This window comes from Candidatus Babeliales bacterium (genome assembly GCA_019749895.1).
Taxonomy (GTDB): Bacteria; Babelota; Babeliae; order Babelales; family RVW-14; genus AaIE-18.
The window spans coordinates 114713-206498 of record JAIEPG010000005.1 but is presented as its reverse complement, the minus strand read 5'-3'; the positions used below and the strand labels follow the sequence as shown (position 1 = coordinate 206498).

The window sequence follows — 91786 nt, the reverse complement described above, 5'->3', positions numbered from 1 at the left end:
GTATGGTCCTGTAGTTGGAGCAGCATTGACGTTGGCACCTCTCGTGATGAGTTCTTGTAGGCAGTTAAGATGGCCATGTTGTGTGGCCGAATGCAGGGGGGTGACGCCTTGGTATGGTCCTGTAGTTGGAGCAGCATTGACGTTGGCACCTCTCGTGATGAGTTCTTGTAGGCAGTTAAGATGGCCATATTTTGCGGCGAAATGCAGGGGGGTGGTGCCGTTGATAGTCGCAGCATTGACGTCAGCACCTTTTTCGATAAGGGCTTGTAGGCAGTTAAGATGGCCATCGTGTGCGGCCGAATGCAGGGGGGTGTTACCGAAGTTGTTGGCAGCATTGACATTGGCACCTTTGTTGATGAGTTCTTGTAGGCAGTTAAGATGGCCATTTAGTGCGGCCGAATGCAGGGGGGTGTTGCCGAAGTTGTTGGCAGCATTGACGTTGGCACCTTTTTCGATGAGGGCTTGTAAGCAGGCAGTATGGCCATGCTGAGCGGCCCACATCAAAGCATTGCGATCATCAAAAAAAGTATTGTTGATTTGTTCTGCTGAAAGCCCCGGCAGAATCTTTCTAAGTTCTTCAATATGTCCTGAACTGGCGAACCAAATAAGCCTTGGCATGCTGACGGATTGAAGGCCAACAGGGATACTTGGTTCTGAGCTGCTTGAACTTGCGGCAGGGTTTGCCGTTGGCAGGCCGAGTGCAAGAATGAGCAATAAAGTTGATAAAAAACGTTTCATGATCATAACCTCCAGAAATGGCGCACATATAATTACAATTTTACATAGTATTATTGTATAGATTTGTGAAACAATGTCAAATGGACAATTTTTTAAAACCTGCAAAAGTGGGGATTTTTCAAGAATTTGAGGGGTGGGCCTCAAAAAAAAGTCAAAAAGGGGGTATTTGGGTAAGCAGTCTAAGACCTAAAAAGTGGCGTTTTTGAGTGATTTGGGGGCTGCCTGAGAGCTACGCCCCGTATTCGTTTATTTTCTATCTGCGTCGTCGCTTAGAGCCTTCTTTAAAGTCTTGGCGAGATTCTGGGTGTTCCCGTTTTGGCTCATAAGCTTGGTCTAACGATCTTGAGTTGGCTGGTTGATAGCTTTGGGTATCGTCCAAAAGAGCTGGTAAAATAAGATTTTCAGGTATGACGTCTGGAAAATTTGGTGTAAGAAAGTAGGCATTTTTGATAAAAATAGGATCTCGTAAGTAATCGATCTCGTTGACAATTTCAAGATGCTCAAATTCTTCTTTGAATTGCGGCATAAGCTTTTCAAAAACTTCTTGCCATTCTGGATGCATAGAAATCTGGTGAATTCCGGAAGCGCTTATGGTGCGCAGTTTGATGATGAGCGCAAGTTCAAGGGGAGTGGGGAATGTGTGTACCTTTAGAGGTTCTTGGTCATAGTTGGTAACAAGCGTGTTTTTATCAAGCATGATTACGCGAGTTTTTTCAGAATAGTTGGCACAAAGTGCTTCATTATAAAGCGGATGTTCATCTGATGGGTAGTCGTTAGCTCCCGGCACTTCTTCATGGACTCTGACACTTTGTTCGTGAAGCGTAGCGGTCTCTGGATCGGTTTGGTAATTCCAGCGCGAGCAATATCGAAATGGACCATAACTGGTGTCTTCCAAGCCATATTGTGCGAGCAAAATAGTAGGACGGTCGAGACGGGTGCACTCAATGTCGCTTCTTTGAGCGTAAGTAAATATTTTCACGGTATTTGATGAATTGATAACGGCAATAGTTTGAGGGTCAAGAACGGTAATGCCGGAGGCTTGGCAGTCTGTATCAATAGTTCTCCATTTTTTGATACCGCGATAAAACATTATCATTCGGCCGGCGAAGTCTAATCTATTGGCGCCGTGCTGGATGGCAAAGAACGTGTTGGGATTGAGCATGGTTACATGCGAGAATGTTGCATCATAGAGAAAGCCTGCCAAAGTAACGCACGGGGGTGCAAAACTTTGAGTTTTTAGTAGATTATTTTGCTCATAAAACTTGAGTCTTAAATTGAGCGATGGCAAGAGATTTTCATTACAAATTATCTTAAGAGCGTAGTTATCAGCAGCTGTTGGTGATTGCGTAAGATCTATGGTGCCTAAAGTTGGTTTGATTGCATCAAAAGCCAGCTGTTTTAATGATTTTGGTTCCATGGCGGCCTGTGCCGGTGCTGTGAGCGAAAGAGCGATAAGAGAAAGTGATAAAAAGCGTTTCATGAAAAATCCCCCAAGGCTAGACTAATAACACTGATTCAATGGGTTAATTTTCTCATGTGCTGAAACAATGTCAAATCAATGCAAGATAATAGCGTAAAATAAAGCATTTCTTGCGGTTTGCTAGATTGGGGAAAATAGGTGGTTTTTGGGGGGCATAGCCTTCAGGCGACGTCCGCTTACAAAGCCCGGATAATCTTAATCATAGTCAGTACAAAGTCACACAATAAATAAACACCGGCAATTAAAAAGAGGGTACCGGTGCACAAAGAAACCAGGCGCAAGGCCCGGTGGCTAATGGCATTGCCCACGTAGCTGGCAATTAAGCCGACCGTTGAAAGAATGCATAATGAACCGCCAAAGACCATGGTGCTGCCCATGGCAACCTGCCAGGTTGAAAGGCTGAGCATGCCCGCAGGGAGCAGTTGAACGCTGACAAACATAAAAAAAAGGGCAGTAAAGGGATTGAAGAGCGTGACTAAAAATGATTTGCTGACTGATTTAAAAAAGCCGCTGACTTGGATATTTTGAATTTGTTTCTGGTGTTCCATAATGGTCCGCGCGCCAAGCACTACCAAAATGATACCGCCAATAATGTCCATACCCAAAAGAATATTGCGCGAAGTTTCAAGTAGTTTGAGACCGCCAAGCAGGCCCAAAGAAAAATAAATACCGTCAACCAGTGCTGCGCCCAGCGCGATGGGAAATGCTTGAAAAAAACCATGGCGGGCGCCGCGGTTAAAAGTCCAAATAAAAATAGGGCCGACTGAGGAAGAAACGGCAATGCCTATAAAAAAGCATGACACCAAAAACCAAAAGCTCATAATTACCTCGCTTGTTACGACTGAAGTCTTGTTTTATTATAACATAATCGGTACGATTAAGAAAATCGTTCAAAAAAACTTCCCTAAGCAGTTATTTTTTAATATTACAAAAAAGGAATCATCAGAGTGAAACATTTGATTACTTTTGGTACCGATGGCATTCGTGGCCGTGCAAATCAGTATCCGTTCACTGCCAGCGCCTTGCAAAAATTTGGCAAAGCCCTGGGGCTGTGGGCTATAAAAAAATATGCAAAGCCAACACCGCAACTTTTGCTGGCAAGCGATACGCGTGAATCGTGCCCGCGGATTAAACAAGCGGTGTGGGCGGGCCTTGAGCAAGCGGGCATTAGCGTTATTGATGCTGGCGTGATACCAACTCCAGCGGTGTTTCAACTGATTAATCACGATCAGGCTTTTGATTGTGGTTTAATGATTTCTGCTTCTCACAATCCGCATTATGACAATGGTTTAAAAATTTTTGATGCGCGTGCGTGCAAGTTAACCAAGCTTGACGAGCAGGATATTGTAGATAATTTTATGGCCATGAGTGAGCCTGAAGAGTTGCCTGCAGATGTGCAAGAGCGTGCCGTGTGGGCAGGCGCAGGTGCTGAATATGGCAAACTAATGGCAACTTTTTTCCCTGAAAACTTTTTGGCTGGTACCACAATAGTTTTAGATTGTGCCCACGGGGCTACCTACCAACTGGCGCCCATGATTTTTGAAAGCTTTGGTGCCAACGTGGTGGTGCTCAATGTCAGCCCCAACGGGACCAACATCAATAACAACTGCGGCGCTCTGCATCCAGAAAACCTTCAAGCTGCGGTGGTTGCGCACAAGGCGCATGCCGGCTTTGCTTTTGATGGTGATGGCGACCGCGTGATTGCCGTTAATCGGCTGGGCGAGGTTAAAGATGGCGACGATGCACTGAGTTTACTGTTGCGCTTGCCGCGCTACGCTCTTTCCAAGCATGTAGTGGGTACGGTTATGACCAACAGTGGCTTTGAGCAGTCAATTAATCAGGCAGGTGTAGAGCTGATTCGCACGTCGGTTGGTGACAAATATGTTTCAGCAAAAATGGAAGAGTGCGACATTTTGCTGGGTGGCGAAACGTCTGGGCACATTATTGTTAAAGATTATTCTCGCACTGGTGATGGCATTTTTGTAGCGCTTAAAATTTTGGAGTCAATGCTATCAACCCAAAACTGGGATATGGTTTCAACTGAAAAATATCCGCAGGTGCTGGTAAACGTGCCGGTTCAGCGTAAGCACGATCTTACCGACCAGCCTTTTGCTCAAATTATTGCTAAGCATGAGCAAGAGTTGCAAAAAGGCCGTATTTTAGTACGTTATTCAGGGACCGAAAATTTATTGCGTGTTATGACAGAAGCCCCAACTAATGATCGAGCGCTGAGTGTTGCTCAAAGCTTGGCTGCCAACTTGCAGCAGGCGCTTTCTAATGAGGAGAATATTTATGAAAATTGTTAAAAAGTTACACGATATTGGATCATTTTTTAGATCGCTTTTTTTGAACGGTTTATTTACGATTATTCCTATTGCGCTTACGGTATTTGTTATTAAATTTACTTATGATTTTGCATTTAGACTTCTTGAGCCATTGCGTGAATTTGGGCCAGAGAGTTTCCATCGCATGTACGGTTCAGAATTTATTGTTGTTACCGTCTTTATTTTGTTACTTGGTTTTGTGCTTAAGATTGTTATTGTGCACAGTGTGGTGCATTATTTTGAGCGTTTAATTGTTAAGATACCTTTTATTCGCATTGTCTATTCTTCAGCAAAAATGTTGGTAGATTTCTTTAGAATGTCTAAAAAAGGTAATGTAAAGTCTCGTGAAGTGGTGCTGATTACGTACCCACGTCCGGGCAATTATCATTTGGCTTTTTTACTTGAACCGGCAGATGACAGTTATCAAAAAATTATTCCTAATCACTTGAAAAAAACGCCCGATGAGCGTTTCTATAAAGTTTTTATGCCTAACTCTCCAAATCCAACAACCGGGTATTTTTTCATTTTGCCTGAAAGCGATTTGATTCATACCAATATCACCTTTGAAGAGGCGGTAAAAACGTTGGTTTCGTGCGGCTTGATTACGCCAGAATCATTGATCAATTATCAGCCAGGCGAGCAACAAAAGTAGTTTTTACAACCAATGGTTTTTATTCGCTACTTTTACAAACGGTTCTTTACAGCTTTTTTGAGCATCAGTTTTGTTTTGTCGCTGCTTTACAACTTTCTCGAATTTTTCGAAAAGCTTGTGCGTGTGCAACAGGCAACGTTTTGGCAGGTTGCTTACTTTACCGCTCTCAACATGGTACCCACCTTTGCGCGCATGTGGCCGGTTGCCTGCTGGCTTGCCACGTGTTTGTTGCTGCGCGAGCTATGGCAGCGCGGTGAGTGGCAAACGCTGCAGTTGCTTGGTGCGGGCAGGGCGCGGGTGCTTACGCTTTTTTTAAGTGCGGGCTTTATCTTGCTGACGTTGGCGGTGCCGCTGTATGAAGTTGGTGTGCTCACGGCTGTTGACCGGGCTGAGACGTTTAGAAAAGAAACATTTAAGGGTGGTGTTTCGGGCCGCATTACGGCCAGCTGGCTCATGCTTGAAGAGCATCTTTTTTGTTATGTTGGTTTTTTGGACTCAGGGCAGACGGGAGCCTTCGGCAAAGACCTGCTGCTTGTCTACCGCAATCCCAACGGCTCGCTTGAAAAGCTTATTACAGCGCCCACCTTTCAACTTGATTACCAAAATCAGGAGATAACGCTTTGTGACGGCGAACTTTTTGTCGCTGCTTCAAACGAACAAAAGAAATTGGTAAACGAAGTTCTTGCTTTGCCCAGCTTATTTCTGCGACTTTCAATGCAGCACGAACAGCCATCGCTTTTTGTGCTCATGCAACGTTTGTGTCTGTATCGAGCTTTGCTTGCGCACGATGCCTGGCGTGAGCTGCTGTTGGCGTTGGCAGAGCGGGTTTTGTTTTACGTTCAAATTGCGCTGTACCCACTTTTGACTGTCGGTCTTTTCATGGCCTGTCAGCATTATGCCTATGTTAAGTGGGCTGCCATCTTATTGGTTTACCCTGTTTTTGCCTTTCTAAGCTTGCTTATTATGTGTTTGCTACAAGCATTTGCTTGAAAAATATTATTGTTTGCATACACTATGATCGATGCAAAATGCTTGTGGGCATTTACTTTGTTGTGGGTCAGTTTGTTATTTTTACGGTGGATTATTTATGAATATGAGAAATATTTTGGTCATGTCGGCCGTGTTATTTATGGGTACACTTTCTGCTTATGATATTGAGGCACTCATGGCCGGACGTACCTTGTCCGAAGAGTCAAGAAAGCAGTTTCAAACGCTAGATCAACAGTTTTGTTTTTTTAAAACGTGTGCCGAAGATCCGTATATGATTGTTTTTCATCCAGGAAAAAATGAAATTACTACGATTGCTTGTGGTACATTAGACAAACAGCAAGGTCCGCGTCGTGCCAAGAGTGCTGCTGACTTTGAAAATTTGACTGTCATTCGTAACACGATTATTTTTGCCGACCCAGGCTTAAAGCTTGATCAAAAGCTTCGTGGCTATCGCAAGACGATTATTGGCAAGTTTTTGGATAATTTGCTGAAGGACATTTCTTTCTTGCCAGACAGAAAGTATGACGGAACTGTTTTGGTTGATCAGTATAAGGTCGGTATGCCTATGAAGTGGGTATTGCGCGATACGAAAGACTTTCAGGCAATCAAGAAGTATCTTGAAAAGCATTTTGGTTCGATGTTGATTCCTGCAAAAAAACCTTTGTTAGTTCTTGAAATTACCAATAGCAAAGATCCATTGGCTATCGAGCGTAGTCTTGGTGGACTTTCACAAGAAGATGTCGATTTCCTTGAAACTTATTTTGAATTGGCAGATCCTCAAGATCCAGAAGTTGTGGCATATTTTAAGGCTTGCCAAGAAATTTTTATGGATACACAGCATAAATTTGATAGTCCAAAAGTAGTTGGTAGAAGCTTTGGTGAAATCGTGTTTGATGCGATTGAAAAAAGAAGTGATGATTTCAAGCTAGTTGATTATGCAGGTGCTATTATTGCTACTCTTGCTACTATGGTACTCTTTGATTCATGCAAAGAAGCTTTGAAGAGTAATATTTACGATCCAGTAAGAAATAACGTAAGCAAAAAGGTTAGTGAGTGCAAAGCAAAAATCGAAGGGCATGAAGCAGTTATTGCTGGCACGCTTGCTGTTGGCCTTGGCGCATGGATAACGTATAAACTTGTACAAGCACAAAACCAAAAAGAAGCAGATGCTGGTCTTGATGCTGAAATGAGTATTAATGCAGACATTGAAGAAGAGGTACAAGCGTAAGCTTTTCTCTTACATTAAGTTAATAAAAAAGCCGCAGTAAACACTGCGGCTTTTTTGCTGTTTGTGCGGGATTTTTTATGCAGAATATTCAAATAAAGCCAAAAACTCTTTATTGCCAGATGTAGCGCCAACAATGGGCGATTCAATAACGCCAACCATGGTAAAGCCAAACTCTTTCATGCCTTGCTTAACTTTTTCAATAACCCGCTCATGAACCGCTGCATCGCGCACTACGCCGCCGCGCTGGATATCTTCACGTTCAGCTTCAAATTGAGGCTTAATCAGCGTGATAATTTTGCCCGTTGGCTTGATAACGTTAACCAGTGCTGGCATGACTTTTAAAATTGAGATAAACGACAAATCAAGCGTGACCAAATCTACCTTTTCGGGCAGGCCTTCAAGCAGGCGTAGGTTTGTTTTTTCCATCAAGATTAAACTTGAGTTGGTGCGTACCTTTTCGTGCACTTGCCCATAGCCCACATCAATGCCATAAACGCGCTTAATGCCGTTTTGCAAAAGGCAGTCGGTAAAGCCGCCGGTTGAAATGCCGGCGTCAAGTGCAACGAGATCGGTAACATCAACCTTAAAATGCTCCAGTGCTGCTTCAAGCTTAAAGCCGGCGCGACTGGCAAATTTAGGTTGGTCGGCCTCCATGCCAATAACGGCATCAAGGCCAACCTGAGTTCCTGGTTTGGTGTTAACAACATCGTTAACTTTAACTTTGCCCTGCAGAATAAAGCTTTGTATTTGGTTGCGCGTTAAGTGAGGGTACAGTTCTTGTATCAGGGCGTCTAAACGCTTTTTTTCTTTAGCCACGTTTCTCTTCTCGTAGGTGTTCAATGAGTGGTGATGATTTATAAAAATATTGTGCTGAAAGCATTGGCTCATCTTTGACAATGCGATCAACCGATAAAACGCCGTACAAGTTGTTGTCGGTTCTTACCGTTAAAAATTCTTTGTCTTTGCTCTTGAGGACTGCTTTGCGTAGGTCGTCCAGCGTTTGTACTTTTTCGTTGTTGATGGCGGCAATAATTTCTCCAGGGCGCAAAACGCGTGCACGCGACGCTTGTGAATTTGGTAAAACGTGGGTAATAACCAGCGCCGGCGTATGTTGTTTGTCGGGCTGGCCGTATTTTACCAAGCTAGGTACGCCAGAAATCATAATACTTACGTGGTTGAGCGAAAGTGGCATAACCACCATGCCGCCAATAATTTCGTAATCAATTGCTTCTGGTTCAAATTCGGAATAAATGGTACGGATGGGTGGCAAGTAACTGTCATCAAGTTTAAACGCAAATTCCATTGGCTTGCCTTTGCGATAAATTGAAAAGTTTAACGTATCGCCAATCTTGTAGCGGTTAAGCAGCTCAAAAAGCGAAACTTTATCTTCGCTCCATGGCACATCAAGCTCGCCGTACATGTCGATGCGGTAGCCATTAACTTTGTAGAGCATATCGTCTTTTTTTAGGCCTGCTTTTTTTAACAGTGTGTTGTCAAACACTTTGGCAATGTACCAACCGCCTTGATCTGGGTTGCCCAGGTAGCTGACCATTTCAGGTGTTGCATAAGTAAAGATGCAGCCCAGCGTTGGTTTGCGCAGCAAGGGAACGCGGTACAAATCATTTAATGCGCTTTTAACTTCGTTGATAGGAATTATGTAGCCAACGTTTTGTGCGCCCATAACGCCGCGTGAGTTAATGCCCACAACCTTGCCGGCGTTATTGAGTGCAGGACCGCCTGAGTTGCCTGGGTTGAGTGGCGTGGTTACTTGAATATAACCAAAGTAGCCCAGCGTTTCGCGCCCGCTTACAATGCCCAGTGTGCTTTTAAGCCTGCTTTGTGCCAGAGGGTAGCCAAGCGCTAAAATTTCTTGCGAACGGATAACTGCGTCAGAATCATCAAAAGTTAAAAAGGGGATTGGATGAAGTTTTTGTTTAATTTTTTCAAGTGCTTCGTCGGTAACTTTAAGTAGGGCAATGTCGCGTTCTGGGCTGGCACCAATCAATTTTGCGTCAAAGCGTTCCATACCAAATAGAGGAATTTGAATTTCGATGTTGGTAGACTGCATCACTACGTGGTAATTGGTAATAACATGGCCTTGGTCATTAATAAAAAAACCACTACCGGCACCCTCGCCTTGGCGCGGTGTTTTGTAAGGTTCTAGCCAGTTAAATTCATTAATTTGAGCAAATACTTGAACGACGGTGTTTTTTACCTTTTTTTGAATGTCGATCCAGCTGGAAGATATTGTTGTTTCATCTTGTGGCTCGGAGGTAACGGTTGCTGTGCTGGTAGGTATATTTTTGTGTATCAGTACTTTTTCTAGCGAGTCTTTCATTGATGCGTACTGGTCGAGCAAGCTTTCTAGATGATCAAATTTTTTGTGCCGTTCATGAAGATAATAAATGCCTCCGCCAACCAGTGCGAGGCTGATCAGTACCGGCAGAGCAAGAAATTTGTTGATACGTGATTGCATGAACGATCTCCCTTTTGAAAATTGTTATTTTCGTACGATGGTAACAAATGCCTGAATAAAGGTAAAAACAAAGTAAGCAAGAAAAAGTAAAAGTAATACTTTAAGAAAACCCATGCTAATAACGAAGGCTGCACAGAGTAAGCTGCTCAGCGCATACCAATTTTTGCTCATTTTTTTAAAGCTAGGAAAGCGTATTGGGCTGATCATGAGCAGCCCAAGAAAAATCACGAGTGCTAAAATAAAAAAAATAAACGATGGTTGTAGTAATGCTGTTTGGCTGTTGAGTAGCACTGTTACCAAAAAGCAGCCAGCCAATGTGGTAGGCATGCCGCCAAATGAAGTTACTTGTTCTTGGCTGGTGATATTAAATTTTGCCAGGCGGGCAATGCCTGCTAATAAAAAAAAAGCGCAGGCAAGGTAGCCAATAAAACCAACCTTGCGTAAGACCCAAAAATAGGTCAAAAAGGCGGGGGCCATGCAAAATGAAATAGCATCGCTTAGAGAATCAAGTTGCAAACCAAGCTCGCTGGTAACGCCAACGTAGCGCGCAACGCGACCATCCAGGGCGTCCATCAGCGCACCCAGCAAAATGAAATAACTCGCTGCAGCAAAATTGCCGTGTGCGGCAAAGACCATGGAGCTAAAGCCAAAAAAGGCATTACCCAGTGTTATTAAATTGGGAAGTTGATTAAGGTTTGCACGCCTGGTAAACCGCTTAAAGCTAATAACCCGCCGGTAAGGGCGGGTTGACGAAGAGATTTTTTTTCGCAGTATGCGCACAATCATAATCTTTTTATTTAGCGACGCTTACCTTTGCATGCACAATTGCTTTGTCTTTAAAGGTATAGCCCTTGTGAAACACTTGAACAATGTGTCCGGATTCTTTTTCAGGGTCTTCAACTTGCATTAACGCTTCATGTAATTCAGGGTTAAACATACCTGCTGCATCAATTACTTTTACATGAATTTCTTCAAGCTTTTTTTGCCAATTTTTTTGGATTAATTTCAAGCCATCAAGCCAGGCATTGTTAGCGCTGTCTGTTTGAGCAGCGCTTGCCAAGGCAAGGGCGCGGTCAAGTTCGTCAAAAATGGGCAAGAGTGCAACCAAGAGATTCATTTGTGCCATATCCATCCACTCAGCACGTTCTCTGCTCACGCGGCGCTTATAATTTTCTAAATCAGCGCTGAGTTTAATGAACTTTTCTTGAAATGTTTCTTGTGTTGGTTGTGACTCAACTGTTTGTGTTTGTTCTTCGTTTTGATCATTAAGTTCTTCGTTTTTTATATCTTCTGCTTCCATCGCTGTGGCTCCTTGGTTTATCATCAAAATTCGAGTGTATTTACTTGATCAAGTATACGATCTAGACTGTGAGTTTAGCATGAAAAAAAAGGTTCGTCATTAGGCCTGAAAACCAACCAAAAAGGGGAGTGTTTATGCTGTATAACCGTTATACTTCATTGTACAAGCAAGGTCAAATCCATACGGGCTTTTCAAACCGCCTGCCCGACTATGCCGTTAGGTTTTGGCTTGGGCAACTTGAAAAGGTTATTTTTGGGGCTAAGCGTGGTCGGTTTTTAGATGTGGGAGCCGGTGACGGGCGGCTGACCAGGTTACTGGCCGAGTTTTTTAAGCAGGGTGTTGCTATTGAGGTTCAAGGCAACAAGCAGAGTTGGGACCGTGTGCGCCAGGCTTGCCCCAACGTCATGTTGCGCGAGGGCTTGTTGCAAGACCTAGTGCCAGCGCTCGAGCAAGAAAAACCTTTTGACTTTATTTTGCTAGCCGAAGTTTTTGAGCATATTCCGTTGGACGATGTAGATAACTTTTTAAGTGCTTTGCCCAAGGTTTTGGCCAGTGACGGTGTTATCTTTTTAACAACGCCCAACTTTGTGGTTCAGGGCCCGGCTGAAAAGAGTCCGCGGTGGTATCAGCACCAGCCGTACGGGCACTATAAGCATTATTCATTTGAAGAGGTAAAAACATTACTTGCCAAGCATAATCTTGAAATTGTTGAAGGGTGGTTTGAGTGCCATCAGTTGAAAGCCAAAGTTTATAATCGTTTTTACTATCCGGTTGCCCGTCTGGATGCCAAGCTACTCCATTCTAAAAAAGTGCCAGGTTGGTTGCGCTGGCTGTATAAAATTATTTCGTATCCATTGTTACCGCTGATCAACGGTTTTTTTAATGGCCTTGGCTGGTTGGTGAACCGTTATGAAGCCCGTTACAATAACGAAAAAAATGCTGAGACCATGATTTTGAAGATACAAAAGATGATAACGTTTTAATCTTCTTTTTTGGTAAGATCTAGTGTCATAAACCAGCCGCGTCGGTCCCAGCCGCTCAAGCAAGCGGCAACATAAGCGCAGGCCTTGATAAACGTATTTTTTTTGTAGTACAACAGGTCGTGGCTGGTGGTGCATGCCTGGAGCTTGTTAATGCGTACCGGGAAAGCGTTTAAGATATTTTTAATTTCTTTAAACGTATAAGCCTGGGTCCCTGGGCTTTCTTGGTGCTGTGCCAATATTTTTTTCATGCTAGCAAAGGGCTTGCCACGCAGCAGACCGTGCTGCAAATATTGATAAAAAGCAAAAAGAGAGCGACGGTTGTAAACCATAATTTTTATGCTGCCCCCTGGTTTTGTTACGCGTACAATTTCACGTAAACATTGGACCGGGTCTGGCGAGTGGTGAATAACGCCCCACGAGTAGACCAAATCAAAACTGTTGTTGGCAAAGTTGAGCTTTTCAGCATCGGAAACCTGTACATCGCAGGCGGCCAAGTTGTAGGTTGCCAAGCGATGCAAAACGTTGGTAACCGCTTCGTGTGTTAAATCTACGCCGTACGCATGAGCGCCTGCGCGCACCCACTGCACAAAGTCGGTTCCAGCCCCAACGCCAACCTCAAGTACTTTTTTGCCGTGAAAGCGCGTAAACTGTGCAAAGGCAAATATTTCCGGCTCAATGTTGTAGCGAAACTGTTCGATTGCTTCAAAATATTCGCGTGAATGTTTTATTTCTTTAATAAACTCGGTGCCGCAGCTTGCCTGGTTCCAATAGCGCGCAACCGATTCTTTGGTGGTATTGTGCTCTGACATTATTATTCCTTTAAAAGCTGGGTATAAATTTTTTGAATTTTGGTAATTTGGCTGGGCAGGCTAAATGTTTGCGAACAAAAATCAAATCCTGCTTGTCCCATAGTTTTTTGTTTATTTTTATTGAGGAGCAGTAGGCTGATTTTGCTGGCCCACTCCTCAAGGTTTTCAGGTGCAATTAAGTATCCCGTTTTTTCATGAATTACCAGCTCGTCCAGTGGAGCAAGTTGAGAAGCAACAACTGGCTTTTTCATAAAACCGGCTTCAATAATTGGCCGAGCAAAGTGGCCAACTGTTGCAGGAAAAACAATAACGTTGGCCGCCGCCATGGCAGCTGGTACTGTTTTGATAGCGCCCAAAAGATGAACCGATTGTTTAACTTTTTTTAATTGCGTGCTGACGGCGTGGTTAAATTGCCCGTATGGCATGAAGCGTTTTGGGTTCATAGTCCCAAGCGTTTGTACATCGAAGTACCCAGCAATCAAGAGTTGGGCCTGTGGCACGTGTACTAAAATTTTTTCAAATATCTTTAATAAAACCAAGGTTCCTTTTTCTTGCGAAAGGCCACCCACAAATAAAATTTTTGGTGAATAGGTATCGAGCTGGTGATATTCCAAAAAAGAATGTGGGTTTAGGTTGGCATCAAATACGGTTTGGTTAACAGCGTTGTACACAACATGCGTTTTGGGGTTGTGGTGCCAGGGCAGGGCGTCGTTAGTACAAATGGGTACAATTGCCGCTGCATAGTGTTCAACGCTGCGCTTGATCAGAGCTCTGCGTGCGCCTAGGTATCCAGGCGCTAGTGGTTCACGGATGTGCCAGACAACTGGGATGTTCATTTTGTGGGCAATTTTGCCCCAGGCTATCAGCGAGCTGGTGTTCAAGTGTACCAGGTCGGGTTGAATCTTTTCCAGCCAATGGCGGGCAATTGAGTGTACTGTTTTAAGGGTGTCCAGACACGCTCGTGCCAGTGAGATGGCGTGGTACCACCGGAACCACCAAATTTTTGTATGAGCAAAGTCGTGTCGGTTGACTGGGCCGTGGCACGTGATGCCGTGCTCTTGGAAAAGTTTGAGTGCATCGGAGTTGTGTAAAAAAAGAACCTCGGCTTGGTATTTTTCAGGATCTAGTCCCTTGACCAAGTAAAGGAGGCTGAGCGGTGCCCCGCCCAGCCCTTTGCCGTGATGAACAAATAAGATCTTTTTTTTCACGCTGCTTGGCATGGTGGTTGGCACGTACGTGCTTGTTTTTTTGGTGAAAACAATTTCTTTGTTTGTTGATGGTGCACATTGCGGCCAACGTTGATATAACAAAAGCCTTGCTCGTGCATCAGTTCTGGGTCAAAGCAGTTGCGGCCATCAAAGATTACTTGGTCTTTGAGTTGGGCAAGCTTGGTGATATCGTAGGTTTTAAACTCCTGCCATTCGGTTAGAATAATTAAAAAGTCCGCTGCTTTAACTACTTCTTCTGCCGATTGTGCAAAAGTAACGGTATTTTTGAAAAGTTGTTGCATGTTACTGGTAGCAACTGGGTCGTACGCAATTACTTGTGCGCCGTGGGTAATCAGCTGAGCAATAATGTCGATAGCTGGTGCGTAGCGAATGTCATCCGTTTCCGGTTTAAAAGCCAGGCCCCAAATGCCGACTTGTTTATTGACAATGGTATCGCCATAAAAGTCGATTATTTTATTAAAAAAAAGTTGGCGCTGTTGCATATTTACCGCATCAACTTCTTGAATTAAGGTCATGGGCAGGTGGTGCTCTTTGCCGGTGTGAATAAGGGCTTTAACATCTTTGGGAAAGCAGCTACCGCCGTAACCAATGCCAGCGTTAAGAAAATGTTTGCCAATGCGTTGGTCCAGTGCCATACCTTTTTTTACATCTTCAATGTCAGCGCCCACTTTGTCGGCCAAGAGTGCTAGCTGGTTCATAAAACTAATGCGTGTTGCTAGCATGGCGTTTGAAGCATATTTGGTTAGTTCTGCTGAAGGGATATCCATGCAGACCAGTTGTTCATCAGGATTTTTTAAAAAGGGTTGGTACAGTTTGGCCAAAATCTGGGCCGCTTTTTCTGAATCAACGCCAATTACTACACGGTCAGGGTGCATAAAGTCGCTCAGTGCATCGCCTTCTTTTAAAAACTCTGGGTTAGAAGCCACATCAAAAAAAATGTTGGCAGAGCGCAAGCGTAGCTGTTCTTGAATAATTGCTTTAACATTTTCTGCCGTACCCACCGGTACTGTTGATTTGTTAACAACGAGTGTGTACCCATTAATTTCTTGGCCAATTTCTTGTGCTACTTGCCATACAAATGAAAGATCGGCAGAGCCGTCTTCGCGTGATGGCGTGCCAACGCAGGAAAAAATAACATCCGGTTGATTGTTTTTAAGCGCTTGTTCAACGTCAGCAACAAAGCTGATTTTTTTATCAGCAATACCTGCGGCAACCAATTGGTCTAAGCCAGGTTCATAAAATGGAACAATGCCTTGCAGGAGTGCGGCGATTTTTGCTTGATTGTTTTCAACAATCGTGACTTGGTTGTCTTTTTGCGCAAAGCACGCGGCGGTGACCAGGCCTACGTACCCGGCACCAATAACAGTAATCTTCACAGTCTCTCTCCTTTTTTTTAAAGAGATTGCCAAAAGTCATGCGTTGCTTTGGCAATTGCTTGATGCGAATAGTGATTTTTTACTCGTTGATATCCTTTTTCTCCGAGTTGGTTGCGCAGGTGCGCGTCGCTCATGAGTGTGTGTAAATATGTTGTTAATGATTGTTCGTTACGTTGTTCAAATATCAAGCCAGCTTGTGCTACTACGTTGGGAATCTCGCCGGCAGAACTTGCAAGAACCGGAACTTTGCATGCCATGGCTTCAATTAAAACGTGCCCAAATTGTTCTTTCCAACGATTGGTGTCGTACGATGGCAGTACTAAAATATCAATAAACGACAGTGCGTTGGGCACTTTATCGTGTGTTATTGGGTCCCGAAATTCAACCACATCAATTAATTTGTGGGTAATTACGTAATCGATGAGTTGCTTTTCAAAAGGTCCTGTGCCAATAAAAATTAATCGCCAGTCAGGAAACAGTGTGTGCAGCGAATGAAACGCTTGTGCCAGCAGCATAACGCCTTTTTCTTCAACAATTCTGCCAATGTAGCCAATGTAGCGGTGGCGGTGGTGTTCAACGTGTGCCGGCTTAAATGTTTTTAGGTTTATGCCTAGCTGTGGACACACGGTTGTTGTTTTGGTAAAGCCTTTTTCTGCCAATAGTTGTTTTGCATCTTGGTTGCCGGCAATAGCTCCGTGCGTAAAGAAGCGGTTAAATTTTTCTATCCAGCCCCAAAACATGCGGTACTTGAGAGAAAATTTGTGGTGCCAGTTTACCCAGGTAAAGAATGATAATTTTGCTTTTCGGCAAAACAATTTTGCAAAAATAATACTTTGGAAAAGGCTGAGTGCGTTGTCGCCTTGTTCAACATGAATTATGTCGGGCTTAAAGGTGCGCATAATGGTTACCAAGCCGCTTGGGTAGTACCCATAGCGCACTTCATTACCAGTTCCAAAGGCTTTGAGTGCAACAAACTTACAATTTTTTAATTGCTCTTTTTCTAAATTTTCTGCGTGATGATGGTACAAAGAACCCGGCCATGAGCGCGGGAAAACAACCGTGAGCGACATGTTTGGATAATCTTGTGCAAAAATTTTCCACTTATCGCGGTTGATTTGTGTAATGTACGTGTGGCTGATGACGAGTATCTTCATGATTCACCTTCTCTACCCTTTCAAACCATGGCTTTAACTCAGGATAAGCGCAAAGCAAGCCTCTTTTAAATATGGCATGAATTTGTTCAAGTGAGAAGTTATTTTTCATAAAGGTGCTGATCGCACTTTTGAGTATTTCAATTTTTTTATTGTCTTTCAGTAGCATGCTTGTCTTTTCTGCCATTGCTGTATCATCGTCAAGTTCTACCACATACCCCGTTTTGTCGTTGATCACATAATCACGAATGCCACCGCAATCAGTTGAAATGACAGGCACGCCGTGAGCCAGTGCTTCAAGGCCGGCAATGTTTAAACCTTCTTGGTACGATGAGATGAGCATGAGCGTTGCGCGTTGGTAAAAAGCAAGCAAACTGGTGCGGTCAAGTTCGCCCGTAAAAATAATATTTTTGAACGATGGATTGTTTACAAATGGCAGCGTGTCAAAGGGATGCGGCTCGCTGCCAATAATAAAAAGTTGTGCGTCGGGGCACTCTTGATAAATTTTTTCAAAAGCTCGAAAAAGCATGCGTGGATTTTTGCGTGGGTCGCTAAAGCGGCCAATGGCTATAATAATTTTTTCGTTGGTTGGTGTGCCTGGTGCTGCCGGCTGGTAGTCGATAGGAAAGCCGCACACGGCATAAGGCCGATTAAAGTTGGGCACAACGTCTTTAATGAGCTGGTGAGTGTACGAGCTTAACGGCCACACAAACGAAACTTTTTTCAAAACCAAGCGCTCAATGGCAAGCATCCAGGGCTGGGCCAAGCGATCAATAACCTTTCTTAAGCCCCGCATTTTTTCTGCGCGTTGCTGGCGGTCGTGTTGGTAGGTTGAGGCAGGCCACAAAACAAAGCGCTTGTTCATGAGCGCTAAGTGGTGTGCGGCAATTGGCGTGCCACTCACGACAAAGAAATAATCGTAGTCCTGCAGGGCTTCTTGCCATTGTTCAAGCGTTGCTGCGTAGTGCGCGGGTTCCAAAAAAGCCCAGCGGGCACCAATTTCTACACACGGCATGCCGTTGTGGATACCTGCTCTGTTGCGCGAGCTCATTTTGAATGGGCGCAGATGTGCCGAAATATCCTTTTCAAAGCTTAAGAAAAAAAGCGTTGGTTCAAAGTATATCTTGCAAAAGTTAAACACTGCCCGCTGGCTGGCGTGCGTACCGCCATATTTGTACTGATTGCGCAGCGTTATGATTGCAATTTTTGGTTTCTTCATAAGAAATAGATACAACGAAAAGATTATTTTTACAAGTTTGTGTCGGTTTGGTACAAATATTAAAAGATAGATAGTTTTTATTATTTTTGAGATTTTTTATAGGAAATCAGCATGATTAAGAAATTTTATAATGATCGCTTAGTGCTTTTACTGACTTTTCTGCCGCTTGCTGTTTTTGTATGGTCGGTCCGCTTGTGGGGTAGTTGGCAGAAAGCGTTTGTGATGGGCGGGGTTTTGTCGTTTATCTATGTTGTTGTGGCGATCAAAACTAAGAAAACTGAACAGTCTTTCATGCTGGCAGTACATTGCTTTTTGCTGGGCGGTGCGTGCATGTTTTTGCTCGAGATTGACTGGCTGCAGTATATTTATGGCCATTTTTTGTATGCAACGCTTTTTTTGTGGCTTCTTGTTGTTGGTTGCCTGCAAACGGTCTACTCGCCGGCTGGTTTTGTTGGCCTGCATGGTGCGCCGCGTGAGCGTGTAGTGCGCGCTTCCTGCATTTTGTTGCTGGCCACGTTTGCGGCATTTTTGTTTGCCTGGAAGGGCCCGCAGTCGATGGTTATTGTCGCTGTTCTACCTTTTATTGCTTTAAATTATGTGCGTGTGGTGTTGCAAAAAATGTATGAATAGGTTATGGTCTCGTCCCGTTTCTTTTTGATTTAACCATTTTATATAATGTATTGCGAAGTAAATGCCATGAAAAAAGTATGTTTGCTGCTGTTGTTGTTTTGTTGTGCTAATGGATTTCTTTTTGCTGCTGCGGATAATGGGAAGATACCCAAGTCCTTTTCGGTAGATAAACTTTTTTCTTTTATGGCGAAAAAAAAGCAACAACAAAACTCACTGAGAAGTAAATCAGATTCTGCTATTCGCATAAGTCCCCGCGGGGAAACTGTTTATTCACAAGATCGACACTGGTGTGTCAGTTTAAGTGGTACAACGCTTGTGATAATGTATTTTGAGAAGGGAATTGATTTTTATGGTCCCATGCTGACACATAAAGTTGAGGGCGTTGGTGAAGGGCGTCCTGCTGTGTTGCAGTTGGAACAGGGACAGGAAGATGGTGTTGAGATGCTGTATGTTATAGTTGATAGCCTCTGTTGCTATCAGATATCAAAACAGAAACTCTTGGCTATTATGAAGACTCAGGCACAAGGCACTTTGCTGCCGACGCCTTCTCATAAAAAACATCCTGTTCAGCCGTATGTGTGGGAAGACTGTATCTATCTTGACCAAGATTTAAGATGGTCTATTTCTATTGGGCATGGGCATCTTTTTGTTTTTTTTGCTGCAGATGCCTCTGGTATGAATAGTCATCTCTTGAAAAAAATCCAACTTCCTGCTGATACAAAACCGGGGGATTTGGTGCTTGTTAGGCGCTGCAATGCCGTTGGACTAGAAGTCTTAGAGCTTTATAAAGACCAAGACTTGTGGATCTCTTTTTCTTGGGATGAGCTTGAAGAAGAGTTACGCAAGCGAGTAGTTTGATACGTATGAAAAAGTTCTTGTTATTTTTGTTTTTTGCTTCTCTTTTTTCGCAAGCTTCTTGTGCAGCGTCTTTTGTTATGCCGTTTAAAAAATTGTTTGGACCTTCGAGAAAAAAACGTTTAGCTTTTCAAAAAGATCCAAGTCCGCGGGGTTTAGAGCAGCAACTTAACTCAGAAGATGGTAAGTGGACTGTTTTTTACAAGCCTGGCAAACTTCTTATTTATGCTCGTCTTGCAATTGGTTTGATTACTTTGAAAGATGTGGACATTCCTGATGATTATCCTGGCGTTCTTACTGTTGAGGTTATCGAAGATGAAGATGGGCAGGGGTTGTGTATTATCAAAGATAGTTTACTATGGCTGCGGTTTTCTCTTGCCGAGCTTGAGCAAATACTCGCTGATCGATTGTGATAGCCGGTAGCGCTGCGCTCGGACAAAAGCAGATTCAATAACTGCTTGGCGCGCAGCTTCGTGCGATAAATAAAAGGTTATCTTTTCTACCAATTCATCAATTGTTTCAAAACAAACAATTGATTGGTTTTCTTCAAAAAGCGCATGAGCCTGCTCAACGCTGCGTTGCGTGAGCATAAAGCTTTTGCTGGCTGGCAGTTCAAACGTGCGCATGTTGTGCGAAGTCATGTTTTGTTTTCTAATAAAATTAAGATTGATCCTGCTGGCGCGAAAAGCTTTGAGACTTTCTGGCGGGTAGAGCGCCGGTCCTTTAATGCACGCGCCCAGTGGGCCGCATTGCTCGTGCTGCCAACCATTGCCCCAAATTGCTAGTTTGATGTGTGGCATACGTTTATGCAGTTGCTTGAGCCACCAGGCCCGTTCGGGCTCCCACGTGCCCACAAAACTGACATCGGCAGCGTATTTAGCGCGCTCCTGGTCTGAAATCGTTATTTCTTGTTCAAAAATAGTTTGGTCGTACGCAAAAGGAAAGTAAGAAACGTGTTGAGCGCCAGCGGCTTCAAGTGCTGGTATGAGGATGTTGGACCAGATTAAAAAATCATCAAAAAGTGGTAGCGAAAGCAAGACGTTTTTATTTGAGTTGCCGTTCCAAAACGAAAAGGGGTTGTCGGGGTAAAAATGCACCAGTTTTGCTTGTGACATTTGCTTGATGGTGCGCAGTGTTTTGTACGTAATGGTGTCTGCTTTTAAAAAAAAGATAAGATCTGGCTTGTGTTGTTTGACTGCGCGAATCAGCTTGAGGTTGCACAAATAATTGTTTAGTGGTGTCAACAGTTTGTAGTTTGGAACAAAATGGTGTTTGGTGTTGAATGTAGCAACGTTATAACCAAGGGTTTGAAAAGCGCGTTCAAATGACGATGCGTAGGTATAAGCCGTTTGACTTTGCTTGCCTACCAGCAAAATTGAGTTTATAGTGTCCATCACGTTCAAACTTTTAATATTGTTTTTTAGTAAAAAATACCCTGAAAATAAGGTTACCATATGATTTTTTTTTACGCGCTCTTTTTGTTGTTGTCGTTTGCTGATCTGCAGTGTGCTGCTTCTGAAACCGGCAAGGGTATCAAACACAACTGGCGCAAAGATTCTGCTTATTTTCAGCGTGAGCAACAGCTAGCTCCTCCATCTGGGGCCAGAGAGTTTGATGATGGTTTTATGCCTGACTGGGGACTTTTTGATGATGACTTGATTACTCAAGAAACAGTTTCGTTACGAGTTGATCAAGCAGTTGATCTTTGTCTTGCTAGTCAAGAAGTTCCAGCTCAGCCATTTCAATGGCGTAAGTATCTTACCAAAATAACTCAACCTCTTGTAAGACGTGTTGGTTCATTGTTCAGGGGATCTTTTGACTATGATTTTATCACGCCAGCCGGACAAACGTTTCGTGTGAATAACGTCATTGAATATCGAGAACGAAATGGTCTTTTTATTTTTTTGAGCAACGAATTTAATATGACCATTTTCTTTCCTCAAGACAGCTCTATGCAAGAATATGAAGTTATTGCTTTTTCAGATGGAGACAACTGCCTTTTTAATTGTACCGGTTGGCAGGCTAACAACGTTCAATTTAAACTTGATTTTGAAGGCTATTCGCTCTTCTTTGCGCGTGATAGGAATAAATTTTTTGATGATGTTGTAACGCTTGATGATGATGGTATGCGGCTACATTTTTTGAATAACAAGCTACACAAGCTTTCTTTTGCGGATGTACAAGATTTATTTGGGTCTGGGCCTTGGCGGGTGAAGGCTTATTTAGAAAGCACGTGGTTTATTGTTGTGTGTATCAATAATCATATAGTTTGTTTTTCAAAAACTGTTGAAGGTTTTCCTTTATTAGATAGAGAAAAACTAAGTGTTGAGGATTTGGCAAAGTCTATAATACTTAAAGAGTCTCATGACTATATAAGATCTTTACCCCTGCTGCAGTGGTTTGTAAAATAGAGAAATAATATCTTTGTACAGCGATTAAATTAATTTTTGGTACATGTCAAAAACGCGAGCGCCATAAATATCCCACGTAAAGTTTTGAATAGTTTTTTGCCCTGCTTGGCCCATGGCGCATCGCTGGTCGGCATTTTCATAAATGTATAAAATTTTTTCTGCCAGTGCTGCGCTGTCTGCTGGCGGCACCATAAAGCCTTCTTTACCGTCGGTAATCATGTCTGGTGCTCCTGTGCTTGTGGTGCACACAACAGGCAGGCCGGCAGCCATGGCCTCGCCAATTACCATACCAAACCCATCCTCAAGTGAAGGCAGCACAAATAGATCTGAGCTGTGGTACAGATTACGCAATGTTTCACGCGTGGTTGAGCCACAAAAGTTGACGTTGGCAGGAATTGTCATGCCCGCAAGTACTTGTTTTAAATCTTTTTGCACATTGCCAACAATCAACAGTTCAGTTGATTTTGCAGGCAAGTTCAAACGTTGCCAGGCTTCAACCAAATAATGCACGCCCTTGCGCACGCCTGTCAAACCTACAAAAATTACGCGAAATTTTGCAGCGTCTTTTTTTTGCTGCGGTGCTGCAAAATACGAAACATCCATACCGCACGGTACGCACAAAACCTTTTCGGGTTTTATTCCCTGTTCAATAAAGCTTTGGCGGGCAAAGTTTGAAAGCGTCATGATGTAGTCTGCTTGCTCGTACTCTGCCAACATTTTTTCAATAACGCGCTGGTTAATGGGCGGGAACATGAGCCCGTGCTTGGCATACTCGTTTTGCAGAATGCGCATTTGTGCAATAATGTGGCACGAGCCTGATTCAATAATAATTTTTGCACCGGTTTTTTTTATGGCCGGCACGCTGTAAAGCGTGTAGTTTGCCCAGCCAATAAAAAGATCAAGCTGGCCCAATTTCGGTATTTCTTTACTCATGCAGTAGTCAAAAAAATTATCTTTAAGGTTGTTAAATGTTGATGGGTTTATAACGCTTGCCAAGCGTAATCTGCAAAAGCAGGTATCAATAAACTGGCACCACAAGTTGTTTGAAACGAGGTGGGGGGGCACCAGTGCGTGATCGTTTTTTGTGTAATAAAAGGTAAAAAGTTTTTTCAGGCTGTTGCGCTGTGCAAGTTGGTTGGCGAGCTGAAAGGCGTGAAAACGTCCGCCGGCGGCAATAGCGATGTTGATGCTACTCATCTTGTTGCGCCCGTTCGTTAGACCCTTCGACCCGACTTCGCCGAGGCTTCGCCGGGCAGGGCAAGTTGGCCTTTAGCTCTGAGTTTATCGAAGAGTCAGGGTGAACGGACAGGATAGACAGGTTTTTCTGAATTTCCTTATGTTCGATTGGCTTGTTCTGAGTTTCCTTCGCCAAGCTTGGGACTGAGGGCTCCACTCCAAGATAGCTGTGCTTCCCACCCGCCCATCCTGAGCTTGTCGAAGGACGAAGGGTGGGCGAAAAAGTATCGAGGGATCGTGCAAAATACGGAATTGTTTTTTCAAGCCCCTCCCGCAGTGCCACCCGTGGTACCCACCCAAGCTTTTCTTGCGCCAAAGAAATGTCTGGCTTGCGTTGTTGCGGGTCATCTTGCGGTAGCGGTAAAAAAACAAGGTTGGATGTGCTGCCGGTCAGCTCAATAATCATCTGGGCAAGTTCAAGCAAATTAAATTCTGTTGGGTTGCCCAAATTAACCGGGCCGGTAAAGGCTTGCGGGCTTGCCATCATGGCAATTATGCCATCAACCAAATCGTCCACAAAGCAAAACGAACGCGTTTGTGCGCCGGTGCCGTACATTGTGAGCGGTTTGTTGTTAAGCGCTTGCATAATAAAATTGCTGACCACGCGGCCGTCTTGTGGGTCCATGTGTGGGCCATACGTATTAAAAATGCGTACCACTTTTATGGCAACGCCGTGCATGCGGTTGTAATCAAAAAAAAGCGATTCAGCGCAGCGCTTGCCTTCGTCGTAGCACGCGCGAATACCAATTGGGTTTACGCTGCCACGGTAGTTTTCTGGTTGTGGGTGTTGTTCAGGGTCGCCATACACTTCGCTGGTGGAAGCTTGCAAAATGCGTGCGTTGTTTTTGCGTGCAAGCTCGAGTAGGTTGAGTGAGCCCAGCACGCTTGTTTTGGTGGTGAAAATTGGATCGCGTTGGTAATGCGGCGGTGAAGCGGGGCAGGCCAAGTTAAAAATGAGATCGGCAGACATATCAATTGGCTCAATAATATCGTGATTAATAAAACTAAAACCTGGGTAGTTTTGCAGCAAGGTAACATTGTCTTGTCGGCCGGTGTAAAGATTGTCCAGTGCAATCACTTCATTGTTCATTGCCAACAGTTTTTTGCAGAGCGTGGTGCCCAAAAAGCCCACGCCGCCAGCTACTAAAATTTTTTTATTCGTGATCAATGGGCTTTTCATGAGGCTGCCTTTCTTTTTTTCTTGAACGCGATATGCTCCATTCTATCCTCTTTCTCTGAGGGGTTATTAAAAAACAGCATAACGAATTTGTCCTTTTTGAAAAGGAGTGGGAGAGTTGCTATGAATGTTTCTTTGTTTGGTGTTTTACGTAAGCTTTTTACGCGGCGTGACAAAAAAGTTATTATTGTTTTGTTGCTTTCTTCGGTTTTGGTTTCTATTGTTGAAACATTAAGCCTTTCGGCAATAATGGTTTTTATCTCTATTGCTACTAATTTTAACTCTGCTTTAACGGGTCGCTTTCTGGGCAAATTTTCGGCACTTTTTGGTTTTTCACGGCCTAGTGAGTTGGTGTTATTTTTGGGCTTTAGTCTATTGGTTTTTTATCTTCTGCGTGCGGGTCTTAACGTTATTCATATTTATTACACCAACAAATTTTCTCATATGCGCCAGCACTATTTTGCTAGTCGTTTGTTTGAGCGTTACTTGCAGTTTACCTATCGTGACTTTGTGCAAAAAACTTCAACATCAATGAGTCAGGTTATCTTGGCATATTCGTCGAATGTTACGCAGATAATTTCTACCCTATTGATGATGTTTGCAGAAATTTTTACCGTGGTTTGTATTTATAGCATGCTTTTTTATGTGAATTGGAAGATGACGCTGGTGTTGAGCGTTGTACTTATTGTTAAAGTGCTTATTGTCCTCAAAGCCTTTACGCATAAAATTACTCAAGCAGGACTTGAAAGTAAAAAATATTCTGAACAAATGGCGGTTTCTTACACTGCTTCTTTTTGTAATTTTAAATTTCTAAAGCTTATTTCGAACAATAAGCTTATTCAATCTCGTTTTTCGACCGCAACATTAGGTCTTGCGCGGGCCAATACGGTTAATGCTGTATGGCAAGCTTTGCCGCGGTTTATTTTAGAAACTATAGGTTTTTCGTTATTGGTTGGCGCCATTATGTATGTTGTGTATCGTTATAACGATGCGCAGTTTGTTATTCCTATGGTTTCAATGTATGCACTTGCTTTTTATCGATTTTTACCGTCAATTAACAAGTTAGTAACAGGCTATAATCAGTTGATGTTTAATAAGCATGTTTTGGAGCCGGTGCATGATTTTTTACATCATGATTATGAAGAGCTTGGCAACAAAGAGATTGTCTTTGAGTCTGCTATTGCGCTTAAAAATCTCTCGTTTTCTTATGGCCCCAAAGCACAAGTGCTTGAGCATGTAAACTTGGTTTTAAAAAAAGGCTTACGTGTTGGTTTTGTTGGCGAAAGTGGCGCAGGCAAGAGCACCATTGCCGACATTATTATGGGCTTGTTTGTGCCGCAAAAAGGCGGTGTTTATGTTGATGATGTACGCTTGACGCAAGAAAATTTAAAATGTTGGCGGCGCAAGATTGGTTATATTCCGCAAGATGTTTATTTGTTTCATGGCACGGTGGCTGAAAATGTGGTGTGTGGTCGGGCGTTTGATGAAACTATGATTATTGATGCGCTTAAAAAAGCGCGTATGTACGACTTTTTAATGAGCAAAGATGGCATTTACACGCGCCTTGGCGAGGGCGGTATTAATGTGAGTGGTGGGCAAAAGCAGCGCATTGCTATTGCGCGCGCGCTCTATGCCAACCCTGAAGTTCTGGTGCTTGATGAGGCAACCTCGTCGCTAGACAACGAAACCGAAGAACACATTATGGACGAGATTTATCAAGTTGATCGCAACAAAACATTAATTATTATTGCGCATCGTTTGTCCACCATTGAGCGTTGCGATGTGGTGTATAAAGTTGATGGTGGGTGTGTGATGCAGGTCCGTGGACAAATAATTACGGGCGACCAAATACCGTCGCCCGTTGTTTCTGCGTAAAGTTATTTAAAGCTACGGTTGTGTTGGTGCTAGTGTAGAAGCGGGCTGTTTTTTTGCTGCTTTTCTCGCTGCTTCTGCTGCTATTTCGGCGTTGGCTCGATCTATTGCTGGTTGTTCTGCTGCTCTTTCTTTGTCGTGTTTTGCCTGAGTTTTTGCAATTAATTTCGGATCTCCCGTTTGCCTTGCGCTAAACATTTCGAATTCTCGCCGTGAGGCAGCTTTTTGGCGCAATTCGGCTTCATAATTTCGTTGAAAAAGCTCTTGTGATCTTTGTAGTTTTTGTGGAATTTTGCTTTGTTCTGCAAGTAATCGTTGGTTATATTCTTCATCTTTTTTTCTTTGCTGTTCTTTTGCGAGTGCTGCTGTTGCTGGTGGAGTTGGTGTTACTGGCTGTGAAGCAAGTGAAGGTGGTGTAGTGGGTATGGTTGAATGTGGAGCTGGTTGTGGTTGTGTGATTTTTGGCGTGGATACTTGAGAACCTTGTGGGAATAGCGCTACATAAGATTTTCCTGAAGCCCTTGCTATTCTTTCTGCTTCAAAAACTTTGTCTGAAAGCTTATAGGATTCTCGTCGCAATGTGTTGAATTGCTCATTAAGGCCATTACCCAGTTTTACTTCTGATATCTTTTCCCAAGCGGATATTTCTGCAGGACTAAAACCTTTCATTGGATCAATTTTTTGGTTAATATTTGTAGCCGCTTTTTTTAATAGCGCAGTTTCTTCTGCTGATAAAGTACCAATTTGTTTTTGTTCTTCTGGAGAAAGTTTACCCTCTGCCGCTCGTACTGCCCTATCTCTCACCTTTTGTGAATAAACGCTTCCTTCCTTTTGTACAGCATCGAGTGCTTTTTCTGATTGTAAGCTTAAAGTGCGCATATTTTGTAAATTTTTTTGCCATTCTTGCCGCGCTGTAAAGCGTGCTACTTGCATATCTTTAGTTGCGTTGCCTTGTTTGAGTTCAGTAAGTTCTTGCGGTGAAATTTTTCCAGTTTTAATTGCTTTGTCAAATGCTTGTTTTCCTGCGTAATTTATTTTTTGCTTGGTAATAAATGCCTGTGTTTGATAGAAAGGTTTTTTCCAAAAAGGAGCCGTTGCAGCTTTTCTATTAATATTCGCTAGTTGTTCATGATATTGCACCGAGCGGTCCAACCAGGTTTTTGGGGTTTGAGCTGGTGGTGGTGTTACTGGCCGTGGAGCAGGGCGTGACGTTGGTGGTTGTGATGAGTGTTTTTGTGGTTCCATTGATGCAGGATTTTGCGGTGGTGGAGATGGTCTAAAAAATTTCATGCCCTGTGCATTTGAAGCAACGCATAAAAAAAACAACAATAAAAGACTGGGACGTTTCATTACCGTTTCCTTCCCAAGATAGTTTAATATTAACTAAGTTTATTTATTGAGCAGAGGGTTTTCCAAATAGTTGCTTGCGTTGATCGGCCAATTTTGCTGCTTCAGTTTCTGCGAATCTTTTTTGTTGATTAATGCGTGAAGCTTCCATCTGTTCTTTTTGCAATTCTTTAGAAATAATGCCTTTATTGAGTGAATTTTGGATTAAATTATTTATTTTAAAGTTTTCTTCTCGGGTAAATCCGTCACTAGAAAAATCGTTTTTTTGATATTTTCTCATGATGGCAATATCTTTGTCGCTTGCGAAATCAAGTAAAGTTTTATTTCGTTCTTTATATGAAAGTTGCTGATCTTTTGGAATAGAAGGATTGGTTATACCATCAACATAATTGATGAATTTGGTTATACGATCATTAAGTTTGTTTTTGTATTCAGTCAAGCGTGGGTTATCTTTTATTTTTTGAAGTAACGTAGCTTCGTTTTGTTTAATTTTTGCTAATCTAGCTTCATTTTTTTCGATTGCTTGTAAAACTTCAAGACCTTTTTTTTGTATTGTTGCCGGTGCGCCCTTGAGTTTTTCCATTTCTGTAGAAAATTTAGGATCTATGGTTTGTTTTTTCATGTACGAAGTTGCTCTTCGCTCTTGCCAAAGCGCGATAGGGTTTCTCCAGGTGGGAAATTTATAGGTTGGCGCTTGATAAGACGTTGGTCTTGATTGTGGTGAGGAAGGAGTTGATTGGTGTTGTTGGGGAGCTGTGCTGAATTTTGCTGGAGAATGAGCGGGGCTCATTGGTTGGGCAGAGCGTACCGGGGACGTTGGCATAGAGACAGAGGTTGGTCGAGCTGGTGGCATAGTTGATTGTTGCGAAGTTGGTCTTGGTGGTGGCGTTGGAAAGCCTGGCGGAGGCAGGTGCCCACCTCTCATGCCCTGCACATTTGAAGCAATAGATAAAAAAAACAAAAAAAAGATACTTTGACGTTTCATTGCCGCTTTCCTTCTCAAGATATTTTTTAAAAAAATGAGAACCACTTCAAAAAAATACTCAAAGTAGTCAGCAAAGTTCAAGACATTCAAAAAAATGAGATTTTTTCAATCTGTGCCTCATGGACAACGCCGTGCGATTGCGCTACATTCGAAACAACCAAAAACCATGCATCTGCAAGGAGAGGCTCATGAAGAAAGCATTGATTACCGGTATTACCGGTCAAGACGGTTCGTACCTGGCCGAGTTTTTACTTTCAAAAGGGTACCATGTTCATGGCATCATTCGCCGCGCTTCAAGTTTTAATACACAACGTATCGATCATATTTATCAAGACCCGCATGAAGCGCAGCCCCGCCTTTTTTTGCATTATGGCGATTTAAGCGATGCCGGCGTGCTTACGCAACTGATTTATTCAATTCAGCCCGACGAAGTGTACAACTTGGGCGCTCAGTCGCATGTTAAAGTTTCGTTTGATATGCCAGAATACACGGGCAATGTGACCGGCCTTGGCACCACGCGTTTGCTGGAAGCGCTGCGCCGCAGTGGCAGCACGGCACGTTTTTACCAAGCATCATCATCAGAAATGTTTGGCTCAGCCTGCCCGCCCCAGCACGAAGCAACGGCGTTTGCACCACAAAGTCCGTATGCTGCTGCAAAAGTTTATAGTTATTGGATGACCGTTAATTATCGTGCTTCGTACAATATGTTTGCTTGTAATGGCATTTTATTTAATCACGAAAGTCCGCGCCGTGGCGAGACATTTGTAACGCGCAAAATTACCAGAGCGGTAGCCAACATGCTTGCGGGCAAGCAGCACGTTTTGTATTTGGGCAATCTCGATGCACAGCGCGACTGGGGCTTTGCGCCAGAATATGTTGAAATGATGTGGTTAATGCTGCAAGACGGTAAGCCAGACGATTATGTTGTGGGCACGGGAAGCAGTCATTCTGTTAAAGAATTTGTTGAAAAGGCTTTTGCGTACGCCGGTTTAGAGCTTGAGTGGCGGGGCGAGGGCGTGCTACAAAAAGGTTTAATTAAAAGTTGTACGAGTGCCTGGGCGCGCTTTTTTAAAACGGGCGATGCAATAATCCACATTGACCCGCGTTATTTTAGACCGTGCGAGGTAGATTTTTTACAAGCTGACATTAGCAAAGCGCAAAAAAATTTAGGTTGGCAGCCGCGTGTTTCGTTTGAAGAGCTGGTAAATATTATGGTTGACTATGATTTAAAATTTGCTGATCTTGTACCGGTTGGTGCGGGTATTTCCGCCTGCAAACAAAAAGATTTTTCGTACACAACGCACAATGTTTCATTTCAACAACATACCGTTGGATAGGTACTTATGCAGCATTCTTCAAAAATTTATGTTGCCGGGCATGCTGGGCTTGTTGGCTCAGCGCTCATTAAAACGTTGCAGGGTAAGGGTTACCACAACATTGTCACACGTGCAGTTTATGAGCTTGATTTACGCAGACAAAGTGCGGTAGAGCTTTTTTTTGAGCAAGAACAGCCGGAATATGTTTTTTTAGCAGCAGCCAAAGTGGGCGGCATTCTTGCCAACGAAACCTACAAAGCAGAATTTTTGTACGATAATCTGACGATTGCTACCAACGTTATTCATGCAGCGCATCGCTCTGGTGTTAAAAAATTAATCAATCTTGGCTCTTCGTGCATTTATCCAAAATATGCACCGCAACCACTCAAAGAAGAATATTTATTGTCTGGCCCGCTTGAGCCAACCAATGAGCCGTACGCCGTTGCCAAAATTGCGGCCATAAAATTGTGTCGTTATTATCACGAGCAGTATGGTGCCAATTTTTTTTCGGTTATGCCTACCAATTTGTACGGACCAGGTGACAATTTTAATTTGGAAACATCGCATGTGGTACCGGCTCTCATTCGTAAGTTTCATCTTGCCAAGTTGTTGAGTGCGGGTAAAATGGCAGAGGTTGAGCGCGATTTGCTGATGTATCCGGTTGGCTTTGAAGTGCAAGCGGCAACCTGGGTAGATTTGCTGGGTCAGCTGGGCGTTACTAAAGCGGGTGTAACCCTGTGGGGAAGTGGAACGCCATACCGTGAATTTTTGTATGTGGACGATTTAGCACAAGCGCTCATATTTTTAATGCAAAATCATTCGTACCGCGATGTTGGTGAGCTGTTAAATATTGGTGCTGGTGTTGATATACAAATTACTGATTTGGCGCAGATAGTAAAAAAAGTTGTAGGTTTTAAAGGTGCCATTCATTGGGACAGCACCAAGCCTGATGGCACGCCGCGCAAGCTGCTTGATGTCGCGCGTATTAACAAGCTTGGTTGGCAAGCACGCGTAAGCCTTGAAGAGGGTCTTTTTTCCGCGTACGCTGCTTATAAAAATCCAACGACATTGGTGCATAATATTGTAGCGCAGGCAGAAAAACGCATGTGAGTAGGAATGAAAAAAAAGAGAGAAGGGAAGTTATGAAATCGGCACGTTCATTGTTGGTAACTGGCGGGACAGGCTCTTTTGGTAATGCTTTTATTGAAATTGTTTTACAACGTTATCCAAATCTAGAGCGCATCGTAGTTTTGTCGCGTGATGAATATAAACAATTTATTATGTCCAACAGACCTGAATTTCGTGGCAATAAAAAATTACGTTTTTTTATTGGTGATGTGCGCGACAAAGAGCGCTTGTATCGTGCCTTTGACGGCATTGATATTGTTGTTCATGCTGCCGCTCTCAAGCAAGTGCCGTCGTGCGAATACAACCCTTTTGAAGCAGTAAAAACTAATATTCTTGGTGCGCAAAATGTTATTGATGCGGCAATTGACTGCAAGGTTAAAAAAGTTATTGCATTAAGTACGGACAAAGCCTGTGCGCCCATAAATTTGTATGGTGCTACCAAGCTTTGTTCAGACAAGCTTTTTGTTGCAGGCAATGTGTACAGCGGTGCTTACAAAACGCGTTTTGCTGTGGTGCGCTATGGCAATGTGGCCGGTAGTCGTGGCTCGGTAATTCCCTATTTTCAGCATTTAATTAAATCAGGCGCGCATGAGTTGCCCATTACCGACACGCGCATGACGCGCTTTTGGCTTAAGCTTGAAGATGCGGTAGAAATGGTTTTGCAAGCGTTTGAAATTATGGAAGGCGGCGAGCTTTTTGTAAAAAAAATTCCATCAATGCGCGTGACCGATTTGGTGCAGGCAATTGCGCCGGCAATTTCATTGCGCAATGTTGGCATTCGGCCTGGTGAGAAAATTCATGAAATGATGATAACCAGCGAAGATGCGCGCCATACGTATGAATATGATGATTATTATGTGATAGAGCCTGAATATAAAATAATGGGTGCTACTAGCTCATTGCATAAAAATGCGCGTCCGGTGGCGCCAGATTTTGAGTATCACAGCGGGAATAATAATGAATGGCTTACGGTTGATCAGATGCGCACGATGATTGATTCTTTGTAGTCCCTTCGAGACACCCGTCTTCGCTAATGCTACGTCGGGTACTCGGGCCCTTCGAGACGCACTGCTTGCGCAGCGCTCCTCAGGGCGATCGGGGGAGCTGCGAAGTGTCTCTGAAATTTGAAAAAATGTTACCCCTCCCCGTTTTCCCTGAGGAGCTCGAAGAGCGTCTCGAAGGGTGCCTCGGGTTGATGGGCGGGCCCTTCGAGACACAACTCTGCGAGTTGTTCCTCAGGGAGAACGGGATTTGAAAATGAAATAGGAATTAGAATCATGAAAAGTATAATTAATCGTACTGCTAAGCACCGTGAGCACACAGAGCGCGTAAGCGCGGTTGCAGCGATTCGGTGCGACAAGTGGGTCTTGGGCAACCAGCCCAAGTGCGCCATCCCAAAGGGGTCGCAATACCCCTTTGGAAAAAAACGAGATGTGTTGGAAAATAAAAAACAGAGATTGTAAAAAGATAAAAAATTAAGAAAAATTATGAAAAGTAAAAAAAGTATTTTTTTGAGAATAGTACTTCTCTTTTACACTTGCTTCTGCGCAGCAAACTCTGCCCACGAACAACCCGAACAATTACAATCTCAGCGGGTCTTTGGCCGTTTTGACTTGCAAAAATTGGTAGCGCAAAAACCAAAAATAGAGCTTTCATTATTTAGTCAGCAAGGTAAGCCAAGCGCTTTTTTGCAAGAAGCACTCAAACTTATGGATATTGTTCCCGCTTCAGAAAACATTCTTGATGTTTACGACGCTATAAAACCCTATTTTCATTCGTTTATTTTTGATTACGAAACAGGAAAGCCTCTCAGATATCGCTTCAGCTCGCTTGAAAAAGCACAGGCATTTCTTGAATTTGTGTATGGCAAGCGTCACATTATGCTGCCTGAAAAAAAAGAAGAAGGGGCCGATGCGCTCATGTTTGCACCAACCGAGCAGTCGGCGTTTTTGGGCTTGCGCAGTTTTAAGTTGTTCCGCGATAATGGTTATCAGTGTTCCAAGCTTTATATCTTTATTCTTGATGAAGATTTAATTTGGACAATAAAAGATATGTTTGAAGAGCAATTTTCTGGTGCAATAAAAGATGTCCATGTCGAATTTGTTTTTGTTGGTTACTGCCTAAATTGGTTTAAAGTTTGTTTTGAGCGTTTTCCGTTTTATCGTACGCTTTCAAAGTACTATTATCTTATTGCGCACGGTTCGCTGGCCAACGAAATGAAAGTGCTCGCGCAGTATTGCTTTGCCGGCAATGAACTGTTGGGCGTTGCTGCTGATCCTGAAAAAAAATGGCAAGAGTCGGTTCACTATGAAAATTTACGTACCAAGCTTGGCAAGCTTAATTTTGATGACGATGAAATTATTCATTATTTTGCTTCGCAAGAGGCGCTTTTTGCGGTCTTTGGTGGTGTAGCGCTTGAGACGTTGTTGTACAAGCAGTATTTGAGTCCGGTTAGTTGAGCGAATGGAGAGTTAGAACATGTATAAATTTGGTCTAAAAGTTTGGTCAACTAATGAGCGATATATTAACGATGCAAGAAAACTTTATGAGCAAGGGCTTTATTCGTACATTGAGCTTTATGCAGTTCCTGGCTCATTTGATCGCTATGTTTCTTTATGGACTTCATTAAATATTCCGTTTGTTATTCATGCGCCACATTTTGCGCATGGTCTCAATTTATCTAAAAAAGAATGTGAACAAAGCAATCAAAAGATTTTAAGCGAATCGTTGCGTTGGGCCGATTCTTTGAGTGCGTTATTTGTGGTGGTACATCCTGGCGTTGGTGGAAACATTGAGCAGACAGCTGAGCAATTTAAGAAATTTTTTGATAAACGCATGTTAATTGAAAATAAACCATATCATATCGTACCAGAATTGGGCAATGGCCAGACCGCTGTTGGTTATTTGCCAGAGCATATAAGGGCAGTTATGGAATTTTCTGGTGTTGGTTTTTGCCTTGACGCCGGACATGCTATTTGTGCAGCTAATGCTTTGGGCTACGAACCTTACTATTTTGTTAATCAGTTTAATAAGCTTAAGCCGACTATGTATCACTTGACTGATGGCGATCAAAAGGGTGTTTACGATGTTCACTGGCACTTTGGTGCAGGGACGTTTGATTTGGGTAAAATTTTTTCGATATATCCGACAAATAGTTTGCTAACGATTGAAACTGAAAAAAAATATCAAGACAGCTTGGCTGATTTTGAGCAAGATGTTGCTTTTTTAAAAACGATAGAAAAGAAGCTATTTGCCAACGGTATGCAGATGGTTGGGTGAGGACGTTGTAATGCGATTATTAGTTTTAGGTTCAACGGGTATGTTGGGTCAAGCTCTTATGAAAGAAGCAAAAGATCGTAATCTTGAAGCTTTGGGTATGGCAGATTCGGGTTGTGCAGACGTTCTTTTTGATATTTGCGATGATGCCAAACTGACTAAATTAATTGATGACTATCGGCCTACTACAATAATTAATACCGTAGCTCTAGTAAATTTGGGAGTATGCGAGCAAGACCCTGGCCTTGCGTACCGGGTTAACACGCGGCCTGCCGGAATTTTGGCAAATGTGTGCCGTAAGTATGCTATTCGCTTAATTCATATTTCTACCGATCATTATTACACTGGCGGGATTGACAGTAAGCACGATGAAAACGGAAAAATAGTCTTGCTTAATGAGTATGCTAGAACCAAATATTTAGCCGAGTGTTTGGCTTTAGCATATGATAATGCGCTTGTTGTACGAACAAATATTGTTGGCTTTCGTCAGCAGCCAAATAGCCCTACCTTTGTTGAGTGGGCGCTTAAGGTTATACAAAATGACGAACCATGCGTTCTTTTTGATGATTTTTATACTTCAAGTATTGATGTTGCCCAATTTTCAAAAGTGTTGTTTGACCTTTTAAACAATAATGTTTCTGGTGTTATTAATCTTGCTTGTAGAGATGTTTCAAGTAAAAAAGATTTTATTTTGGGTTTATCAACCGGTCTTGGAAAATCTCTTACCAAAGCAACTATTGGTAGCGTTATTAAAAGTTCGTATCAGGGGGTTGTTCGTGCCGAAAGTCTTGGTTTAGATGTTGGCCGGGCAGAAGAAATTCTTGGTTATCAATTACCAACCAAAGATGCCGTACTCAAAAGTTTAATTATGCAAGCTACAAGGAAATTTGATGAAATACGACAATAAATTTTTTGTTGATGATCGCGAAGTTTCGGCTACTGCTCCTACCTATTTTATAGCGGACATTGCAGCAAATCATGATGGCGATCTCTCTCGAGCAAAAGATTTAATTTATTTAGCCAAAGAGGCTGGTGCAGATGTTGCAAAATTTCAACACTTCATAGCCGATGGTATTGTGAGTGATTATGGTTTTAAGAGCTTGGGTCGCCAACTTAGTCATCAAGCTACCTGGAAAAAAACTGTTTTTGAAACGTATCAAGAAAATGAATGTCGTCGTGAATGGACTGAAGAGTTAGTAAAAACTGCGCATGACGCAAAGATAACTGTTTTTACGGCGCCGTATGATTATGATGCGGTAGATTTGTGGGACAAGTATGCTCCAGCTTTTAAAATTGGTTCTGGTGATGTGACGTGGACACCTTTTATTGAAACTATCGCAAAAAAAAATAAGCCTGTTTTTTTGGCAACGGGTGCCTCTTGCATGGAAGAAGTTGAACGTGCTGTTACTGCTGTTATAAAGCACAACAAAAAAATTGTTTTGATGCAGTGCAATACTAATTACACAGCCTCTTTAGAAAATTTTAAGTATATCAATCTTAATGTTCTAAAAACGTATGCGCATACGTTTCCTGGCATGATTTTGGGACTTTCAGATCACACGCCTGGCCATGCAACGGTACTGGGTGCGGTGGCACTTGGTGCTCGCGTTATTGAAAAGCATTTTACTGATGATAACAACAGAATTGGCCCCGACCATCTATTTTCAATGAGTCCGGTAGCCTGGCGGGATATGGTTGATAGAACCAGAGAGTTAGAATATGCCCTTGGTGATGGCGTGAAGCGCGTTGAAGCAAATGAGCAAGAATCGGTTGTTTTACAACGTCGGTGCATTCGCTTTAAGCGTGATATGGCAGCTGGCGAAATAATTACCGAGCATGATGTTGAATATTTGCGCCCAGCTCCTCAAGATGCCTTTAGTCCCTGGGAAAAAGATACAGTTTTAGGCAAGTCTTTAAAGGTTGCTAAGGTTTGTGGTGATGGTTTATTACACGCAGATTTATAAGGGAGTTGTGTGATGAATAATCACTCATGTGTTGCTATTATTCCTGCTCGTGGCGGTAGTAAGCGTATTCCAAGAAAAAATATAAAATCTTTTTTGGGCCAGCCGATTATAAGCTATTCAATTCAGGCTGCGTTGCAAGCAGGCTGTTTTGATGAAGTTATGGTTTCTACTGATGATGTGGAAATTGCAGACATTGCAAAAAATGTGGGAGCTCAGGTTCCCTTTATTCGTTCGGCGTCTAATGCCGATGATCATGCAATGTTGGCCGATGTTATTGAAGAGGTCTTGCTTGAGTATCACAAGCAAGGCAAGAACTTTACCTATTTTTGCTGCATATTGCCAACAGCACCGTTTGTTTCTGCGCAACGCTTGAAAGAGGGCTTTGCCATGCTTACTGAATCGAAAGTTGATTCAGTAGTGCCGGTGGTGCGGTTTAGCTATCCGGTTCAGCGAGCCGTGCGGGTTGACGATGACAAATTAAGTATGTTGTGGCCAGAAAATTATAATAAACGTTCGCAAGATCTAGAACCTGTTTATCATGATTGTGGGCAGTTTTACTTCATGAAATCGCAAAGTCTTCTCGAGCAAAAACAGTTGTTTGCCAAAAATACTATGGCAATAAAGCTTTCTGAGCTTGAAGTGCAAGACATTGATTCGCTTGAAGATTGGAAAATTGCAGAACTAAAATACAAAGTTATTAATAATCTTGTTGGATAAATGAAGTATCGAGTTTTAATTATTGGCGCTGGCCGGATAGGTGCTTTTTTTGATTCTCCCAGCGACAGTCATATTATTACCCACGCGCATGCGTTTTCTCAGCATCCAGCTTTTGAGCTAGTTGGTTTTGTTGATGCTGACATTGACTGTGCCAAGCAAGCTGCCCAGCGGTGGAGTACGCAATTTTTTGCCTCACTTGAGCAAGCCTTTTCGGTGCGTAGTATCGACGTTGTGTGTGTTGCAACGCCAGATCAAACGCATTATGATATTCTTCAGCAACTTGCACGCTATCCCGTTAGACTTGTTTTTGCTGAAAAGCCGCTCACCAAAACGCTTGAGCAGGCGTATAAGATTAGGCAATTGTATACGCAGGCAGGTATTCCCATTTTAGTTAATTATTCGCGGCGTTTTGTACCTGAGTTTCATGAAATGCGGCGGCGAGTGCACGCTGGAGAATTTGGGCGTTTTATTGCCGGTACGGGGTATTATGGCAAGGGCTTCTTGCACAACGGTTCGCACATGCTTGATTTTGTGAGGTTTTTGTTGGGGGACATAACTTCGGTTGATTGCATACAAAAAGTTTTTGATTATTATGACGATGACCCCAGCGTTATGGGAAAATTGCACTTGGCAGATTATGATGCATTGTTTTTTTTACAACCAGTTGATTGCCGTTTGTTTACCATTTTTGAAATGGATTTTTTGTTTGAAAAGAGACGGGTGCGTATTGTAGACAGCGGCTTTTGTATTGAAGAATATGCCGTTTTGCCAAGTACGCTTTTTCAAGGCTATTCAAATCTTGTGCTTACGAATAAGCAGTCTTCTTCGTTGGCGCAGGCTTTATATGGTGCTGCCGATAACATTGCTCATTTTTTGACTTGCCAACAACGTTTATCTTGTACGCTTGATGATGCTTATGCTGTTATGAAGTTGTGTACGCAGGATTCCCATGCAAAAGAAAATACTCCTCTTCGCGCATGACCCTGGTGGGGCAAATACCATTATTCCTTTAATCGATCTTCTGAAAAAAAAATACGAAATAGTGCTTTTTGGCAAGAACATGGCGCTCAAGCGCTATCAAGAATTTGGTTATAGCGGTAAGAATATAGCTGCTGTTATTTCTGATTTTACCCAGCAAGCGGTAACCGATTTTTTGTCTGAGGAAATGCCAGATGTGGTGGTAACGGGTACCAGTGCAACAGATAAAACAGAAAAATATCTTTGGCGTTCTTGCGAAAAGCTTACTATTCCTTCTTGTGCCATACTTGACCAGTGGATGAATTATGGTGTTCGCTTTTCTGCCTATAGCATTGACCAAATTGAGGCTTACCTAGGTCATAAAACGCATGCGTATGTGCCATCAAAAATTTGTGTGATGGACGATTATGCACGCGAGCAAACATTGGCAGAAGGCATTGCGGGTAGCCGTGTTATAGTTACTGGTCAGCCATATTTTGATCTTGTTCAGGAGAGAAAAAAAACATTATCGCATGATCATATTGTGGCATTAAGAAAATCTTTGTATGGTGAGGTAGACATACTTATTACCTTTGCATCAGAGCCTCTTTCTCTTGTTTATAAAGATACTGATTATTTGGGTTATACTGAGCAAATAATTTTACAACAAATACTTGATGTATTGACTGTTCTTGCTCAATGTACTCAGAAAAAAATTGTTTTGGTAATACGGCCACACCCCAAAGAAGACCTGCTGTACTACCATAATCTTGTTGTATTGCCAAATACGCCGTTCTTGAGAGTGGTCGTTGACAATGCTGTTCCGGGTGCGCAAGCGATGTTGATGTCTGATGTGGTGTGTGGGATGTCTTCAATGTTTCTTTTGGAAGCTGCTTTGCTTAATATACCTATTTTGAGTGTGCAAATAGGCCTTAAGACTGAAGATCCTTTTATTCTTTCTCGTCGTAATTTTATAAAAACGATCTTGGATAAAACAGAATTATTCGCTACATTACAGGCAGTAGTAATGTATCAGAGAGCCATGTCTGTGACTGGTTTTTTGGTTATTCAACAAGCAGCAAAAAATGTTGCGCGTGTTATAGATTCGTTGCTCTGGGGAGAGATGAGAGATGAATGACGTTCAAACATTGCAAAAAATAAAAGAATATAAAGCGATATCGCCATTGGCTGTGCATGGTGGTCAAAAAATCCGAACAAAAAAATTTCCTCCTTACCACTTGATTGATCAAGAGGTTGAAAATGCTGTTGTGAAAGTTTTACGATCCGGTGTACTTTCTCGCTACCTTGGCGCATGGCATCAAGATTTTTATGGAGGTCCACAAGTTCGTGCTTTTGAAGAAGCGTGGGCGGCTCATTTTGGTGTTAAGCATGCTATAGCAGTTAACTCTGCGACTTCTGGCTTGTATGCTGCGGTTGGTGCTGCTGGCATTGAACCGGGTGATGAAATTATCGTAACACCGTTCAGTATGTCTGCTTCTGCTGTGGCACCGTTGGTGTACCATGCAATACCTGTTTTTGCTGACATAGAAAAAGATTATTTTTGTCTCGATATTGCATCAATTGAGCAACGCATTACGCCGCGCACTAAAGCAATTGTTATTGTTGATCTTTTTGGTTTGCCTTACGACGCTCTGGCAGTTAATGAGCTTGCACGTAAACATAAGTTGCTGGTGATTGAAGATTGTGCCCAGGCACCAGGTGCTTTATATAAAAACAAAAGTGCTGGTACATTGGGTGATATGGGCGTTTATTCGCTTAATTATCACAAGCATATTCACACTGGTGAGGGTGGAGTGGTAGTAACTGATAACGACGAATTGGCAGAGCGGTTGCGGCTTATTCGTAACCATGCTGAAGCAGTGATTGATGCCAAAGGTGATGCGCATTTTACCAATATGATTGGTTTTAATTATCGCCTAACGGAAATGCAGGCAGTTATAGGGCTTGCTTTGCTCAAGCATTTAAAGCCGCTTGTTCAAGCGCGTGTAGAAAATGTTACTTATTTAGAAAAAAAACTGGCAGCTATTCCTGCTTTAACAATGCCAAAGGTTCGTCAGGATTGCACGCATGCCTATTATCTTCACGCTATAAAATTTGACGAGTTGTTGGCTGGAATTTCTCGCGATGCATTTGTTAATGCGGTAAAAGCAGAACTTGAGGTGACGGAGTGGCGCGAAACCGAAGGCGTTAAAGTTAACGCTGGGTATGTTAAGCCGCTGTACCTTCAATCGATATATCAAAAAAAACAGGTGTATGGAACTTCGCATTATCCATGGACTTTGCAACCACAAGGGGGTGAAGCTTCTTATGTTCCGGGCATATGTCCAGTTACTGAGCGCATGCACAACCACGAGCTGATTGTTCATGAACTTATGCGTCCTGGTATGACCAAACAGGATTTAGATGATGTTGTTCGAGCATTTGAAAAAGTTTGGGAAAATAGAAAATTATTATGAATGCACCGTTTTTAATTGGCGAAAAAATTTATTTACGAGCGCTTTGTCAGCAAGATCTAGAAGATGATTATATTGCTTGGCTTAACGATGCTGATGTGTGTCGTTTTAATTCGCATCACGTTTTTCCTTATGGGAAAAAAGCAGCACAGAGTTTTCTTGATATGGTCACAGATAATCCAGCTTTTTTGGTATGTGCTATTGTTCGTAAAGATAATGATAAGCATATTGGGAATATTGCTCTACAAAATATTAATTATATTAGTAGAAATGCTGAATATGCCATTATTTTGGGTGATAAAAATTCATGGGGACAAGGTTATGCTAAAGAAGCTTCGATTATGCTTTTGAAGCATGGTTTTTTGGAACTTAATTTGCACAGAGTGCATTGTGGAACGTCTGTTCGCAATATTGCCATGCAAAAACTTGCCCATTATATGGTAATGAAAGAAGAAGGTCTTCGAAGGCAAGCTCTGTTTAAGCATGGAGAGTTTGTTGATATTCTTGAATATGGTCTACTGCGTGAAGAATTTCTTGCAAAGTTTAATCAACCAGCAGTGCAGAGCGCTACTGTTTTTTAGAAAGAAAAAATTATGAACGAACAAAATAGTACTCCTCCGTTCCAACATTTACAATATTGCGTTCGCTGTTGCATTCCAGAAACGCAAGAAGGCGTTGATTTTGATGAGATGGGTATTTGCCAGGCCTGTCGTTCATCTGAAGAGAAAATGCACATTAATTGGGCGGAGCGTGAAAAAGATTTAAGAGCAATCTTAGAAGATGCAAAAGCAAAATCTGGCGATAACTACGATTGCATAATTCCTATCAGTGGTGGTAAAGATAGCACTTTTCAGCTTCATGTCCTCACAAAAGTTTATGGTATGAAGCCTTTGGCTGTTACGTTTAGCCACAATTGGTTCAGTGGTACGGGCATGTACAACCTTTTGAATTCGCTTGAAAAATTTAATGTTGATCACATTATGTTTACGCCAAATCGCAGCTTGGTAAACCGTACTGCTCGTCGCTCGCTTGAAGCTATTGGTGATGCGTGTTGGCATTGTCATGCCGGTGTTGGTGCATTTCCTTTGCAAGTAGCCGTTGCATACAAAATACCACTGCTTATTTGGGGTGAGTCGATATCTGAGTCGTCTGGACGCGCTTCATACAAATGTAAGCGTTTGCAGTTTGATAAAGATTATTTTCTTTCTGTTTCTGCTAAGCGCAAACCAGAAGAAATGGTGTGTGATTATTTGACCATGAAAGATATGGCGCCGTTCAAAAATCCAACACCAGAAGAATGCTTAAAAGTTGGTGTTCATGGTATTCATTTGGGAGACTATATTTTTTGGGATGATGAGCGCCAAATGGAATTTGTGCGTGACAACTACGCTTGGAAAGAAACTAATATTGACGGTACGTATAAGCGTTATAAAAGTGCTGAGTGTATTATGCCAGGTGTTCATGACTTTACGTGCTATCTCAAGCGTGGCTATGGCCGTGGAACTTTTCATGCCAGTGTAGATGTGCGAGCAGGTCTTTTAACGCGTGAAGAGGGTTTTGAGCTGGCAAAAAAACATGATTCGCTCAGGCCCGATGCGCTTGATTATTACCTAAAAATTACCGGCCTAACTGAAGATGAATTTCATAAAATTATGGAAGGTCATCGCTTAAAAAAACTGGGGAAAATTGCTATGCCAATTCATTTTAAAAACAAAGAGCATAGGAAATCGGTGAAGCCTTTTGTGGAAGAATTGATTGAAAAAACCAACAAAGAAAATATTTAGAACTGGTGGTTACCATGCAACATGGTTTTTTTTTAGATTATAGTATTCAGCAAACGCTTCAGGCATATCGGGATAATCTTTTAGATCCTGTTTATGTTGCTGAATCAATTATTAGTTTTGTGCAAAGTACTGACACAACGTTGCATGCTTGGGAACACTTTGATGCAGAATATTTTTTGCAACAAGCTTACTTGGCGCGAGAAAATATTCAAAAAGGATACTCAAGACCGTTTGAAGGCATTCCGGTTGGTATAAAAGATATTATTAATACAACTCGTTTTCAGACGCAAATGGGGAGTGCTTTGTGGCAAGGATTTTTTCCAGGAAATGATGCGCGTGTTGTGTACCATGTTGAGCGATCTGGTGGCATAATCCCAGGCAAAACATCATCGGCTGAATTTGGTGTTCATGCGTTGAGTGAAACAAAAAATCCCCACAATTTTGCTGTTTCTCCGGGAACTTCTTCAAGCGGCTCTGCCGTTGCTGTGGCAACAGGTATGCTTCCAGTTGCGCTTGGTACGCAGACGGCAGGCTCAATTGTCAGGCCAGCAAGCTTTTGTGGTGTTTATGGTGTAAAGCCATCTTTTGGGCTTATTCCGCGTACTGGTATTTTAAAGACGACTGATACGTTGGATTCTGTAGGTTTTTTTGTGAGTCATGCGCAAGATTTGGCTCATGTTTTAAATGCGCTCAGAGTTTCTGGTAAAGATTATCCATTTATTTATGAAGCCTTGGATAATTATTGTGTACCGAAAGGGCCTCGGAGTCGGCCATGGCGTGTAGGTTTTGTGCGTACGCACACGTGGAATTATGCTTACAATTATGCTCAAGAGGCTATGATTGATTGGGTCCAAAAACTAGCTGGGGGGCATGAGGTTTCTGTTGAAGAAATTCAATTGCCCGAGCAGTTGAACAAAGCTCATGACATTCACCGAATAATTTATAACAGATCACTTGCTTACTATTTTCAAGAAGAGTTTAAACAAAAAGAATCAGTATCTGAAAGAATGGTTGAGCTCATTGAAGATGGCTTAACAATTATTTCTCAAGATTATCAGCAAGCTTTAGTTCAACAGCGTGAAATGGTTAGTTTGGTTGATTCGGTCTTTGAAAAGTATGATGTACTTGTTTCGCTAAGTACTGCTGGCCAAGCGCCGTTGCGTTATGAAATAGAGTTGCCAGATCCTGCGTTGATGTGGACTATGACGTATGTTCCTGTTGTGAGTGCACCTGTTTTTACCGCGCCTTCAGGGTTGCCTTTTGGTGTTCAGCTGATTGCGCGTCGTTATCAAGATCTTCATTTATTCACTTTTATTGACCATCTTATTGCATTAAATTTGTTGCCGGTTTCAACAAATCCAATACTTAAAAAAAATAAAAGAGCTGACTATGTTGAGGCTTCTTTATGATTTTTAGCAAGTTTTTGGGGCTTAAGAAGAAGGCATCTGTTTTTTTGCGTGATTATCAGGAGCAAAAATACAAACGAAATCAGATAGCAAATCTTTACAAGAGTTCTTTGGCAATACCTGTTACACAAAAAGCTGACCGAGTACTTTTTTGGGTTACTGGTGGTATGTCGTTGTTGCTTAATATTGAAGGTGCTGTTGCTCTTGCTCTTCGTCTTCGTGGCGTAAATGTTCATTTAGTTATTTGTGATGGTACATTGCCCGCGTGCGTGCGGCGTGAAGTTGTCCAAGACTATCAATGTTCAAAAAAAGAAAAACGATGCAGTAATTGCAAACAATCATGTGCAGCGGTACTTGATTCGCTTGGTCTGCCGTATTCATTTGTTGGAGATTTTATTACTCATGATGATCGAGCTTTTCTTTTTCGCCAAGCGCAGGCCGTTACTTGGGAAACGGTGGGTACTTTGGTATATGAGGGGGTAAATATTGGGAAAAATATTTTATCAGCGCTTATCCGTTATTCTCGTGGGCATGATATTAAGGAACGTACTGATGTTTTATTGGATTATACGTATGCGGGGTTGCTTGTTGCTGCAGCGTCTCGTGCTGCAATAAAACAGTATCAACCAAAACAACTGTTTATGTCTCATGGGACTTATGTTGATTGGGGTCCGGCGTTACATAATGCATTGTCGCAAAATATTCCCGTTACTGCTTGGATGTCTTCATATATGCCCTATCAATTTTATTTTAAGCAGATTACTAGTGAGCCTATCGATTTTTATAGCATTAGTACTCAAGCCTGGCAGCAACGAAAATCTGTTCCTTTGATTGAAGTTGAAAAAAAACGCTTGGATCAATTTTTGTCGAATCGCTATAAGAAACAAATAAGTTTTGATATGAAGTCATTTGGCGTCTACCAAGATGATATTCAAGTGTTAAAAGAACATTATAAAATAGATCCAAACAAGCCAGTTTGGGGTATTTTTTGTCATATTAATTGGGATAATGTTGGTGATTATGTTCCAATGCCGTATGAAAATTTTAATGAGTGGATTTTTGATACAATAGTTCAAATTAGTTCTATTGAAGATGTAACATGGTTAATAAAAATTCATCCTGCCGAAGTGTGGGAAAACCCGCAGAGTGGTCTTGAGCAATTTATTAACAAAAATTTTCCATTATTGCCAAAGCATATAAAGATAATTTCTATGCATGACGAAATAAGTCCCCTTAATTTTTATCAACTCATTGATGGAGCTGTTACGGTTTGTGGAACTGCTGGGCTTGAAATTTTATTAATGGGTAAGCCTGTTATTCTTGTTGGTCAAGCTCATTATGGTCAGAAGGGATTCACGTACGATTCGTTTAACAAAAAAGATTATCATGATTTTTTAAGACGTGTTGTACACATGCCTTTACTTACCGATTATGAAAGAAATTTAGCGTGTCAATATGCCTATTGCTTTTTTTTACAACGTCAAATTCCTTTTGATATTGTAGAACATTCAAAAAATCGTTATTTCCGCTTTGATCAAGTTGATATGCTTTTGCCTGGAAATAACGATTTTATCGATTTTATTTGTGATGGTATTATGGCTGGACGTGATTTTGTAATGAGTGATACCTTGGTTGAAAAATGGTGCAAGTTATTTGAGTAATAATGTAAAAAAAGAGTAGTAAGAGAGAGTAATGTTTGGACTAAAAAATACTGTTTTGAATGCAAGTAAAAGAATTAGGCAATTTTTTCGCAGTCGAAAACGTTGTGAATTACGAAGAAAAATTCATAAAATTAATGAACAGGTTGATGCATTAGTAAGTAGTATGCCAACAGAACAGGTGCAGCAAAAAATTTTATTTGCGCTTTCATTTTCTTTCTGTGAAGTCAATCGTATTCACGATTGGATGTTGGCTCAAGCCCTTAGATTGCGAGGCGTAAAAATTATACCTTTGATTGAAGGTAGGGTTCAGGAAGGCGAGACCAGTGTAATGGGTGGCATTTGGGGCAGTTATAACGGCGATCCTGAGCATGATCGAGAACAATTTGAAAAAAATAGTAAACTTATTCAAGATGCGGATGATGAATTATGGCACAAGTGGCTTAATATTATTCCTTTGGAGTTAAGTCACTATATCTCTGAAAATCAAAAAAAAGTTATTCGAGAAATGTGCCAAAACTATAGTCTTATTGACTACGCATACTGGGAATATGATGCTATGCCTGTTGGAAAATGGATTGTGGATATTATTAAAAATAATGAACTTGTTGGTGATATTCAATGTGTTAACGATTATAAGAAAAAATTAAAAGCATATTTATTTAATATTATTCTGATGATCGAAGCTTTAAAAAAAGCAATTGACGATATAGCGCCTGATGTTATCTACTCGAATGGTAGTTTTTATTATCCATGGTCTATTATTAAGATAATAGCGGCTAGAAAAAATATTCCATATTTTAATTCAACTATTGGTTATGTACGTAATACCTGGTGTTATAATTTTAATGCGGATGTTGTGCCCACTGATTTTTCAAGTGTATGGGAAGGTTGGCGAGATAGAGAACTTCTCGAAAAGGAAAAGACTCTTATTGAAGAATATTTGAAGAAAGGGAAGACTGGCGTTAATATGAACGTTAATACAGCAAATCCTTCTTCTTGTGTGAAAAAAGTCGTGCAACAATCATTGAGTCATATTGATTTTTCTAAACCAACATATCTATTGCCGATTAATATCATATGGGATGCCGCTGCTTTAGAAGTGCCTAAAGCCTTTGGGTCAATGCCAAGCTGGCTTGAGAAGGTAATTGAGTTTTTTAAGAAAAAGCCAGAGTATAACTTGATCCTAAAAACGCATCCTGGAGAATGGAATAAATATTTTCCTGTAACGCGGCAGGGAATGTACGATTTTTGTTTAGGTTTAAACTTAACGAGCAATATTGTTTGTTTAAGGCCAGATACTAATATTCAGGCATATGATTTATTTGATTATATTACTGCGGGATTGGTTTTTACTACAACACTTGGTATTGAAATGGCTTGCGCAGGGGTGCCGGTTGTAACGCTTGGTCACGCTCCATATTCACAAAAGGGGTTTACGTATGACCCCAAAAATTATGAAGAATATTTTTCTTTGTTAGAAGATTTAGCTAGAAATTTGATAACTTCTCAAGAACGCTTTAATAACCAGCAGCAGGCAAGAAAATTTCTTTATTTGTACCACTTTGTTTATTCAATAAAATTCGATCTTTTTAATTATTCATTAACAGATCATAACGTTTTGAATTTTTCAGGCGCTGATGCTTTGAAACCAGGTAATAATAAGATGTTTGATTATGTTTGTGATTCGATAATAAATCATAAACCAATTATTTCTGCAGATTGTTGGCCTAATTTTTAGTTACGTTAGGAAAAAAATGATTTCCTCACAACACAGGCGTCTTATTGGCCATGATGCTCAAGGCACGGTGTATGACGCTGAGTATCAGGTAATAAGAAAAATTGATAGTTCTTACTGGCCAGAAGCGCAATCATTGTTGCAACAGTACCAGCAGCATAATTTAGAAAAAATAGGTATTGTCAAAACACAACAAGCTGATGATGTTGGCTGTCTGAGCCATGAAAAGCAAGCCATCTCATATTCAAGTGAGTGGGCAGTTAGTGCCTTCAAAGATGCTGCACGTTTTCACGTGCAGCTCTTTTTGGATTTAGATGCTTATGGTTTAACCCTCAAAGATGCCTTGCCAGAAAATATTTTGTTTGATGGTACTAAGCCAGTCTTTGTTGATTTTTTATCGATAATCAAAAAAGAGAATCGAGCAAAAGAAGCGTGGTATAAAGAAATAGATCCTCAAGGAAAAGGATTTAATTACGTCATTTTTGAAAAGATGTTTTTACCTCATATTCTCTTTCCGTTGATTGTTATGAGCAGGAAAGATTACGCAAAAGCGCGCCAGCTCTTGTGGCATAACGCGTGCAATCGAGGTAATCCTGTAACAACCTGGCATGATGTGGTGTGTATGCAGGGTTCTTTCTCAAAAGTACAAACAGTTTTGCAGACCGCTCGCTTGTACTATTCTGTTGCGCAGGCCGAACGCAAGTCGTTTACAGATTGTTGTCGTGATGTGTTGGCTTTGATTCAAGAGCTTGATGTAGCACCGCGCAATGGCAGCTATGTTGCTTATTACGAAAGCAAAAAAGAGAATTTTTCTTTTGATAATCAAACTGAATGGAAAGAAAAGCAAAGAGGTGTGTATAACGTTTTGCAGCAGTACAAGCCGCAAAGTGTGTTAGATTTGGGTGCCAATACGGGCTGGTTTTCTATCTTGGCTGCCAAGCTTGGTGCCAACGTTATTGCAACGGATATCGACGAATCATGTGTTGATTTCTTATATCGCTTTGCAATGGGAGAGGGGCTTAATATTCTTTCGCTCTTTTTATCATTCCAGGATTTGTCGCGTTTTGCTTTTGGTTCTGAGCAGCATGATACACCGCTTTTTTTACCGGCCCACGATCGATTGCAGTCTGATGTTGTACTGTGTCTGGGCTTAGTGCATCATTTAGTTTTAGGCATGAATGAAAATATTGAGCAGGTGATGCGTGTGTTGGGGCTGTTAACCAAGAAAGTGCTGGTGCTTGAGTTTGTTGACTTGAATGATCAGTTGATTACAACAGATCCTGGCTTTTTTGGTCATTTGTTGCAGCATTCCCCAAAAACATACAGCCTAGAACGTGTGCTTGAAGTTAGTAAGAAATTTTTTGCGCGTGCAACGCTTCTGCCCTCGCATCCCGAAACTCGCCAGTTGATTGTTTTTGAAAAGTAAGGAGTTGTCATGACCACTGATCCAAAAATTTCTCTTTTAGTGCCTACTCATAATCGCGCAGCATCGCTTAAACGGCTTCTTGAGAGTATCTTTAGTCATGCTAGCAAGGTTTCGTATGAAGTAGTAGTGGTTGATAACAATTCAAAAGATCAGACTAAAGAATTAGTCCATAGTTATAGCGATCGTGTACGCTATGTCTTTGAGGGCAATACCTCATTTACGCGGGCGCGCCACACTGGTGCTCAGCATGCGCGTGGGCAGATTATGGTCTACCTTGATGATGATGTCATTGTGCATGCAGGTACGCTTGAAGCAATCGAAGAAATTTTTGATAAACATCCAGCGTGTGCTGTTGCTGGTGGTAAAATTTTACCTCATTTTGAGCAAGAGCCGCCGCAATGGGTTCTTGATTTACAAAGTAGTTTTAACGGTCTTTCGTTGTACAATTTGGGTAATCAAGAAAAAGAAGTTGACGCGGTTCCTGGGCCAATCATGGCAATTCGCAAATCGGTATACCAAGAAATTGGTGGCTTTCCGCCAGACACGGTGGGCGTAGAGACTAATGTTGCTGAAAAGACTTTTAAAAAATTATATGTTGGGCCCGGTGATTATGGTTTTTGTCGGCGTTGCAAAACGCATGGCTATAAAATTTTTTATTCGCCAAACATAATTGTAGAGCATGTCATACCGCCATATCGCTTGACGCAAGAGTTTTGGATGTCGCGCATGGTTGGCGAAGGGCACTGTGGTGCGCTTACACGCATCAATATGGAAGAGTTTAAGATGCAGGGCGCGCAAAAAGCATTGCGCGAATTTGAAAATATTCGCTGTCTGACCAAGTACTATATTAAGTCAAAAATGCAGCGTTTGCGTGGTGCAACGGCACCCTTGCTACCTGATGAACTATGGTTTCATTACTATGCTTCTATGCTCAAGATGCAGGGTGTATTGCATAAAAGTCCAGGGCTTGCAGCTTATTTGTGGGATTTGGGGTTGCAAGGAGTTGCCGATAAAAATTTTGACTCTGTGCTTAAAGAATTGCCAAAAGCATATCAAAAGCTTGCTTTTAAGGGGTAGTGATGAAGATTTTAGTAACGGGTGGGGCAGGGTTTATTGGCTGCAATGTGGTAAAACATTTTGCGCAGCAAGGACACGAAGTTTTTGTTATCGACAACCTTTCACGCCAAACAGCGCTTATCAATATTCGTTGGATGCGTGAAAATATTGTGTTTAATTTTACGCAGCTTGATATTACTGACCGTGAAGGACTAGAAGCTTATTTTAAAGGGCGTACGTTTGATGCGGTTATTCATTTGGCTGCTCAAGTTGCCGTAACTACTTCGGTTCAAGATCCGCGCCATGATTTTTATGTTAATGCGTTGGGTACGTTTAATATTTTGGAATGTGTGCGTTTGTTTACGCCTGAAGCCGTTTTTATTAATGCTTCAACCAATAAAGTTTATGGCAAAATTGACGAGCAACATTTAGTTGAAGATGAGTGGCGCTATCGTTCTGCTGATCCGTTGTACAAAGGTGTGAACGAAGCTCAGTCATTAGAGTTTTTCTCGCCATACGGTTGTTCAAAAGGTACTGCCGACCAATATACGCTTGATTACGCGCGCATTTATGGGCTTAAAACGATTACCGTGCGCCAGTCGTGCATTTATGGCCCGCATCAATTTGGGGTTGAAGATCAAGGTTGGATTGCCTGGTTTATTATTGCTCATTTGCAAAAAAAGCCAATTACTATCTATGGCAATGGTAAGCAAGTGCGCGATGTTTTGTATGTTTCTGATTTGGTGAATTTCTATGAACGCGCCATCATAAATATCGAAAAAGTTAAGGGTCTTGCGTTTAATATGGGTGGTGGGCAAGAAAATTCATTATCGTTATTACAATTCTTTGATGTACTGAAGAACTTTACGGGTGAAAAAATTGTCTATTCTTTTGATGAGTGGCGGCCTGGCGACCAGTTGATGTTTGTTTCAGACAACACGCGCGCCGAGACCCTTTTGGGCTTTAAACCCCAGATTTCTAGCGAGCAAGGTATAGCAAAAATTTATGCATGGTTAAAAGATTATTATCACCTTGAAAGCCTGCCTAGTGCTGTAGCTGTAAGTGAGAATTTTTTATGAAAAAATATATTTTGTTCGGTGTATTCTTTTTTTCCAGCACCCTGTTTTCAGCTGGTCAGGGGCTACGAGATAGCGAGTTGGTATATAGCTACTTTGATTCAGAAGCAAGCGATATAAATGGCTGGACTGACTTGCATCATGCGGTGAATAATTGTGATCTAGAGCGTGTTATTGTTTTGCTTAATCAAGGCGCGCACATGTTTGCTGCAACCAACAAAAAAGAAACACCGCTTGCCATTGCCAAGCGTAAGCAAAAAGATTTGATTGAGTGGTCTGATGGGACCGATTATGACGATAAAGCGTTTCTAGATTATGATCGTATTATTGAGCTATTGGTTGAGCATGCTGGTCGCAGAGTAGCGTTGTATCAAAAACAGGCTGCCTGCGCTGGATCACAAAAAAAATAATGATATGTTTTTTCTTAAAAAACATTATTCTGCGAATTAGTTTATGTATTATGTTGTAAAATTTTTATTCATGAGGCTTACGAATGAAAAAATGTGTCTTGCTTTTAACATTACTGACCCTTGGTAACGATCTTTTGGCTACTTTTGAATCACCTTCTTTCCATCGCCGTCGTGGTGGTTGTGGGGTGGCTATTGGAGACCTTGAGGATATTTGGTGGCAAGGTTTATATGAAACAGCAGTCAAGGGAGATTTGAAGTCAGTTAATTTCTTTGTTAGTCAAGGCGCATTTACTGATGTAAATCTCAATGATGTGGAAAATCTTTTGAAAGTCGTTCGAGAAAAAAGAGAATCTCTGTCTGTTTATGATAACAATAACGACCAATTTCTTGCTGCTTACAAAGATATTGTAGAGCTTTTGGTTAGTCATATAGATTTTTTACAAAATTCTATGAATTAGTTTAGATAGTATTTTTTAAAATTTTTATTCATAAGGTTTGCGCATGAAAAAGTGTGTCTTTTTTTTAGCATTACTTACTGTAGGGAACTCTCTTTCTGCCGCTTCTTCTGCTCCTGCAAAAGTTAAAAAAGTTCATCCTCACAGCGGCGCAGGTGTGGCCGTTGGCGATAATATGTCTTTTGATCAAACGGGCTGGCAAAATTTGTGTCGAGCGGCTATAAATGGTGATTTAACGCAGGTTATTGCGTGCGTTGGTAAAGGTGCATTGATGCATGTAAGTCTAGACAAAGTCCAAGACCTTTTGACTAACGTTCGAAAAGAACAAGTGGCTCATGTCACTCATGAACCTAGAGCTTGTGATAACTATGATCGTATTATAGGTCTGCTGAACAGGCAAGTAGATTTTTTAAAGAGTCCTGCTTCGGTTGGTAGTACAGATTGGCAACAGTTGTGTTCTGCTGCGTTGTCAGGTGATTTGCTCAACGTAGGGTATTGGTTGGTGCAAGGTGCATTTAAGCAAGAAATGCTTTCTTTTGTTGGTCTTCTTTTGAGTAAAATTAAGCAGCAGCAATTGGCATTAATTCAAGGTTCTAACGGTATAGATTATGACCATCAACGTTTTAATGATTATGAGCGAATTATAGAGGTACTTATTGTACATGCAAATCTACTAAGTAAGAATCTTCCTAACCGTAGTGGCATGCGTTACCCTCGAGCACGTCTATAATTTAAAGAATTTAATGGCGTACATATGAACAACGTTATTGTTGCTTGGTGCGCAGAAAACGAAACAACATTCGAGCGGCATGTGCCGCTCGTTTTTGTTGGTAAGCGTAACCAGCACTTGGGCTATTCCAACGATATTTCGATTGTCTTTTTACAGGGCTTTGAACTTTTAAGCCAGGCTTATAAAGCTGAGTTGCAAGAGCTTGGCTTTACGCTGCATAATGCCAACAATGCGTATCAAGCGTACGCCCAGCGCTATGCGCAGTTAGACCGGTTTGGCGATTACGAAAAAAAATGCTTTTTGCGCTGGTTGGTGATGCGCGATTTATTTAATAATGAGCCCGTTATTCATTACGACGGCGATATTGTTTTTAATGAAGATCCAAAAATTATCGCAACCAAAGTTGCCGGCACCACGTTTGTTTTGCAAGGCTGCCCTGCGTTTACGGTGATTAGTGATAGTAATTGGTTTGCACAGTACCAAGAACAGCTAGATTGTTTTGTTGCCAATATCGACGTGTATTCTGAGCAGGCTTGGCAAGAGCGCCATGGTTGGGAAGTAAGTTTTAAAACGCGGTGGGCAGGTTCGCGCTTTCGCCAAATTATTACCAGCGACCAAGATTTGATTTCGCATCTCATTCATACGCGCCAGCTGGTGCAGCAGCCTGTTGAAGATGTTTATATGCGCTTACAGGATTATCTTTTGTTTGAAAATCCACTGTTAATTAATTTTTATGACGATTGCTTTCCGTATCAGTATTCACGCAAAAATGGCGTAGACTACTTTTCGTACGCGCGTGAAGATGCCCAACACGCAGTGTACACCAAGCGCATACTCTTTTGGCACATGCAGTCGTGCTTCAACTTTTATTTAGCAAAATATTTGCTACGAAAAAAATTGGTAGTGCCGCTGGGTAGACTAGCGCTTGATCTTGAAAATCAGACGCTTGAAGGTCGTGCGAACAAATTATTAAAACGATTTTTGCAGCATGACACTCGTTTGAGTGTCTACCAGTACTTTTTTGCGCAAGCAGATTTTTCGCAAGTATTTTCTGATAAGATTTGGTGGAAGAGGGGAATTTTTAGGTAAAAAAAAACCCAGGCAAAAAGCCCAGGTTCTTTTTTAAAGTTAACCAAAATAGGTTTTAGTAGGAAACTTCGCTGCTGCCTTCTTCAGGAGTAGAGACTGGCTCTTCTACTGGAGGCAGAATTTCTTCTGGTGTTTCATATGTTGGTGCTTCGTAAGTTTCTTCGCCTTCTGCAAAAAGATTACTTGAAGCGACACACAACACAACTGATAACATCATCAAACCTAGAAGATTATTTTTAGTTCTTTTCTTCATAAGTTTTTCTCCTCTAAAAAGTACGAGGTTGAACTTATACTGCTAGAGCAATCTGCTCTATTCTACTACTAGTTTACTAATAGAAAATAATAAAGTCAACATGTTTGCAAATAGAAAAGATCAAGAGGGCCAGAAATGGCTTATTTGGGCTAAAATGCCTGTTTAAAGCCCTAATTTTTGCATTGCTTCTTGGTGGGGTGCGGCCTGCTAGCCTAGCAAAAATCGCATATTTTGAAGAAATATGCCATAAATTGAAATTGACAGAAATTTTTGGGTGAACCATACTCCTGACCACGGGTTAAAATAACCCTAAAATTAATGTTTTTTGATGTTTTTTGGTGTATTTATGAAAAAAAATAAACGCTATTGTTTGATATCTTTACTTGTTTTTGAAACCTTCTTCTCGGTTGGCAGGGCCGATACTGGCTTTTTGTCAGACTATCATTGGGGCTGTCAAGGATTGTCATTGGCCAACCAAGAGTATGAATTATTTGAAGCTGAAGAAGAAGAGAGCTTTTTATTGCACCGTCTTGCTTGTGAGGGAACGCTGCAAGATATTGAGGCCTTTTTTAATGAACGTAATTTTGATGAACAAGAGTGTGTTGCTGTTGTTAATCAAGCTGATGATGGTGGCCGTGGGATGACGCCCCTGCAGTGGGCTTGTTTAATGGGCAAGGCAGATATTGTTGATTTTTTGTGTGTTTTTGGAGCTGATGTTTCTATGGTCAATGGGTTTGGGTATTCTCCGGCGTACTATGCCATAGTTGCTTGTTCTTTGGCATCTTTACAAGCTCTTTTTCAGTATGGTGCGGGCATAGATTTTCGCTATGAGTGGCCCGAGATTCAAGAGCGTGAACTAGATGTTTTTTGGGAAGAAGAAGATGATTATACCTTGTTGCATTTTGCAGCACGTTCAAATGGCCCTGCAGTGCTGCAGTTTCTTGTCAAAGCTGGTTGTGATGTTCATGCCATATCAAAACAAGGTGCTACACCGTTGCACGTAGCAGTAAAGCATGGCAACCTGCGAGCCGTTAAATTCTTGGTACAAAAGTCTACTATGCTTGTAAACACGCCAGACAAAAACGGTTTAACGCCACTGTGTCATGCGCTTGAGTACAAAAGTAGTGATCGCTTTAAAAAAAGGTATACCGCTCGTTATCTTGAAATTATACGCATACTTTTGTGTGCTGGTGCAGATCTTACCATGATTGTTCCTGATAAAAATGTTTCGTTGTTGGCTTATGGCCTTGATCATGAAAACCCGACCTTACGAACAATATTCCAATCGTTTGTGCAAGCAAACCCTGCGTAAATAATTTTGTGACGGTGTGTGCTCTTTTTTTTTATAGCCATTTGCGCTACGCTGGTTGCTACAAAAATAAAAAGAGGAGTAATGAAGATGGAAAATCACAAGGTAGAAAATATTGGTTGTAGTACCGTTTTTTCTTGGGATCCAAAAGATTTTGATCAGTTACTTAAAAGTTGTGATGTCGATGATGAAGTTGCTATCACACTCAAATATTTACCGGCAAAAAATTTAAAAATTTTAGAAGCAGGTTGTGGCATTGGCCGCGTTTCAAAGTATCTTGATGGTAAAGGTTTTAGCAATTTAGAAAGCATTGAGATCAACCCTGCGCCCGTTGCGTGGCTTAACAAAACATTTCCAGCCCTCAAGGTGGTGCAGGGCGATCTGCTTAATATGCCGTATCCTGAAAATTCATTTGATGTAGTATTGAGTTACGGCGTGGTGGAGCATTTTCCGCAAGGCCCAGACCAGGCAATGGAAGCCATGTTCAAAATTTTAAAGCCGGGCGGTACGCTGGTTATTACCGTACCCAGCTACAATTATGTGCGGCGTGCAACGTACTGGCTCAAAAAAATTGACCCGCGCATGTGGGGTTGGTTGCGTGCGTTGTGCGGTAAGAAAAAGCTGGTAGCCAACGGCAAAAAATTTGGGTACTACATTGACCCGCAACATGGCAAATTTTTTGAATACCGTTTTACCAAACGCCAGTTTGAGCGTGTGTGTATCCGTGCCGGTTTTGAAATTATTGAAAGTAAACCAATTGCGCATGTTGACGGTCTGTTACATTGTTTTGGTGCGCCGCTGGTTACGTTCAACAATTGGGAATTTAAGATGAGCAAGCTTGGTGCGTGTTTAAATTGGCTCTTTACCAAAATCCCATTTTTTCATAATCACATGCAGGCATGTGTTTTAAAAAAGCCTGAGTAATTATCATGATTGAACACATTATGCATAACGACCTGCTGCTTGCTATCATTGTACGGCAGGAGTACGGTACGCCTGGTATTTCTTTTTTAACCCCCGACAATTTTTCACAACAGCTCGGGTACATGCAACACCAGGCTGGGCATGAAATTAAAGCGCACGTTCACAACGAGGTTAAGCGCGAGGTGGTGCACACCAAAGAGGTTCTTTTTATCCGCAAAGGCGTTTTGCGTGCCGATTTTTATCATGAAGATGGTGTGTATGCCGAAAGCAGGTTGCTGCGAGCTGGCGATGTTGTTTTGCTAGCGCGTGGTGGGCATGGTTTTAGAGTTATTGAAGATGTTGAAATGTTTGAAGTCAAGCAAGGGCCTTATGCAGGATTGGGTGACAAGACCATTATTGCAAAGGTTGATGAGCACGATTTGAGGATGACATGATGCAGGTTCAAGCGGCCAAGCAGGCCTTTGTTCCCGTCAATGAGCCGCTGCTCAATGGGAATGAAAAAAAATATTTAAATGAATGTATTGATACCGGTTGGATCTCTTCTGAAGGTCCTTTTGTTCACAAGTTTGAAGAGCTTTTTGCCGCGCGTATGCATCGCAAACATGGCATTGCGGTTGCCAACGGTACTGCTGCGCTTGAAGTTGCGGTACGCGCGCTAGAGCTTGAGCCAGGCAGTCAGATTATTATGCCAACGTTTACCATAATTTCTTGTGCTATTGCTGCCGTGCGTGCGGGCTGCCAGCCCGTATTTGTGGATGCTGATGCGCAGACCTGGAACATGAACGTTGCGGCTATTGAACAAAAGATTACCCCGCGCACCAAAGCAATTATGGTGGTGCACATTTACGGCCTGCCAACAGACATGGAGCCGGTACTTGAGTTGGCAAAAAAATATGACTTAAAAATTATTGAAGATGCTGCACAAGCGATTGGGCAGACGTACAACGACAAGCCGTGCGGCAGTTTTGGTGATATCAGCATTGTGAGTTTTTACCCCAACAAGCATGTTACCACCGGCGAGGGTGGTATGGTAATGACTGATGATGACCACCTGGCCGAGCGTTCACGTTCACTGCGTAACTTGTGTTTTAAAAAAGAGCGGCGTTATGTGCATGACGAGCTTGGTTATAACTATCGCATGACCAATTTGCAAGCGGCAGTTGGTGTGGCACAGCTTGAACAGCTTGATCTCTTTCTTAAAAAAAAGCGTTTGATTGGGCAATTTTATACCACGCATTTGCGCCGTATTGGCTATCTTGAGCTGCCGCTTGAGCGTACGCCCTACGCTGACAATCTGTACTGGGTTTATGGCATAGTACTCAAAGATTCGGTTTCGTTTGATGCCTTTGAGATGATGAAGCTGCTTGAGCAGCGTGGCATTGGCACGCGAGCATTTTTTTGGGGGTTGCATGAGCAGCCGGTTTTTACGCAGCACGAAGCTTGTGTTGAACAATTTCCCGTTGCGCAGCGTTTAGCGCGTCGCGGTTTGTATATCCCCAGCGGCATAGCAATTACCCAAGAGCAGATGGATCGCGTGGTGCAGGCAATTAAGGAGATTTTTTCATGAGCGTTTTTGGGGCTTATGCGCAGTATTATGACGCGCTGTATCACGATAAAAATTATCAAGCCGAGACGGCCTACCTTGATGCGTTAATAAAAAAATTTGCCCCACAAGCTTGTTCAATTCTTGAGCTGGGTTGTGGGACTGGTCGGCATGCTTTGGAGCTGGCACAAAAGGGCTATGCGGTGCATGGCATTGATATTAGCCAGGAGATGCTTACGCAGGCCCAGGCGCTGCGCGTTGCCAACTCGGCATACGAAAAACAACTCTCTTTTTCTCATGCAGATTTGCGCACGGTTCGGTTAGAAAAAAAATTTGATGTGGTTGCCTCACTCTTTCATGTCATGAGCTATCAAACAACCGATTGCGATTTGCGTGCGGCTTTCCAAACAGCAGCAGCACACCTGAATGCTGGTGGTTTGTTTATTTTTGATTTTTGGTATGGACCTGCCGTGTTAACGCAAGGCTCTCAGGTGCGCGTGAAGCGCATAGAAACTGAATGTGTCAAAGTCACGCGCGTTGCCGAGCCTGAAAGCCAAGAAGCAGCAAACTGTGTAAACGTAAACTTTACTATTTTTGTTCATGACAAAAAAGATAATACTACGACCGAGCTGCATGAAAAACATGCCATGCGCTATTTATTTAAGCCTGAAGTTGAAGCGCTTTTTGCGCAGTATGGCTTTGAATGCGTGGCATTTGAAGAGTGGTTAACGGGCAAGCAACAGGTAAGTAGCTCGTGGGGCGTGTGTGCGGTTGGGCGGAAGTTGTAGGAAGGTTTGATTCCAGCAATCTGATGTTGCAAGTTTTAAGTAGGATCTTCTCTCCCGTTCTCCCTGAGGAATCCGTCGTAGCTCGAAGAGCGAAGTCGGATGTCTCGAAGGGTTGTTTCATTGACAAAATTTTGCCCTTCGAGACGCCCTACGGGCTCCTCAGGGAGGACGGGGTAGGGTGTAAGCGAAAGATTAATATGAAAGTTAAACAATGAAAGTAGGTGTTTATTTTGGTGGTGCTTTGGCTGATCCGCAGTCAGGCGGTGGTTACACCTTTCAGTATTCATTGCTGCAGGCAATTAAGCGCAGTAACAGTGGCCATGAGTTTGTTATTTTAGATTCATTGCAAAAAAATCTGAGTAGGCCAACCGATTCGTTAATCAAAAAAGCATTGCTCAAATGTTTACGTTATCGCGATGCGCGGCAGGTGCAAAAAAATTATAAAACATTCTTAAATCGTGCAGTTCTTGAAAACGGTATTGATATGGTCTGGTTTGTAACACCTGCCCATCAATGTGTTGAGGTGCCGTATTTGTACACAGTGTGGGACTTGCAGCACCGCCATCAATCTTTTTTTCCTGAAGTCAGTGTTACTGGCAGTACCTTTGAAGAACGTGAGCAGCATTATGCGCGCGTAATTCCTAGAGCTGCGTATGTGTTGGCGGGCAATGAAACGGCAAAACAAGAAGTGATGCGCTTTTATGGCATGTCTGAACAACGCGTTGAAACACTTGAGTTGCCAACGCCAGACTTTGTGTTGAACCAAACGTTTGAGCCGATTGATGTGGTAGAAAAATATGGTATTAAAAAACCTTATATTTTTTATCCAGCGCAATTTTGGCCACATAAAAATCACATCACGTTGTTGCACGCCGTCAAGTTGCTTAAAGAGCAGGGCTGCTTGGTTGACCTGGTATTAACCGGTTCAGACAAAGGAAATTTGCTGTACGTCCAAGAAATGGTCGAAGTGCTGGGGTTGGCAGAGCAGGTTCACTTTCTTGGTTTTGTTTCAATTCCTGAGCTCGTGGCATTGTATCGCGCGGCATGCGCGCTAACCTTTGCTTCATTTTTTGGTCCCAACAATATTCCGCCGCTAGAAGCGTTTGCGCTGGGCTGCCCGGTAATAGCGGCCGATGTTGATGGCATGCGCGAGCAGCTTGGCGATGCGGCGTTATTTTTTAATCCGCGCAGTGCTGAGCAATTGGCCATGAATGTGCATGCGTTGTTAGAAAGTAATGAGTTGCGCCAGCAGTTAATTGCCAAAGGCTTGCAGCGCGCGCATAGCTGGACCTGTGATGATTATGTGAAAAAGATTATAAAAATTCTTGATGAGTTTGCGCTGGTACGCCGTTGTTGGAGCAGTAAGCAGCGCTATATTCACGGATAAAAGTTATGAAAAATCCAAAAGTTTCTGTTGTTCTTGGTTCGTACAATCGCTTGCCGTTTATCAAGTTAACGCTTGCCAGCATTCGGCGCGAAGTTGCACACATGCCGCACGAAATTATTATTGTTGACGGTGGTTCAACTGATGGCACGCTTGCTTGGCTGTGCGAACAAAAAGATGTGATTACTATTGTGCAGCACAATCGCGGGGTGTGGGCGGGCAAAGAAATTGAGCGGCGCTCGTGGGGCTATTTTATGAACCTGGCGTTTAAAGCAGCGCAGGGTGAGTATGTGTGCATGATCAGTGACGACTGTGTTTTTGTGCCCGGTGCTTTAAAAAATGGCTGTGCATATTTTGATCAGCAACGTGAAGCTGGAAACAAACTAGGTGCGCTGGCTTTTTATTGGCGCGAGTGGTCACGCGAAGAATCGTATCATGTTGGCTGTACTCTTGGTGAAAAGCTGTATGTGAACCACGGCATGTTTTTAAACAGTGCGCTTAAAGAAATTGGTTATATCGACGAAGAGACGTTCTTTTTTTACAACGGCGATGGCGACCTGTGCTTAAAACTTTGGCAGGCCGGCTATAAGGTTTTTGATGCGCCAGATTCATATGTTGAGCACTATCCACATGCCAATGTTGATGTACGCAAGACCAATTATCAAAAAATGAAAGATGATTTGAACCGCTACCTGGCCAAGTGGGAAGGGGTTTATTATGATGCCAAACTCAATAATTTGGGTAAAATTATTTCCAAAATTTATGAAGACCCTACGAATACTGGCGCATGCTTTGATTTTTTGCACCAAGAAGTGCTTGAAAAGCATCCACAGGTTGTTAAAGGCAAGTCTTTGCCCGCCAAAGCCCTGGAACGCCTGACCTGGAAGTATCGAGGGGCTTTGCGTAAAATTAATGCCCTTTTTGGGCGATAAAGGCTTATTTTTAAGCCCTTTTGACTATTTTCTAATTTTAATATACAATTAGAAAATATAATATTTAGATAGTAAAAATGGAGGTTATTATGAAAAACATAGCTAAAATTCTATTGCTATGGCTTATGACAGCCGTAGTACCAATCAATCTTTTTAGTGCTGCATCGAGTGTTTCTGCGGAAGTGGCTACGGGCCCAGCACAAGCTTTGGTAAGTTATGTCGCAGAAGATGAAAAACAACTGGCATTTCTTTTGCAAGTACTTTCAACGCGAGAACGTATTTTTGAAAACGTTTTGGGTGAGCAGCTTGCGACAAAAAATAATAAAGATGATGATGCTTGGGATGCAAATCTTGTTCAGCTTTTGCAACGACATGATATTTGTTTAACTATCATGTCTCCAGATCTTAAAAATTTGTTAGCAGAGTTTGATGCACAGATTGCAGAGCAAGGTTTTTCTTTTACTGATTTACAGGCTTTTATCTCTTTGCGCTCTCAGCTTCTTCAAAAAATGATAACATTTGCGCAAAGTTTTAATAAATTAACAGAGGCTTTTGAGGTGCTTAATAATAGTAATTGTGGTCAAGAAGCTTGTTCTTGTAGCGCGATTTTAGCATCAAAAAAAGCTACTCTCGATCGACCGGTTATAAAGGTACGCAATAAATATGAGGCGAACGCGTTAGTCTATTTTGATACTTTTATTAAGCAAGTTGAAGCAATGAAGATGCGCTACGCTCCAGATATTCTTTCGGCAGGAGTGTTTGGTGTATCGATTAAGGCAATTTTTAATTGCAGTATTGTGCGCGTGCGTGATTTTTATGAGAAAATCAACGATATCCCAGTTCCTAACCAATGTACTTGCTATCAAGGTATTACTACAAAAATTCAAAATATTTTTACTCTGTTTGATGACTTAGAACTGGCTCAAAATGCCATTTCGCAGCTTGCTGGTGAGTCGATTATTGATATTCTTGTCGGTGAAGGCGCTGCATTTTTGCGAACAAGTTATCGAAACTTATACGAAAAATTATTTGCAAGATATCAAGCTAAATCGGCGGCAATTCCAACGACAATTTTCTTGATGCACAAAATTATTGATAATTCAGATTGTTATCCTGAAGAATCTAAACTATGTGAACTTGTTTTTAAAAAATTATTAGAGCTTGAAGATATTCAGCGACAATCTGTTGCGGCTACAAAGTCTTCAGCTTCCGATAGATATTCGCGCTTGCGTTTAGAGGCGCTTAAAAAATCTTATAGCAATAGAAATAATGAGTATTGTGATTTGGTTGAAGATTCTTTTAAAGAGCCATTTTCTGAGCTCTATGAATTTTTCTATGAACTTAATCTCTGGAATTTGTCTGGAGGTAATTTTCAGATATTTGATTATAAGGTTCAGAATAAGTCTTACAAAATGATTAGTAATTTGTCTCGTGTTAAAGCTAAAATTGAGTGCTTTAGAGATTTGTTTAGCAAGGTTGTTAAACAAAATCGCCATACAGAGCACGTACGGCGGAGTTTATTAAAAGCTCAGCGAGAACTAGTGTTAAAAGAGTCTATGATTGTTGAATCGCGTGTTGAACCAAAAGCTTTTATAATCCCAAACATTGATGATTTGGTTATTTCTTTTTTGCCAGTTGCTGGAGAGGGGACATTTTCTTCACCTGAGATTTCAGGTGATTCGTCACCATCGTTTTCTGGTAGTTCGCCTGATTCTTCGTCAACAGGAATTTCGCGACAATCATCACCAAGCGGGCGAATTTCAAAGCGTATGCAATGGCAAGATGCTCGTGCGTTGTTATATTCTTTTGCTAACTACGACAGCATTGTTCATAAAGATTCACAGCATGTTGTTATTCGTCAGCAGTTAGCTTCTGGACCGTCCATGATGGTTGTTTTGTATCTGAGTAACCGGGATTTAAGTGCTATGCGTGGTCGTGATATCTCAGTTAAAAATCCAAAGAACGATAAGTTTCATAAGCTGTCACCATTTATTAAAGATTATCTTCAGTATGGTGTTGTTCCTGGCATAGAAGGTATTCATACGCAGTTTGCCAGTCAGCTTGATTTTGATCGTTTAGAAAATAGATCAGTGATTGTTCTTGAAGCAAAAATTGTTCATAACGCAAGTTATGATTATCACCAAGCTTTGCGTGATAAAGATAAAGATTTTCCTGGTTCGCACCGAGGAGCGTATGTTTTTATGTTTGATAGAGAAAGTGGTGAATGTAAGCATGCCTGTTTTCATGAAACGCTTTCGAGTCAGCAAATAAATAGCCCCCATCGTCGTGCATCATCGCCATCAACTTCTTCTTCTAGCTCATCTCCGGTATCGCCCTATCGTGATTAATTAGTAAGAATTTTTTAGTTTCAAAGTCCCATCTGATAAAGATGGGACTTTTTTTTATGTATTGCTCATCAAGCAGCAGTGTAAAGTCGGTAACAATGTTTTGTCCGTTAATTATCTTTTTTTCATGAATAATCGTTGTTCCCAAGGAATAGCCAACATGCTCTGCCAAGAAATAAACTTTTTCAGGATCAGTTGAAGTAAACCTAAAACCGCCAGATACTGGGGTGGTGGTATAATAATTTTTGTCGTGATATGCGCTGACAATGTTGGCCCACTTGGTGGGCTGCACAATGTTTGCATCAGCTTGCATAATGGCCGTTGCTGAATCAAAAAAAATGGGAATGGTGGGGTCATTTAATAATATCCAAAAGATTGCTGCATTTTGTTCGCCAAAGCCGTCGAGCGGGTGGCCAACAAAACAGAGTGCACGGTTCTTGATAGCGGGGTTTGTAACCAGCTTGTGTGTTGCTTGAGCAAGCTGATGGTGCTTTGTTGTGCGCCGTGCAAAGCTGTGCAACACAAAAAAAATATTAAAAATTACGAAACAAGAAAGTAATGTGAGCAGAGATTTTTTGAATTTGGTAAGTTTGCCGGTATAAAAAATGCAACACAGAATAAAACTGAGTAAAAAAAATGGGTAGCTTTCATAAAAATAGCGAGGGCTGTAGGGCCCGGCCAATGCCGGCCAGAGCATAAGAAGTCCACATAAAAATGCGCCGAAGACGTAACGTTTTCGCGTGTTGTGGAAAAAGAGCCAGGCGAAAAAACTGATGCAGGCAAGCAGGAGTGTACCGCGCAGCACTGGTTGTCCCCAGGGGAGCCACGAGAGACTAAAAAGGTCAAAAATAAAAACTTTGAGTTCTGGTATTTTTTTAAGGAGCCATGATGTGTTTGATGATGAGGGTGGGAGAGGAGTAAATGGGTAGAGATACAGCCGCAAAATTAGAAAGGTAACGCCGGTGCCTGCAAGGCCTGCAACCTTGCTGAGCATGGTAGGAAAGTTTTTGAGGTGGTGAATGACGCTCAATTCTTCGTAGGGATATAAGTACAAATAAGCGCCAATAAAAGCAATGCCGGGCAACACAATTGATGATTCACGCGTAAAAAGACTGAGTGCAAAAAGTGTGCAAGCAAGAGCATTGTAGCGTTGGTAATTGGTATCCAAGTACTTTTTGAACGCGAGCAGTGTGAGCAGCACGAGTGCTACGTTAACGTAGTAATGAAAGTTAACGATAGCGCCAAAGCGGTAAGCAATTTGTGGGTGTGCGGCAAATAGCAGGGCTGCTAAAAGTGCCGGGAATAAGCCGGTAAGCTTTGAAAAAATAATAAAAAGTAATGCTGTGTTAAACGCATGAAAAACAATGTTACACAAAAAATAAGGGTAGGCATTGGTACCAAAGAGCCAGTACTGTAATGTTAAAAAAATGCAGTAGAGCGGGCGGTAGTAGGTACCCAAAAAGGTGCTGCGTTCAAGTGTGCCAACTGCATTTGATGGCCCAATGCCGACGTTGGTGTGTCCCTCATAAAAAAAGTTTAAGAGATCGTGCCAGGTGGTTGTTTTGTACGCAAGAAAAAGGCCATGAAAGTCATCGCCGTTAAACCACCAGGTGGTAAATGGTATGCCAAAAATTATGATAATGCCTAAAAAGAGAATAAGTGTGATAATAGTTTTTTTATTAATGCTCATGATAAAATTTTGAACTCAGCCTTGTGGTAGTCCCACGTGATGAATATAGTGTTGTGTTTGCGTGCTTCTTCAGGAATAGGCAGCGTCGCTTGGGCATGTTTGTTGCCAGTTTCGTCAGTAAACCACAGCTTATCTTTGTGCAGTGTTTCCAGCAAAAAGCTATCTTCGTTTTTGGTAATATTCAGATAGTTTTGGTTAAGTGTTGGCACTTTTAAATAATTATCGTTACCAGCTAAACACATTTTTGCATCGCATTGATAAACGGGATATTTATTGCTGCCGGTGAGTAGCCACATTGCCTGCGCGGTGCCCATAGCAAACCAGTGCTGTGGAATACCCACAAAGCACAGTGGGCGGTTACTAAGTGTTTGATTTTGTGCGAGCGTTTGAAATGCTGAGGTAACCTGATGCAAAACACTTTCGCGCAGCGCTAGTTTATCAAATAAAAAATAGGCGTGTGTTGCAATAATCAAGCACAGTGCGTACGACACAGCTTTATAACTTTTTGGTTGGTACGAGCTTTGGTAAAATCTAAATCCAACCAGTATTGCTAATAAAAAGAACGGCAGAGCCATGTAAATATAGCGCGGTTGATAGTGCATCAACAGTGCTGGCCAGCTAAAGAGCGCGCTGCTGTAGAGCAAAAAAATCATCCATTTTTTTTCTCGATTGTGCACAAACAGCCAGGCAAGCAGTGCAAAAAAAGCAAGCAAAAGCGTGCCCTTGAAAAGTCGATTGTTGGCAGGGAGAATAGTGAAGCCGATCATGTCGACTGTGTATGTTACAAAATCTAAAACGCGACTTCTCATGCGTGCTAAAAATGATGCGAGTGTTGGTTCAAATGTTAATGAGCCAGTGTTGCTGGTGAGCGGAAACATGGACAAACGTGCGGCAACATAACCCACAACAACTAACCAATAACCAAGCGAAACACGCAAACTTTGCCAAAGACGGTTGTGCGCATTGCCCAGATACAAATAAACTGCAGGAATAATCCAGAGTGGCAGAATAATAGTTGCTTCTTTTAAAAAAAGATTTAAAGCAAAAAGCGTGCACGAAATTATATAAAATAGTATTTTTTTATGATCGAGATAGTGCTTGAGCGTTAGAATTAATAATAATAAAACGAAGAGTTCAATAAAATACGTTTGCGCGCTAATCCAACCAAGCCAGTTCCACAAGCTGGGATGAAAAGCAAAAAAGGCTGCTGCTAAAAAGGCAGAGAGTGTGCCAACAATTGGGATAAAAATATTAAACAGTAGGACGCTGTTGAGTGCATGAAAAATAATGGTTGTTAAAAAATAGCCGTAGGGGTTGGTGCCAAAAAGTAAGAACTGAAGGTAATAATAAATAAACGAAACTGGGCGGTACAGACCGGCAAAAAATGCTTGTTGGTACGACGAGCTGTTGGACGCATGATTAAAGCGCTCCATGTTGCCTTCGGTAAAGAAATGTATCATGTTTTTGAAGTTGTTAATTTTGCAATGATAAATATTCCCAAAGTCGTCTGTTTTAAAGCCCCAGTTGGTAAAGGGTAGTCCAAGGATGCTTATTGTTAGCACAAAAAGCAAGAGAGAAAGCAGGGCTGTTTGTTGCTTTTTGTGAGGCGCAAGCTTTGTATCTATTTCTTGCATTGAGATAATTGGCAACATGGGAAACCCTATCGCACAAAATTTTGGGGCAACGGTGTGTAGTCAACAGGATGTGTTGAGTTTTGGGTAAAATTTATTTTTTCATCAATTAAAAAAATGGGGCGAGCTTTAACTTCCTGAAAAATTTTGCCAACATACAGTCCAATCAAGCTCATAAAAAAGAGCGTTGAAGCAAACAGAAAGAGCATGCATATCATGAGTGATGTCCAGCCAGTCATAATCACATAACCAAATAAATTCATGAAGAGAGCAAGGCCTGTGCCAAGTAAACAAAAGGCAATTGCAAGTGTTGCTAAAAAAAGCATGACGTAAATGGGAAAGGTCGAAAATGAAATAATGTTTTCTAGAGCAAATACGGTCAGCTTCCAATAATTATATTTCGATGTTCCTTCGCCCCGGCTGCGGCGTACAAATGGCACTGCTTTTTTTGAAAGTCCTGACCAGTAAATCATGCCGCGAATAAAGAGTGTTTTTTCTGGTAATTGCTTAAAGCAGTTAATTGCTTTGCGGCTCAGTAGACAAAAATCGCCAACATCGCGTGGCATGTCGACTTTTGTTAGAAATTTGAACAGCGGATAAAATGCTTTTGAGGTCAATTTTTTTAACCACGATTCGTTCTCGCGCTTTGAACGTTGGCCGTAAACAATGTGGTGGCCTTTTAAAAATTCTTGTTCAAACTGAGCGATGAGTGCTGGTGGGTCTTGCCGGTCAGCATCAAGCAGCACAATCGCATCGCCTTGTGCGTGCACCATGCCTGCGTAGGTTGCGTGTTCATGACCAAAATTGCGCGTGAATGATATAATTTTTACCTGTGGGTCCAGTGCTGCAAGTTCTTTTAAAATTGATAAAGATTGGTCGGTGCTGCCGTCATTAACAAAGATTAATTCGTAGTTGTTGAAGTGTTGCAACGACGTTACTATTGGTATGAGTTCGTGATAAAGAGGCTTTAGATTTCCTTCTTCATTGAGCAAAGGAATAACGAGTGATAATAATCTACTCTCCATAAAAATCTCCTCAGTCGCTCCTTGGGGACAAAACCATTTTCAATGCTATACTCTTCACATAAAAAGTAAAGAAAGGAGATTGGTGGATTATCGAGATTATCAGGCTGGTGCGAGCCAAGACCATTTTTGGTTTAAGGCCAAGCCTCAATTTATTCGCACGCTGCTTGAAAAAATTCCTCAACAATCATCACAAAATATTTTGGACATTGGCGCAGGCACGGGAGAAGATGTTGCAACGCTTGCACGCTTTGGCAAAATTTATGCGGTTGATATTGATCAACAGGCGCTGGACATGATACCAGATTCACTGGTTGTAGAAAAAAAACAAGCCGACGCTTGTGGGCTGCCCTACGATAATGCAACATTTGATGTGGTTGTTGCTTTTGATGTTTTGGAGCATGTTGAGCACGATCAGAAAATGGTGAACGAAATTTTTCGTGTGTTAAAACCTGGCGGTCATTTTGTGTTTACCGTGCCTGCCTACAACATGCTTTTTAGTGCACACGACCGTGAACTTCTTCATTTTCGGCGTTATACAAAAAGTAGTGCTCATAAGCTTTTTAAAAAATTTACAAAATTAGATGCTGGCTATTGGTTTTTTTTGTTATTTATTCCAGCAGCTTTTAAGCGTTTAATGAGTAAAAATAAGCCAACTAGCGGTATGACAATGCTACCTGCAGGGTTAAATTCTTTTTGTTTTTCTTTGTTACGCTTTGAAAACTGGCTGTTGAGCAAAGGTTTGCACTTTCCATGTGGGTTATCGGTTTATGGTATTTATCAAAAGAAGACTGATGTATGAAAAAACTCTCCATAGTCATTCCGTGTTTTAACGAAGCAAAAAATATACCGTTAATTTTAGGCCGCTTTGCGCGTATTTTAAAGCGTACCGACATCGAAGTTATCCTCGTCAATAACGGCTCTCTTGATGACTCGCAGCAAATTTTAGACTACGCTCTTCCCGCTTTTCCGTTTGCGCGGACCGTGCATGTTGAAAAAAATCAAGGCTATGGCTTTGGTATTTTGTCGGGTCTTCGTGCGGCTGAGGGAGAGTATCTTGCTTGGACGCATGCCGACATGCAAACCGATCCGCATGACGTGATTAAAGCGCTTGAAATGGTTGAGCAGTTGGGCAACCCTACCAATGTTTATGTCAAAGGCAATCGCAAAGGGCGCAGTGCGCTTGATCTTTTTTTTACCGTTGGCATGAGTTGTTTTGAAACGATGTATTTGGGCAAAAAATTGTGGGACATTAACGCTCAGCCAAATCTTTTTCATAAAAGTTTTTTTGCGCAGTGGCACAACCCACCGCATGATTTTGCGCTTGATTTGTATGTGTTGTACTTGGCACACCAACTTAATGTAAAAATTGTCAGATTTAATGTGACCTTTCCGCCGCGTGTTCATGGGCAGTCGTCGTGGAACACCGGCTTATTATCAAAATGGAAGTTAACGAAACGAACTATGTCGTTTAGTCGTGCGTTAAAAAAAGAGTTAGCAGAATAAATTGAGGAGATTGCTATGTTTATAGCACACCGAGTAAATACCGTTGAAGAGCTTGAAAAGTTGCCGCAACATTGTGGTGTTGAGCTTGATCTGCGGGATGCTGGGGACGATTTAATTTTGGCGCACGATCCCTTTTCAACAGGCCAAAAATTTGAAGATTATTTGCAGCACTACCGCCATGGTCTCATGATTTTGAATATCAAGAGTGAGCGCATTGAATTGAGAGTTTTAGAGCTTTTAAAAAAATATAACATTCAAAAATATTTTTTCTTAGATTTATCGTTTCCCATGATTGTTTTGTTAAGCAAGCAGGGCGAGCATAACCTGGCCGTGCGCTTTTCTGAATTTGAAGGTCTTGATACGATTTTTGCGATGCAGGGCAAAGTGAAGTGGGTATGGGTCGACTGTTTTACGCAATTGCCAATCAACAAACAAAATTACGCATTGCTCAAGAGCGCTGGTTTTAAACTTTGTTTAGTCTCACCAGAGCTGCAAGGTCGTGATCATGACATCGAAATCTACCGTGATTATTTGAACCGTCAAGAGATTGTGTTTGATGCCATTTGCACCAAGGCGTACAATATCAGCCGTTGGCAGCCCGTGCATAAAAAGCTAGAAGTTGAGCATATAATTTCTGTTTAATCACGAGAATGTGTTCTTTGAGGGATATGTGAAAATACCCGTTCTCCCTGAGGAGCCCGGCAAAGACGGGCGTCTCGAAGGGTCGGGCATGAAAAACAAAATAAATCTCTAGCCCTTCGAGACGCCCTACGGGCTCCTCAGGGAGAACGGAGTAAGAGAAAAGCAAAACATTCAAATTCAAAGGGCAATGTGAATTATCAAGTTGGTGCCTTCAAACGTTTTATCTTTTCCGGCATCTTGTTTGGGCTGATCATTGGTTTCTTTGGATTGTCGCAGACAAGCTGGGGTTTTTATTTTGACGACTTTGGCTTTATTTTGCACAGCAAACTTGAAAGTTTTGTTGATCTGAAGCGCATTTTTCTGATTCGTGATATCAAGCTGACCTACTACCCACCCAATCTTGAAATTGGCCCCAGTGATGCGCTGTCGGCATTGTATCGGCCCATGCAGTATATTTTTTTTGGTTTGCAGCGATGGGCGTTTGGTTTAGAGCCTCTGTGGTATTATCAGTTTACCGTTGCACTGCATGCGCTCAATGCCGTGCTCATTTTTAATATTTTATGTTCGTTTCTGGCTGTGTGGGCGGCTTGGTGGGCTTCGTTATTTTTTGCCTTTCACTACAGCCTTGCTCGCTGGTTTGGTATTTTTTTTAACCAAATTTATGTGATTGATCTTTTTTTCTTGCTCGTGATTAGTTTGCTGTTGTGGCAATTTTTGCGGTCGCAACGTGTTATCTATTATTTTTTTTCGTGTCTGCTCTTTTTGGTGCAACTGCTGGTAAAAGAGACATTAATTGTGTTTCCTGCGTGGGCTTTTGTTGCTGTTTATTTTTATGCTGCGTATGAGAAAAAAAAGTATTGGGATTACGAAGCGTTTAAAAAAGCTTTTTTAAACGCGTTGGGTTATGGCTTGTGCGCGATAATGTACATGCTCATACGTTTTTATGTTTTGCCAGCGCCTGCTTTTTCCCCGGCATCGGTTGATGTTGGTCGCTTGCTTGTGGTTGTAAAAGAACGTGTTTTTATGTACGTAACGTACTTGTGTGATGTGACGGCAATCTCCCTGGTTCCCGGCAATAATCGTGTCCTCAAGGGCATACTTTTGGCAGGGATAAGTTTCTTGTTGTTCTACCCGTTTTGGATGCGCAAACAAAAAATGTTTGGTTTGTTTTTGGTTTTCAGTACGCTTCTTTTTACCTGGCCGTCTCTTATTGTTTTTCATCAGTTTTGTTATCTGTATGCCGGCTTGCCGTTTTTTTGCTGCTTGATTGCGTATTCACTTGATTTTTTTGAACGCAGGCCACGAGTTCGTTTTTTTATTAATTGTGTTTTGACGGTTGTTGTTGTGTTGTGTGCCGTTCGGTTTACTCGTTACCACAAAGCAAAGCGTGAAGGACTTGCTTCAATTACTAGGCAGTTGCAGGTGTTAAGTACGCACGCATCAATAAAAAATCGCAAGGTTTGTTTTGTTGGCCTGCCTTTGCAGCGCTTTTGTTCAGGTACCGCTCAGGCGCTTGAGCTTTATGCCGGTCAGCCGATTGACGTGTGTTACGATGCGCGTGATTTTTTAATGGCGTATGATGCGAATCGTCTTGTTGAGTTTTCTCCGGTGCTGGGCAATGTTGAGGTTGTGTTGGAACAGGGCATGATTAGTATCAAAGTTTTAGATGGCCCCTATTTTTTTAAAGAATTAGGAGCGTGTGGTTGTTTTGGTACGTTTACGGTGCACGCCGTGAATAGCGACGGCTTTCCTGTCGAAGTTTCAATTACGCTTGATCAAGAGCTGCTTGCTCAAAACCCATTGTTTATAACGTGGGATTATCAAAAAAATCAACTGAGAATGCTTAACTCATGAATAAAAAATTTTGGTGTTCGGTAAGTATTGTTGTTTTAGTTATGTGCTTTTTGGCGCTGCCGTTTACTTCATGGGGCTTTATTTTAGATGACTTTGGTTTTTTATATCATGCAAAAACTACGGACATTACTAATCTTTTTATGGCGCACGATATTGCACAAACCTTTTTTCCACCAAATTTTTCTGTTAGCTGCCCCTCCTGGCTGGCAGCATTGTATCGGCCCATGCAGTTTGTTTACTTTGCATTTGAAGAAATGATATTTGGTATTCAGCCCTATTGTTTTTTACTGTTCATGGTGGGGTTGCATGCGCTCAACAGTGTTATTATTTTTAACGTTTTTGCATCAGTTGTCAGCTGCTCCGCTGCTTATGGCGCAACGCTGCTCTTTGCTTTTCATCCAACGATTTTTAAAGATATGGGCATTTTGTTTAATCAAATTTATTTGATCGATCTATTGTATTTGTTGCTGTGCGGGCTCCTGCTCTGGCGGTTTATGCGCTTGGGAAGTTGGTGGTGCTATGTGCTTTCGTGTTCTATTTTTTTTATGCAGCTGTTTGCAAAAGAGACGCTCGTGGTCTTGCCGCTCTGGGTAGTTATGGTGAGCTTTGTGTGGCAAGTGTGTGAGCGCAACAGAACCAGCATCGCTGACAAGTTCAAGCATGCTTTACTACTTTCATGTGGCTACTGGTGTGCGTTGGTAACCTACTTTGCCTTTCGTTGGTGGGTATTTTCAAGCATGGTGACTGCCCAGCCGGCAGAAAGTTTAAGCACCAAATTTATAGCTTTTTTGGTTGGACAAAAAGAACGCTTTTTTGTGTGGGTAACATACGCCTGTGATAGTTTTGGCATTTCGTTTGTGGTTGCGCATGGCAAAGTTTTAAAAACGGGCTTGCTTGTTGTGTTGATAAGCTTGTTGCTGTGGCCGTTTGTTGCGCGAAAAAAAATTATATTTTTTGTCTTTTTGGTTTTGAGCATGCTCCTCTTTACCTGGCCGTCGGTGTTGCTCTTTCATCAGTTTCGGTATCTGTACATTGGTTTGCCATTCTTGATGTTTATAGTTGCGTATGCAACAGATTTTTACGTGCAAAAATACTGTTGGCTGCGTGTGCCAATGAGCATGGCTTTTTTCTTAGCAATAGCTGTCAGTGGGACAATGTTTGCTGTGCATCAAAAGAAAAAAGAAGCAGTATTTCACATGACCACAACAGCGTTTGCAAATCTGGTTAACGATACGCGTTGTGAGAATAAAACGATCATCTTTGCTGGCTTGCCGCTGCGCTGGTTTGCTGCTGGTACCGCTCAGGCCGTGTGGTTACTGTCTCGTGGTCAAAAGAACAAAGTTTATTATGATATCAAAACTTTTTTGGTGAGGGAGTATGAAGGTTCTTTGCCGTGGCACGGTTATTATCAAGATTCGTACAATGTGAGTGTTGAGCGTGTTGATGGTGGCGTGCATATTGTTTCACACCAGCCAGAACAGTTATTTTTTGAAAAAATGGAAACCGAAAACGTATCGTTAGGCCGGCGCATAGTAAATCAAACGAATGCAGATGGTTTGCCGTGCGCTATTACGTTTGTACTTGATCAACAATGGCTGGCCAACGATATTGTTTTTGTAACGTGGGATTATCAACAGTTTAGGTTCAAGGTATTAACTTAATCAAACTTCTTCTCGTAATTTTGGCGAGGGTGTGATGAGCCCGCGTAGCCCGTTCGTCCTGAGCTTGTCGAAGGATAGGGCGAAGCGGGTGTTGTTGGTTGCCATTTTCGTACCCGACCCTTCGACCCTTCGAGACAGAACTCTGCGAGTTCTTCCTCAGGGCAGGCGGGAAGGGCCTTTAGCTCTGAGCCTGCCGAAGAGTCAGGACGAACGGGTACTAAACAAATCGACCATTATACAAGTTGATAGGTGTTCTTCAAATTATCGAATTTGTGTCTTTACAATGCTTGGCTAACCTGCTGCTGTTTGCCTGTTACCAATGGTTCGCGGTTTGGTTGTGTAAACATACGATATTTCATATCAAGCTCTGCAATCTTTTCCGGTGCTACCGTTGCGTCTTTTTCTAAGCGGTACGGGTGCCACGTGCATTTGTGAAAGAAACTTTGCCAATATTCAAAGGTGCGCAAGTCGTTGGGTGTGCCCCAGCAGACATAGTGATCCACCTCAAAAACTTTTACCGTGAGGCCCATTGCCAGAGCTTGGTTAATACAGCTGTCCACATAAAATTCATTGTTCACGCGAATATTTTTGGCGCGCAAGTTTTGCGCCGCTTGCAAAAAGTAGGCCGCTTTTTTGAACGTGAACGTGCCCACAATTGCATGGTCGTGTGATGGGTTTGCTGAGAGTGGGACCTTTACCGAAACGTTGGTAACAACGTTATTGTGGTCAACGGCCAGCCAGCCGTACATCTGTGGGTTTTTGTTGCTTGATGGATGATTTCTAAAGCTCCAGGCAATAACATCAACACTTTTGTCGTCGACCAGGTCTTGATATTTCTGCTGGTTCCACAGCATGCCGTTATCGCATGCGCCAATAACCAGTGATTTTTCTGGATCAATGTTTTGTAAACCAAATTCGCAGGTGCATGCCTGGCCTTCAGTCACGTGATCCAGTTTTTTTATCTCAGCATGTGGATACGTTTCTTTAATGGCGTGCTCGAGCGGGTAGCGTTGGCAATGTTCGTTCAAACAAACAAAAATCTGTTCGGTTGTTGCTGGCAAGCTTGCTGCCGCCTGCACAATCATTGGTTTGCCGCTGACAGGAATAAGTGGCTTGGGGTCGGCGTAGCCGTCTTGTACAAAGCGTTGTCCGCGCCCCGCCAAAGGTATGAGCATGAGGTCGTGTGTTATTTTTTTTTGTTCTACTTGCTCTGCAGCACGTTTGAAATACGCTGACCAGCCAACATATTCTTCAAGATCTTCAGGAGTTCCCCACTGCAGCATATGCTGTACTTCGTATACCGAAACATTGAGCCCATCGCGTTTGAGCAGGTTGTAAATTAAACTTACGTAGTACTCGCCGTTAACGTTAATATCACGTTCAATTAGTTCTGGAAAATATTTTTTTAGTAAAGAACCGCGCTTAAAATAGTACGCGCCAGTCGACGCATACTCATTCGTTTTATTGGTGGTAAATGGAGCCTTTTCTTTTATTTCCAGCAGCCACTGGTTTTGGTCTTTTATAAATGCATAATTTGGATCGTGCAACATGTGCGGATGAAAACCTTTGTAGGCAGGAATGGCACCATCGGCATTGCGCGTGCGCGTGTGGTGCAAAAAGTTGTTATAGTCCCAGTACATTGAAAAATCGCAATAATTAACGATTACTTCTTCATCATTGTCGATCAGATTAAAAACTTTTGAGACGGCGTAAACTGGTCCGTTTTTGTGCTTGGGAATACTCACAATAGTGCCGGAAGGGGCTATGCGCCGCAGTACATTGTACATTTCTGTTGTTTGTAAATGTTCTTGGTTGCAGATAAAAATAAAATTGTGTTCGCCGGGAAAGAGGTTGACCACGTGCTCAATAATTGGCTTGCCGTCAACGTTGATGAGTGGCTTTGGGTCGCTATAGCCTGCTTGCATAAACCGATTTCCAACCCCAGACATGGGGATTATTATGAGCATAGTCTCTCCTTTTTTGCTCTGGTTTTATGTTCCAGGCGTAGCATAGCTCGTGGGCAAATTTGGTCAAGAAGCCCTGGCGGTGATTGTCAGGGCTTTGGAATCTAGTCGGTGAGATTATAGGAGATAGACTGTGACATTGCAGTTTTAAGTAATTTTACGATTGCTTTGTGGCGATGAAAGGCGGCCAAATTAATTGGTGCCAAGCCGTAGTTATCGCGAGCATCAACATCTGCTTTGGCTTTAATAAGTAATTTTACGATTTCGATATGACCGCAGTCGGCAGCATGATGAAGAGCTGTCCTGCCCAAATTGTCATAAGCATTAATAGGTGCTTTCTGAGCAATAAGCCTTTTTAGCCTTTTGCTATTACCAGTTTTGGCAGCATGGCCTAGAGCTCTTTCTTTTTTGCCAAAAGTTGTGCTTGATGCAGCAGGCATGGCGCTTGTTGTTAGCGTAAAAGCAAGCATGAGTGAAGTGAGAAATTTTATGTTCATGATAAAAAAATTTCCTGTTTGTGTTGTTGATGTCCTAGTTTTATGTTGCCTGCGTAGCATAACTAGTGGGAAAAATAGATCAAGAAGCTCCAGCGGCTTTGAGTATTTCTACAACGGCGGTGTAGTTATGAGAAGCAGCCAAGCTCAGTGGAGTTTCGTCTGTTTTAGTGACAGCATCAACTTTTGCTCCGGCAGCAATGAGTAGTTGTACCAGTTCGGCGTAGCCGTGGACGGCGGCCCAATGAAGTGCCGTGACGTCAAAATTGTTACCAGCGTTAACGTTTGCACCAGCGGCCAGAAGCAATTGTACACATTCTTTAAAATCATAGACAGTAGCTTCGTGCAACGGTGTCCAGCCTCGTTTGTCATGAGCATTAACATTGGCGCCTGCGGCAATGAGTTCTTGGAGAGCTTTGATATCGCCAATCTTGGCAGCTTCATGCAGCATTAGTGTGGTGGGCATGTTGGCCATAAAATTCTCTTTTTAGTACTCAGTGTATGAGTTCTGATGTAGTTTCAGACAATGTGAGCAGTAATTTTACGGTTTTTGAATTGCGGTTTTGAATTGCCAAAGCAAGTGGTGTATTGCCTGTTTTAGTGCGTGTATTAACACTTTTCCCTGCGTTGGAGAGTGCGTCAACAAGTACTGTTACAACGCTGATGTGGCCATTGGTGGCTGCGAAATGAAGTGGCGTGGCGCCATCATTATCACAAGCATCAAGAGTTGCTCCAGCGCCAATAAGTAATTCCACGCAAGTTGTGTGACCTTGGTCAGCGGCCAGATGAAGAGGTGTGGCATGGTCACCGTTACGAGCATCAACATCTGCGCCAGCGCCAAGAAGTAATTCTACTACTCCGGCATGGCCGAATTGTGCAGCTCCATGAAGTAGGGTTTGGCTTTGTTGGTTGTCTGCTGTGTTAACATGTGCGCCAGCAGCAATAAGTAATTGTACGCATGCAGGGTAGCCATTGTAAACAGCATCATGAAGTGGCATCCAGCTGGTGTTGTCAGTGATATTAACATCCGCATTGGCAGCAATAAGTAATGTTACAATTTCTGCATGGCCTTCTTGGCAAGCAAAATTAAGTGGTGTTTCGCTATTTTCATTGCGGGCATTCACCTGCGCGCCGGCAGCAATGAGCAATGCTACGCATGCGGCATGACCTTCCAGGGCAGCAAAATGCAGGGGTGTCCAGTCTTCTTCATCAGGACTGTTAACATCAGCGCCTGTGGCAATAAGTTCTTGGAGAGCTTTGATATCGCCAATCTTGGCAGCTTCATGAAGCGTGAGTGTGGTGGGTATATTTGTCATAAAAACTTTCTTATCCGTGCTGGTTTTTTAATTGCAAGCAGCATAGCTGGTGAAAAAAATAGATCAAGAAACTCTTGCAGCTTCAAGTAATTCTACAATTTTGGTATGACCATTTTCACGAGCGCAATCAAGTGGTGTTCGATCATGTCTGTCTTTAGCATGAATGTCTGCGCCAGCGCCAACAAGCAATTGTACGCAGGCAAGGTGGCCATTGAGAGCAGCAGTATGCAGTGGTGTCCAGCCGACATACGTGCTGAGATCTGCTTTGGTAAGAAGTAATGCTACAATTTTGTCATAGCCATGCATGGCAGCAAAAAGAAGAGGTGTACAGCCGGCATAGTTTTGAGCATCAACATATGCGCCAGCTGCAATGAGTAATTCTACTTCTCTCTCATTGCCATTGCTGGCAGCAAGGTGTAATCGTGTCCAGCCGCTACTATCAACGGCATTAATATCAGTCCGTAGTGCCGCTGGCATAGTCTTTGTTGTGAGTGTGAGAGTAATCATGAGAAAAATTATACTTTTTATGGTCATAATAAAACTTTCTCTATTTGATTTAAAATGAACTATTTTTACCCTGGTTTTGCAGTTGCAAGCAGCATAACTTGTGGGAAGGATTGGTCAAGAATGGATGGCGTTTAGAAAAAGGGCTGCGTATAAAAATGCAGTTTACAAATTTTCTTTATGTTTGAAAGGTTGTTGATTTGCGAATGTTTTGCTAAAAATAACGACAGAGCTTCATAATTTAAAAATCTTAGTAATTAAATTGACAAATAGAAATCAAAATGGCTATTCTCAAATTAGGTTGTAGAGTGTATTAAAAGCCTAAAAGTAATCAAAAAGGGAGTTTTATGAAGATTTCGAGACAAATGTTCTTGTTGGCACTGCTTGCCAGTTTTGTGCTTTTCGCCAATTTTATGCATGCGGCAGAAGCTGCCGATACTGCATCAGCTGAGAAGATTGCTGAGCCGTCAGCACAGGCTTCAAAGCGCCGAGGTGGTTCACGCGGTGGTTACAAGCGCCAAGCTGGCCGTTGGGGTCAAAGTCGATCATCACGTGACTCTATGAGCCCTCAATCTCCCTATCATCGTGCATTTAAGGGTGTTCGAGCTGGCCGTTGGGGTGTTGCGGGGCCTGGTGCCATGCAAGCATTATTGAGTCAAAATTTTACCGTGGCACAAATTAAAGATGGTATAAGTAAATGGCTTGATGAAACTAAGTCGCAGGGTGATTCTTTGAGTCAAGTTTTAGCTATTCTTGAAGCGGCTGGTGATAAAGCTTTAGCGGCTGCAGACCAAGATAAGGTTGTAGATCTTTTGACACAAGTGATGAATGCTAAAGTAACGGTACTTAAAGCCGGTACGCATGTTCGAGGCGCGCTTCCAGTTTTTGGGTATATTTTTAGCAAAAAACTTCTTACTCAAGAGAAACAAGCAAAACTTCAGGCTGCTATTGAAACTTGGAATCAAGCAAGAATGCAATCAGCTGCGCGTAATTTCTTGGGTAATATGAGCATTGACGATATTCAGAAAAAGCTTCAAAGTCGTGATGGAGTAGAAAACTTGGTTACTATTGCAGCATTAATAAAAAATGCTCAAGGTAAAGTTTTATCAGATCCAGATCAACTTCAGTTAATGATCTTGATTGATAAAGAAAAGATACGTGAAGAAGCCAATAGTTCTCGTTCAGAAAGTATGATTTTTCAAGCTCTTTTGATTAATCTTTCGAATAATAATTTAGTGAGCGTTGAGAATAAAACGAAAATTGATCAATATATCGATGATTTATTGCAGAAATTTGGTAGTCGTAGTCGTTTGTTTCTGGATAGGCCTGGTTTTAGAGGCCGTTATAGCCAAGCATTACCAGCCCGTGCTACAAAACCGGCTGCTACACCAGCTACAACTACAACGGTTACAACACCTGCTACAGCAACGCCAGTAGTTGTAACTACTTCAACAACGCCAACCGTTACAACAATAGCTGGTTTGGTGGATACTGATCTAACAATGGCGCCAGCCGAACCGGCTGCTGTGCCAGCAACTGTTGTTTCAGTTCCTGCAGCAGCAACCGTAACAACCACAGTAATGCCAGCAGCAGCTGAAACACAAGCCTCTGCTGTATCAGATCAGAAAGTTACTAAACGCCAAGTTCGTAAGCAAAAACGTCAAGCTGCTCGTAAGCAGCAACGTCAGGCTCGCAGGTATAAACGTCAAGCTGCTCGTAAACAAGCAAAAACAGGTGTTGCTGATCAAACAGCCAATTAATAATTTTTTAAATGTATAAAAAAAGCGCCGAATTTAAAACAATGCGGCGCTTTTTTTATGCCCTTTTTTGTCGATATTTTTCGGCTTCCCAGTTATTCAAATAACTCAGCTCTTGTGGTGAAAGATAATTAACCGGGCCAGGAATTTGGTAGGCTGCGTGAAGTGCGAGTATATGAAACTTATAGACTTCTTCAATTTCTTTTGCTTTTTTTATGTTATGAGCAATAAAAAACAGATGGTTTTGATACACGATAACTTTGGGTAGTTCATGATATTGCAAAAAATAATCAGATACTGGTTGTGTATCGTTGAGGTTTGCCAGTTCCAGAGCGCTGGCCCCGCAATAAACTAATGCGTCGGGACAAAAAGGTGGCAAGAAAAGAATCTCTTTGTTGTTAAGTGCTAGGCTGGTAAGTTCGCGATCTCGCGAAAGGTAAGCAACCGTACTAACGTTATTGGCTAGTGTGTTGCAGAGCTTAGATATCTGCGTGGTAAACTTGTAGGGCTCGAAGCTAATATCCAAAAACTCTTCAACAATTGCCAACGTTTGTTCGGTTAAAAAAATCACTTCTTCGGCTGTTGCTGCTGTAACAATTAAGCCATGATTTTGTAAGATAATAATATTTGGCGAGATTCCCAGATCGATAATTCCCTGCTTGAGTGCCAGGGCCAAATCAATGCCGGGTGTGTGATAATCAACCAGTAAAGCATCGGGCAGTAATGAAAAAAATAACTCTTTCCAGTTTGCTTTGCAGGCAAGGCTGTTTAACGCGATGGGGTGGGTGTGTAGCGTGTATTTGTCGAGTAGCGAGTGTAATAATGTTTCAATTGATGGACGGTGGGTTGCTTGAATAAGTGCTTGATCGACTCTTTTTTTTGCTGCTTGCTCGCGTTCATATTTGTCGGCAATAGTAAAAATTTTTGGATCAAAGGCCGTTGCTACAAGTTTTTGGTTATCAACAATAGCATACCCGGTTGTTGTTTCAACTTCAGAAAGTGAAAAGCCTGAAGCTTTTATGAGCAACGAGCCGTCTTTTAGTTTGACGGAGCTGTTGCCTCCGCCCGCTTGCACCAGATCGAAGCGTTGGCCGGCATATTTGGATAAATGTACAAAATTGTTAAGCTCGTTCATAAATATCCTTTTCTCTCATTTTTTCGCTCATAATGAGCAGAGTTATCAATTGCAAAAAACCGCGATAACCCTGCGCCCACAAGTTGTTTTGTACGGTTAACTCTTCAATATTTACTAAAATGTTTTGAGCGATTGTTGGTAACACTGTGTGCGCAATTGGTTGTGATAATATTAGGTATTGCGATCTTAAATCTGCTGCGTAATCCCACACAAAGTTGATGTTTGCTTTGGTAAGTTCTTGAATTAATTGATCAAGGCGTACGCTTGAATCGAGCGTGATTTTGAGTTTGATGTGTGGATGTTCGTGTGGGTTGCCAATTTCAAATGGTTGGTCGGTGAAATAATGAACAATTAAATCGCTAAAATTTTTTTGCGGTTCAATATATTTTTGGCCGTCAATGGCGCGTTTGTTGAGTTGTTCGATTACTTTTTCTTTTGAGTATCCGCGCTTGTGCATATCACGTACAATTTTCCAATGCGCGCGAATATCTGGGGCCGGGTCTAAATAAATTTTGACGTCGATTAGTTTACGCATTTTGGGCAGGTAGAGTGGATGCAGGCCGCTCAAGCAAATAAAATCAGTTGGTTTAATTAAGCGTGCTGGGTCAAAGGTGCCGCTGGTGTGGTTGTAATCAGTACGTTTAATTGCCTGACCCATTTTTAAACTTAAAAGGTTTTCGGCTTGCCGGTGTAGGTAGTTGGCTTTTGGGTCCAAGTGTGTAAATTCTTGCCAGTGCTGGTCGTTTCGCTCCCAGCGGTGGTCGCCATCGCCTTCAAGCATGGTTGCTTTGGCGCCCAAAATAACGTGTAAGTCGTGCATAAACGTACTTTTGCCCGCACCGCTGTCGCCACCAATCCCAATAATCAGGCTGTGTGTTTTTTTATAAATGGCATTGCTGCGCACGCCAAATTTGTACATGCAATAAATCAGCAAGAGCAGCGTTGCCTCAAGCAGCGTAAAGGTGATGTTGCATAACGTTTGATGCGATATTTTAAAGTTGACGGGGGTGCCTAAAAACAATAAATCGTTACAGGTGGATTGATAAAAAAAGATAAAAAATATGAAATACAAGCTGTTCAAGCCTGCATAGGTCCAGAGCATGTTGTGGTTGTTGTCTGATTGTTTAATTAAAACCGTGCTTAAAAATGGCAGCATCCACATATACCACGCTGGCGCGGGTATAATGAGTAGCACAAAAAACGAAAAGACGATGCCTAAAAATGCGTCCATGAGATCGTTGTTAATTTTTTCGTACGTAAAAAATCGGCCATACAGCGTAAGCAGGGCGCACACCGGCAGGTAGAGCTTGAGGGTCCCAAATTGTGCAAAGACATCAAACAGCAGCATTTGTTTGGGGTGGGTGAGCACCAAATGATAGTAGCCGGTGCTCAAAATAAATGGAGCTACAAAAAAACAATAAACGGTCAGCACAGTAGCGCTAAACGTAATCATTTTTTTAAACGAATAATTTTTGAGTACATAAATAGCCATGATTGGTGCCGCTGCAATAACGTGTAGCTTCGTGCTCAGGGCGCAGCCCAGTATGAGCGATGCAAAAAAAACTTTGTCTTGTTTGAGCAAGTAAATACTCAAAAACAGGATAGCAGTTGGTATCAGGTCGAGTTGTGAATGCAGGTAGGCTGCGTAAAAAATTATGGGCGATGCGTAATAAAAAAGAGCTACTTCTTGAGTTCGCGTTGGAAACGTTTTAAGTAGCAGGTAGGTAATGCTTACGTCAGCACACAGCGTTGGTAGTTTGAGCGCAATGGTTGCAAGTGCTTGCCTGTTAATACCCAAAAGTTTGAGTGGTAGGTAGCACAGCGATAAAAGATAAAGCATGAGCGGGTGGTAAGGAAACTCTACGGCCGACTGACAGTCAAAAAAATATTGCCAGGGGTTACCAAAGCTTTGTACAAAGTGCTCAATAAATGGGACAAAAAGTTGCTCCATGTAGTCTGAAGAAAAGAGAATGAGCGCAATAATTTTAAGAGTAAAAATTCCAATTATTAAGAGGTATTGGATCTTAAATTTATGAAAATTTTTCAGCACGCTACTCCTTTCTTTCTCTGCCTAAATACTATAGCATTAACCAAAGGAGTAAAGATCCAATCGAGAGAAAGGTGATGGGTATGGAGAAAAAAAGACTCTTTTTTTCGGTGTTTATTTTTGTGAGCATTTTGGCAATTCTTGCCTTACCATTTTTTAATTGGGGGTTTATTAATGACGATTGTGGTTTTTTGTTGCATGCTCAACTACACAAACTTTCTGATCTCTTTTCATTTTTTGCGCCACACGATATTGGTCATGCTTTTAATCCTTCAAATTATCCGGCAATACCGTTAACGTTTGCTTCGGTTTTGTACCGGCCCATGCAATTTGTGCTCTTTGGTTTAGAAAGCTGGTTTTTTGGTATCAATCCGTACGCTTTGCTGATCTGTGTTATTACGCTTCACGCATTAATTTCGGTTGTGCTATTTAACATATTTTTTACTTTTTTTGGCTTACCACTGGCCTTTTTTGGTGCCATGTTTTTTGCGCTGCACCCCAGCCTTGAGCATTGGATTGGCGTTTTTACCTGTCAAATTTATATTGTTGATGTGTTGTATTTGTTGGGCGCTGCGTATTGTTTAAAACGCTATTTAGACAGCAAAAAATGTCTGTGGTATTTGCTCTCGTGCAGCATTATGACACTGAGCATTTTTGCAAAAGAAACATTAATTGTTTTTCCCGTCTGGGCCTTTGCGGCGACCATGTTTTACTGTTCGTTTACGCAGGGTGGGGCTCTGTGGCAGTATGCTGGCCGGGCACTACGTGTGTCGCTTGGTTATTGGGCAGGTGCTTTTTTTTATTTGGTAGTGCGCTTGTGGCTGTTTCCGTTGCAGATAAAGGTTTTGGGTGGGAATTTTAAGCAAACGTTTGATGTGTTTGTTGCACGTCAAAAAGAGCGTTTAGGAGATTGGATCAGCTATGTCTGCGATTATCTGTACGTTGGTCTTATTCCCAGTGGCAATCGTTTGCTCAAGGGTAGTTTGGTTGTGTTACTACTCAGTTGTTTAGTGTGGCCGTTTTTTGCGCGCAGGCAGTACAAAGAGCTGTGCTTTCTTGTTGGCAGTATAATTCTTTTTACTTGGCCGGCTTTGCTTTTGTACTATCAACCGCGCTATTTGTACGTTGGTTTGCCGTTTTTGTTTGGTATTATTTTGTATGCAGTTTCTTATTACACATCTCGTTTTTCTGTACCCGCGTGGGGCTTGTACCCTTTTTTATTTATTCTTTTAGCAGTAAATGCTACCAGTTTTTTTTACCGACAGCGCACCAAAGAGCGTGTTTTGAACACGATCATCACAGCCTTTAAAGGCTTGGTTGCTGATCAAAAAATTCATGATCGAGCGGTTTGGTTTGTTGGCTTGCCCATGCACTGGTTTGGTAGTAGCAATGCCCAAGCCTTGTGGCTGTTGGGTGGTAGTGCCAAGCGCATGTCCGTGTTTTATACCATTAATACCTTTGCTTTTAAATCAGAGCCGTTTTATGAGATAAAGCCGCATCATATGACGGTTGAGCTAAAAAATGGGATGGTTGAGCTGCGTTCTTGCGATCCAGAACATCTTTATTTTCCGAAAAATATTTCAACACAAAATTCAGTGAGCTCTTTAACTGTTCTTGAAAAAAATAGTAGAGGAGAACCAACGGCTATTTCGATTGTTATTGAAGCATTGTTGAAAAAAGATAATCCCGTTTTGGTTTCGTGGGACTATCAGCTACAAAAATTTCTGATTGTTTGATTTTTTATACAAGCTACAAGCATACTTTTGCTAAGTTTTTTAAAAATAAAGGAGAGAGATGAGTAAGAAAGTACTGCTTTTTATCTTTTTTTTGTTGGTTTTATTAAGCTGTTCCTGGCTTGTTCAAGCAACAAGTTTAAACGGTACGGTGACTCCTGTTTATCAAGACAAGCATTACGTTTTTCGTAATTTTGATACGGCAAAAGGATTTGTACGTTTGAACAATGGCTTTACTATTTTGGCTGGCCAGTCTGCAGGGCTTGATACGTTTGTAACCGTTTCTGGCGCTATCGATTTGCGTACTACTGGTTCGTTGGATTTGCGTGGTGATTTATTTTTAGACGCTCATGCAACGTGGTCCAGTAGCGGCAAAATTTATGGCCGTGGCAATGCCATACATCTTAGTGGCTCTTTGAGTTTGCCAACCGATACGATTGTACAATTTATTGACGATACCGTTATTAACGGCCATGGGCACACGTTAACGCTTGGGGCGCATGCGCAGCTCTTGCTTGCTTCAGACGTTTCATTAACGCTTAAAAATATGACGCTCAAAACAACGCGCAACAGTTCTCATATTCCTATTATTCGCTGCTTTGATCAAAAAGGTCATGTGACGTTGGACAATGTTGAGTTGGCTTTGGCAGATGACTTTCCGTTTCGAACTGGTCGTATGTTTTTTGAAAACGATGTGGTGGTGACCGGCACTTCATGTTTTGTATATCAATCGGTCATGCAAAGTTATGTTCTGCCACATTCGCTTTTGACCTTCGATCCAGGCACTACGCTGTATTACTACCCAAGTTCAACAACAAAAAGTTTGATTCAGCAGCAAGACAAATCGGCAGGAATTTATTTGAACGGCAGTTCAACGACGTTGCAAACAACGCATACCGGCATGCGCTTGAGTAAGGGTCGCTTCTGGTTGGATAACAAAGTAACGGTCAGTACACGAGCAAGCACCGTTGCGAATGGATTTGTGCAACTCACTACGGCAAGTTATGGCACGCGTGTGCGTTCGGTAGATTGGAGCCCAGATGGTAGGTATTTGGCCGTTGGTGGTACAGGCCCAACAAATGGTATGGAATTTCAAATTTACCGTTTCAATGGCTCGACGCTGACGTATGTTACCGGTGATAATTGGACTGGTGGTGGTGCAGAAGTGTGGCGCGTGCGTTGGCACCCAAGCGGTCGCTTTGTGGCAGCTGTTGGTGATGCAACCAACGATGTCAGGGTTTACAGTTTTGATGGAACAACCTTAATAACGCTTGATGTGACTGATCTCACGTCAGCCGGTGAAGTGAAGGGGCTTGCTTGGCATCCAACGGGTCATTATCTGGTATGTGGGATTGATGATGATTTGCCATCGACAGAGCTACAACTCTACCATTTTGATGGTGCAAGCCTGACTTTTATTTATGGTATTGATTTAGGTGCTTCGTTTGCACGAGGGACTGGTTTGGGGTGGCATCCTGATGGTATGTACCTTGGCTTGTGTGGTACGGCAAATAATTTACAAGAAACGAGGACGTATCTTTTTGATGGCAGTACGCTTACGCTTATTCAAGATAGTGGGCTTGGTGCAGATGGTCGTTCGTTAGAATTTACTCCGGATGGATTGTTTTTTGCTACTGCCTTAAGTAACGCGGGGCATACGACGAGTCGCTTTAAAATACAAGAAATTAACCCTGGTGGGAGTTTTCAGGATGTTGACACAACGACGTATAACTCTTCTGCAGACCAATCGACTTTTGAAATACGATGGAGTCCCGATGGCAACTATTTGGTTGGTGGAGGGACGGGTCCCGATGATGGTAATGAGCTGAAGCTTTACCAGTTTGTTCGGCCAAGCACCATTGCCCAAGTTGCAAGCTACAACTATGGGACTGCAATCAACGGTGTTGCGTGGAGCCGTGATGGCAAGTATATAGCGATTGGTGGTAACGGTGCTGGTGGTGGGCACGATGAGCTTGAAGTGTGGACGGTCTCGTATCGCTTCGACACATCAACCCAAGCACTCACCAACGGTCTTACGCTTGGCAACTCAACTGCTGGCGCTTCGTTTGATTTGGATACCTACGTTTTGAGTGGTGCAACCCTCAACTTGGCTGGGCAGTTGTTTTACGACTCAACAAGTTAAAAAAAATTTAGAAAATAAAAAAAGAGAAAGTAGAAAGTAGAAAAAAGGAGTAGTAATGAACCGTTTTGTAAAATTATTAGCGGTGCTTGCGCTGTGCCCAACGCTCGCAGGTGCAACAAGTTTGAATGGTACGGCAAGCATTGTGTACCAAGACAAGCATTATGTTTTTCGTAATTTTGACACGGCAAAAGGCTATGTGCGTTTGAACAATGGTTTTACTATTTTGGCTGGCCAGTCTGCAGGGCTGGACACGTTTGTAACCGTTTCTGGTGCTATAGATTTGCGCACCACTGGTTCGCTCGATTTGCGTGGTGATTTATTTTTAGACGCTCATGTAACGTGGTCCAGTAGCGGCAAAATTTATGGCCGTGGCAATGCCATACATCTTAGTGGCTCTTTGAGTTTGCCAACCGATACGATTGTACAATTTATTGATGATACCGTTATTGACGGCCATGGCCATACGTTAACGCTTGGTGCGCATGCACAATTGTTGCTTGCTTCAGATGTTTCGTTGACGCTCAAAAATATGACGCTCAAAACAACGCGCAACAGCGTACATATTCCTATTATTCGCTGCTTTGACCAAACAGGGCATGTAACGTTGGACAATGTTGAGTTGGCTTTGGCAGATGACTTTCCGTTTCGAACTGGCCGTATGTTTTTTGAAAACGATGTGGTGGTGACCGGCACTTCATGTTTTGTTTATCAATCGGTTATGCAAAGTTATGTTGTGCCACATTCGCTTTTAACGTTCGATCCAGGCACTACGCTGTATTACTACCCAAGCTCGACGGACAAAGATTTGGTTCAGCTGCAAGACAAGTCAGCAGGAGTTTATTTTAAAGGTGCTGCAACAACGCTTCAAACAACGCATACTGGCATGCGTTTGAGTAAAGGTAGATTGTGGTTGGATAACAAAGTAACATTGACTACACGGGCAAATACGGTTGCTAATGGATTTGTGCAACTCACTACGGCAAGTTATGGCACGCGTGTGCGTTCGGTAGATTGGAGTCCAGATGGTAGATATTTGGCCGTTGGTGGTACTGGGCCAACCAATACTTTCGAATTTCAGGTCTATCGCTTTAACGGTTCAACGCTGACGTACGTTACTGGTGATAATTGGACTGGTGGGGGTGCTGAAGTGTGGCGTGTTCGTTGGCACCCAAATGGTCGTTTTGTGGCTGCTGTTGGTGATGCAACCAATGACGTGAGAATTTATAGCTTTGATGGCTCAACGTTAATAACGCTTGATGCAATAAATATTACAACTGGCGATGTTCGTGGTCTTGCTTGGAGCCCATCAGGAGAATTTATTTTGTTTGGTATTGATAACGAGAATGCGTCTGACGAAATTCGAGTTTATCGATTTGATGGTAACTCGTTAACATTTGTTGATAGTGCGGATATGAATGTGACTTCAGCTTCAGCTCGCGGTCTTTCGTGGCATCCCAGTGGCAAGTTTTTTTGTGTTGCGGGCAATGCGGGAGCGCTGAGTATTGAAACGCGTGTGTATAGTTTTAATGGAACGTCTATTTCTGTTGTTCAAGCTTCAAATGCCGGGCAATCAGGTCGTTCTGCTGAATTTAGTCAGGATGGGCTTTATTTTGCGATAGCAATGAACACAATAGGTGGTGGAGATTCAAGGTTGACTATGTGTTCATTTACTGGAGCCTCATTTAGTGTTGTGGAGCATATTGTTTACAGCGGTGGCAATGATAATTTTCTTGAAGTTCGTTGGAGTCCTGATGGACAGTATTTGGTTGGTGGTGGAAACTCGCCAAGTAATGGCAGCGAGCTTAAACTTTATCAGTTTACGCGGCCAGCAACATTAACAGAAGTTGCGAGTTACAACTATGGAACCGCAATTAATGGTGTTGCATGGAGCTCTGATGGAAAATATGTAGCTATTGGCGGTGAAGGGCCTGACGGAGGGCATGACGAAATTGAAGTATGGACCATTTCGTATCGTTTTGACACAACTACACAAGCATTGACAAACGGTCTTGTGCTTGGCAGTTCAACTGCTGGCTCTTCGTTTGATTTAGATACGTATGTGCTGAGTGATGCAACCGTCAACTTGGCTGGGCAGTTGTTTTACGACTCAACAAGTTAGAAAAAAATTTAGAGAATAAAAAAAGAGAAAGTAGAAGGTAGAAAAAGGGAGTAGTAATGAAGCGACTTATAAAATTATTAGCGGTGCTAGTGCTGTGCCCAACATTCATTCAGGCAACAAGTTTAAACGGCACGGCAAGCATTGTGTACCAAGACAAACATTATGTCTTTCGTAATTTTAATACGGCAAAAGGCTATGTGCGTTTAAATAACGGTTTTACTATTTTGGCGGGTCAGTCTGCCGGTTTAGATACCTTTGTAACCGTTTCGGGTGCCATTGATTTGCGCACCACCGGTTCGCTCGATTTGCGTGGTGATTTATTTTTAGACGCTCATGCAACGTGGTCCAGTAGCGGCAAAATTTATGGGCGTGGCAATGCAATACACCTTGGCGGTTCTTTGAGCTTGCCAACTGATACGATTGTACAATTTATTGACGATACCGTTATTGACGGTCATGGCAACACCTTAACGCTGGGTGCGCATGCACAATTGTTGCTTGCTTCAGATGTTTCGTTGACGCTCAAAAATATGACCATTCAAACAACGCGCAACAGTGCACACATCCCTATTATTCGCTGCTTTGACCAAACAGGGCATGTGACGTTGGACAATGTTGAGTTGGCTTTGGCAGATGACTTTCCGTTTCGAACTGGTCGTATGTTTTTTGGTAATGATGTTGTAATGACCGGTACTTCATGTTTTATTTATCAATCGTGGATGCAAAGTTATGTGATGCCACAATCGCTGTTAACGTTCGATCCTGGTACTACGCTTTATTACTACCCAAGTTCAACAGATAAAGACTTGATTCAGCTGCAAGACAAATCGGCAGGTATTTATTTGAACGGTTCTGCAACAACGTTGCAAACAACGCATACCGGGATGCGTTTGAGCAAGGGCCGCTTCTGGTTGGATAACAAAGTAACATTGACTACACGGGCAAATACGGTTGCCAATGGCCTTGTGCAACTCACCACGGCAAGTTATGGTACGCGGGTACAATCGGTAGATTGGAGCCCCGATGGTAGGTATTTAGCGGTGGGTGGTTTTGGACCAACAAATGGTATGGAATTTCAAGTTTACCGTTTCAACGGCTCAACGCTGACGTACGTTACCGGTGATAATTGGACTGGCGGTGGTGCTGAAGTGTGGCGTGTGCGCTGGCATCCAAGTGGAAGATTTGTAGGTGCAGTTGGTGATGCAACTAACGATGTGAGAATTTACAGTTTTAATGGTACAACGCTTACTACCATTGCTGCAACTGATCTTACTGCAACGGATAATGTTAAAGGAATTGCGTGGAGCCCTTCAGGAGAATATGTTTTGTTTGGATCTACTGATGACGCAACAATTGAACAGTTGCAAATCTATAGATTTGATGGTCAAAAATTAACATTTATTGATGGGAATGGAATTGGGCAAGGTAATGTTAGAGGTCTTTCGTGGCATCCAAGTGCGCGTTTTTTTTGTTCTAGCGGGAGTGCTGGGCCAAGTACTGAAACGCGTACTTATAGTTTTAACGGATCAATATTAACATTGATTCAAGCGACTAACGCTGGACAATCTGGTCGTTCTGCAGAATTTACTCAAGATGGTTTGTATGTTTCTGAAACGATCAATCAAATTGGTGGTGGTGATTCACGATTGAACATACTTTCTGTTAATCCTGGGGGTTCCTTTTCTCTCGTTGCAAGCATTATTTATAGCGGCAATAATGATAGTTTTCTTGAGGCCCGTTGGAGCCCTGATGGGCAATATTTGGTTGGTGGAGGAACAACTCCGACCAATGGTAGTGAGCTTAAACTTTATCAGTTTACGCGGCCAGGAACTTTAACTGAACTTGCCAGTTATAATTTTGGAACGTCAATCAACGGTGTTGCATGGAGCTCTGATGGAAAGTATATAGCTATTGGCGGTGAGGGCCCTGACGGTGGCCACGACGAGATAGAAGTCTGGACCGTTTCGTATCGTTTTGACACAACTACACAAGCATTGACAAACGGTCTTGTGCTTGGCAATTCAACTGCTGGTTCTTCGTTTGATTTGGATACCTACGTTCTGAGTGATGCCACCATTAATTTGGCAGGACAGCTGATGTACGACTCAACAAGTTAGAAAAAAATTTAGAGAATAAAAAAAGAGAAGTAGAAAGCAGAAAAAGGGAGTAGTAATGAAGCGCGTTCTAAAATTATTATTGGTGCTTGCGTTCTGCCCAGTGCTGGCGCGTGCAACAAGTTTGAATGGTACCGCAAGCATTGTGTATCAAGACAAGCATTATGTTTTTCGTAATTTTAATACGGCAACTGGCTATGTACGTTTAAACAACGGCTTTACCATTTTGGCTGGCCAGTCGGCAGGTTTAGATACCTTTGTAACAGTTTCTGGTGCTATTGATTTGCGCACCACCGGTTCGCTTGATTTGCGCAGCGATCTATTTTTAGATGCACATGTGACGTGGTCAAGCAGCGGCAAAATTTATGGACGTGGCAATACAATACATCTTGGGGGTTCATTGAGTTTGCCAACGGACACGGTTTTACAATTTATTGATGATACCATTGTTGATGGTGATGGGCACACGTTAACGCTTGGGGCGCATGCGCAGTTGTTGCTTGCTTCAGACGTTTCGTTGACGCTCAAAAATATGACCATTCAAACAACGCGCAATAGTTCAAACATTCCTATCATTCGCTGTTTTGATCAAAAAGGTCATGTGACGTTGGACGATGTTGAGTTGGCATTGGCAGATGACTTTCCATTTCGTAATGGTCGCATGTTCTTTAATAACGATGTTATTGTGACTGGCACTTCGTGTTTTATATATCAATCGGTGATGCAAAGCTATGTTGCTTCACAGTCACTTTTGACCTTCGATCCTGGTACTACATTGTATTATTATCCAAGCACAACAGCAAAAAGTTTATTACAGCTGCAAGACAAGTCAGCAGGAGTTTATTTTAAAGGTGCTGCAACAACGCTCCAAACAACGCATACCGGTATGCGTTTGAGCAAAGGTCGGTTGTGGTTTGACAATAAAGTTACGGTGAGTACCCGCGCGGCAACAACATTAACGAGTATTACCCAAGTGGACACAGCAAGTTACGGGGCAACTGGTGCCTATTCAATCGATTTTTCTCCGAATGGTCGCTTTGTGGCGGTAGTTGGAGAAGGGGGCGGAGCTACTTCGGTACAGGTTTATCGCTTTGACGGGGCAGCTCTTACTTCGGTAGCAACCGCTAATTTTGGAGGTACTGAAAACAAAGCTTTTTGCACGCGATGGAGCATCGACGGTCAGTATCTTGCGGTAGTTGGTGGTTATCCTAATAACGTTAAGGTTTATAGTTTTAATGGGACAAGTTTGACGTTACTTGCTGCTGTTTCATTAAGCTCGGTGGTTGATATTGGTAATGCGTTTGGGTTAGCATGGTCTTTTGATCAGCAATATATTATTGTTGGTACCTATAATCCAACACCGGTGCCGACTGGTGATGGATTGCAAGTGTATCGTTTTAGTGGGACTCCTCTCGCTGCAAGTCTTACGTTTGTTACCGGTCTTAATATAGCTGGACCATCGAGTCCACCGTTTAGTTTCTCATGGCATCCAATTAATAGTGCCCTTGTTGCTGTTGGTGTAGGTGATGGCACATTTAAAGTTTATTCATTCAATGGATCATCATTAACATTAGTTACCAGTGTTACGTATGGGTCAAGTTCTGTTCTAGCAGTGAAATTTAGTCCGGATGGTAATTTTTTGGCAGTCGGGGGCAATTCTCCAACTAATGGCAATGAACTGCAAGTTTATAGTTTTAATGGAACAACGTGCACGCTTGTTGATAGTAAAGATTATGGATTACAAATTGGACCTAACAGTGTGCAGTGGGATTCAACCGGCAGATACATCTCTCTGAGCGGTAGAGCACCGACTAATAGTAATGAGTTTCAAATTTTTCAGTTTAATGG

The 91786-nt window shown here is 42.1% G+C and carries 80 protein-coding genes (1 of these 80 only partly in view); 52 read left to right on the top strand and 28 right to left on the bottom strand.

Features of this window, described 5'->3' with window-relative positions; genetic code table 11:
* From K2W90_05355 to K2W90_05345, 3 genes are all read right to left on the bottom strand, one after another.
* A partial coding sequence (locus K2W90_05355) for an ankyrin repeat domain-containing protein (protein ID MBY0353765.1) occupies positions 1 to 738 on the bottom strand: 738 nt, incomplete at its 3' end.
* Between the two features lie 253 nt (positions 739 to 991).
* The gene (locus tag K2W90_05350; protein ID MBY0353764.1) at positions 992 to 2218 is read right to left on the bottom strand and encodes a hypothetical protein; all 1227 of its coding nucleotides are present in this window, start codon (positions 2216 to 2218) and stop codon (positions 992 to 994) included.
* Between the two features lie 176 nt (positions 2219 to 2394).
* Positions 2395 to 3039 (bottom strand): LysE family transporter, encoded by a 645-nt coding sequence (locus tag K2W90_05345; GenBank protein MBY0353763.1) that lies wholly within the window; start codon positions 3037 to 3039, stop codon positions 2395 to 2397.
* 126 nt (positions 3040 to 3165) lie between these two features.
* On the opposite strand from K2W90_05345, the gene K2W90_05340 reads away from it, so the two are divergent.
* The 4 genes from K2W90_05340 to K2W90_05325 all read left to right on the top strand — a co-directional run bounded on the left by K2W90_05340 (position 3166) and on the right by K2W90_05325 (position 7412).
* Complete coding sequence (locus tag K2W90_05340) at positions 3166 to 4524, top strand: hypothetical protein (protein ID MBY0353762.1); 1359 nt, start codon at positions 3166 to 3168, stop codon at positions 4522 to 4524.
* Entirely contained in the window at positions 4511 to 5194 is a 684-nt protein-coding gene (locus K2W90_05335) for a DUF502 domain-containing protein (GenBank protein MBY0353761.1), read from the top strand. Before K2W90_05340 ends, K2W90_05335 begins: the two co-directional genes overlap by 14 nt.
* 12 nt (positions 5195 to 5206) lie before the next feature.
* Positions 5207 to 6184 carry an LptF/LptG family permease gene (locus K2W90_05330; GenBank protein ID MBY0353760.1) on the top strand — a complete coding sequence of 326 codons (978 nt, stop codon included), beginning with the start codon at positions 5207 to 5209 and terminating at the stop codon, positions 6182 to 6184.
* A gap of 97 nt (positions 6185 to 6281) precedes the next feature.
* Positions 6282 to 7412: a hypothetical protein gene (locus K2W90_05325; protein ID MBY0353759.1), complete on the top strand. Its 1131-nt coding sequence runs from the start codon at positions 6282 to 6284 to the stop codon at positions 7410 to 7412.
* A 75-nt stretch (positions 7413 to 7487) separates the two neighbouring features.
* On the opposite strand, the gene K2W90_05320 is transcribed toward K2W90_05325, so the two are convergent.
* From K2W90_05320 to K2W90_05305, 4 genes are read right to left on the bottom strand one after another with little or no spacing between them, the layout of a single operon-like run.
* Positions 7488 to 8228 carry a TlyA family RNA methyltransferase gene (locus tag K2W90_05320; protein ID MBY0353758.1) on the bottom strand — a complete coding sequence of 247 codons (741 nt, stop codon included), beginning with the start codon at positions 8226 to 8228 and terminating at the stop codon, positions 7488 to 7490.
* A complete protein-coding gene (locus K2W90_05315; GenBank protein MBY0353757.1) occupies positions 8221 to 9888 on the bottom strand; it encodes a trypsin-like peptidase domain-containing protein in 1668 nt (555 codons plus the stop codon). The genes K2W90_05320 and K2W90_05315 overlap by 8 nt, the downstream gene beginning before the upstream one ends.
* A 24-nt stretch (positions 9889 to 9912) precedes the next feature.
* Positions 9913 to 10674, bottom strand: a complete 762-nt coding sequence (gene pssA / locus K2W90_05310; GenBank protein ID MBY0353756.1) for a CDP-diacylglycerol--serine O-phosphatidyltransferase — start codon at positions 10672 to 10674, stop codon at positions 9913 to 9915.
* Between the two features lie 7 nt (positions 10675 to 10681).
* Complete coding sequence (locus K2W90_05305) at positions 10682 to 11188, bottom strand: nucleotide exchange factor GrpE (protein ID MBY0353755.1); 507 nt, start codon at positions 11186 to 11188, stop codon at positions 10682 to 10684.
* A 134-nt stretch (positions 11189 to 11322) separates the two neighbouring features.
* On the opposite strand from K2W90_05305, the gene K2W90_05300 reads away from it, so the two are divergent.
* On the top strand, positions 11323 to 12171 hold the full coding sequence (locus K2W90_05300; protein MBY0353754.1) for a class I SAM-dependent methyltransferase: 849 nt from the start codon (positions 11323 to 11325) through the stop codon (positions 12169 to 12171).
* Here K2W90_05300 and K2W90_05295 read toward each other — a convergent pair.
* The 5 genes from K2W90_05295 to K2W90_05275 are packed head-to-tail and all read right to left on the bottom strand — an operon-like array spanning position 12168 to position 17955.
* Entirely contained in the window at positions 12168 to 12980 is an 813-nt protein-coding gene (locus K2W90_05295; GenBank protein ID MBY0353753.1) for a class I SAM-dependent methyltransferase, read from the bottom strand. The genes K2W90_05300 and K2W90_05295 overlap by 4 nt on opposite strands.
* 2 nt (positions 12981 to 12982) lie before the next feature.
* Positions 12983 to 14212, bottom strand: coding sequence for a glycosyltransferase family 4 protein (locus K2W90_05290; GenBank protein ID MBY0353752.1), 1230 nt, complete (start codon positions 14210 to 14212; stop codon positions 12983 to 12985).
* Positions 14185 to 15585: a UDP-glucose/GDP-mannose dehydrogenase family protein gene (locus K2W90_05285; protein MBY0353751.1), complete on the bottom strand. Its 1401-nt coding sequence runs from the start codon at positions 15583 to 15585 to the stop codon at positions 14185 to 14187. Before K2W90_05285 ends, K2W90_05290 begins: the two co-directional genes overlap by 28 nt.
* A gap of 17 nt (positions 15586 to 15602) precedes the next feature.
* On the bottom strand, positions 15603 to 16739 hold the full coding sequence (locus K2W90_05280; protein MBY0353750.1) for a glycosyltransferase family 4 protein: 1137 nt from the start codon (positions 16737 to 16739) through the stop codon (positions 15603 to 15605).
* Positions 16687 to 17955, bottom strand: a complete 1269-nt coding sequence (locus K2W90_05275; GenBank protein MBY0353749.1) for a glycosyltransferase — start codon at positions 17953 to 17955, stop codon at positions 16687 to 16689. Before K2W90_05275 ends, K2W90_05280 begins: the two co-directional genes overlap by 53 nt.
* Before the next feature lie 111 nt (positions 17956 to 18066).
* Here K2W90_05275 and K2W90_05270 point away from each other — a divergent pair, with 111 nt between their 5' ends.
* The 3 genes from K2W90_05270 (at position 18067) to K2W90_05260 (ending at position 19853) form a co-directional block, all read left to right on the top strand.
* Positions 18067 to 18585 (top strand): hypothetical protein, encoded by a 519-nt coding sequence (locus K2W90_05270; protein MBY0353748.1) that lies wholly within the window; start codon positions 18067 to 18069, stop codon positions 18583 to 18585.
* A 66-nt stretch (positions 18586 to 18651) separates the two neighbouring features.
* A complete protein-coding gene (locus K2W90_05265) occupies positions 18652 to 19443 on the top strand; it encodes a hypothetical protein (protein MBY0353747.1) in 792 nt (263 codons plus the stop codon).
* A 5-nt stretch (positions 19444 to 19448) separates the two neighbouring features.
* Positions 19449 to 19853 (top strand): hypothetical protein, encoded by a 405-nt coding sequence (locus K2W90_05260; GenBank protein MBY0353746.1) that lies wholly within the window; start codon positions 19449 to 19451, stop codon positions 19851 to 19853.
* Here K2W90_05260 and K2W90_05255 read toward each other — a convergent pair.
* A complete protein-coding gene (locus K2W90_05255) occupies positions 19797 to 20894 on the bottom strand; it encodes a glycosyltransferase (GenBank protein ID MBY0353745.1) in 1098 nt (365 codons plus the stop codon). The genes K2W90_05260 and K2W90_05255 overlap by 57 nt on opposite strands.
* Here K2W90_05255 and K2W90_05250 point away from each other — a divergent pair, their 5' ends adjacent.
* Positions 20895 to 21851, top strand: a complete 957-nt coding sequence (locus K2W90_05250; protein ID MBY0353744.1) for a hypothetical protein — start codon at positions 20895 to 20897, stop codon at positions 21849 to 21851.
* A gap of 24 nt (positions 21852 to 21875) precedes the next feature.
* On the opposite strand, the gene K2W90_05245 is transcribed toward K2W90_05250, so the two are convergent.
* Both K2W90_05245 and K2W90_05240 read right to left on the bottom strand, forming a co-directional pair.
* Positions 21876 to 23048, bottom strand: a complete 1173-nt coding sequence (locus K2W90_05245; GenBank protein ID MBY0353743.1) for a glycosyltransferase family 4 protein — start codon at positions 23046 to 23048, stop codon at positions 21876 to 21878.
* Complete coding sequence (locus K2W90_05240) at positions 23041 to 24267, bottom strand: SDR family oxidoreductase (GenBank protein MBY0353742.1); 1227 nt, start codon at positions 24265 to 24267, stop codon at positions 23041 to 23043. The genes K2W90_05245 and K2W90_05240 overlap by 8 nt, the downstream gene beginning before the upstream one ends.
* A gap of 120 nt (positions 24268 to 24387) precedes the next feature.
* On the opposite strand from K2W90_05240, the gene K2W90_05235 reads away from it, so the two are divergent.
* Positions 24388 to 26139, top strand: coding sequence for an ABC transporter ATP-binding protein (locus K2W90_05235; GenBank protein MBY0353741.1), 1752 nt, complete (start codon positions 24388 to 24390; stop codon positions 26137 to 26139).
* Positions 26140 to 26151: 12 nt separating this feature from the next.
* On the opposite strand, the gene K2W90_05230 is transcribed toward K2W90_05235, so the two are convergent.
* Both K2W90_05230 and K2W90_05225 read right to left on the bottom strand, forming a co-directional pair.
* Positions 26152 to 27486, bottom strand: coding sequence for a hypothetical protein (locus K2W90_05230; protein ID MBY0353740.1), 1335 nt, complete (start codon positions 27484 to 27486; stop codon positions 26152 to 26154).
* A gap of 43 nt (positions 27487 to 27529) precedes the next feature.
* Positions 27530 to 28468 carry a hypothetical protein gene (locus K2W90_05225; GenBank protein ID MBY0353739.1) on the bottom strand — a complete coding sequence of 313 codons (939 nt, stop codon included), beginning with the start codon at positions 28466 to 28468 and terminating at the stop codon, positions 27530 to 27532.
* Between the two features lie 188 nt (positions 28469 to 28656).
* Between K2W90_05225 and gmd the strand changes: the two genes are divergently transcribed.
* From gmd to K2W90_05110, 23 genes are all read left to right on the top strand, one after another.
* Positions 28657 to 29805: a GDP-mannose 4,6-dehydratase gene (gmd, locus tag K2W90_05220; protein ID MBY0353738.1), complete on the top strand. Its 1149-nt coding sequence runs from the start codon at positions 28657 to 28659 to the stop codon at positions 29803 to 29805.
* Positions 29806 to 29811: 6 nt separating this feature from the next.
* Complete coding sequence (locus tag K2W90_05215; protein ID MBY0353737.1) at positions 29812 to 30894, top strand: GDP-L-fucose synthase; 1083 nt, start codon at positions 29812 to 29814, stop codon at positions 30892 to 30894.
* 32 nt (positions 30895 to 30926) lie between these two features.
* Positions 30927 to 31919 carry a UDP-N-acetylglucosamine 4,6-dehydratase (inverting) gene (gene pseB, locus K2W90_05210; protein MBY0353736.1) on the top strand — a complete coding sequence of 331 codons (993 nt, stop codon included), beginning with the start codon at positions 30927 to 30929 and terminating at the stop codon, positions 31917 to 31919.
* Positions 31920 to 32399: 480 nt separating this feature from the next.
* Complete coding sequence (locus tag K2W90_05205; protein MBY0353735.1) at positions 32400 to 33371, top strand: hypothetical protein; 972 nt, start codon at positions 32400 to 32402, stop codon at positions 33369 to 33371.
* A gap of 19 nt (positions 33372 to 33390) precedes the next feature.
* Positions 33391 to 34191, top strand: coding sequence for a sugar phosphate isomerase/epimerase (locus K2W90_05200; protein ID MBY0353734.1), 801 nt, complete (start codon positions 33391 to 33393; stop codon positions 34189 to 34191).
* A 10-nt stretch (positions 34192 to 34201) separates the two neighbouring features.
* Entirely contained in the window at positions 34202 to 35095 is an 894-nt protein-coding gene (locus K2W90_05195; protein MBY0353733.1) for a sugar nucleotide-binding protein, read from the top strand.
* Positions 35079 to 36152 carry an N-acetylneuraminate synthase family protein gene (locus K2W90_05190; protein MBY0353732.1) on the top strand — a complete coding sequence of 358 codons (1074 nt, stop codon included), beginning with the start codon at positions 35079 to 35081 and terminating at the stop codon, positions 36150 to 36152. The genes K2W90_05195 and K2W90_05190 overlap by 17 nt, the downstream gene beginning before the upstream one ends.
* A gap of 12 nt (positions 36153 to 36164) precedes the next feature.
* Positions 36165 to 36869 (top strand): pseudaminic acid cytidylyltransferase, encoded by a 705-nt coding sequence (gene pseF, locus K2W90_05185; GenBank protein MBY0353731.1) that lies wholly within the window; start codon positions 36165 to 36167, stop codon positions 36867 to 36869.
* A complete protein-coding gene (locus K2W90_05180; protein ID MBY0353730.1) occupies positions 36870 to 37850 on the top strand; it encodes a Gfo/Idh/MocA family oxidoreductase in 981 nt (326 codons plus the stop codon). It abuts the gene before it with no gap.
* Positions 37819 to 38964 carry a hypothetical protein gene (locus K2W90_05175; protein ID MBY0353729.1) on the top strand — a complete coding sequence of 382 codons (1146 nt, stop codon included), beginning with the start codon at positions 37819 to 37821 and terminating at the stop codon, positions 38962 to 38964. The genes K2W90_05180 and K2W90_05175 overlap by 32 nt, the downstream gene beginning before the upstream one ends.
* Entirely contained in the window at positions 38957 to 40303 is a 1347-nt protein-coding gene (locus K2W90_05170) for a DegT/DnrJ/EryC1/StrS family aminotransferase (protein MBY0353728.1), read from the top strand. Before K2W90_05175 ends, K2W90_05170 begins: the two co-directional genes overlap by 8 nt.
* Complete coding sequence (locus K2W90_05165; GenBank protein MBY0353727.1) at positions 40300 to 40881, top strand: GNAT family N-acetyltransferase; 582 nt, start codon at positions 40300 to 40302, stop codon at positions 40879 to 40881. Before K2W90_05170 ends, K2W90_05165 begins: the two co-directional genes overlap by 4 nt.
* 12 nt (positions 40882 to 40893) lie before the next feature.
* Positions 40894 to 42084 (top strand): N-acetyl sugar amidotransferase, encoded by a 1191-nt coding sequence (locus K2W90_05160; GenBank protein MBY0353726.1) that lies wholly within the window; start codon positions 40894 to 40896, stop codon positions 42082 to 42084.
* A gap of 14 nt (positions 42085 to 42098) precedes the next feature.
* Positions 42099 to 43493 carry an amidase gene (locus K2W90_05155; GenBank protein ID MBY0353725.1) on the top strand — a complete coding sequence of 465 codons (1395 nt, stop codon included), beginning with the start codon at positions 42099 to 42101 and terminating at the stop codon, positions 43491 to 43493.
* A complete protein-coding gene (locus K2W90_05150; GenBank protein MBY0353724.1) occupies positions 43490 to 45151 on the top strand; it encodes a hypothetical protein in 1662 nt (553 codons plus the stop codon). The genes K2W90_05155 and K2W90_05150 overlap by 4 nt, the downstream gene beginning before the upstream one ends.
* A gap of 31 nt (positions 45152 to 45182) precedes the next feature.
* Positions 45183 to 46889 carry a hypothetical protein gene (locus K2W90_05145; GenBank protein MBY0353723.1) on the top strand — a complete coding sequence of 569 codons (1707 nt, stop codon included), beginning with the start codon at positions 45183 to 45185 and terminating at the stop codon, positions 46887 to 46889.
* Positions 46890 to 46905: 16 nt separating this feature from the next.
* On the top strand, positions 46906 to 48312 hold the full coding sequence (locus tag K2W90_05140; GenBank protein MBY0353722.1) for a class I SAM-dependent methyltransferase: 1407 nt from the start codon (positions 46906 to 46908) through the stop codon (positions 48310 to 48312).
* A gap of 9 nt (positions 48313 to 48321) precedes the next feature.
* Positions 48322 to 49389 carry a glycosyltransferase gene (locus tag K2W90_05135; protein MBY0353721.1) on the top strand — a complete coding sequence of 356 codons (1068 nt, stop codon included), beginning with the start codon at positions 48322 to 48324 and terminating at the stop codon, positions 49387 to 49389.
* A 2-nt stretch (positions 49390 to 49391) separates the two neighbouring features.
* Positions 49392 to 50447, top strand: a complete 1056-nt coding sequence (locus tag K2W90_05130) for an SDR family NAD(P)-dependent oxidoreductase (protein MBY0353720.1) — start codon at positions 49392 to 49394, stop codon at positions 50445 to 50447.
* The gene (locus K2W90_05125) at positions 50444 to 50854 is read left to right on the top strand and encodes a hypothetical protein (protein ID MBY0353719.1); all 411 of its coding nucleotides are present in this window, start codon (positions 50444 to 50446) and stop codon (positions 50852 to 50854) included. Before K2W90_05130 ends, K2W90_05125 begins: the two co-directional genes overlap by 4 nt.
* 83 nt (positions 50855 to 50937) lie before the next feature.
* A complete protein-coding gene (locus K2W90_05120) occupies positions 50938 to 51312 on the top strand; it encodes a hypothetical protein (GenBank protein MBY0353718.1) in 375 nt (124 codons plus the stop codon).
* Positions 51313 to 51355: 43 nt separating this feature from the next.
* Positions 51356 to 52039, top strand: a complete 684-nt coding sequence (locus K2W90_05115) for a hypothetical protein (protein ID MBY0353717.1) — start codon at positions 51356 to 51358, stop codon at positions 52037 to 52039.
* 24 nt (positions 52040 to 52063) lie between these two features.
* On the top strand, positions 52064 to 53128 hold the full coding sequence (locus K2W90_05110; protein MBY0353716.1) for a hypothetical protein: 1065 nt from the start codon (positions 52064 to 52066) through the stop codon (positions 53126 to 53128).
* 55 nt (positions 53129 to 53183) lie between these two features.
* On the opposite strand, the gene K2W90_05105 is transcribed toward K2W90_05110, so the two are convergent.
* Positions 53184 to 53381 (bottom strand): hypothetical protein, encoded by a 198-nt coding sequence (locus K2W90_05105; GenBank protein MBY0353715.1) that lies wholly within the window; start codon positions 53379 to 53381, stop codon positions 53184 to 53186.
* A 346-nt stretch (positions 53382 to 53727) separates the two neighbouring features.
* On the opposite strand from K2W90_05105, the gene K2W90_05100 reads away from it, so the two are divergent.
* The 8 genes from K2W90_05100 (at position 53728) to K2W90_05065 (ending at position 62609) form a co-directional block, all read left to right on the top strand.
* Positions 53728 to 54693 carry an ankyrin repeat domain-containing protein gene (locus K2W90_05100; GenBank protein MBY0353714.1) on the top strand — a complete coding sequence of 322 codons (966 nt, stop codon included), beginning with the start codon at positions 53728 to 53730 and terminating at the stop codon, positions 54691 to 54693.
* 87 nt (positions 54694 to 54780) lie between these two features.
* Positions 54781 to 55614: a class I SAM-dependent methyltransferase gene (locus K2W90_05095; GenBank protein MBY0353713.1), complete on the top strand. Its 834-nt coding sequence runs from the start codon at positions 54781 to 54783 to the stop codon at positions 55612 to 55614.
* 5 nt (positions 55615 to 55619) lie between these two features.
* Positions 55620 to 56048, top strand: coding sequence for a hypothetical protein (locus K2W90_05090; GenBank protein MBY0353712.1), 429 nt, complete (start codon positions 55620 to 55622; stop codon positions 56046 to 56048).
* Positions 56045 to 57181, top strand: coding sequence for a DegT/DnrJ/EryC1/StrS family aminotransferase (locus tag K2W90_05085; protein ID MBY0353711.1), 1137 nt, complete (start codon positions 56045 to 56047; stop codon positions 57179 to 57181). Before K2W90_05090 ends, K2W90_05085 begins: the two co-directional genes overlap by 4 nt.
* Positions 57178 to 57945, top strand: a complete 768-nt coding sequence (locus K2W90_05080; protein ID MBY0353710.1) for a methyltransferase domain-containing protein — start codon at positions 57178 to 57180, stop codon at positions 57943 to 57945. Before K2W90_05085 ends, K2W90_05080 begins: the two co-directional genes overlap by 4 nt.
* 211 nt (positions 57946 to 58156) lie before the next feature.
* Positions 58157 to 59332, top strand: coding sequence for a glycosyltransferase family 4 protein (locus K2W90_05075; protein MBY0353709.1), 1176 nt, complete (start codon positions 58157 to 58159; stop codon positions 59330 to 59332).
* Between the two features lie 5 nt (positions 59333 to 59337).
* Positions 59338 to 60261, top strand: a complete 924-nt coding sequence (locus K2W90_05070) for a glycosyltransferase (protein ID MBY0353708.1) — start codon at positions 59338 to 59340, stop codon at positions 60259 to 60261.
* Between the two features lie 89 nt (positions 60262 to 60350).
* Complete coding sequence (locus K2W90_05065) at positions 60351 to 62609, top strand: hypothetical protein (GenBank protein MBY0353707.1); 2259 nt, start codon at positions 60351 to 60353, stop codon at positions 62607 to 62609.
* Here the strand turns inward: K2W90_05065 and K2W90_05060 are convergent.
* The 3 genes from K2W90_05060 to K2W90_05050 are packed head-to-tail and all read right to left on the bottom strand — an operon-like array spanning position 62575 to position 66952.
* A complete protein-coding gene (locus K2W90_05060) occupies positions 62575 to 64296 on the bottom strand; it encodes a glycosyltransferase family 39 protein (GenBank protein MBY0353706.1) in 1722 nt (573 codons plus the stop codon). The two genes, K2W90_05065 and K2W90_05060, sit on opposite strands and share 35 nt — an antisense overlap.
* Positions 64293 to 65948: a hypothetical protein gene (locus K2W90_05055; protein MBY0353705.1), complete on the bottom strand. Its 1656-nt coding sequence runs from the start codon at positions 65946 to 65948 to the stop codon at positions 64293 to 64295. Before K2W90_05055 ends, K2W90_05060 begins: the two co-directional genes overlap by 4 nt.
* An 8-nt stretch (positions 65949 to 65956) precedes the next feature.
* A complete protein-coding gene (locus K2W90_05050) occupies positions 65957 to 66952 on the bottom strand; it encodes a glycosyltransferase family 2 protein (protein ID MBY0353704.1) in 996 nt (331 codons plus the stop codon).
* Between the two features lie 82 nt (positions 66953 to 67034).
* On the opposite strand from K2W90_05050, the gene K2W90_05045 reads away from it, so the two are divergent.
* The 5 genes from K2W90_05045 to K2W90_05025 all read left to right on the top strand — a co-directional run bounded on the left by K2W90_05045 (position 67035) and on the right by K2W90_05025 (position 72612).
* Positions 67035 to 67751: a class I SAM-dependent methyltransferase gene (locus K2W90_05045; GenBank protein ID MBY0353703.1), complete on the top strand. Its 717-nt coding sequence runs from the start codon at positions 67035 to 67037 to the stop codon at positions 67749 to 67751.
* Complete coding sequence (locus tag K2W90_05040) at positions 67748 to 68455, top strand: glycosyltransferase family 2 protein (GenBank protein ID MBY0353702.1); 708 nt, start codon at positions 67748 to 67750, stop codon at positions 68453 to 68455. The genes K2W90_05045 and K2W90_05040 overlap by 4 nt, the downstream gene beginning before the upstream one ends.
* 15 nt (positions 68456 to 68470) lie before the next feature.
* Entirely contained in the window at positions 68471 to 69097 is a 627-nt protein-coding gene (locus K2W90_05035; GenBank protein ID MBY0353701.1) for a hypothetical protein, read from the top strand.
* Between the two features lie 189 nt (positions 69098 to 69286).
* Complete coding sequence (locus K2W90_05030) at positions 69287 to 70951, top strand: hypothetical protein (GenBank protein MBY0353700.1); 1665 nt, start codon at positions 69287 to 69289, stop codon at positions 70949 to 70951.
* Positions 70948 to 72612: a hypothetical protein gene (locus K2W90_05025; GenBank protein ID MBY0353699.1), complete on the top strand. Its 1665-nt coding sequence runs from the start codon at positions 70948 to 70950 to the stop codon at positions 72610 to 72612. Before K2W90_05030 ends, K2W90_05025 begins: the two co-directional genes overlap by 4 nt.
* Before the next feature lie 278 nt (positions 72613 to 72890).
* On the opposite strand, the gene K2W90_05020 is transcribed toward K2W90_05025, so the two are convergent.
* From K2W90_05020 to K2W90_05000, 5 genes are all read right to left on the bottom strand, one after another.
* The gene (locus tag K2W90_05020; protein MBY0353698.1) at positions 72891 to 74579 is read right to left on the bottom strand and encodes an NTP transferase domain-containing protein; all 1689 of its coding nucleotides are present in this window, start codon (positions 74577 to 74579) and stop codon (positions 72891 to 72893) included.
* Between the two features lie 101 nt (positions 74580 to 74680).
* Positions 74681 to 75073 carry an ankyrin repeat domain-containing protein gene (locus K2W90_05015; protein ID MBY0353697.1) on the bottom strand — a complete coding sequence of 131 codons (393 nt, stop codon included), beginning with the start codon at positions 75071 to 75073 and terminating at the stop codon, positions 74681 to 74683.
* Positions 75074 to 75152: 79 nt separating this feature from the next.
* Positions 75153 to 75545, bottom strand: coding sequence for an ankyrin repeat domain-containing protein (locus K2W90_05010; protein ID MBY0353696.1), 393 nt, complete (start codon positions 75543 to 75545; stop codon positions 75153 to 75155).
* Between the two features lie 19 nt (positions 75546 to 75564).
* The gene (locus K2W90_05005; protein ID MBY0353695.1) at positions 75565 to 76386 is read right to left on the bottom strand and encodes an ankyrin repeat domain-containing protein; all 822 of its coding nucleotides are present in this window, start codon (positions 76384 to 76386) and stop codon (positions 75565 to 75567) included.
* A 63-nt stretch (positions 76387 to 76449) separates the two neighbouring features.
* Entirely contained in the window at positions 76450 to 76920 is a 471-nt protein-coding gene (locus K2W90_05000; GenBank protein MBY0353694.1) for an ankyrin repeat domain-containing protein, read from the bottom strand.
* Positions 76921 to 77237: 317 nt separating this feature from the next.
* Between K2W90_05000 and K2W90_04995 the strand changes: the two genes are divergently transcribed.
* Positions 77238 to 78650 carry a hypothetical protein gene (locus K2W90_04995; GenBank protein MBY0353693.1) on the top strand — a complete coding sequence of 471 codons (1413 nt, stop codon included), beginning with the start codon at positions 77238 to 77240 and terminating at the stop codon, positions 78648 to 78650.
* A 55-nt stretch (positions 78651 to 78705) separates the two neighbouring features.
* Here the strand turns inward: K2W90_04995 and K2W90_04990 are convergent, their stop codons facing one another.
* Together K2W90_04990 and K2W90_04985 are read right to left on the bottom strand one after the other, a co-directional pair.
* Positions 78706 to 79782, bottom strand: a complete 1077-nt coding sequence (locus tag K2W90_04990) for a class II aldolase/adducin family protein (protein ID MBY0353692.1) — start codon at positions 79780 to 79782, stop codon at positions 78706 to 78708.
* Positions 79769 to 81832 carry a hypothetical protein gene (locus tag K2W90_04985; GenBank protein MBY0353691.1) on the bottom strand — a complete coding sequence of 688 codons (2064 nt, stop codon included), beginning with the start codon at positions 81830 to 81832 and terminating at the stop codon, positions 79769 to 79771. Before K2W90_04985 ends, K2W90_04990 begins: the two co-directional genes overlap by 14 nt.
* A gap of 80 nt (positions 81833 to 81912) precedes the next feature.
* On the opposite strand from K2W90_04985, the gene K2W90_04980 reads away from it, so the two are divergent.
* The 5 genes in view from K2W90_04980 to K2W90_04960 are tightly spaced (at most 58 nt apart) and all read left to right on the top strand, a layout consistent with a single transcriptional unit that may run on beyond the window.
* On the top strand, positions 81913 to 83565 hold the full coding sequence (locus K2W90_04980) for a glycosyltransferase family 39 protein (protein ID MBY0353690.1): 1653 nt from the start codon (positions 81913 to 81915) through the stop codon (positions 83563 to 83565).
* 58 nt (positions 83566 to 83623) lie between these two features.
* The gene (locus K2W90_04975; GenBank protein ID MBY0353689.1) at positions 83624 to 85705 is read left to right on the top strand and encodes a WD40 repeat domain-containing protein; all 2082 of its coding nucleotides are present in this window, start codon (positions 83624 to 83626) and stop codon (positions 85703 to 85705) included.
* A 55-nt stretch (positions 85706 to 85760) separates the two neighbouring features.
* Positions 85761 to 87824, top strand: a complete 2064-nt coding sequence (locus K2W90_04970; protein MBY0353688.1) for a WD40 repeat domain-containing protein — start codon at positions 85761 to 85763, stop codon at positions 87822 to 87824.
* A 56-nt stretch (positions 87825 to 87880) separates the two neighbouring features.
* The gene (locus K2W90_04965) at positions 87881 to 89941 is read left to right on the top strand and encodes a WD40 repeat domain-containing protein (protein ID MBY0353687.1); all 2061 of its coding nucleotides are present in this window, start codon (positions 87881 to 87883) and stop codon (positions 89939 to 89941) included.
* A 55-nt stretch (positions 89942 to 89996) separates the two neighbouring features.
* A protein-coding gene (locus K2W90_04960; protein ID MBY0353686.1) for a WD40 repeat domain-containing protein crosses the window boundary here: on the top strand, positions 89997 to 91786 show its 5' portion. Its footprint extends 301 nt past the window's final position; only the first 1790 of its 2091 coding nucleotides appear in the window; the start codon lies at positions 89997 to 89999; its stop codon lies off the right edge, out of view.

Bases quoted from the DNA above. Each gene is read 5' to 3' on its own strand.
- K2W90_05080 (MBY0353710.1), top strand. From the start codon at position 57,178: ATGAGCGTTTTTGGGGCTTATGCGCAGTATTATGACGCGCTGTATCAC.
- K2W90_05200 (MBY0353734.1), top strand. From the start codon at position 33,391: ATGTATAAATTTGGTCTAAAAGTTTGGTCAACTAATGAGCGATATATT.
- K2W90_05330 (MBY0353760.1), top strand. From the start codon at position 5,207: ATGGTTTTTATTCGCTACTTTTACAAACGGTTCTTTACAGCTTTTTTG.
- K2W90_04990 (MBY0353692.1), bottom strand. From the start codon at position 79,782: ATGAACGAGCTTAACAATTTTGTACATTTATCCAAATATGCCGGCCAA.
- K2W90_05130 (MBY0353720.1), top strand. From the start codon at position 49,392: ATGAAGATTTTAGTAACGGGTGGGGCAGGGTTTATTGGCTGCAATGTG.
- K2W90_05145 (MBY0353723.1), top strand. From the start codon at position 45,183: ATGTTTGGACTAAAAAATACTGTTTTGAATGCAAGTAAAAGAATTAGG.
- K2W90_05075 (MBY0353709.1), top strand. From the start codon at position 58,157: ATGAAAGTAGGTGTTTATTTTGGTGGTGCTTTGGCTGATCCGCAGTCA.
- K2W90_05160 (MBY0353726.1), top strand. From the start codon at position 40,894: ATGAACGAACAAAATAGTACTCCTCCGTTCCAACATTTACAATATTGC.
- K2W90_05140 (MBY0353722.1), top strand. From the start codon at position 46,906: ATGATTTCCTCACAACACAGGCGTCTTATTGGCCATGATGCTCAAGGC.
- K2W90_05250 (MBY0353744.1), top strand. From the start codon at position 20,895: ATGATTTTTTTTTACGCGCTCTTTTTGTTGTTGTCGTTTGCTGATCTG.
- K2W90_05190 (MBY0353732.1), top strand. From the start codon at position 35,079: ATGAAATACGACAATAAATTTTTTGTTGATGATCGCGAAGTTTCGGCT.
- K2W90_05035 (MBY0353701.1), top strand. From the start codon at position 68,471: ATGTTTATAGCACACCGAGTAAATACCGTTGAAGAGCTTGAAAAGTTG.
- K2W90_05005 (MBY0353695.1), bottom strand. From the start codon at position 76,386: ATGACAAATATACCCACCACACTCACGCTTCATGAAGCTGCCAAGATT.
- K2W90_05070 (MBY0353708.1), top strand. From the start codon at position 59,338: ATGAAAAATCCAAAAGTTTCTGTTGTTCTTGGTTCGTACAATCGCTTG.
- K2W90_05060 (MBY0353706.1), bottom strand. From the start codon at position 64,296: ATGAGCATTAATAAAAAAACTATTATCACACTTATTCTCTTTTTAGGC.
- K2W90_05150 (MBY0353724.1), top strand. From the start codon at position 43,490: ATGATTTTTAGCAAGTTTTTGGGGCTTAAGAAGAAGGCATCTGTTTTT.
- K2W90_05095 (MBY0353713.1), top strand. From the start codon at position 54,781: ATGGAAAATCACAAGGTAGAAAATATTGGTTGTAGTACCGTTTTTTCT.
- K2W90_05135 (MBY0353721.1), top strand. From the start codon at position 48,322: ATGACCACTGATCCAAAAATTTCTCTTTTAGTGCCTACTCATAATCGC.
- K2W90_05260 (MBY0353746.1), top strand. From the start codon at position 19,449: ATGAAAAAGTTCTTGTTATTTTTGTTTTTTGCTTCTCTTTTTTCGCAA.
- K2W90_05280 (MBY0353750.1), bottom strand. From the start codon at position 16,739: ATGAAGATACTCGTCATCAGCCACACGTACATTACACAAATCAACCGC.
- K2W90_05000 (MBY0353694.1), bottom strand. From the start codon at position 76,920: ATGACCATAAAAAGTATAATTTTTCTCATGATTACTCTCACACTCACA.
- K2W90_05120 (MBY0353718.1), top strand. From the start codon at position 50,938: ATGAAAAAATGTGTCTTGCTTTTAACATTACTGACCCTTGGTAACGAT.
- K2W90_05315 (MBY0353757.1), bottom strand. From the start codon at position 9,888: ATGCAATCACGTATCAACAAATTTCTTGCTCTGCCGGTACTGATCAGC.
- pseF (MBY0353731.1), top strand. From the start codon at position 36,165: ATGAATAATCACTCATGTGTTGCTATTATTCCTGCTCGTGGCGGTAGT.
- K2W90_05055 (MBY0353705.1), bottom strand. From the start codon at position 65,948: ATGTTGCCAATTATCTCAATGCAAGAAATAGATACAAAGCTTGCGCCT.
- K2W90_05300 (MBY0353754.1), top strand. From the start codon at position 11,323: ATGCTGTATAACCGTTATACTTCATTGTACAAGCAAGGTCAAATCCAT.
- K2W90_05110 (MBY0353716.1), top strand. From the start codon at position 52,064: ATGAACAACGTTATTGTTGCTTGGTGCGCAGAAAACGAAACAACATTC.
- K2W90_05025 (MBY0353699.1), top strand. From the start codon at position 70,948: ATGAATAAAAAATTTTGGTGTTCGGTAAGTATTGTTGTTTTAGTTATG.
- K2W90_05215 (MBY0353737.1), top strand. From the start codon at position 29,812: ATGCAGCATTCTTCAAAAATTTATGTTGCCGGGCATGCTGGGCTTGTT.
- K2W90_05225 (MBY0353739.1), bottom strand. From the start codon at position 28,468: ATGAAACGTCAAAGTATCTTTTTTTTGTTTTTTTTATCTATTGCTTCA.
- K2W90_05295 (MBY0353753.1), bottom strand. From the start codon at position 12,980: ATGTCAGAGCACAATACCACCAAAGAATCGGTTGCGCGCTATTGGAAC.
- K2W90_05270 (MBY0353748.1), top strand. From the start codon at position 18,067: ATGATTAAGAAATTTTATAATGATCGCTTAGTGCTTTTACTGACTTTT.
- K2W90_05175 (MBY0353729.1), top strand. From the start codon at position 37,819: ATGCAAAAGAAAATACTCCTCTTCGCGCATGACCCTGGTGGGGCAAAT.
- K2W90_05015 (MBY0353697.1), bottom strand. From the start codon at position 75,073: ATGAACATAAAATTTCTCACTTCACTCATGCTTGCTTTTACGCTAACA.
- K2W90_04965 (MBY0353687.1), top strand. From the start codon at position 87,881: ATGAAGCGACTTATAAAATTATTAGCGGTGCTAGTGCTGTGCCCAACA.
- K2W90_05205 (MBY0353735.1), top strand. From the start codon at position 32,400: ATGAAAAGTAAAAAAAGTATTTTTTTGAGAATAGTACTTCTCTTTTAC.
- K2W90_05230 (MBY0353740.1), bottom strand. From the start codon at position 27,486: ATGAAACGTCCCAGTCTTTTATTGTTGTTTTTTTTATGCGTTGCTTCA.
- pseB (MBY0353736.1), top strand. From the start codon at position 30,927: ATGAAATCGGCACGTTCATTGTTGGTAACTGGCGGGACAGGCTCTTTT.
- K2W90_05065 (MBY0353707.1), top strand. From the start codon at position 60,351: ATGAAAAACATAGCTAAAATTCTATTGCTATGGCTTATGACAGCCGTA.
- K2W90_05265 (MBY0353747.1), top strand. From the start codon at position 18,652: ATGAAAAAAGTATGTTTGCTGCTGTTGTTGTTTTGTTGTGCTAATGGA.
- K2W90_05115 (MBY0353717.1), top strand. From the start codon at position 51,356: ATGAAAAAGTGTGTCTTTTTTTTAGCATTACTTACTGTAGGGAACTCT.
- K2W90_05275 (MBY0353749.1), bottom strand. From the start codon at position 17,955: ATGAAGAAACCAAAAATTGCAATCATAACGCTGCGCAATCAGTACAAA.
- K2W90_05335 (MBY0353761.1), top strand. From the start codon at position 4,511: ATGAAAATTGTTAAAAAGTTACACGATATTGGATCATTTTTTAGATCG.
- K2W90_05240 (MBY0353742.1), bottom strand. From the start codon at position 24,267: ATGAAAAGCCCATTGATCACGAATAAAAAAATTTTAGTAGCTGGCGGC.
- K2W90_05180 (MBY0353730.1), top strand. From the start codon at position 36,870: ATGAAGTATCGAGTTTTAATTATTGGCGCTGGCCGGATAGGTGCTTTT.
- K2W90_05305 (MBY0353755.1), bottom strand. From the start codon at position 11,188: ATGGAAGCAGAAGATATAAAAAACGAAGAACTTAATGATCAAAACGAA.
- K2W90_05105 (MBY0353715.1), bottom strand. From the start codon at position 53,381: ATGAAGAAAAGAACTAAAAATAATCTTCTAGGTTTGATGATGTTATCA.
- K2W90_05090 (MBY0353712.1), top strand. From the start codon at position 55,620: ATGATTGAACACATTATGCATAACGACCTGCTGCTTGCTATCATTGTA.
- K2W90_05245 (MBY0353743.1), bottom strand. From the start codon at position 23,048: ATGAGTAGCATCAACATCGCTATTGCCGCCGGCGGACGTTTTCACGCC.
- K2W90_05350 (MBY0353764.1), bottom strand. From the start codon at position 2,218: ATGAAACGCTTTTTATCACTTTCTCTTATCGCTCTTTCGCTCACAGCA.
- K2W90_05255 (MBY0353745.1), bottom strand. From the start codon at position 20,894: ATGGTAACCTTATTTTCAGGGTATTTTTTACTAAAAAACAATATTAAA.
- K2W90_05100 (MBY0353714.1), top strand. From the start codon at position 53,728: ATGAAAAAAAATAAACGCTATTGTTTGATATCTTTACTTGTTTTTGAA.
- K2W90_05170 (MBY0353728.1), top strand. From the start codon at position 38,957: ATGAATGACGTTCAAACATTGCAAAAAATAAAAGAATATAAAGCGATA.
- K2W90_05040 (MBY0353702.1), top strand. From the start codon at position 67,748: ATGAAAAAACTCTCCATAGTCATTCCGTGTTTTAACGAAGCAAAAAAT.
- K2W90_04975 (MBY0353689.1), top strand. From the start codon at position 83,624: ATGAGTAAGAAAGTACTGCTTTTTATCTTTTTTTTGTTGGTTTTATTA.
- K2W90_05085 (MBY0353711.1), top strand. From the start codon at position 56,045: ATGATGCAGGTTCAAGCGGCCAAGCAGGCCTTTGTTCCCGTCAATGAG.
- K2W90_05325 (MBY0353759.1), top strand. From the start codon at position 6,282: ATGAATATGAGAAATATTTTGGTCATGTCGGCCGTGTTATTTATGGGT.
- K2W90_05165 (MBY0353727.1), top strand. From the start codon at position 40,300: ATGAATGCACCGTTTTTAATTGGCGAAAAAATTTATTTACGAGCGCTT.
- K2W90_04980 (MBY0353690.1), top strand. From the start codon at position 81,913: ATGGAGAAAAAAAGACTCTTTTTTTCGGTGTTTATTTTTGTGAGCATT.
- K2W90_05050 (MBY0353704.1), bottom strand. From the start codon at position 66,952: ATGGAGAGTAGATTATTATCACTCGTTATTCCTTTGCTCAATGAAGAA.
- K2W90_05195 (MBY0353733.1), top strand. From the start codon at position 34,202: ATGCGATTATTAGTTTTAGGTTCAACGGGTATGTTGGGTCAAGCTCTT.
- pssA (MBY0353756.1), bottom strand. From the start codon at position 10,674: ATGATTGTGCGCATACTGCGAAAAAAAATCTCTTCGTCAACCCGCCCT.
- K2W90_05235 (MBY0353741.1), top strand. From the start codon at position 24,388: ATGAATGTTTCTTTGTTTGGTGTTTTACGTAAGCTTTTTACGCGGCGT.
- K2W90_05010 (MBY0353696.1), bottom strand. From the start codon at position 75,545: ATGGCCAACATGCCCACCACACTAATGCTGCATGAAGCTGCCAAGATT.
- K2W90_05155 (MBY0353725.1), top strand. From the start codon at position 42,099: ATGCAACATGGTTTTTTTTTAGATTATAGTATTCAGCAAACGCTTCAG.
- K2W90_04995 (MBY0353693.1), top strand. From the start codon at position 77,238: ATGAAGATTTCGAGACAAATGTTCTTGTTGGCACTGCTTGCCAGTTTT.
- K2W90_05020 (MBY0353698.1), bottom strand. From the start codon at position 74,579: ATGCTCATAATAATCCCCATGTCTGGGGTTGGAAATCGGTTTATGCAA.
- K2W90_04970 (MBY0353688.1), top strand. From the start codon at position 85,761: ATGAACCGTTTTGTAAAATTATTAGCGGTGCTTGCGCTGTGCCCAACG.
- K2W90_05125 (MBY0353719.1), top strand. From the start codon at position 50,444: ATGAAAAAATATATTTTGTTCGGTGTATTCTTTTTTTCCAGCACCCTG.
- gmd (MBY0353738.1), top strand. From the start codon at position 28,657: ATGAAGAAAGCATTGATTACCGGTATTACCGGTCAAGACGGTTCGTAC.
- K2W90_05345 (MBY0353763.1), bottom strand. From the start codon at position 3,039: ATGAGCTTTTGGTTTTTGGTGTCATGCTTTTTTATAGGCATTGCCGTT.